The organism is Streptomyces sp. NRRL S-37 (assembly GCF_000721605.1).
Lineage (GTDB): Bacteria > Actinomycetota > Actinomycetes > Streptomycetales > Streptomycetaceae > Streptomyces.
Map to the genome: position 1 here is coordinate 1 of NZ_JOIZ01000019.1, position 112,839 is coordinate 112,839.

The 112,839-nt window shown below is 73.1% G+C and carries 105 protein-coding genes, 2 rRNA genes and 2 pseudogenes (1 of these 109 only partly in view); 65 read left to right on the top strand and 44 right to left on the bottom strand.

Annotation, left to right across the window (positions count from 1 at the left end):
* The 4 genes from IH50_RS0125710 to IH50_RS0125725 form a co-directional block, all read left to right on the top strand.
* Positions 1-77: ribosomal RNA gene (locus IH50_RS0125710) — 23S ribosomal RNA — on the top strand; the annotation flags it as partial.
* A 104-nt stretch (positions 78-181) separates the two neighbouring features.
* A 5S ribosomal RNA gene (gene rrf, locus IH50_RS0125715) occupies positions 182-307 on the top strand.
* Positions 308-362: 55 nt separating this feature from the next.
* Complete coding sequence (locus IH50_RS38005) at positions 363-941, top strand: hypothetical protein (protein WP_037872910.1); 579 nt, start codon at positions 363-365, stop codon at positions 939-941.
* Between the two features lie 262 nt (positions 942-1,203).
* Positions 1,204-1,941, top strand: a complete 738-nt coding sequence (locus IH50_RS0125725) for a tetratricopeptide repeat protein (RefSeq protein ID WP_030866900.1) — start codon at positions 1,204-1,206, stop codon at positions 1,939-1,941.
* A gap of 63 nt (positions 1,942-2,004) precedes the next feature.
* Here IH50_RS0125725 and IH50_RS0125730 read toward each other — a convergent pair whose 3' ends face one another.
* A complete protein-coding gene (locus IH50_RS0125730; RefSeq protein WP_030866903.1) occupies positions 2,005-3,309 on the bottom strand; it encodes a DUF1015 domain-containing protein in 1,305 nt (434 codons plus the stop codon).
* A 71-nt stretch (positions 3,310-3,380) separates the two neighbouring features.
* Here IH50_RS0125730 and IH50_RS0125735 point away from each other — a divergent pair, with 71 nt between their 5' ends.
* The 4 genes from IH50_RS0125735 (at position 3,381) to IH50_RS0125750 (ending at position 7,520) form a co-directional block, all read left to right on the top strand.
* Complete coding sequence (locus IH50_RS0125735; RefSeq protein ID WP_030866908.1) at positions 3,381-4,409, top strand: HAD hydrolase-like protein; 1,029 nt, start codon at positions 3,381-3,383, stop codon at positions 4,407-4,409.
* A 161-nt stretch (positions 4,410-4,570) separates the two neighbouring features.
* Positions 4,571-5,614 carry a FecCD family ABC transporter permease gene (locus IH50_RS0125740; protein ID WP_030866910.1) on the top strand — a complete coding sequence of 348 codons (1,044 nt, stop codon included), beginning with the start codon at positions 4,571-4,573 and terminating at the stop codon, positions 5,612-5,614.
* Positions 5,611-6,648: a FecCD family ABC transporter permease gene (locus IH50_RS0125745; protein ID WP_030866913.1), complete on the top strand. Its 1,038-nt coding sequence runs from the start codon at positions 5,611-5,613 to the stop codon at positions 6,646-6,648. The genes IH50_RS0125740 and IH50_RS0125745 overlap by 4 nt, the downstream gene beginning before the upstream one ends.
* Positions 6,645-7,520 (top strand): ABC transporter ATP-binding protein, encoded by an 876-nt coding sequence (locus IH50_RS0125750; RefSeq protein WP_030866915.1) that lies wholly within the window; start codon positions 6,645-6,647, stop codon positions 7,518-7,520. The genes IH50_RS0125745 and IH50_RS0125750 overlap by 4 nt, the downstream gene beginning before the upstream one ends.
* Here IH50_RS0125750 and IH50_RS0125755 read toward each other — a convergent pair.
* Entirely contained in the window at positions 7,504-7,851 is a 348-nt protein-coding gene (locus IH50_RS0125755) for a sterol-binding protein (RefSeq protein ID WP_030866918.1), read from the bottom strand. The genes IH50_RS0125750 and IH50_RS0125755 overlap by 17 nt on opposite strands.
* 42 nt (positions 7,852-7,893) lie before the next feature.
* Here IH50_RS0125755 and IH50_RS0125760 point away from each other — a divergent pair, with 42 nt between their 5' ends.
* The 5 genes from IH50_RS0125760 (at position 7,894) to IH50_RS0125780 (ending at position 13,121) form a co-directional block, all read left to right on the top strand.
* Positions 7,894-8,178, top strand: coding sequence for a hypothetical protein (locus IH50_RS0125760; RefSeq protein ID WP_030866920.1), 285 nt, complete (start codon positions 7,894-7,896; stop codon positions 8,176-8,178).
* A gap of 7 nt (positions 8,179-8,185) precedes the next feature.
* Positions 8,186-9,001: a TlyA family RNA methyltransferase gene (locus tag IH50_RS0125765; RefSeq protein WP_030866923.1), complete on the top strand. Its 816-nt coding sequence runs from the start codon at positions 8,186-8,188 to the stop codon at positions 8,999-9,001.
* Entirely contained in the window at positions 8,998-9,903 is a 906-nt protein-coding gene (locus IH50_RS0125770; protein WP_030866925.1) for an NAD kinase, read from the top strand. The genes IH50_RS0125765 and IH50_RS0125770 overlap by 4 nt, the downstream gene beginning before the upstream one ends.
* A 192-nt stretch (positions 9,904-10,095) precedes the next feature.
* Positions 10,096-11,814, top strand: a complete 1,719-nt coding sequence (recN, locus tag IH50_RS0125775) for a DNA repair protein RecN (protein ID WP_030866928.1) — start codon at positions 10,096-10,098, stop codon at positions 11,812-11,814.
* A gap of 188 nt (positions 11,815-12,002) precedes the next feature.
* Complete coding sequence (locus IH50_RS0125780; RefSeq protein WP_030866931.1) at positions 12,003-13,121, top strand: glycosyltransferase family 4 protein; 1,119 nt, start codon at positions 12,003-12,005, stop codon at positions 13,119-13,121.
* Between the two features lie 137 nt (positions 13,122-13,258).
* Here the strand turns inward: IH50_RS0125780 and IH50_RS0125785 are convergent, their stop codons facing one another.
* A complete protein-coding gene (locus tag IH50_RS0125785) occupies positions 13,259-14,890 on the bottom strand; it encodes a PucR family transcriptional regulator (RefSeq protein ID WP_030866932.1) in 1,632 nt (543 codons plus the stop codon).
* A gap of 74 nt (positions 14,891-14,964) precedes the next feature.
* Here IH50_RS0125785 and IH50_RS0125790 point away from each other — a divergent pair, with 74 nt between their 5' ends.
* A complete protein-coding gene (locus IH50_RS0125790) occupies positions 14,965-15,921 on the top strand; it encodes an LLM class F420-dependent oxidoreductase (protein WP_030866935.1) in 957 nt (318 codons plus the stop codon).
* Between the two features lie 59 nt (positions 15,922-15,980).
* On the opposite strand, the gene IH50_RS0125795 is transcribed toward IH50_RS0125790, so the two are convergent.
* Positions 15,981-17,783 carry a glycoside hydrolase family 15 protein gene (locus IH50_RS0125795; RefSeq protein ID WP_030866939.1) on the bottom strand — a complete coding sequence of 601 codons (1,803 nt, stop codon included), beginning with the start codon at positions 17,781-17,783 and terminating at the stop codon, positions 15,981-15,983.
* 462 nt (positions 17,784-18,245) lie between these two features.
* Here IH50_RS0125795 and IH50_RS0125800 point away from each other — a divergent pair, with 462 nt between their 5' ends.
* The 11 genes from IH50_RS0125800 to IH50_RS0125850 all read left to right on the top strand — a co-directional run bounded on the left by IH50_RS0125800 (position 18,246) and on the right by IH50_RS0125850 (position 31,145).
* Positions 18,246-19,895, top strand: coding sequence for a CTP synthase (locus tag IH50_RS0125800; RefSeq protein WP_030866942.1), 1,650 nt, complete (start codon positions 18,246-18,248; stop codon positions 19,893-19,895).
* A gap of 119 nt (positions 19,896-20,014) precedes the next feature.
* On the top strand, positions 20,015-20,641 hold the full coding sequence (locus IH50_RS0125805) for an NUDIX domain-containing protein (protein ID WP_030866944.1): 627 nt from the start codon (positions 20,015-20,017) through the stop codon (positions 20,639-20,641).
* Positions 20,642-21,015: 374 nt separating this feature from the next.
* Complete coding sequence (locus IH50_RS0125810; RefSeq protein ID WP_030866946.1) at positions 21,016-23,076, top strand: tetratricopeptide repeat protein; 2,061 nt, start codon at positions 21,016-21,018, stop codon at positions 23,074-23,076.
* Positions 23,077-23,212: 136 nt separating this feature from the next.
* Positions 23,213-24,337, top strand: coding sequence for an alanine dehydrogenase (gene ald / locus IH50_RS0125815; protein WP_030866947.1), 1,125 nt, complete (start codon positions 23,213-23,215; stop codon positions 24,335-24,337).
* A 412-nt stretch (positions 24,338-24,749) separates the two neighbouring features.
* Positions 24,750-25,886 carry a ParA family protein gene (locus tag IH50_RS0125820; protein WP_078914100.1) on the top strand — a complete coding sequence of 379 codons (1,137 nt, stop codon included), beginning with the start codon at positions 24,750-24,752 and terminating at the stop codon, positions 25,884-25,886.
* Positions 25,871-26,422, top strand: a complete 552-nt coding sequence (locus IH50_RS0125825) for a hypothetical protein (RefSeq protein WP_030866950.1) — start codon at positions 25,871-25,873, stop codon at positions 26,420-26,422. The genes IH50_RS0125820 and IH50_RS0125825 overlap by 16 nt, the downstream gene beginning before the upstream one ends.
* A gap of 18 nt (positions 26,423-26,440) precedes the next feature.
* Complete coding sequence (locus IH50_RS0125830) at positions 26,441-27,556, top strand: segregation/condensation protein A (protein WP_030866953.1); 1,116 nt, start codon at positions 26,441-26,443, stop codon at positions 27,554-27,556.
* Positions 27,553-28,206 carry an SMC-Scp complex subunit ScpB gene (scpB, locus tag IH50_RS0125835; protein ID WP_030866956.1) on the top strand — a complete coding sequence of 218 codons (654 nt, stop codon included), beginning with the start codon at positions 27,553-27,555 and terminating at the stop codon, positions 28,204-28,206. Before IH50_RS0125830 ends, scpB begins: the two co-directional genes overlap by 4 nt.
* Complete coding sequence (locus tag IH50_RS0125840) at positions 28,206-29,330, top strand: pseudouridine synthase (protein WP_030866959.1); 1,125 nt, start codon at positions 28,206-28,208, stop codon at positions 29,328-29,330. Before scpB ends, IH50_RS0125840 begins: the two co-directional genes overlap by 1 nt.
* Positions 29,331-29,406: 76 nt before the next feature.
* The gene (locus IH50_RS0125845; RefSeq protein WP_030866962.1) at positions 29,407-30,126 is read left to right on the top strand and encodes an NUDIX hydrolase; all 720 of its coding nucleotides are present in this window, start codon (positions 29,407-29,409) and stop codon (positions 30,124-30,126) included.
* The gene (locus IH50_RS0125850) at positions 30,123-31,145 is read left to right on the top strand and encodes an ADP-ribosylglycohydrolase family protein (RefSeq protein WP_030866964.1); all 1,023 of its coding nucleotides are present in this window, start codon (positions 30,123-30,125) and stop codon (positions 31,143-31,145) included. Before IH50_RS0125845 ends, IH50_RS0125850 begins: the two co-directional genes overlap by 4 nt.
* A 54-nt stretch (positions 31,146-31,199) precedes the next feature.
* On the opposite strand, the gene IH50_RS0125855 is transcribed toward IH50_RS0125850, so the two are convergent.
* Together IH50_RS0125855 and IH50_RS0125860 are read right to left on the bottom strand one after the other, a co-directional pair.
* Positions 31,200-31,943 carry a DNA polymerase beta superfamily protein gene (locus IH50_RS0125855; protein ID WP_030866966.1) on the bottom strand — a complete coding sequence of 248 codons (744 nt, stop codon included), beginning with the start codon at positions 31,941-31,943 and terminating at the stop codon, positions 31,200-31,202.
* A 22-nt stretch (positions 31,944-31,965) separates the two neighbouring features.
* The gene (locus IH50_RS0125860; protein ID WP_030866968.1) at positions 31,966-32,391 is read right to left on the bottom strand and encodes a Rieske (2Fe-2S) protein; all 426 of its coding nucleotides are present in this window, start codon (positions 32,389-32,391) and stop codon (positions 31,966-31,968) included.
* 193 nt (positions 32,392-32,584) lie between these two features.
* Here IH50_RS0125860 and aroH point away from each other — a divergent pair, with 193 nt between their 5' ends.
* The 5 genes from aroH to der all read left to right on the top strand — a co-directional run bounded on the left by aroH (position 32,585) and on the right by der (position 37,114).
* On the top strand, positions 32,585-32,947 hold the full coding sequence (gene aroH / locus IH50_RS0125865) for a chorismate mutase (RefSeq protein WP_030866972.1): 363 nt from the start codon (positions 32,585-32,587) through the stop codon (positions 32,945-32,947).
* Positions 32,944-34,029 carry a prephenate dehydrogenase gene (locus tag IH50_RS0125870; RefSeq protein ID WP_030866974.1) on the top strand — a complete coding sequence of 362 codons (1,086 nt, stop codon included), beginning with the start codon at positions 32,944-32,946 and terminating at the stop codon, positions 34,027-34,029. The genes aroH and IH50_RS0125870 overlap by 4 nt, the downstream gene beginning before the upstream one ends.
* 185 nt (positions 34,030-34,214) lie before the next feature.
* Positions 34,215-34,901: a (d)CMP kinase gene (gene cmk, locus IH50_RS0125875; RefSeq protein WP_030866977.1), complete on the top strand. Its 687-nt coding sequence runs from the start codon at positions 34,215-34,217 to the stop codon at positions 34,899-34,901.
* The gene (locus IH50_RS0125880; protein ID WP_030866979.1) at positions 34,898-35,545 is read left to right on the top strand and encodes a lysophospholipid acyltransferase family protein; all 648 of its coding nucleotides are present in this window, start codon (positions 34,898-34,900) and stop codon (positions 35,543-35,545) included. Before cmk ends, IH50_RS0125880 begins: the two co-directional genes overlap by 4 nt.
* 78 nt (positions 35,546-35,623) lie before the next feature.
* The gene (der, locus tag IH50_RS0125885; protein WP_030866981.1) at positions 35,624-37,114 is read left to right on the top strand and encodes a ribosome biogenesis GTPase Der; all 1,491 of its coding nucleotides are present in this window, start codon (positions 35,624-35,626) and stop codon (positions 37,112-37,114) included.
* A 60-nt stretch (positions 37,115-37,174) separates the two neighbouring features.
* On the opposite strand, the gene IH50_RS0125890 is transcribed toward der, so the two are convergent.
* Both IH50_RS0125890 and IH50_RS0125895 read right to left on the bottom strand, forming a co-directional pair.
* Positions 37,175-37,576 carry a hypothetical protein gene (locus IH50_RS0125890; protein WP_030866983.1) on the bottom strand — a complete coding sequence of 134 codons (402 nt, stop codon included), beginning with the start codon at positions 37,574-37,576 and terminating at the stop codon, positions 37,175-37,177.
* An 88-nt stretch (positions 37,577-37,664) separates the two neighbouring features.
* Positions 37,665-38,447: a hypothetical protein gene (locus IH50_RS0125895; RefSeq protein ID WP_030866986.1), complete on the bottom strand. Its 783-nt coding sequence runs from the start codon at positions 38,445-38,447 to the stop codon at positions 37,665-37,667.
* Positions 38,448-38,986: 539 nt separating this feature from the next.
* Between IH50_RS0125895 and IH50_RS40080 the strand changes: the two genes are divergently transcribed.
* On the top strand, positions 38,987-39,625 hold the full coding sequence (locus IH50_RS40080; protein ID WP_037872914.1) for a transglycosylase family protein: 639 nt from the start codon (positions 38,987-38,989) through the stop codon (positions 39,623-39,625).
* Between the two features lie 170 nt (positions 39,626-39,795).
* On the opposite strand, the pseudogene IH50_RS0125900 reads toward IH50_RS40080, so the two are convergent.
* The 3 genes and pseudogenes from IH50_RS0125900 to IH50_RS0125910 all read right to left on the bottom strand — a co-directional run.
* Positions 39,796-40,374, bottom strand: a pseudogene (locus tag IH50_RS0125900) (ATP-binding cassette domain-containing protein); the annotation flags it as partial.
* Positions 40,371-43,601, bottom strand: a complete 3,231-nt coding sequence (locus tag IH50_RS41735; protein ID WP_030866993.1) for an ABC transporter permease subunit — start codon at positions 43,599-43,601, stop codon at positions 40,371-40,373. The pseudogene IH50_RS0125900 and the gene IH50_RS41735, both read right to left, overlap by 4 nt.
* 10 nt (positions 43,602-43,611) lie before the next feature.
* Positions 43,612-44,085 carry a hypothetical protein gene (locus tag IH50_RS0125910; protein ID WP_030866996.1) on the bottom strand — a complete coding sequence of 158 codons (474 nt, stop codon included), beginning with the start codon at positions 44,083-44,085 and terminating at the stop codon, positions 43,612-43,614.
* An 82-nt stretch (positions 44,086-44,167) separates the two neighbouring features.
* On the opposite strand from IH50_RS0125910, the gene IH50_RS0125915 reads away from it, so the two are divergent.
* Both IH50_RS0125915 and IH50_RS0125920 read left to right on the top strand, forming a co-directional pair.
* Positions 44,168-44,734, top strand: coding sequence for a hypothetical protein (locus tag IH50_RS0125915; RefSeq protein WP_030866998.1), 567 nt, complete (start codon positions 44,168-44,170; stop codon positions 44,732-44,734).
* Positions 44,703-46,001: an ABC transporter substrate-binding protein gene (locus tag IH50_RS0125920; protein WP_030867002.1), complete on the top strand. Its 1,299-nt coding sequence runs from the start codon at positions 44,703-44,705 to the stop codon at positions 45,999-46,001. Before IH50_RS0125915 ends, IH50_RS0125920 begins: the two co-directional genes overlap by 32 nt.
* Positions 46,002-46,052: 51 nt before the next feature.
* Here IH50_RS0125920 and ctaD read toward each other — a convergent pair whose 3' ends face one another.
* Positions 46,053-47,744, bottom strand: coding sequence for a cytochrome c oxidase subunit I (gene ctaD / locus IH50_RS0125925; RefSeq protein ID WP_030867005.1), 1,692 nt, complete (start codon positions 47,742-47,744; stop codon positions 46,053-46,055).
* 424 nt (positions 47,745-48,168) lie between these two features.
* Here ctaD and IH50_RS0125930 point away from each other — a divergent pair, with 424 nt between their 5' ends.
* Positions 48,169-48,384: an I78 family peptidase inhibitor gene (locus tag IH50_RS0125930; protein WP_030867007.1), complete on the top strand. Its 216-nt coding sequence runs from the start codon at positions 48,169-48,171 to the stop codon at positions 48,382-48,384.
* A gap of 57 nt (positions 48,385-48,441) precedes the next feature.
* Here the strand turns inward: IH50_RS0125930 and IH50_RS0125935 are convergent, their stop codons facing one another.
* Together IH50_RS0125935 and IH50_RS0125940 are read right to left on the bottom strand one after the other, a co-directional pair.
* Positions 48,442-49,443, bottom strand: a complete 1,002-nt coding sequence (locus IH50_RS0125935; protein ID WP_030867009.1) for a phosphatase PAP2 family protein — start codon at positions 49,441-49,443, stop codon at positions 48,442-48,444.
* Positions 49,444-49,701: 258 nt separating this feature from the next.
* A complete protein-coding gene (locus tag IH50_RS0125940; protein WP_030867012.1) occupies positions 49,702-51,015 on the bottom strand; it encodes a glycosyltransferase family 39 protein in 1,314 nt (437 codons plus the stop codon).
* A 288-nt stretch (positions 51,016-51,303) separates the two neighbouring features.
* Here IH50_RS0125940 and IH50_RS0125945 point away from each other — a divergent pair, with 288 nt between their 5' ends.
* Both IH50_RS0125945 and IH50_RS0125950 read left to right on the top strand, forming a co-directional pair.
* Positions 51,304-52,905: an MFS transporter gene (locus IH50_RS0125945; RefSeq protein ID WP_030867015.1), complete on the top strand. Its 1,602-nt coding sequence runs from the start codon at positions 51,304-51,306 to the stop codon at positions 52,903-52,905.
* 361 nt (positions 52,906-53,266) lie between these two features.
* Entirely contained in the window at positions 53,267-54,457 is a 1,191-nt protein-coding gene (locus IH50_RS0125950) for an acyl-CoA dehydrogenase family protein (protein WP_030867018.1), read from the top strand.
* Between the two features lie 36 nt (positions 54,458-54,493).
* On the opposite strand, the gene IH50_RS0125955 is transcribed toward IH50_RS0125950, so the two are convergent.
* Positions 54,494-54,931, bottom strand: coding sequence for a cell division protein SepF (locus IH50_RS0125955; protein ID WP_004933240.1), 438 nt, complete (start codon positions 54,929-54,931; stop codon positions 54,494-54,496).
* Positions 54,932-55,223: 292 nt separating this feature from the next.
* On the opposite strand from IH50_RS0125955, the gene IH50_RS0125960 reads away from it, so the two are divergent.
* The 3 genes from IH50_RS0125960 to IH50_RS0125970 all read left to right on the top strand — a co-directional run bounded on the left by IH50_RS0125960 (position 55,224) and on the right by IH50_RS0125970 (position 59,098).
* The gene (locus tag IH50_RS0125960) at positions 55,224-56,390 is read left to right on the top strand and encodes a DUF5685 family protein (protein WP_030867024.1); all 1,167 of its coding nucleotides are present in this window, start codon (positions 55,224-55,226) and stop codon (positions 56,388-56,390) included.
* A 297-nt stretch (positions 56,391-56,687) separates the two neighbouring features.
* Positions 56,688-57,593 (top strand): S1 family peptidase, encoded by a 906-nt coding sequence (locus IH50_RS0125965; protein ID WP_030867026.1) that lies wholly within the window; start codon positions 56,688-56,690, stop codon positions 57,591-57,593.
* 458 nt (positions 57,594-58,051) lie between these two features.
* Positions 58,052-59,098 carry a S1 family peptidase gene (locus tag IH50_RS0125970; RefSeq protein ID WP_030867028.1) on the top strand — a complete coding sequence of 349 codons (1,047 nt, stop codon included), beginning with the start codon at positions 58,052-58,054 and terminating at the stop codon, positions 59,096-59,098.
* A 52-nt stretch (positions 59,099-59,150) separates the two neighbouring features.
* Here IH50_RS0125970 and IH50_RS0125975 read toward each other — a convergent pair whose 3' ends face one another.
* A complete protein-coding gene (locus IH50_RS0125975) occupies positions 59,151-59,525 on the bottom strand; it encodes a cupin domain-containing protein (protein WP_030867030.1) in 375 nt (124 codons plus the stop codon).
* Between the two features lie 81 nt (positions 59,526-59,606).
* Here IH50_RS0125975 and IH50_RS0125980 point away from each other — a divergent pair, with 81 nt between their 5' ends.
* Both IH50_RS0125980 and IH50_RS0125985 read left to right on the top strand, forming a co-directional pair.
* Positions 59,607-60,053 carry a MarR family winged helix-turn-helix transcriptional regulator gene (locus IH50_RS0125980; protein WP_030867033.1) on the top strand — a complete coding sequence of 149 codons (447 nt, stop codon included), beginning with the start codon at positions 59,607-59,609 and terminating at the stop codon, positions 60,051-60,053.
* A gap of 174 nt (positions 60,054-60,227) precedes the next feature.
* Entirely contained in the window at positions 60,228-61,088 is an 861-nt protein-coding gene (locus IH50_RS0125985) for an esterase/lipase family protein (protein WP_030867036.1), read from the top strand.
* Positions 61,089-61,160: 72 nt separating this feature from the next.
* Here IH50_RS0125985 and IH50_RS0125990 read toward each other — a convergent pair whose 3' ends face one another.
* Both IH50_RS0125990 and IH50_RS43195 read right to left on the bottom strand, forming a co-directional pair.
* Positions 61,161-62,237, bottom strand: coding sequence for a lytic polysaccharide monooxygenase auxiliary activity family 9 protein (locus IH50_RS0125990; RefSeq protein ID WP_030867038.1), 1,077 nt, complete (start codon positions 62,235-62,237; stop codon positions 61,161-61,163).
* A 197-nt stretch (positions 62,238-62,434) separates the two neighbouring features.
* Positions 62,435-62,569, bottom strand: coding sequence for a hypothetical protein (locus IH50_RS43195; protein WP_107062148.1), 135 nt, complete (start codon positions 62,567-62,569; stop codon positions 62,435-62,437).
* A 138-nt stretch (positions 62,570-62,707) separates the two neighbouring features.
* Between IH50_RS43195 and IH50_RS0126000 the strand changes: the two genes are divergently transcribed.
* Positions 62,708-63,328, top strand: a complete 621-nt coding sequence (locus IH50_RS0126000; protein WP_030867043.1) for a class I SAM-dependent methyltransferase — start codon at positions 62,708-62,710, stop codon at positions 63,326-63,328.
* Positions 63,329-63,338: 10 nt separating this feature from the next.
* Here the strand turns inward: IH50_RS0126000 and IH50_RS0126005 are convergent, their stop codons facing one another.
* Together IH50_RS0126005 and IH50_RS0126010 are read right to left on the bottom strand one after the other, a co-directional pair.
* The gene (locus tag IH50_RS0126005; protein WP_030867045.1) at positions 63,339-63,839 is read right to left on the bottom strand and encodes a DUF402 domain-containing protein; all 501 of its coding nucleotides are present in this window, start codon (positions 63,837-63,839) and stop codon (positions 63,339-63,341) included.
* Positions 63,820-64,749, bottom strand: a complete 930-nt coding sequence (locus IH50_RS0126010) for a GNAT family N-acetyltransferase (RefSeq protein WP_030867048.1) — start codon at positions 64,747-64,749, stop codon at positions 63,820-63,822. The genes IH50_RS0126005 and IH50_RS0126010 overlap by 20 nt, the downstream gene beginning before the upstream one ends.
* A gap of 71 nt (positions 64,750-64,820) precedes the next feature.
* On the opposite strand from IH50_RS0126010, the gene IH50_RS0126015 reads away from it, so the two are divergent.
* Positions 64,821-65,189, top strand: a complete 369-nt coding sequence (locus IH50_RS0126015) for a GntR family transcriptional regulator (RefSeq protein WP_030867050.1) — start codon at positions 64,821-64,823, stop codon at positions 65,187-65,189.
* A 198-nt stretch (positions 65,190-65,387) separates the two neighbouring features.
* Here IH50_RS0126015 and IH50_RS0126020 read toward each other — a convergent pair whose 3' ends face one another.
* The 4 genes from IH50_RS0126020 to IH50_RS0126035 all read right to left on the bottom strand — a co-directional run bounded on the left by IH50_RS0126020 (position 65,388) and on the right by IH50_RS0126035 (position 69,167).
* Entirely contained in the window at positions 65,388-66,482 is a 1,095-nt protein-coding gene (locus IH50_RS0126020) for a DUF5925 domain-containing protein (protein ID WP_030867053.1), read from the bottom strand.
* 72 nt (positions 66,483-66,554) lie between these two features.
* The gene (locus IH50_RS0126025; RefSeq protein WP_030867055.1) at positions 66,555-67,355 is read right to left on the bottom strand and encodes a polysaccharide deacetylase family protein; all 801 of its coding nucleotides are present in this window, start codon (positions 67,353-67,355) and stop codon (positions 66,555-66,557) included.
* Entirely contained in the window at positions 67,348-68,349 is a 1,002-nt protein-coding gene (locus IH50_RS0126030; protein WP_030867057.1) for a glycosyltransferase, read from the bottom strand. The genes IH50_RS0126025 and IH50_RS0126030 overlap by 8 nt, the downstream gene beginning before the upstream one ends.
* Entirely contained in the window at positions 68,346-69,167 is an 822-nt protein-coding gene (locus tag IH50_RS0126035; protein ID WP_030867058.1) for a glycosyltransferase family 2 protein, read from the bottom strand. The genes IH50_RS0126030 and IH50_RS0126035 overlap by 4 nt, the downstream gene beginning before the upstream one ends.
* A gap of 598 nt (positions 69,168-69,765) precedes the next feature.
* On the opposite strand from IH50_RS0126035, the gene IH50_RS0126040 reads away from it, so the two are divergent.
* Positions 69,766-70,572, top strand: coding sequence for an SGNH/GDSL hydrolase family protein (locus tag IH50_RS0126040; protein ID WP_030867060.1), 807 nt, complete (start codon positions 69,766-69,768; stop codon positions 70,570-70,572).
* 30 nt (positions 70,573-70,602) lie between these two features.
* Here IH50_RS0126040 and IH50_RS0126045 read toward each other — a convergent pair whose 3' ends face one another.
* From IH50_RS0126045 to IH50_RS0126060, 4 genes are all read right to left on the bottom strand, one after another.
* Positions 70,603-72,186, bottom strand: a complete 1,584-nt coding sequence (locus IH50_RS0126045; protein ID WP_030867064.1) for a protein kinase domain-containing protein — start codon at positions 72,184-72,186, stop codon at positions 70,603-70,605.
* Positions 72,187-72,264: 78 nt separating this feature from the next.
* Positions 72,265-73,737, bottom strand: coding sequence for a sulfite exporter TauE/SafE family protein (locus IH50_RS0126050; RefSeq protein WP_030867068.1), 1,473 nt, complete (start codon positions 73,735-73,737; stop codon positions 72,265-72,267).
* Positions 73,734-75,251 carry a tetratricopeptide repeat protein gene (locus IH50_RS0126055; RefSeq protein WP_324617153.1) on the bottom strand — a complete coding sequence of 506 codons (1,518 nt, stop codon included), beginning with the start codon at positions 75,249-75,251 and terminating at the stop codon, positions 73,734-73,736. Before IH50_RS0126055 ends, IH50_RS0126050 begins: the two co-directional genes overlap by 4 nt.
* Before the next feature lie 518 nt (positions 75,252-75,769).
* Entirely contained in the window at positions 75,770-77,302 is a 1,533-nt protein-coding gene (locus IH50_RS0126060) for a DUF4331 domain-containing protein (RefSeq protein WP_030867075.1), read from the bottom strand.
* Positions 77,303-77,544: 242 nt separating this feature from the next.
* On the opposite strand from IH50_RS0126060, the gene IH50_RS0126065 reads away from it, so the two are divergent.
* The 3 genes from IH50_RS0126065 (at position 77,545) to IH50_RS0126075 (ending at position 79,304) form a co-directional block, all read left to right on the top strand.
* Positions 77,545-78,087 carry a sigma-70 family RNA polymerase sigma factor gene (locus IH50_RS0126065; protein WP_030867077.1) on the top strand — a complete coding sequence of 181 codons (543 nt, stop codon included), beginning with the start codon at positions 77,545-77,547 and terminating at the stop codon, positions 78,085-78,087.
* The gene (locus IH50_RS0126070) at positions 78,084-78,902 is read left to right on the top strand and encodes an anti-sigma factor (protein ID WP_030867081.1); all 819 of its coding nucleotides are present in this window, start codon (positions 78,084-78,086) and stop codon (positions 78,900-78,902) included. The genes IH50_RS0126065 and IH50_RS0126070 overlap by 4 nt, the downstream gene beginning before the upstream one ends.
* Positions 78,903-79,028: 126 nt before the next feature.
* Positions 79,029-79,304, top strand: coding sequence for a hypothetical protein (locus IH50_RS0126075; RefSeq protein WP_030867084.1), 276 nt, complete (start codon positions 79,029-79,031; stop codon positions 79,302-79,304).
* Positions 79,305-79,505: 201 nt separating this feature from the next.
* Here the strand turns inward: IH50_RS0126075 and IH50_RS0126080 are convergent, their stop codons facing one another.
* Both IH50_RS0126080 and IH50_RS0126085 read right to left on the bottom strand, forming a co-directional pair.
* A complete protein-coding gene (locus tag IH50_RS0126080) occupies positions 79,506-80,288 on the bottom strand; it encodes an ABC transporter permease (protein WP_030867086.1) in 783 nt (260 codons plus the stop codon).
* On the bottom strand, positions 80,285-81,253 hold the full coding sequence (locus IH50_RS0126085; protein WP_030867088.1) for a daunorubicin resistance protein DrrA family ABC transporter ATP-binding protein: 969 nt from the start codon (positions 81,251-81,253) through the stop codon (positions 80,285-80,287). The genes IH50_RS0126080 and IH50_RS0126085 overlap by 4 nt, the downstream gene beginning before the upstream one ends.
* A 63-nt stretch (positions 81,254-81,316) precedes the next feature.
* Here IH50_RS0126085 and IH50_RS0126090 point away from each other — a divergent pair, with 63 nt between their 5' ends.
* Positions 81,317-82,030 carry a TetR/AcrR family transcriptional regulator gene (locus IH50_RS0126090; protein WP_030867091.1) on the top strand — a complete coding sequence of 238 codons (714 nt, stop codon included), beginning with the start codon at positions 81,317-81,319 and terminating at the stop codon, positions 82,028-82,030.
* A 3-nt stretch (positions 82,031-82,033) separates the two neighbouring features.
* Here IH50_RS0126090 and IH50_RS0126095 read toward each other — a convergent pair whose 3' ends face one another.
* The 3 genes from IH50_RS0126095 to hmgA are packed head-to-tail and all read right to left on the bottom strand — an operon-like array spanning position 82,034 to position 85,373.
* Positions 82,034-83,218 carry a type ISP restriction/modification enzyme gene (locus IH50_RS0126095; RefSeq protein ID WP_030867093.1) on the bottom strand — a complete coding sequence of 395 codons (1,185 nt, stop codon included), beginning with the start codon at positions 83,216-83,218 and terminating at the stop codon, positions 82,034-82,036.
* A 25-nt stretch (positions 83,219-83,243) separates the two neighbouring features.
* Complete coding sequence (locus IH50_RS0126100) at positions 83,244-83,993, bottom strand: GntR family transcriptional regulator (RefSeq protein WP_030867096.1); 750 nt, start codon at positions 83,991-83,993, stop codon at positions 83,244-83,246.
* Positions 83,994-84,020: 27 nt separating this feature from the next.
* Positions 84,021-85,373, bottom strand: coding sequence for a homogentisate 1,2-dioxygenase (gene hmgA / locus IH50_RS0126105; RefSeq protein WP_030867098.1), 1,353 nt, complete (start codon positions 85,371-85,373; stop codon positions 84,021-84,023).
* A gap of 176 nt (positions 85,374-85,549) precedes the next feature.
* Between hmgA and IH50_RS0126110 the strand changes: the two genes are divergently transcribed.
* From IH50_RS0126110 to IH50_RS0126150, 9 genes are all read left to right on the top strand, one after another.
* Positions 85,550-86,125, top strand: a complete 576-nt coding sequence (locus tag IH50_RS0126110) for a hypothetical protein (RefSeq protein ID WP_030867103.1) — start codon at positions 85,550-85,552, stop codon at positions 86,123-86,125.
* 29 nt (positions 86,126-86,154) lie between these two features.
* Positions 86,155-86,772 carry a TetR/AcrR family transcriptional regulator gene (locus tag IH50_RS0126115; RefSeq protein WP_030867106.1) on the top strand — a complete coding sequence of 206 codons (618 nt, stop codon included), beginning with the start codon at positions 86,155-86,157 and terminating at the stop codon, positions 86,770-86,772.
* A 106-nt stretch (positions 86,773-86,878) separates the two neighbouring features.
* Positions 86,879-89,143, top strand: a complete 2,265-nt coding sequence (locus IH50_RS0126120) for a molybdopterin oxidoreductase family protein (RefSeq protein WP_030867109.1) — start codon at positions 86,879-86,881, stop codon at positions 89,141-89,143.
* 133 nt (positions 89,144-89,276) lie between these two features.
* Positions 89,277-90,686 (top strand): CitMHS family transporter, encoded by a 1,410-nt coding sequence (locus IH50_RS0126125; RefSeq protein ID WP_030867112.1) that lies wholly within the window; start codon positions 89,277-89,279, stop codon positions 90,684-90,686.
* A gap of 39 nt (positions 90,687-90,725) precedes the next feature.
* Positions 90,726-91,955, top strand: coding sequence for an MFS transporter (locus tag IH50_RS0126130; protein WP_030867115.1), 1,230 nt, complete (start codon positions 90,726-90,728; stop codon positions 91,953-91,955).
* A gap of 111 nt (positions 91,956-92,066) precedes the next feature.
* Positions 92,067-92,264 (top strand): hypothetical protein, encoded by a 198-nt coding sequence (locus tag IH50_RS0126135; RefSeq protein ID WP_030867118.1) that lies wholly within the window; start codon positions 92,067-92,069, stop codon positions 92,262-92,264.
* A 215-nt stretch (positions 92,265-92,479) separates the two neighbouring features.
* The gene (locus tag IH50_RS0126140; protein WP_030867121.1) at positions 92,480-93,820 is read left to right on the top strand and encodes an ABC transporter ATP-binding protein; all 1,341 of its coding nucleotides are present in this window, start codon (positions 92,480-92,482) and stop codon (positions 93,818-93,820) included.
* Positions 93,821-93,931: 111 nt separating this feature from the next.
* A complete protein-coding gene (locus IH50_RS0126145; protein WP_030867123.1) occupies positions 93,932-95,320 on the top strand; it encodes an aldehyde dehydrogenase family protein in 1,389 nt (462 codons plus the stop codon).
* A gap of 16 nt (positions 95,321-95,336) precedes the next feature.
* Entirely contained in the window at positions 95,337-96,422 is a 1,086-nt protein-coding gene (locus tag IH50_RS0126150; RefSeq protein ID WP_030867127.1) for a Zn-dependent alcohol dehydrogenase, read from the top strand.
* Here the strand turns inward: IH50_RS0126150 and IH50_RS0126155 are convergent.
* The 3 genes from IH50_RS0126155 to IH50_RS0126165 all read right to left on the bottom strand — a co-directional run bounded on the left by IH50_RS0126155 (position 96,419) and on the right by IH50_RS0126165 (position 99,024).
* Positions 96,419-97,363: a DMT family transporter gene (locus IH50_RS0126155; protein ID WP_420709128.1), complete on the bottom strand. Its 945-nt coding sequence runs from the start codon at positions 97,361-97,363 to the stop codon at positions 96,419-96,421. The two genes, IH50_RS0126150 and IH50_RS0126155, sit on opposite strands and share 4 nt — an antisense overlap.
* Before the next feature lie 66 nt (positions 97,364-97,429).
* Entirely contained in the window at positions 97,430-98,140 is a 711-nt protein-coding gene (locus tag IH50_RS0126160) for an ArsR/SmtB family transcription factor (RefSeq protein WP_037872979.1), read from the bottom strand.
* A gap of 242 nt (positions 98,141-98,382) precedes the next feature.
* Positions 98,383-99,024 carry a TetR/AcrR family transcriptional regulator gene (locus IH50_RS0126165; RefSeq protein ID WP_030867137.1) on the bottom strand — a complete coding sequence of 214 codons (642 nt, stop codon included), beginning with the start codon at positions 99,022-99,024 and terminating at the stop codon, positions 98,383-98,385.
* An 88-nt stretch (positions 99,025-99,112) separates the two neighbouring features.
* Between IH50_RS0126165 and IH50_RS0126170 the strand changes: the two genes are divergently transcribed.
* From IH50_RS0126170 to IH50_RS0126180, 3 genes are all read left to right on the top strand, one after another.
* Complete coding sequence (locus IH50_RS0126170) at positions 99,113-100,264, top strand: acyl-CoA dehydrogenase family protein (RefSeq protein WP_030867140.1); 1,152 nt, start codon at positions 99,113-99,115, stop codon at positions 100,262-100,264.
* Positions 100,265-100,324: 60 nt separating this feature from the next.
* The gene (locus IH50_RS0126175; RefSeq protein ID WP_030867144.1) at positions 100,325-100,612 is read left to right on the top strand and encodes a YiaA/YiaB family inner membrane protein; all 288 of its coding nucleotides are present in this window, start codon (positions 100,325-100,327) and stop codon (positions 100,610-100,612) included.
* 71 nt (positions 100,613-100,683) lie between these two features.
* Positions 100,684-101,328 carry a TetR/AcrR family transcriptional regulator gene (locus IH50_RS0126180; RefSeq protein WP_030867147.1) on the top strand — a complete coding sequence of 215 codons (645 nt, stop codon included), beginning with the start codon at positions 100,684-100,686 and terminating at the stop codon, positions 101,326-101,328.
* Here the strand turns inward: IH50_RS0126180 and IH50_RS0126185 are convergent.
* Positions 101,319-101,780: a MaoC family dehydratase gene (locus IH50_RS0126185; RefSeq protein WP_030867150.1), complete on the bottom strand. Its 462-nt coding sequence runs from the start codon at positions 101,778-101,780 to the stop codon at positions 101,319-101,321. The genes IH50_RS0126180 and IH50_RS0126185 overlap by 10 nt on opposite strands.
* 131 nt (positions 101,781-101,911) lie before the next feature.
* On the opposite strand from IH50_RS0126185, the gene soxR reads away from it, so the two are divergent.
* Positions 101,912-102,394: a redox-sensitive transcriptional activator SoxR gene (soxR, locus tag IH50_RS0126190; protein ID WP_030867153.1), complete on the top strand. Its 483-nt coding sequence runs from the start codon at positions 101,912-101,914 to the stop codon at positions 102,392-102,394.
* A gap of 106 nt (positions 102,395-102,500) precedes the next feature.
* Here the strand turns inward: soxR and IH50_RS0126195 are convergent, their stop codons facing one another.
* Complete coding sequence (locus IH50_RS0126195) at positions 102,501-103,103, bottom strand: hypothetical protein (protein ID WP_030867158.1); 603 nt, start codon at positions 103,101-103,103, stop codon at positions 102,501-102,503.
* 358 nt (positions 103,104-103,461) lie between these two features.
* Positions 103,462-104,712: an exo-beta-N-acetylmuramidase NamZ domain-containing protein gene (locus IH50_RS0126200; protein ID WP_030867160.1), complete on the bottom strand. Its 1,251-nt coding sequence runs from the start codon at positions 104,710-104,712 to the stop codon at positions 103,462-103,464.
* Between the two features lie 167 nt (positions 104,713-104,879).
* On the opposite strand from IH50_RS0126200, the gene IH50_RS0126205 reads away from it, so the two are divergent.
* Genes IH50_RS0126205 through IH50_RS0126215 form a run of 3 tightly spaced genes read left to right on the top strand, consistent with a single transcriptional unit; the run spans position 104,880 to position 107,936 of the window.
* Positions 104,880-105,653: an SDR family oxidoreductase gene (locus IH50_RS0126205; protein ID WP_030867165.1), complete on the top strand. Its 774-nt coding sequence runs from the start codon at positions 104,880-104,882 to the stop codon at positions 105,651-105,653.
* A complete protein-coding gene (locus tag IH50_RS0126210) occupies positions 105,650-107,314 on the top strand; it encodes a class I adenylate-forming enzyme family protein (RefSeq protein ID WP_030867167.1) in 1,665 nt (554 codons plus the stop codon). The genes IH50_RS0126205 and IH50_RS0126210 overlap by 4 nt, the downstream gene beginning before the upstream one ends.
* Before the next feature lie 28 nt (positions 107,315-107,342).
* Positions 107,343-107,936, top strand: coding sequence for a TetR/AcrR family transcriptional regulator (locus tag IH50_RS0126215; RefSeq protein ID WP_030867170.1), 594 nt, complete (start codon positions 107,343-107,345; stop codon positions 107,934-107,936).
* 63 nt (positions 107,937-107,999) lie between these two features.
* On the opposite strand, the gene IH50_RS0126220 is transcribed toward IH50_RS0126215, so the two are convergent.
* A complete protein-coding gene (locus tag IH50_RS0126220; protein ID WP_030867173.1) occupies positions 108,000-109,214 on the bottom strand; it encodes an acyl-CoA dehydrogenase family protein in 1,215 nt (404 codons plus the stop codon).
* A 6-nt stretch (positions 109,215-109,220) separates the two neighbouring features.
* Complete coding sequence (locus tag IH50_RS0126225; protein WP_030867175.1) at positions 109,221-110,243, bottom strand: phosphotransferase family protein; 1,023 nt, start codon at positions 110,241-110,243, stop codon at positions 109,221-109,223.
* 197 nt (positions 110,244-110,440) lie between these two features.
* Between IH50_RS0126225 and IH50_RS0126230 the strand changes: the two genes are divergently transcribed.
* Positions 110,441-111,370 carry an NADP-dependent oxidoreductase gene (locus tag IH50_RS0126230; protein ID WP_030867179.1) on the top strand — a complete coding sequence of 310 codons (930 nt, stop codon included), beginning with the start codon at positions 110,441-110,443 and terminating at the stop codon, positions 111,368-111,370.
* 136 nt (positions 111,371-111,506) lie between these two features.
* Here IH50_RS0126230 and IH50_RS0126235 read toward each other — a convergent pair whose 3' ends face one another.
* The 3 genes and pseudogenes from IH50_RS0126235 to IH50_RS38015 all read right to left on the bottom strand — a co-directional run.
* On the bottom strand, positions 111,507-111,848 hold the full coding sequence (locus IH50_RS0126235) for a DUF202 domain-containing protein (RefSeq protein ID WP_030867182.1): 342 nt from the start codon (positions 111,846-111,848) through the stop codon (positions 111,507-111,509).
* Positions 111,845-112,237 carry a YidH family protein gene (locus tag IH50_RS0126240; RefSeq protein WP_030867186.1) on the bottom strand — a complete coding sequence of 131 codons (393 nt, stop codon included), beginning with the start codon at positions 112,235-112,237 and terminating at the stop codon, positions 111,845-111,847. Before IH50_RS0126240 ends, IH50_RS0126235 begins: the two co-directional genes overlap by 4 nt.
* A 75-nt stretch (positions 112,238-112,312) precedes the next feature.
* A pseudogene (locus IH50_RS38015) lies at positions 112,313-112,839 on the bottom strand (NUDIX hydrolase) (it continues 33 nt past the right edge of the window).

The following is a 112,839-nucleotide window of genomic DNA, read 5'->3' on the forward strand; positions in this document are numbered from 1 at the left end:
CTGGGTTGATAGGCCGGATATGGAAGCACGGTAACGTGTGGAGTTGACCGGTACTAATAGGCCGAGGGCTTGTCCTCAGTTGCTCGCGTCCACTGTGTTAGTTCTGAGACAACGACCGTTGTCGGCTTTGAGCAGAACAGACAAAAGAAAAGTGTGCTTGTTCGCTCGAAACCATTAGGGTTTCGGTGGTCATAGCGTAGGGGAAACGCCCGGTTACATTCCGAACCCGGAAGCTAAGCCTTACAGCGCCGATGGTACTGCAGGGGGGACCCTGTGGGTGCAGTGCCGAAGACAGGAGTCACCGATGTCCACCAACTCTCCCGACGACCGACCGGAGCGCGACCAGCGGCGACGGGACAGTGGTGACCGCGATGGCCGGAGCGGCCAGCGCGGGGATCGTGGCGGTTTCCGTCGCGACAACGACCGCGGTGGCCAGACCCGTCGTGAAGGCGGAGACCGCGACCGCGGCGGCTTCCGTCGTGACGACCGTCGCGACGATCGACGAGGCGATGACCGCGAACAGCGCGGTGGCTTCCGCCGTGACGACAATCGTGGTGGCGGGTTCGGGCGTAGGGATGACCGTGACCGTGACCGTGGGCCGCGTCGTGACGACCGCGGTGACCGTCCCGCCTTCCGTCGCGATGACCGGAGGGACGACCGTCCTTCCTTCCGTCGTGACGACCGGGGCGGTGACCGCCCCGCGTTCCGTCGTGACGATCGTGGTGAGCGCTCGTCCTTCCGTCGTGACGACCGCCGTGACGACAATCGTGGTGGCGGGTTCGGGCGTAGGGACGACCGTGACCGTGACCGTGGGCCGCGTCGTGACGACCGCGGTGACCGTTGACGACCGCCGTGACGACAATCGTGGTGGCGGGTTCGGGCGTAGGGACGACCGTGACCGTGACCGTGGGCCGCGTCGTGACGACCGCGGTGACCGTTGACGACCGCGGTGACCGTAGTGGGTTCCGCCGTGATGACAACCGTGGTGAGCGCGGTGAGCGTGGCGGGTTCGGCCGGCGTGAGGACAGCCGGGGCGGTGACCGTGGGGGCTTCCGCGGCCGGGACGACCGTGGCGGACGTGGGCCCCGGCGTGACGACCGAGGCGGGCGGCCCGGTGGGTTCCGCGGCCGGGACGACCGGCACGGTGGCGGGCGTTTCCGTGAGGACCGTGACCGCGACCGCGACCGCGAGCCGATCAAGCGGCTGCCGATCCCCGAGGACGTCACCGGTGAGGAGATCGACAAGGACGTACGGCAGGAGTTGCAGAGCCTGCCCAAGACGCTCGCGGAGGACGTCGCCAAGAACCTGGTGATGGTCGCCCGGCTGATCGACGAGGACCCCGAGGGCGCGTACGGCTACTCCAGGGTGGCCCTGCGGCTGGCGTCGCGTGTCGCCGCCGTACGGGAGGCCGCCGGGTTCGCCGCGTACGCGAACCAGAAGTACGCCGAGGCGCTCGCCGAGTTCCGGGCCGCGCGGCGGATGACCGGGACCGTGGAGCTGTGGCCCCTCATGGCCGACTGCGAGCGTGGGCTCGGCCGGCCGGAGAAGGCGCTGGACATGGCCGGTGCGCCCGAGGTGCAGAAGCTGGACAAGGCCGGGCAGGTCGAGATGCGGCTCGTCGCGGCCGGCGCCCGGCGTGACATGGGGCAGCTGGACGCGGCGATCGTGACGCTGCAGAGCTCCGAGCTGGCGTCCAACTCGGTCCAGCCGTGGACCGCGCGGCTGCGCTACGCCTACGCCGACGCGCTGCACGCCGCCGGCCGCAGCGACGAGGCACGGGAGTGGTTCGCCAAGGCCGTGGAGGCCGACCGGGACGGCAGCACGGACGCCTCCGACCGGCTGGCCGAGCTGGACGGCGTGGAGTTCATGGACGCCCTCGACGAGGACCGGACCGAGGACGAGACCGGCGGCACCGTGAACGAGGACGACGACAAGGACTGACGTCCGGGGCACAGCACGGAGCGGACAGGAAGGGGCGGGTCTTTGCGGAGACCCGCCCCTTCGTCATAGGTCGAGCGCGCGCAGGACCAGGCCCGACGCCGGCTTCGGGCCGAACGACGTCGACTTGCGCGGCATCGTGACGCCCTGGCGGGCGAGGTCGCGGACGACGTCCTCGCGCACCGGGTGCAGCAGGACGGCCGTTCCGCCGTCGCGTTCCGCCTTCTCGACCGTGGCCGCCGTGTCGTGGATGTACGCGATGTGGGCGGGGGAGTCGGGGACGCGCCAGACGTGGTCGAGGAGCGTGGCGTGCAGGACCGTCGCGTCCAGGGCGCGCCAGGCCGCCGGGCGGTCGGCCGGGACGGTGCGGGCCAGCAGCCCCGGATCCGGGCGGTCGACGAGATGGAAGGCGCCGTCCCCGGCGAGGAGGAAGGCGTTGCCCGCCGAGGCCGCCTCGCCCAGCGCGTCCATCGCCTCGGCGAGCGGCACGTCGAGACGGCGTACGTGGAACAGGCCGTCGAGGGCGGCCAAGGCGTCCGCGACCGGCAGGTCGTGCAGCAGCCGGTGGATGGCGCGCACCCGCAGGGGATAGCGGGCCGTGTCGACCAGGAGGACCAGGCCGTGGTCCCAGGGACCGGGGGAGGGGTGCTCCGCGCGGAGACGGCGGTAGGTCGCCCAGCGGTGGTGGCCGTCGGCGATGAGCGCCTGGTGCCCGGCGAGTTCCTCCTGGACCGCGGCCAGGTCGGCGGGGTCGGTGACGGACCACAGCCGGTGGTGGAAACCGTCCTCCGTGGTGGTCGCCAGCAGGGGCGATCGTGCGGCTGTGTGTTCGATCAGGTCGGCCGTGACGGTCGCTTCGCCGCCGCCAGTGCCGCCGTCGCCTCGGTAGGTGAGCAGCAGGGGTTCCAGGTTCGCGGAGGTGGCCCGCATCAGGTCCGCGCGGTCGGCGACGATGTGCGGCATGACGTCCTCGTGCGGCAGGACCAGCCGTTCGCCGGGGTCGGAGACGCGCAGCGCGCCGATGATGCCGCGCTGCACCATGCCGTCGCCGTCGCGCTGCTCGTAGACGTACAGGCCCGGTTCCGGGTCGGCGGTCAGGACCCCCTCCGCGCGCCAGCGGCGCAGCGTGTCGGCGGCCTGGGCGTTGCGCGCCTCGGGCGTGCCGGCCTCGGGGAGGATCAGCCGGACGATGTTGTGCGGGTCGGCGGACTGGAGGTGGTGCAGGCCGTCGGGGCGGACGACGACGTCGTACGGCGGGGATGTCACGGCGGCCAGGCTGCCGACCCGGTCCGGGTCGTAACGAAGGCCTCGGAACGGGGTGAGTTCCAGGCCCCGGGGCGCCTTTGCCGTCGAGTGACCTGCAGTGTTCATCCCGGCATCGTACGGGTGTCGGTGGCATGGGGGATGATCGGGGGAAAGCCGTCGAACGAGGAGCGATGCGAATGAGCCGGAGCGTCAGGACGAGGCCCGAGGGCAGTGGGCAGGCCCTGAGCGAGGCGTACGACACGGCGCTGCTCGACCTCGACGGTGTGGTGTACGCGGGCGGGAACGCGATCGTCCACGCGGTCGAGTCGCTGGTCACCGCCCGCGAGGGCGGTATGCGTCTCGCCTACGTGACCAACAACGCCCTGCGCACCCCGGACGTGGTGGCCGCCCATCTGACCGAGCTGGGGATACCGGCGGAGGCCGGCGACGTCATCACCTCCGCGCAGGCGGTCGCGCGGCTGGTCGCCGAGCAGGTGCCGCAGGGCGCCCGGGTGCTGGTGATCGGCGGCGAGGGGCTGCGGGTGGCGCTGCGGGAGCGGGGGCTCGTGCCGGTGGAGTCGGCGGACGACGATCCGGTGGCGGTCGTCCAGGGATACGGCGGGCCCGAGCTGACGTGGGGGAGGTTCGCCGAGGCGTCGTACGCCGTGGCGCGCGGGCTGCCGTGGTTCGCGTCCAACACCGACCTGACGATTCCCGGCGGCCGGGGCATCGCCCCGGGCAACGGCGCGGCGGTGGAGGTCGTACGGATCGCCACGGGTGCCGAGCCGCAGGTCGCGGGCAAGCCGCTGCCGCCGATGCACCGGGAGACGATCCTGCGGACGGGCGCCGAGCGGCCGCTGGTGGTGGGGGACCGGCTGGACACGGACATCGAGGGCGCGTTCAACGGCGAGGTCGACTCGCTGCTGGTGCTGACCGGTGTGACGGACGGCGCGCGGCTGCTCGCCGCGCCGCCGCGGCACCGGCCGACGTATGTCGACGCCGATCTGCGCGGGATGCTCACCGGGCAGCCGGAGGTCATCGGGGCGGGCGACGGGTTCCGGTGCGGTGGCTGGACGGCGACGGCCGGGGCCGGGGAGCTGGAGCTGGAGGGCGACGGCGGCGCGCTGGACGGGTTGCGCGCGCTGTGCGCGGCGGCGTGGACGGCGGCCGGGGACGGCGCGTGCGAGCTGGACGGCGGGAAGGCGCTGGCCCGGCTGGGGCTGTGAGAGCCCCGTTTTCCCTCTTGGGATGCCGCTGTCGCATCCCGTCGCAGGACACCGAGGGGAGCGATTCGCCAGGCGGCGCACCGCGGATGCGCCGACAGTATTCACCCGGGGGCCGGGCCTCGGGATCATGATCGATTAGGAGGGTAGGCTAACCTAACCGCGTGTTGGTCGAGAGTCCCCCCGAACAGCGCGCGGAGACCGCCCCCGCGCCCCCGAACCGCCGGGCGATACGCGTCCTCGGGCTGCTCCTCTCCGTCGTGATCCTGGTGCTCGTCGCGCTGGCGAGCATCGCGATCGGGGCGAAGGAGCTGTCCCTGGAGCAGGTCTGGCACGGCCTGTTCGAGGACTCGGGCACCTACGGCGACATCGTCGTGGCCGACAGACTGTCACGCACCGTCCTCGGAGTACTCGCGGGCGCCGCGCTCGGCCTGGCGGGATCGGTTCTTCAGGCTCTCACCCGCAACCCGCTGGCCGATCCCGGACTGCTCGGCCTCAACGCGGGCGCGTCCGCCGCCGTCGTCACCGCCATCACCTTCTTCGGCGTCACCTCGCTGTCCGGATACGTGTGGTTCGCCTTCTTCGGGGCGGCGGCCGTCGGCGCGCTGGTGTGGTTCCTCGGCGGCAGCCGGGGCGCGACGCCGGTGCGGCTGGTGCTCGCCGGTACGGCCATCAGCGCGGCGCTGTACGGCTACCTCCAGGCCGTCATGATCCTCGACGACGCGGCGCTCGGCAGGATGCGTTTCTGGACGGTGGGTTCGCTGGCCTCGGGGACCGACTCGACCGTCGTCCAGGTGCTGCCGTTCCTGCTCGCCGGCTCCCTCCTGGCGCTGGCGCTCGCCCGGCCGCTCAACGCCATGGCCATGGGCGACGACACCGCCAAGGCGCTCGGCGCCAACCTCAACCGCACCCGCGCGCTGTCCATGCTCGCCGCGACCGTGCTGTGCGGGGCCGCGACCGCCGCCTGCGGGCCGATCGTCTTCGTCGGCCTGATGGTGCCGCACATCGTGCGCTCCTTCACCGGACCCGACCTGCGCTGGATCCTGCCGTACGCCGCGGTCCTGTCGCCCGTGCTGCTGCTCGGCGCCGACGTCATCGGCCGGATCGTGGCCCGGCCCGCCGAACTCCAGGTCGGCATCGTCACCGCGATCCTCGGCGGCCCGGTCTTCATCTTTCTCGTACGACGGCGGAGGACGGCCCAGCTGTGAAGACCAACCGCGCGGTGCGCACTCCCGGCGGCCTCTCGGTCCGGCTGGACGTGCGCGCCCTCACCGTCACCGTCCTGCTGCTGCTCGCGGCGCTCACCGCGAGCGTGGTGCTGATCGGCACCGGCGACTTCCCGATCCCCGCCGCCGACGTGCTCAGGACGCTCGTCGGCGAGGGGAATCCCGGCCAGGAGTTCATCGTCAACGAACTCAGGCTGCCCCGGGTCCTGGTCGGGCTGCTCGTCGGCGCCTCCCTCGGGCTCGGCGGCGCGCTGTTCCAGTCCGTCTCCCGCAACCCGCTGGGCAGCCCGGACGTGCTCGGCCTCGGGCAGGGGGCGACGGCCGGCGCCCTCACGGTGATCGTGCTGTTCTCCGGGACCGCGGGCCAGGTCGCCCTCGGCGCGCTCGCCGGCGGACTGGTGACCGGGTTCGCCATCTACGCGCTCGCCTGGAAGCGGGGCGTGCACGGATACCGGCTGGTCCTGGTCGGCATCGGCGTCTCGGCGGTCGTCACGGCGGTCAACGGCTACCTGCTCACCAGATCCGACATCGTCGACGCGGCCCGCGCGGTCGTCTGGATGACCGGATCCCTCGACGGCCGGGACTGGGACCAGGTCTGGCCGCTGCTCGCCCTGTGCGCCGTCCTCGTACCGCTCGTCCTCGCCAACGCGCGCGGCCTGCGGATGCTGGAGATGGGCGACGACGTCTCGTACGCCCTCGGCGTGCGCGTGGAGCGCGTACGGCTGCTGCTGATGCTGTCGGCCGTGCTGCTCACCGCGTCCGCGACCGCCGCCGCCGGACCGGTCAGCTTCGTCGCGCTCACCGCGCCCCAGCTCGCCCGGCGGATGACCCGTGCGCCCGGCCCCAACCTGGCCGCGTCGCTGTGCATGGGCGCCGCCCTCCTGGTCACCGCCGACTGGGTGTCGCAGCGGGCGTTCGGCGCCGAGCAGCTGCCCGTGGGCGTGGTCACCGGCGTGCTCGGCGGTGTCTACCTGCTGTGGCTGCTGGTCACCGAGCGCAGGGCGGGCCGGATATGAGCGCCACCACCAGCAGCGGGACGAACCACCGAAGGAGCACCGTGAACCGACTGTCCGCCGAGAACGTCACCCTGGCCTACGACCAGCGGGTCATCGCCGAACAGCTGTCGGTGGAGATACCGGACAACTCCTTCACCGTGATCGTCGGCCCCAACGCGTGCGGCAAGTCGACGCTGCTGCGGGCACTGTCGAGAATGCTCAAGCCGAGCGAGGGGCGCGTGCTGCTCGACGGGCAGGTCATCCAGTCGATGCCGGCCAAGAAGGTCGCCCGCACCCTCGGCCTGCTGCCCCAGTCGTCCATCGCGCCCGACGGCATCACCGTCGGCGACCTGGTGGGCCGCGGCCGCTACCCGCACCAGGGCCTGCTGCGCCAGTGGTCCGCCGAGGACGAGCGCGTCGTCCAGGAGTCGATGGCCCGCACCGGCGTCGCCGAGCTCGCGGAACGCTACGTCGACGAACTCTCCGGCGGTCAGCGCCAGCGCGTGTGGATCGCCATGGCGCTGGCCCAGCAGACCCCGCTGCTGCTGCTCGACGAGCCGACCACGTTCCTCGACATCCAGCACCAGATCGACGTGCTCGACCTCTGCGCGGACCTGCACGAGGAGCAGGGACGCACCCTCGTCGCCGTCCTCCACGACCTCAACCACGCGGCCCGGTACGCCACCCACCTCATCGCCCTGCGCGGGGGGAAGGTCATCGCCCAGGGCGCCCCGAAGGACATCGTCACCGCCGGTCTGGTCGAGGAGGTCTTCGGGCTGCGCTGCCAGGTCATCGACGATCCCGAGACGGGCACCCCGCTGGTGGTGCCGGCGGCCCGCACCGCGCGGGCGAAGGACCCGGCACGGAAGGCGGTCGCTACAGAAGCTTCCTGAGGTGGAACAGGTCGCGCAGCCCCGCCTCGAGCCGTACCCGGCCCGACCCCCAGGCCCTGGCGAAGTGCAGTTCACCGTCGACCAGGGCCAGCAGGTCGTCGCCCGTCATCGCGAGCCGTATCTGCGCCCTCTCGCGCGGCGGGCCGGGGAACGTCTCGTGCACCTCGATCCGGCCGCCGGTGAGCCGGCCGGCGAAGGTCACGTCCAGATCGGTGATGTGGCAGCTGACCGAACGGTCCATCGCCAGGGCCGCGCGGACGTCCCCCTCGGCGCTCGCCATGCTGTCCGAAAACGTGTCGAGTGCGGTACGGCACTCCTCGATCGTGGCCATCGCGGACGACGGTACCGCAGCCGTTCGCGGTAGCGTCGGGGCATGAACGACACAGTGCCGGAGCCGGAGCCCGGGCAGGCGCCGCCCCAGGACGACGGTCCCGCCGCCCCCGCACCCCTGGACGTGCCGCGCACCCCCACCGGGCATCCCGGCATCGACGCCCACGTGGCGCGGCTGGCCGACGCCGACCACCTCGCCACGGACGGCCACGCCGAGGTGTACGAGGATGTACACCGGGGGCTGCGCGACGCGCTCACCGCGCTCGACGCCCGCCCGGGACCCCCGGGACCTCCGGGGCCCTCACCGGCACACGAACACAGGAGCTGAACCGAACGTGGCAGGAGTCGCACGCCGCCGTCTCGACGCGGAGCTGGTCCGCCGTAAGCTCGCGCGCTCGCGTGAGCACGCCAGCCAGCTGATCGCCGCCGGGCGGGTCAGCGTCGGCAGGACGGTCGCGACCAAGCCCGCCACCCAGGTGGAGACCGCCGCCGCGATCGTCGTCACCGAGGACGCGGGCGACCCGGACTACGTCTCGCGCGGCGGCCACAAGCTGGCCGGCGCCCTCGACGCCTTCGTGCCGCTGGGGCTGGCCGTCGAGGGGCGGCGGGCGCTCGACGCCGGCGCCTCCACCGGTGGCTTCACCGACGTCCTGCTGCGGGCCGGGGCCGCGCACGTGGTCGCCGTGGACGTCGGATACGGACAACTCGCCTGGAGTCTGCGCAACGATGAACGCGTCACCGTCAAGGACCGTACGAACGTACGGGAGTTGACGCTCGAGGTCATCGATGGGGAGCCTGTGGATCTTGTCGTGGGGGATCTGTCCTTCATCCCGCTCGGACTGGTGTTGCCCGCCCTGAAGAGGTGCGTGAAGCCGGACGCCGACCTGGTGATGATGGTGAAGCCGCAGTTCGAGGTGGGCAAGGAGCGGCTGGGCAGCGGCGGAGTCGTCCGCAGCCCGCAGTTGCGTGCCGAGGCCGTGCGGGGAGTGGCCGCGAAGGCCTGGGAGCTGGGGCTCGGAGCGAAGGGCGTGACGGCGAGTCCGCTGCCCGGACCCTCCGGGAATGTCGAATACTTCCTGTGGCTGCGGGCCGGGGCTCCGGAACTGGACCCGGCCGACGTTGACCGTGCTGTGGCGGAGGGGCCGCGTTGACACAGAACCGAGCTCGTACTGTTTTCCTGCTGGCCCACACAGGGCGGCCCGCGGCCATCCGCAGCGCCGAACTCGTGGTCAAAGGGCTGCTGCGCTCCGGTCTCGGGGTACGGGTCCTGGAGGACGAGGCCCGCGACCTGCCGCTCCCGGACGACGTGCAGACCGTCAAGGAGGCCACCCCGCAGTGCCTGGACGACTGCGAGCTGCTGATCGTCCTGGGCGGTGACGGCACGCTGCTGCGCGGCGCCGAGTTCGCCCGCGCCTCCGGGGTGCCCATGCTGGGCGTCAACCTCGGGCGGGTCGGGTTCCTCGCCGAGGCCGAGCGGGACGACCTGGACAAGGTCGTCGACCGGGTGGTGAGCCGGGCGTACGAGGTCGAGGAGCGGATGACCGTCGACGTCGTGGTGCACCGCAACGGCGACATCGTGCACACCGACTGGGCGCTGAACGAGGCGGCCGTGCAGAAGGTGTCCGCCGAGCGGATGCTGGAGGTCGTCCTGGAGATCGACGGGCGGCCGGTCACCGGGTTCGGCTGCGACGGGATCGTGTGCGCCACGCCGACGGGATCGACGGCGTACGCGTTCTCCGCGGGCGGGCCCGTGGTGTGGCCGGAGGTCGAGGCGCTGCTGATGGTACCGATCTCGGCGCACGCGCTGTTCGCCAAGCCGCTGGTGACCTCGCCGGACTCGGTGCTGGCGGTGGAGATGCTGCCGCACGTCCCCCCGGGGGTGCTGTGGTGCGACGGGCGGCGGACCGTCGAGCTGCCGGTCGGGGCGCGGGTGGAGGTGCGGCGGGGGGCCGTGCCGGTGCGGCTGGCCCGGTTGCACCACGCTTCCTTCACCGACCGGTTGGTCGCGAAATTCGCTCTGCCCGTGTCGGGGTGGCGTGGGGCGCCTCATTAGCCCTCTCGATGGGGTGGTTTCGGAGTGTCGGCGGGTGCGGGTCGAGTGTGGTTGTTCGCGCCCACGCGGCGGAGCCGCATGTCGATACAGCCCCGCGCCCTGAGGGGGCGCTTCCACTCGCCTGGGTGACAAGGGCGGGGCGGTCGCACTCCCCGGCTCGGACCTCGTAAGGTCGGGGGCGTGCTTGAGGAGATGCGGATACGGTCGCTCGGGGTCATCGACGACGCTGTTGTCGAGCTGTCGCCCGGCTTCACCGCCGTCACCGGTGAGACGGGTGCGGGCAAGACCATGGTGGTCACCAGCCTGGGCCTGCTGCTGGGTGGACGGGCGGATGCGGCCCTGGTGCGGATCGGCGCGAAGAACGCGGTGGTCGAGGGACGGATCGCCGTGCCCGAGGGCGCCGCGGCCGTCGTACGGGCCGAGGAGGCCGGGGCCGAGCTGGACGACGGGACGCTGCTGGTCAGCCGTACCGTCTCCGCCGAGGGGCGGTCACGGGCGCACCTGGGCGGGCGGAGCGTGCCCGTGGGGCTGCTCGCCGAGCTCGCCGACGAGCTGGTGGCCGTGCACGGGCAGACCGACCAGCAGGGGCTGCTGAAGCTGTCCCGGCAGCGGCAGGCGCTCGACCGGTACGCCGGATACGCGGTCGCCGTGCCGCTCGGCAAGTACGGCGAGGCGTACAAGCGGCTGCGGGCCGTGACCACGGAGCTGGAGCAGATCACCACGCGCGCGCGTGAGCGGGCCCAGGAGGCCGACCTGCTGCGCTTCGGGCTGGAGGAGATCGCCGCCGTGGAGCCCCGCGCGGGCGAGGACGTGGAGCTGGCGGAGGAGGCCGAGCGGCTCGGGCACGCCGAGGCGCTGGCGTCCGCCGCGGCCCTCGCGCACGCCGCGCTCGCGGGTGATCCGGAGGACCCCGAGGGCGTGGACGCCGGGACGCTCGTCGCGGGCGCCCAGCGGGCGCTGGAGGCCGTACGGGCGCACGATCCGGCGCTGGCCGCGCTGACCGACCGGATCGGGGAGGTCGGCATCCTGCTGCGGGACGTGGCCGGGGAGCTGGCGGGGTACGCCGACGACCTGGACGCCGATCCGCTGCGGCTGGCGGCGGTGGAGGAGCGGCGGGCCGCGCTCACCGCGCTGACCCGGAAGTACGGCGAGGACATCGCGTCGGTGCTGGCGTGGGCCGAGCAGAGCGCCGCGCGGCTGACCGAGCTGGACGGCGACGACGAGCGGATCGGGGAGCTGACCGCCGAGCGGGACGCGCTCCGCGCGGAGCTGGGCGCCCTGGCGCAGGAGCTGACGGACGCGCGGACGGAGGCGGCGCAGCGGTTCGCGTCGGCGGTCACCGCCGAGCTGGCCTCGCTGGCCATGCCGCACGCGCGCGTGTCGTTCGACATCCGGCAGACCGAGGACCCGGAGGGCGTCGAGGTGGACGGGCGCACGGTGGCCTACGGGCCGTCGGGCGTGGACGAGGTGGAGCTGCTGCTCGCCCCGCACCCCGGAGCGCCGCCCCGGCCCATCGCCAAGGGCGCGTCGGGCGGTGAGCTGTCGCGCGTGATGCTGGCCGTGGAGGTGGTGTTCGCGGGCACGGACCCCGTGCCGACGTACCTCTTCGACGAGGTCGACGCCGGTGTCGGCGGCAAGGCGGCGGTCGAGATCGGCCGGCGGCTCGCGAAGCTGGCGAAGACCGCGCAGGTCGTGGTCGTCACGCACCTGCCGCAGGTGGCCGCGTTCGCCGACCGGCAACTGCTGGTGGAGAAGACCAACGACGGCTCGGTCACCCGGTCCGGCGTGAAGGTGCTCGAAGGCGAGGACCGCATCCGCGAACTCTCCCGCATGCTCGCCGGCCAGGAGGACTCCGAAACGGCCCGGGCCCACGCGGAGGAGCTGCTGGCGACGGCCCGGGCGGACGTGTAGCCGGAGGAGGGTGAGGCTCCGTCACTCGTGTGGGTGACATGTTGTTCCGCGCGGACCCGGGCCCGTGACGTCGGCGTTGCCGGAACGGCCGTACGGCCTGGCATCCTTGACGGAGCAGGGCGAGGACATCGCCCGATCCTTCCGTACGTTCTTCGGGACCGCACGAACCGAACCAGGAGCCCGGCCACGTGACCCCCGTGAGCAGCCACTCACCGCTGCGCACCGTGCAGGTGCTGGGCGGTGGCAACGCCGCCGGCGGCGCCCATGTGCGCTCGCTGGCCGCGGGGCTCGTCGCGAGGGGCGTGCGGGTCACGGTGTGCGCCCCCGTCGAGGCGGATCACACCTACGACTTCACCGGCGTCGGCGCCGACCACGTGCACGTGCCGCGCAGCAGCGACCCGGGGTCGGTGGCCGCGCTCCGGGCCGCCTGCACGGGCGCCGACCTGGTCCACGCGCACGGGCTGCACGCCTCCTTCCGCACCGTGCTCGCCCTGAGCGGACGGCGCACCCCGCTCGTCGTCACCTGGCACGACCGGGCGCACGCCGACGGCCCGCGCGCCCACTTCCTGCGCGTACTGGAGCGGCGGGTCGTCAAGGCGGCCACCGTGGTGCTCGGGACGACCTCCGCCCTCGTCGACCGGGCGCGCCGCGCGGGCGCGCGGGACGCCCGGCTGGCCGCCGTGTCCCTCCCCGGGCCCCGCTCCTCCCCGATGCCGGACGACCCCGACCGGCTGCGGCCCAAGATCCGGGCCGAACTCGGCGCCGTCGGCCGCCCGTTGCTCATCGCCGTCGGCTCCCTCGAACGGCACCGGGGCTACGACGTCCTGCTGGACGCCGCACACGCGTGGCGGCGCCTCGACCCGGTACCGCTGGTGGTGCTCGCCGGGGAGGGGCCGCTGCGCGGCGAACTCCAGCGCCGGATCGAGAAGGAGGAACTGCCGGTCCGGCTCATCGGCCGGCGCGACGACATCACCGATCTGCTGGCCGCCGCCGACATCGCCCTGCTGCCGAGCCGTTGGGAGTCGCGTTCCCCGCTCGCCCAGGAGGCCCTCCACGCGCGCGTGCCGCTCGTCGCGACCGAGGTGGGCGGCATCCCCGAACTCGTCGGAGACGCCGCCGAACTCGTCCCGTACGGCAACGCGCGGGCGCTCGCGGACGCCGTCGTACGGCTGCTGGACGATCCCGACCGCCGGGAACTGCTCAGGGAACGCGGGGTGCGGCAGGCCGCCACCTGGCCGACCGAGGACGAGACGGTCGCCCAAGTGCTGAGCGTGTACGACGAGTTGACACAGATCAGACCGCTCTGAGACGGCGGCCTCCGGGTTCGGGGCGGGTGTCGTCGGGGGCGTAGGGCCAGGGCCGGGGCCGGGGGTGTGTGCGGGGTGTCGGGGTGGTGGCCGGCAGTTCGCCGATGCGGGCCGTTCCGGGGTGGCGGTTCCCGGGTTCAGGGCACGTGGCGTCGGGCGCGGAGGGCCAGGCCCAGGGTCAGGACCGTGTGCGGGTCGTCGAGGTCGGTGGCCAGCAACTCGCCGATGCGGGCGAGCCTGTTGTAGAGCGTCTGCCGGTTCAGATGGAGTTCGCGGGCCGTCTCCGCCTTGCGTCCGGCGTGCGCCAGGTAGGTCTCCAGGGTGGGCAGCAGCGGCGGCTTGGAACGGCGGTCGTGGTCCAGCACCGGACCGATCGCGCGGTCCACGAAGTCCGCCAGGTCCGGGTGGTCGCGCAGCCGCCACAGCAGCAGGTCGATGTCCAGCCGCCGGGCGTCGTACCAGGGGCGGTCCGGCAGCCCCTGCGCCGCCGTCGCCGTCTCCGCCGCGTGCCGCAGCCCCGTGGACGCCGCCGCCCAGCCGCCGGCCGGCCCGACCACCACGACGGGCGGCCGGCCCCCGGGCCGCAGCATCCCCGCCCGCTCCACGCCCGCCCGCAGCGCCGCCGCCACCCGGTCCGCGACCGCCGGCCGTTCGGCCTCCGCGCGCAGGCCCAGCAGCAGCGGCACCCGCCCCTCCACCGGCCGCACGCCCAGCAGGACGGGCACCCCCAGCGAGGCCAGTTCCTCGCCCACCGCGCGGGACAGCACCGCCCAGCCGCCACCCTGCGGGGACAGCGCGTCGCCGAGCCGCATCACCACCGGCAGCAGCGGTCCGGTCCCCGGCCTGAAGCCCAGCACGCGCGCCTGCGCGGGCGCGTCCGCCGCGCCGACCCGGCCCTCGGCGAGGTCGGTGAGGAAGTCCCCGCGCCCCCGCGCCGCCAGCTCCTCCTCCTGACGCGCCTGCATCAGCACCACGGCGAGCAGGCCGGCCGCCCGCTCGGCCGCCATGCGGTGGACCGGTTCCGGCGCGCTGCGCACCGGAAGCAGCACCAGCCGCGCCCGTACGCCGCCGCTGCCGGGGCCGCCGCCGGGCACGTCCACGAGTGCCGAACCGGCCGGCGGGTCGTCCCGGTGCCGGTCGCGCAGCCCCTCCCACACCTGGAGCGGGTCCGCGCCCTCGGGTCCCTCGCCGGCCGCGTACAGCAGCCGTCCGTCGGCCGCCTCCAGGAACACCGGGTTGCCGGTGAACCCGGCGAGGATCTCCAGTACCCGCGGGACCCCGCCGCCGCCCAGCAGCGCTCCGGTGCACCGGCGGTGCACCTCCTCCGCGCGTCGCAGCAGCGCGTAGTGCCCGTTGACGATCTCGGTGTGGATCTCCTCGGTGACCGTCACGAACGGCACCTCGCGGTGCAGCTGGACCAGGGGCAGCCCCGCCGACCTGGCCGCGTCGACGAGGGCGGCGGGCAGCCGGGGGAAGCGCGGGCCCAGCTCGACGACGAGGGCCGCGATGCCCCGCTCGGCCAGTGTGCGCACGAACGTCCGCTGGTCGGCGGGGCGGGTGCCGAGTCCGTACCCGGTGGTCAGCAGCAGCTCGCCGCCCTTGAGCAGCGAGGCGACGTGGGGCACCTCACCGGCGTGCACCCAGCGCACCGTGCGCCCCAGCCGGTCGGCGCCCGCCACGACCTCCGGCAGCCCGCCGCGCAGCCCGGGCAGCTCCAGCGCCCGCCGCACGGTGATCCCGGCGCCCCGGGTGTCGTATCCGCTCTCCATACGGGGACGCTACCTGCGCGGATGTCGCCCGGACAGCCGGGGTTCGCATGACGTCGAAGGGGTAGTGCGTGACCATGGAGATCAGTGTGGTCGCCGCGGCGCGTGAGGACGACAGGCCCGTCGACGAGTCGTTGCGGGTGGCGGCGCTCGCCGACCGGCTCGGATACGGCGAGGTGTGGCTCGGCGAGGGGCCGACCTGGGACGCGTTCGTGCTGGCCACGGCGGTCGGGCGGGCCACCGGCAGGGTCGCCCTGACCGCCGGTCCGATGGCGGTGTCGGTGCGCGACGCGTACAGCCTCGCGCGGGGCGCCGCCTCGACGGCGGCGGTCACCGGGCGCCCGGTGGGGGTGGCGCTGGGCACGTCCAGCAAGCGGGTCGTCGAGGGCGTGCACGACCGGCCCCGGGTCCGCCCCGCGGCCGTGCTGGAGGAGACGGCCGCCGCCCTGCGGGTGCTGCTGCACGGGAAGCCCGGCGAGCCGGTCGTGCCCGGCAGCGGGTTCCGGCGCCGGCAGCAGCCGCCCGGCGGCCCGCTCACGGTGGCCGGGTTCGGCGACCGGGCGATCGCCGCGGCCGCCGCGCACGCCGACCGGATGCTCCTCGACGTGGTCTCCCCGGAACAGGTCCGCGTCCTGCGTGCCAAGATGCTCGACGCGGCCGAGCGGGCCGGCCGCACCCCGCCGAGGCTGGCCGCCTGGGTGCCCGCCGCCGTCGACCCCGACCCCGCCTCGCTCACCCAGATCCTGCGCAGCGTCGTCGGCTACCTCACCGTGCCCGGCTACCGCGAGATGTTCGCGGCGGCGGGCTTCGGCGAGGCCGTCGACCTGGCCCGTACGGGTGCCGACGCCGACACGCTGCTCCGGGCCCTGCCGGTCGAGGCCGCGGCCACGGTCGGCCTGATCGGCACCCCCGGCACCGTACGGGCCCGCATGGACGCCTACGCGGCGGCGGGGCTGGACGAGATCGCCCTGGTCCCGGCCACGGCGGGCGACCCCGACGGGGAACGCACCCTGACGGCGCTCGCGCCGGGCTAGGGGGTGCCGCCCGGGCCGGCGGCCGTCACCGCCGCCGGGCGTTCCGGGACGCGTGGGCCTCAGCCCCCGTACGCCCCCGAGGCCGTCAGCCGCAGGGCCGTGTCGATGAGGGGGACGTGGCTGAAGGCCTGCGGGAAGTTGCCGACCTGGCGCTGCAGGCGCGGGTCCCACTCCTCCGCCAGCAGGCCGAGGTCGTTGCGCAGGGAGAGCAGCTTCTCGAAGAGCTTCCGCGCCTCGTCCACCCGGCCGATCATCGCCAGGTCGTCCGCCATCCAGAACGAGCAGGCGAGGAACGCGCCCTCGTCGCCCGGCAGGCCGTCGACGCCCTCGTCCTCGCCCTCCGTCGGGTAGCGCAGGATGAAGCCGTCGGAGGTGGACAGCTCGCGCTGGATCGCCTCGACGGTGCCGATCACGCGCTTGTCGTCCGGCGGCAGGAAGCCCACCTGCGGGATCAGCAGCAGGGAGGCGTCCAGCACCTTCGAGCCGTAGGACTGCGTGAAGGTGTTGCGCTCCTTGTCGTAGCCCTTCTCGCACACGTCCCGGTGGATGTCGTCGCGCAGTTGCTTCCACTGCTCCAGCGGGCCGTCGGCGTCGCCGGACTCGATCAGCTTGATGGTGCGGTCGACGGCGACCCAGGCCATCACCTTGGAGTGCACGAAGTGGCGGCGCGGGCCGCGCACCTCCCAGATGCCCTCGTCCGGCTCCTGCCAGTGCTTCTCCAGGTAGCGGATCAGCTTGAGCTGGAGCAGCGAGGCGTAGTCGTTGCGGGCCAGACCCGTCATGTGGGCCAGGTGCAGGGCCTCGGTGACCTCGCCGTACACATCGAGCTGGAGCTGGTGCGCGGCACCGTTGCCCACCCGGACCGGGGCCGAGTTCTCGTAGCCGGGCAGCCAGTCCAGCTCCGCCTCGCCGAGCTCGCGCTCACCGGCGATGCCGTACATGATCTGCAGGTTCTCCGGGTCGCCCGCCACCGCGCGGAGCAGCCACTCGCGCCAGGCGCGGGCCTCCTCGCGGTAGCCGGTGCGCAGCAGCGACGACAGGGTGATCGCCGCGTCCCGCAGCCAGGTGTAGCGGTAGTCCCAGTTGCGGACGCCGCCGATGTCCTCCGGCAGGGAGGTGGTGGGCGCGGCCACGATGCCGCCGGTCGGGGCGTACGTCAGGGCCTTGAGCGTGATCAGGGAGCGGATCACGGCCTCGCGGTAGGGGCCGTGGTACGTACAGTGCTCCACCCACTCGCGCCAGAACTCCTCGGTCGCCTCCAGCGACTGCTCCGGCTCCGGCAGCGGCGGCGGCTGCTTGTGCGAGGGCTCCCAGGAGATGGTGAACGCGATCCGCTCGCCCGGCGCGACCGTGAAGTCCGCGTACGTGGTCAGGGACTCGCCGTAGGTCGGCGCGGAGGTGTCGAACCACACGGAGTCCGGGCCCGCGACGGCGACCGTGCGTCCCTCGTGCCGGTGCACCCACGGGACGATCCTGCCGTAGGAGAACCGCATCCGCAGCGCCGAGCGCATGGGGACCCGGCCCGAGACGCCCTCCACGATCCGGATGAGCTGCGGGGCGCCGTCGCGCGGGGGCATGAAGTCCGTCACCCGGACCGTGCCGCGCGGGGTGTCCCACTCGGACTCCAGGATCAGCGAGTCGCCGCGGTAGCCGCGCCGGGTCGCCGCGGGCGGCTCGGCGTCGTCGGCGTGCGCGGGACCCAGCCGCCAGAAGCCGTGCTCCTCGGTGCCCAGCAGACCGGCGAAGATGGCGTGGGAGTCGAAACGGGGCAGGCACAGCCAGTCCACCGTGCCGTCCCGGCAGACCAGCGCGGCGGTCTGCATGTCTCCGATGAGTGCGTAGTCTTCGATGCGCCCGGCCACGTGCAACTCCAGTCGAACGGCCACGTCACCCCGCAAAGGGGTTGTCGCTTGGTGCGGTCAAGGGGTTTTGAATTGCGTCGTTGAGCTGTGAAGCAAAGCAGTCGCCCAGCCTTGCATGCAAAATGCCGATCTCTGCTCAACGAACTGACGAGCTCACGTTGTTCCGGAGGTCACGGGCGGGGGTGGTGCCGTTCGACCGGCCGGGCTCGGCAGTGAATGTCCGAGCAGGATACGACGCACGTAGATGATCTGTGTGCCGCTCCGGACAACCGGGCTCCGCCGAACGAGTGACCAACGGGTGAGGGTCCCGTGTGCGGTGCTCGCCCGTGGCGGCGCGTGCGCGGAGCGTGGCCGGGCGCCATCCCTCCGCGGCGCTGATACGCTGGTAGCCCGTGGACCGGTGGGCGAGAAAGCCCCGGAACCGCACCCACAAGCCGCGACCACGGGAGCCCCCTCTTGGCCATGCCGCCCAAATCCTCGACGACCAAGCACATCTTCGTCACCGGGGGTGTCGCCTCCTCGCTCGGCAAGGGGCTCACCGCCTCCAGCCTGGGCATGCTGCTCAAGGCCCGGGGTCTGCGCGTCGTGATGCAGAAGCTCGACCCGTACCTCAACGTCGACCCGGGCACGATGAACCCCTTCCAGCACGGTGAGGTGTTCGTCACCAACGACGGTGCCGAGACCGACCTGGACATCGGCCACTACGAGCGGTTCCTCGACCGCGACCTGGACGGCTCGGCCAACGTCACCACCGGCCAGGTCTACTCGACGGTGATCGCCAAGGAGCGGCGCGGCGAGTACCTGGGCGACACCGTGCAGGTCATCCCGCACATCACCAACGAGATCAAGCACCGCATCCGCCGCATGGCGACCGACGAGGTCGACGTGGTGATCACGGAGGTCGGCGGCACGGTCGGCGACATCGAGTCGCTGCCGTTCCTGGAGACCGTCCGCCAGGTCCGGCACGAGGTCGGCCGGGACAACGTGTTCGTGGTGCACATCTCGCTCCTGCCGTACATCGGTCCCTCGGGCGAGCTGAAGACGAAGCCGACCCAGCACTCGGTCGCCGCGCTGCGCAACATCGGCATTCAGCCGGACGCGATCGTGCTGCGCTGCGACCGCGAGGTGCCCACCGCGATCAAGCGGAAGATCTCGCTGATGTGCGACGTGGACGAGGCCGCCGTGGTGGCCTGCCCCGACGCCCGCTCGATCTACGACATCCCGAAGGTCGTGCACGCCGAGGGCCTGGACGCCTACGTCGTGCGCAAGCTCGACCTGCCGTTCCGGGACGTGGACTGGACGACCTGGGACGACCTGCTGGACCGCGTCCACAATCCCGAGCACGAGATCGTCATGGCCCTGGTCGGCAAGTACATCGACCTGCCCGACGCCTACCTCTCGGTCACCGAGGCGCTGCGCGCGGGCGGCTTCGCCAACAAGGCCCGCGTGAAGATCAAGTGGGTCACCTCCGACGACTGCAAGACCCCGGCCGGCGCCCAGGCGCAGCTCGGTGACGTCGACGCCATCTGCATCCCCGGCGGCTTCGGCGACCGCGGTGTGCTCGGCAAGGTCGGCGCGATCAAGTACGCCCGCGAGAACCGCATCCCGCTGCTGGGCCTGTGCCTGGGCCTGCAGTGCATCGTGATCGAGGCCGCGCGCAGCCTCGCGGACGTCTCCGACGCCAACTCCACCGAGTTCGACCCGGGCACCGCCCACCCCGTGATCTCCACCATGGCCGAGCAGATGGACATCGTCGCCGGCGAGGGCGACATGGGCGGCACCATGCGGCTCGGCATGTACCCGGCGAAGCTGGCCGAGGGCTCCATCGTGCGCGAGGTGTACGACGGCAAGGAGTACGTGGAGGAGCGCCACCGGCACCGCTACGAGGTGAACAACGCCTACCGCGCGGAGCTGGAGAAGAAGGCGGGCATCGTCTTCTCCGGCACCTCCCCGGACGGCAAGCTCGTCGAGTACGTCGAGTACCCGCGCGAGGTCCACCCGTACCTGGTCGCGACCCAGGCGCACCCGGAGCTGCGCTCGCGTCCGACCCGTCCGCACCCGCTCTTCGCGGGTCTGGTGAAGGCCGCGGTCGAGCGGAAGATCTCGAAGTAACACACCCGGTTGTACGGTGGCCGGGGCGCGAACTCTCAAAAGGTGCGCGCCCCGGCCACTTTTTCGCCCATGTTCACGCACGGCACGCGCACGGCCGCCGTACGTCGGGAAGGACAGCCATGACGATCAAGGACACCCCGGAGGAGTGGGAGGTCCGCGGGAGCGAGACCCCGTTCACGGGCAACAAGACCTCCGTCCGCACCGACGACGTGGTCATGCCCGACGGAAGCGTGGTCCACCGCGACTACCAGGTCCACCCCGGGTCCGTGGCCGTCCTCGCCCTCGACGACGCCGACCGGGTCCTGGTGCTGCGCCAGTACCGCCACCCCGTGCGCCACCGGCTGTGGGAGATCCCGGCCGGCCTGCTCGACGTGCCCGGCGAGAACCCGCTGCACGCCGCCCAGCGCGAGCTGTACGAGGAGGCGCACGTCAAGGCGGAGGACTGGCGGGTGCTGACCGACGTCTACACCACGCCCGGCGGCTGTGACGAGGCCGTACGGATCTTCCTCGCGCGGGGGCTGTCCGAGGCCGAGGGCGAGCGGTTCGTGGTCGAGGACGAGGAGGCCGACATGGAGCTGGCCCGGGTCCCGGTCGAGGAACTGGTGCGCGGCGTGCTCGCCGGCGAGCTGCACAACAACTGCCTGGTGGTGGGCGTCCTCTCGCTGGTCGCCGCGCGGGCCGGCGACGGCCTGGACGCGCTGCGTCCGGCTCAGGCGCCGTGGCCGGCGCGGCCGTTCGAGGCCTGACGCCGACGGGACGCCGTGAGGCGTGACCGGGTGTCCGCGGCTTCGTCGTGGCCGGTCGCGCCCGCGCGGTGGAACCGCGTATCGGCACAGTCCCGCGCTGCGGCCGTTCGGGGAGTGACGCCGGCGGGGGTGCCCTTGACCGCCCCCGCCGCTCCTTCTCGTCCCGGACCCCGCTCCTCGAACTCCCCCGGAGGGGTGGATGTCCCCGGTGCCACCGGGCTGACGGTCTTACGATCGGTTGATCCGATCGGGGGGAGTCCCGCCCTGCCGCAGTGCTCCTCACGGAACGTCGCGCAGCGTGAACTAGGCTCTGGAAAACGCCCGGTCCGGAGCCCCGGCGGGCTTGCGCGCGCGGTGGGACGGGAGTGAGGCCCGTGACGGATCAGGCGGTGGACCCGGACGGTGTGCGGTTCCTTCGGGACGTCGCCGACGAGGGTCGATTCCTGGGCCGTACCAGGGAGTTGAAGGAGTTGCGCGCCGACATCGAGCGCGCGGGACTGGACACCCTCTCCGGCCGCAAGGCGCCCCGCGCACGCGTCCTGCTCATCGCCGGCCGGCCCGGCTCGGGCCGGAGTGCCCTCGCCGGGGAACTCGTGCGCCAGGTCGCCGACCGCTACCCCGACGGCGTGCTGCGCGCCCGGCTGAGCGAACCCGACGGCACGCGTGTGCCCGTCGAGCGCGCCGCGCGGGAACTGCTCGGCGCGCTGGCGGTGCCCGCCCCGGCCGGAGCCACCGGGGACGAGCTCAGCGAGGCGCTGCGCACCGCGCTGGCCGACCGCCGGGTACTGCTCCTGCTGGACGACGCGGCCGACGCCGAGCAGGTCGACGCGCTGCTGCCGGACAACCCGGACTGCCTGGCTGTCGCCGTCTCCTCGGGGCCGCTGACCGGCATCGCGGACGTCCGTCCCTGCACCCTCGGCGGCCTCGACACCAAATCCGCGGTGGAGGTGCTGTCCCGGTTCACCGGATCGGTGCGCATCACGGTCGACCCCCGGGCCGCCGAACGGCTCGCCGAGCAGTGCCAGGGCCAGCCGGCCGCCCTGGTGCTGGCCGGCGGCTGGCTCGCCGCCCGGCCCCAGGCCGCCGTCGCCGACCTCGCCAAGCAACTGCACACGGACCCCGGCCAGGACACCGTCGTCAGCCGCGTCCTGCGGCTCGTGCACGCCTCACTGCCCGCGCCGGCCGCCCACACCCTGCGGCTGCTCAGCCTCGCCCCGGCCGGTCTGGTCGACCCGCACACCGCCGCCGCCCTCGCCGGCTGCCCGGTGGAGTCCGCCCGCGCCACCCTGGACGACTTCGCCGCCCACGGGCTGCTGCACCCGGTGGACGGCCCGCCGCTGCCGCAGTACGAGGTGCCCGGCTGTCTGCAGCCCCTGCTGAGCGCCCTCGCCGAGGATTACGAGCGGCCCGCCGAGCTGCGGCTGGCCCGCGCCCGGATGCTGGAGCGGACCGTACGGCTGCTCCAGTCGTGCCGGGCCATCACCGAGACCGACAGTCCCCGGGCGCGCGAGCTGCTCCTCGGCATGCCGAGCGCCCTGCGTTTCCCCGGCCCGCGGGCCGCCGCCGACTGGCTGCGCGCGCGCCGCCCCGCCCTGCTGGCCTCCGCGCGGCTCGCGGTCGCCGACGGGGAACTGGACACCCTCGCCCGGCGCCTGATGGCCCAGCTCGTGCGGGCCATGGTGGCGCACGTCGGCACCCAGGCCGCCGCGAGCGACCTGTATGACATCCACGGCCTGGTCCTCGACGTCGCCGAGCGCCGCGACCTGCCCCGCGAGCGGGCGGCGGCCCTGCTGAACCTCGGCGACCTCGACGCCCGTACCGGCCGTACCGCCGACGCCCTGGGACGCTACCGGGCCGCGCTGGACGCCGGACGCGAGGCGAACGACCCGTACGCGACCGGCCGCGCGATGGAATCCGTGGGCGGCGCCCATCTGGAACTCGGGGACTACGACCGGGCCGCCGACTGGTTCGGCCGCGCCCTGGCCGAGCGGCTGGCCCGCGGCGAGGGCGAGGACGCCGCCCGGCTCTACGGCCGCATCGGCGCCGCCCACACCTACGCCGGCCGCTACGGCGAGGCGCTGCGCGACTGGCGCGCGGCCGTCGCCGGACACCGCAGGCACGGGGACGTGGCCGCACAGGCGCGGGCCCTGAGCGAACTGGCCCGGGTGCAGGAGTACGCCGGCCGGCTCGAGGAGTCGCTGCGCACCTGCCAGGAGGCCGTGGAATGGGCGCGCCGGGCCGAGGACACCCGCCTGCTGGCCGCGCTGCACCTGCGGCTGGCCGACTCCTTCGGGCATCTGGGCGACCCCGCGTCGGCCGCGCTGCACCGGGGCGCGGCCGAGCGCATGCTGGCAGAGGAGGCCATGGAGGACGACTCCGAGCCGGAACACGGAGCTAACGCCTACGAAATCCGTAGCCCATCCGCTGAAGATTGAAGCAATGAAAGGCTAGACAGCGGGAACACCTTCATTAGACTGGCTCTGCCGCGCCATCCTCTGCGGTCTCTCCCGGTGTGCCCGTGCGTGCCCGGGTATGTGCAGCAATACCCCCATACCCTCTGAGCCAAGGACCGTGATCCACGTGAAGGTCGGCATCCCCCGCGAAGTCAAGAACAACGAGTTCCGGGTGGCCATCACCCCCGCCGGCGTGCACGAGCTGGTGCGCCACGGCCACCAGGTCGTCATCGAGCGCGGCGCCGGCGTCGGCTCCTCGATCCCGGACGGCGAGTACATCGCCGCCGGGGGACAGATCCTGGACACCGCCGACGAGGTCTGGGCCGCCGCCGACCTGCTGCTGAAGGTCAAGGAGCCCATCGCGGAGGAGTACCACCGCCTGCGCAAGGACCAGACCCTCTTCACCTACCTGCACCTGGCCGCGTCCAAGGAGTGCACGGACGCCCTCCTGGAGTCCGGCACCACCGCCATCGCCTACGAGACCGTCGAGCTGCCAGGCCGCGCGCTGCCGCTGCTCGCCCCGATGTCCGAGGTCGCGGGCCGGCTGGCCCCGCAGGTCGGCGCCTACCACCTGATGCGCGCCCACGGCGGCCGCGGTGTGCTCCCCGGCGGCGTCCCCGGCGTGCTGGCCGGCAAGGCCGTCGTCATCGGCGGCGGTGTGTCCGGCTGGAACGCCGCGCAGATCGCCATCGGCATGGGCTTCCACGTGACCCTGCTCGACAAGGACATCAACAAGCTCAAGGAGGCCGACAAGGTCTTCGGCACGAAGATCCAGACCGTCGTCTCCAACGCCTTCGAGCTGGAGAAGGCCTGCCTGGAGGCCGACCTCGTGATCGGCGCGGTGCTCGTTCCCGGCGCCAAGGCCCCGAAGCTCGTCACCAACGAGCTGGTCTCGCGGATGAAGGCCGGAAGTGTCCTTGTCGACATCGCGATCGACCAGGGCGGCTGCTTCGAGGACTCCCACCCGACCACGCACGCCGAGCCGGCCTTCAAGGTCCACGAGTCGGTGTTCTACTGCGTCGCCAACATGCCCGGCGCGGTGCCCAACACCTCCACCTACGCGCTCACCAACGCCACGCTGCCGTACATCGTCGAACTCGCCGACCGCGGCTGGGTGGAGGCGCTGCGCCGCGACCCCGCGCTCGCCAAGGGACTCAACACGCACGACGGCAAGGTGGTTTACAAGGAGGTCGCCGAGGCACACGGTCTGGAGCACACGGAGCTCGCCTCCCTGCTCGGCTGAGCGGCCAGGGCGGTAAGTCGACCAAGTCGTCGACCGGCAAAGGCGATACGTCAACTTCCGCCGTCAACGTCACGTACCCGGCCGGACCTTGCCCGACAAGGTCCGGCCGGATGTGTGTATGGTCACTTCCTGTTTCCGGGACAACTCGCCTCGAACGTAACCCTTCTACCGATTCGCACACCCGTGAAACCTGCCGTGCGACGGTCGTACGCCCTTGACAGAGGGATGTTTCAATGCCGACACATCGGGCCGGGTCCGGCGGATTGTGTTGCTGCGGACGGCCGACACGCCATAGAGTCGCCAATCGTCGGCATGGTGCCACGCTGACCTGTCTAGAAGTTTCCTGGTCACCAAGGAGGTAAGACGACTTGTGAATGAGTCGACATTTACTCCCGGGGGTGGTCACCCAGGAATGCCTGCGCCGGACCAGGAGCCCGCGGGATCCGCTGCTGTCGGCTCCGTGGCTGTGCGCACCTTCGCAGCCCACCGGAGTCACCGGACTTCGGTGGTGACTCAACCAGCACCCCAGAGCATGGATGGCCATCACGTGAACGCCATGGCCGGCGACGGAAGTGGCGCGCCCCACAACCATTTCGCCGACTACGACGAACTGCCCGAGGGGCACTTCTACGACCCCGACGCCGAGTACGAGCCCGATCCCGAGTACGCGGCCACGCTCGCGCCCGACGCGGCGCGCCAGCGCCGTGAGCGCGTCGGCCCGACCGGGCGCCCGCTGCCGTACTTCCCGATCCCGGGTCCGCTGACCGACCACGGTCCCGCGAAGATCATCGCGATGTGCAACCAGAAGGGCGGCGTCGGCAAGACCACGTCGACCATCAACCTGGGCGCCGCGCTCGCGGAGTACGGACGCCGGGTGCTGCTCGTCGACTTCGACCCGCAGGGCGCGCTGTCGGTCGGTCTCGGCGTCAACCCGATGGAGCTCGACCTCACCGTCTACAACCTGCTCATGGAGCGGGGCATGGCGGCCGACGAGGTGCTGCTGAAGACCGCGGTCCCCAACATGGACCTGCTGCCCAGCAACATCGACCTGTCGGCGGCCGAGGTGCAGCTGGTGAGCGAGGTCGCGCGCGAGTCCACGCTGCAGCGGGCACTGAAGCCGCTGATGGACGACTACGACTACATCGTCATCGACTGCCAGCCCTCGCTCGGCCTGCTCACGGTCAACGCGCTGACCGCCGCGCACAAGGTGATCGTGCCGCTGGAGTGCGAGTTCTTCGCGCTGCGCGGTGTGGCGCTGCTGACCGAGACGATCGAGAAGGTCCAGGAGCGGCTCAACCCCGACCTGGAGCTCGACGGGATCCTCGCCACCATGTACGACTCGCGCACGGTGCACAGCCGTGAGGTGCTCGCGCGGGTGGTCGAGGCGTTCGACGACCACGTCTACCACACGGTCATCGGGCGCACGGTCCGCTTCCCGGAGACCACGGTCGCCGGCGAGCCGATCACCACGTACGCGTCCAACTCCGTCGGTGCCGCCGCCTACCGCCAGCTCGCCAGGGAGGTGCTCGCCCGGTGTCACGCCGAGTGAGTCTGCCGGGGGCCGACGAACTCTTCCGTACGACAGGGGGGATGGCGCTCCAGGCGTCGACCCCCCGGCGCCAGGCCAACGGCGACGCCCGTGTCCCCGCACCCGCGGGGGAGGGCGACGCGGCGGCGGCCGCCGTGGAGGACGCGCCGCAGTCGGTGCCCGCACAGGGCGGCGAGGGCGCGGAGCACGTCGCGGCGGACGCGGAGCCGGACGGGGCCGGGGAGTCCCGCAGCCGCGACGCGGCGGGTGCCGGACGGCGCCCGCCGGCGCAGGACGGGGCGGCCCAGCGCGGCAAGCGGGGGCGGGCGGCGGCACGGCGGCCCAGCGGCCGGGAGCGGCACGACGAGAAGATCACCGTGTACGTGTCCGCCGAGGAGCTGATGGACCTCGAACACGCGCGCCTGGTGCTGCGCGGCGAGCACGGGCTGGCGGTGGACCGGGGCCGCATCGTCCGCGAGGCGGTCGCCGTGGTCCTCGCCGACCTGGAGAGCCGGGGCGACGCCAGCATCCTCGTACGACGTCTGCGGGGCCGGTAGCGGTAGCCTGCGGAGGCCATGACCTCGAACGACGCACCCGCTCCCGGCGCCCGGCCGCCCCGCCGCCGCACCCTGGGCCGGGGGCCGGGAGCGTCGGCGTCCGGGCGGGAGGCGCCCGAGAAGGGCGCGGATCCCTCGCCGGAGAGCGGGACCGCCGGGCGCGGGGAACCGGGTCCGGCCCACGGCACCCCCGGGACCACACCGGGTACCGAACCTCCCGCGCGGGACTTCTCGCCGGCCGAGCCGGTGGTCGTGGCAGAGGACGTGACCGTCGTGCCCGGGACGGAGCCCGGAGACGGGGCTTCGGAGGCGGGCGACGCCGAGGACGGGCGGTTCAGGGTCCGGCTGGTGAACTTCGAGGGGCCGTTCGATCTGCTGCTGCAGTTGATCTCGAAGCACAAGCTGGATGTCACCGAGGTCGCGCTGTCCAGGGTGACCGACGAGTTCATGGCGTACATCCGGGCCCTGGGACCCGACTGGGACCTGGACGAGACGACCGAGTTCCTGGTCGTGGCGGCCACGCTGCTCGACCTCAAGGCGGCCCGGCTGCTGCCCGCCGCCGAGGTGGAGGACGAGGCCGACCTCGCCCTCCTGGAGGCCCGGGACCTGCTGTTCGCGAGGCTGCTGCAGTACCGCGCGTACAAACAGATCGCCGAGATCTTCAGCCGGCGTCTCGACGACGAGGACCGCCGCCATCCCCGTACCGTCGGACTCGAACCGCACCACGCCGAGCTGCTGCCCGAGGTCGTCATCAGCATCGGCGCCGAGGGCTTCGCCCGGCTCGCCGTCAAGGCGATGCAGCCCAGGCCCGAGCCGCAGGTGTACGTCGACCACATCCACGCGCCGCTGGTCAGCGTGCGGGAGCAGGCCGGGATCGTCGTCGCGCGGCTGAGGGAACTCGGTGAGGCGAGCTTCCGGGCCCTCGTCGAGGATACGGACGACACCCTGACCGTCGTGGCCCGCTTTCTCGCCCTGCTAGAGCTGTACCGCGAGAAGGCCGTCGCCCTCGACCAGGAGGCCGCGCTCGGCGAGCTGACCGTGCGCTGGACCGGCGGGGACGGGGACGCCGCGCCGGCGGTCACCGACGAGTTCGACCGGCCGCCGGAGCAGCCCGAGGAGGAGAGGAAGCCGTGAACGAGGAGACGACCGGCACCCCCGCCGGACCGCGCACCGTCGCGGAACTCGACCTCAGGCCCGCCCTGGAGGCGGTCCTCATGGTCGTGGACGAGCCCGCGACCGAGGAACACCTGGCGAAGGTCCTGGAGCGCCCGAGGCACCAGGTCGCGGACGCGCTGCGCGCGCTCGCCGACGAGTACACCGTCCAGGGCCGCGGCTTCGAGCTGCGTCTCGTCGCGGGCGGCTGGCGCTTCTACACCCGCCCCGAGTACGCCGCCGCCGTCGAGGGCTTCGTCCTGGACGGCCGGCAGGCCCGGCTCACCCAGGCCGCCCTGGAGACCCTCGCGGTCGTCGCCTACCGGCAGCCGGTCAGCCGCGGCCGCGTCTCCGCCGTGCGCGGGGTCAACTGCGACGGCGTGATGCGCACCCTCCTGCAGCGCGGTCTGATCGAGGAGGCGGGCACGGAACCCGAAACAGGTGCGATCCTGTACACGACGACGAACTACTTCCTGGAGCGGATGGGCCTGCGCGGTCTGGACGAGCTCCCGGAGCTCGCGCCCTTCCTCCCCGAGGCGGAGGCGATCGAGGCCGAGACGCTGGAAGGGGTCCCGTCGTTCGATCCGGACGCCCCGGATTCCGAGGACGCAGACGACAAGACGGAACTTTGATGCGAAGCAGCAGCGGCAGGAACAGCAGCGGAAACAACGGCGGGAGCCGTGGTGGCAACAGCGGCGGCCGCGGCGGGAGCGGCGGGAGCGGTGGTGGCCGCGGTGGCCACCGCGGCTTCGGCGGCAACCGCGACAACCAGCAGGGCGGCCGTCCGAAGAAGCCGCGTCCGGAGGAGCGGCGCTACGACGTCGGCCCCGGCGCCACCCAGGAGGGCCCCAAGTCGGGCCGCGGGCCCACGGCCCGCGGAGGCGCCAAGGGCGGGCCGAAGAGGCCCCTGCAGCGGGGGCGCTCGGTCCCGGCCACGTCCCGTGAGTACGAGACGCGGGCCGAGGAGCGCAACCGCGAGCGGTACGCGGGCAAGAAGGACGTCAAGCTGCCCAAGACCTTCCCCGGCGCCGAGCAGGAGGGCGAGCGGCTGCAGAAGGTGCTCGCCCGCGCGGGCTACGGCTCCCGGCGCTCCTGCGAGGAACTGATCGAGCAGGCGCGCGTCGAGGTCAACGGCGAGATCGTCCTGGAGCAGGGCAAGCGGGTCGACCCGGAGAAGGACGAGGTCAAGGTCGACGGCCTGACCGTCGCGACCCAGTCGTACCAGTTCTTCTCGCTGAACAAGCCCGCCGGTGTCGTCTCCACCATGGAGGACCCGGAGGGCCGGCAGTGCCTCGGTGACTACGTCACCAACCGCGAGACCCGCCTCTTCCACGTCGGCCGGCTCGACACCGAGACCGAGGGCGTCATCCTGCTCACCAACCACGGCGAGCTGGCGCACCGGCTGACCCACCCCAAGTACGGCGTGAAGAAGACGTACCTGGCGGCCATCGTGGGCCCGATCCCGCGCGACCTGGGCAAGAGGCTCAAGGACGGCATCCAGCTCGAGGACGGGTACGCCCGCGCGGACCACTTCCGGGTCGTGGAGCAGACCGGCAAGAACTACCTCGTCGAGGTGACCCTGCACGAGGGCCGCAAGCACATCGTGCGCCGCATGCTCGCCGAGGCCGGCTTCCCGGTCGACAAGCTGGTGCGCACCGCCTTCGGGCCGATCACCCTGGGCGACCAGAAGTCGGGCTGGCTGCGGCGGCTGTCCAACACCGAGGTCGGGATGCTGATGCAGGAGGTCGACCTCTAAAGAGCCTGCAAGGGCTTGTGCACCCGGCCCGCACCCCCTTTAATAGTCACTGCGACTATTAAAGGGGGTGCGGGTCATGGACGGCTACGACAAGTACGCCTTCGAACCCTTCGCCGTCACCGTCGACCTCGCCGTGTTCACCCTTCGCGCGGGCGCCCTGCACGTCCTGCTCGTCGAGCGCGGCCAGGAGCCGTACGCCGGACGGTGGGCGCTGCCCGGCGGCTTCGTCCAGCCGGACGAGTCCGCCGAGAGCGCCGCGCGGCGCGAACTGGGCGAGGAGACCGGGCTGACGGACGTGTCCGGGCTGCATCTGGAGCAGCTGCGGACCTACAGCGAACCCGACCGCGACCCCCGCATGCGGGTCGTGTCCGTCGCGTTCGCCGCACTGCTGCCCGACGCCCCCGAGGCGCACGGCGGCAGCGACGCGGCACAGGCCCGCTGGACGCCGTACGACTCCGCGCGGGAGCTCGCCTTCGACCACGGCCGGATCCTGGCCGACGCGCGGGACCGCGTCGGCGCCAAGCTCGAGTACACCTGCCTCGCCACCGCCTTCTGCCCGCCCGAGTTCACCCTCGGCGAGCTGCAACAGGTCTACGAGACCGTATGGGGCACCGCCCTGGACCGCCCCAACTTCCGGCGCAAGGTGCTCGCCACCCCCGGCTTCGTCGAAGCCGTACCCGGCGCCGCGCGCCTCACCGGCGGCCGGGGCAAACCCGCCGCCCTCTACCGCGCGGGCACCGCCGCCACCCTCCACCCGCCCCTGCTCCGGCCCACTCCGGAAGGACGCCCCGCATGACCACGACCACCGTCACCAAGCGCGCCGCCACGGGTGCGCTCACCGGGCTCGCCCTGGGGGACGCGCTGGGCTTCCCGACGGAGTTCAACGACGTGCCGTCGATCCTCGCGAAGTTCGGTCCCTGGCGGGGGATGGACCTGCCCAGGCCGGCGATCGTCACCGACGACACCCAGATGACCCTCGCGCTCGGCAGGGGACTGCGCACGGCCATGGACCGGGGACCGCTCGCCCCGAAGCGGCTGGCGCGGCCGGTGCGCGAGGAGTTCGTGGAGTGGTGGCGCTCGCCCGAGAACAACCGCGCCCCCGGCAACACCTGCCTCAAGGCCTGCTATCTCCTGTCCCGTGAGGACCGGGCCTGGCAGGACGCCAGCCAGACCGGCTCCAAGGGCTGCGGCGCCAACATGCGCGTCGTCCCCATAGGCCTGGCCCCCGGCCTCACCGACGAACAGCGCGCCGGTGCCGCCCAGTTGCAGTCCGCCCTCACCCACGGCCACCCCACCGCGCTCGCCGCCTCCGACCTCACCGCACACGCCGTACGGCTGCTGGCGGAAGGCGCCGAGCCGACCGGTCTGATCGGACTGCTGCGCTCCTACGCCTACGACAACCGCACCCGCTACCACGAGTCCTGGCTCGGCGACCTGTGGACCCGCGCCCAGGACCCCACCCCCGAGCACTTCATCGCGCGCGGCTGGGACGAGTGCCTGACCGTCCTGGAACGCCTCCAGGACGCCGTACGCACCGTCTCGCCCGAGACCGACCCCTGCCTGGCCACGGGCGAGGGCTGGATCGCCGAGGAGGCCCTGGCGACCGGCCTGCTCTGCTTCCTCCTCTTCGTCGACGAACCCCTCACCGCCCTGCGCCGCGCCGCCTGCACCGCGGGCGACTCCGACTCCATCGCCTGCCTCACCGGCGCCTTCGCGGGCGCGTACCTGGGCGCGGACGCCTGGCCGGCGGACTGGGCCGGCCGCATCGAGTACCGGGACGAGCTGCTGGCGCTGGGAACGCTCTGGGACGCCTGAGCGACGCCCGTCCCGGCCCGAGACCGGTGACCGCCGGACGGGGCGCGGGCCGCGTCAGCCCTGTCCGGCGCTCCCGCCGCGTACGACGCCCCGCGCGGCCTCGTCGTACGGACCCGCCCGGAGGGCCGAGGCGCGGCGGGTGCGGACGAGGAAGTCCTCCACGCGCCGGCGGTCCGGTTCCGCGGGGAGCGGGCTGCGGTGGACGGCCTGCTCGGCCTCCCGCGCCAGACGGGTCATCCGCGCCTCGAACCCGGACCAGGACACCTCGCCCCGCTTCACCGCGAGCAGCGGCTCGCGCTCCTCGCCCACGTCGACCGTGAGGGTGCCCGTACGGAGCAGGTCGCGGACGCTGATCAGCAGGCGGAGCAGGTGCATCGCGTGTTTCCAGCGCGGGGCGCCGTGCGCGCGGACGTCCGCCTCCAGCTTGCGGCGCTGGCCGTGGGCGTACCGCGTGAACGTCTCGTGGACCTTGCGGGAGAGGAACGCCTCACGCAGGGACAGCAGCTCGCGGCCGGTGGCGTCGGCGTGCTCCACCAGCGGGGAGTGCAGGCACTCCAGGATGTTGGGGTTGGCGCGCAGGGCCAGCTCGCAGAAGCGTTCCAGCTCCCAGCTGAACTGCTCCTCGGCCGGGCCCTCGATGTGCGTCGGCGGCTTCTCGAAGCGCCAGAACAGGGGAGTGGGCGCGAGGAAGACACCCCGGCGGTCGGTGTCGCTGCCCTCGGTGGCCAGGCCGAAGGCGCGCGAACCCATGACACAGGCGTAGATCGTGTGGTCACCGACCAGGGTCTCGGGGCGCATGCCCGGGAGCGTACGCGGTGGATCACGCTCGGCGGATCGAATTTCCCTCCACCGCGATCGGCTTCTCGGGCAGCGGCCGGGTCGCGGGGCCCCGCTCCACCGAGCCGTCGGTGATCCGGAAGCGGCTGCCGTGGCAGGCGCAGTTGACGGTGCCGTCCGCGACGTCGGCCACGACACAGTTCTGGTGGGTGCAGATCGCCGAGAAGGCCTTGAAGTCGCCCTCCCGCGGCTGGGTGACCACGATCTTCTCGTCCGGGAGGACCGTACCCCCGCCCACCGGGACGTCGGCGGTCGGGATCAGCTCCCGCCCGGCGGCCTCCGACGAGGTGCCGCCCCTGCTGCCGCCTCCGCCGTCTCCGCCGTTGCCGCCGTCCGAGCCGCAGCCCGCGGCCAGGGCCGCCGCACCCGTCGCGAGCAGAACCGTGCGGCGTGTTGCACAAGAGGTCATGTCGTCACTCCCGGAGATCGCGGTTCCCGCATCCTGACACCGAATCCGCCGAACAAGAAGCAACTCACGACAAAACATCATGAAAAGTGCACACCGCCCGTCTCAGCGGGCGGGCGCCCGGCGCCGCCCCCGCGCGGGCTGACTACGCTGGACGACCGAACGACAGACAGGCACGTCAGCAAGGAGCATCGTCGTGGCGGTACGCGCGGTCCGGGGGGCCGTCCAGCTGGAGCGGGACGAGGCCGGTCACATGGAGGAACAGGTCGGCGCGCTGCTCACCGCGATCCTGGAGCGCAACGGCCTGCACACCGACGACCTGATCAGCCTCTGGTTCACGGCCACGCCCGACCTGCACAGCGACTTCCCGGCCGCCGCCGCCCGCAAGCTCGGCATCGTCGACGTCCCCCTGATCTGCGCCCAGGAACTGGACATCGAGGGCGCCATGCCCCGCGTCGTCCGGGTCCTCGCGCACATCGAGTGCGACAAGCCCCGCGCGGACATCGCGCACGTCTACCTCGGCGCGGCGGCCGCCCTGCGCAAGGACATCGCCCAGTGAGAACCGCACTCGTCATCGGCACCGGACTCATCGGCACGTCCGCCGCGCTCGCCCTGAACCGGCGGGGCGTCGTCGTCCACCTCACCGATCACGACCCGGAGCAGGCCCGTACGGCCGCCGCGCTCGGCGCCGGCACGGACGAGGCCCCCGACGGGCCGGTCGACCTGGCGATCGTCGCCGCCCCGCCCGCCCACGTGGCCGACGTGCTCGCCGACGCGATGCGGCGCGGCGCGGCACGCGGCTACATCGACGTCGCCAGCGTCAAGGGCGGACCGCGCCGCGAGCTCCAGGAACGCGGACTCGGCCTGGCCCCGTACATCGGCACCCACCCCATGTCCGGCCGTGAGCGGTCCGGCCCGCTGGCCGCCACCGGGGACCTCTTCGAGGGGCGCCCCTGGGTGCTCACCCCGACCCGGGACACCGACACCGAGGTGCTGAACCTCGCCCTGGAGCTGGTCTCGTACTGCAGGGCCGTACCCGTCGTGATGGACGCCGACGCCCACGACCGGGCCGTGGCCCTCGTCTCCCACATGCCCCACCTGGTGTCCAGCATGGTCGCCGCGCGCCTGGAGCACGCCGAGGAGGCCGCCGTACGGCTGTGCGGGCAGGGCATCCGGGACGTCACCCGGATCGCCGCCTCCGACCCCCGGATGTGGATCGACATCCTCTCCGCGAACCCCGGCCCGGTCGCCGACCTGCTCACGGACGTCGCCGCCGACCTGGAGGAGACCGTGCGCGCCCTGCGCGCGCTGCAGTCCTCCGACGAGGACAAGCGCCGCGAGGGCAGCACCGGCATCGAGAACGTGCTGCGCCGCGGCAACGCGGGGCAGGTCCGCGTCCCCGGCAAGCACGGCTCCGCGCCGCGCGTCTACGAGACCGTGACGGTGCTCATCGACGACCAGCCCGGCCAGCTCGCCCGCATCTTCGCGGACGCCGAGCGCGCCGGCGCCAACATCGAGGACGTCCGCATCGAGCACGCCACCGGACAGCAGGCCGGCCTGGTCCAGCTCATGGTGGAGCCCAAGGCGGCCCCGGCCCTCACCGCGGGGCTGCGGGAGCGGGGCTGGGCGATCCGCCAGTGACGGAGCCGCCGGTGACGGGTGTACGCCGGTGACGGTCCGGGGCGGGGGAGGACCCGGGGGCGGCCCGTCCCCCGGAGGGCCGGATCGTCCGCTTGTCGGAAGGGTTCCGGGGGGCCGGTAATCTGGTGCGGGGCGTGTCCGCGCCCCGCACACACCACTCCACCGCACCAGGAAGGTGTTCCTCCGTGGAAAACGGCGCCGCCCAGCCCGTGATTGTCGCCATCGACGGCCCCTCCGGCACGGGCAAGTCGAGCACCTCGAAGGCCGTGGCGGCGCAGCTCGGCCTGAGCTACCTGGACACGGGCGCCCAGTACCGGGCGATCACCTGGTGGATGGTGACCAACGGCATCGACATAGACGACCCGTCCGCGATCGCCGCCGTCGCCGGGAAGCCCGAGATCGTCTCCGGTACGGACCCCCAGGACCCGACGATCACCGTCGACGGTGTCGACGTGGCCGGCCCGATCCGCGGACAGGACGTCACCTCCAAGGTCTCCGCGGTCTCCGCGGTCCCCGAGGTGCGGACCCGGATCACCGAGCTGCAGCGGTCCATCGCCGCCTCCGCCGTCACCGGCATCGTCGTCGAGGGCCGCGACATCGGCACCACCGTGCTGCCCGACGCCGACCTGAAGATCTTCCTCACCGCCAGCGCGGAGGCCCGTGCCGCCCGCCGCAGCGGCGAGCTCAAGGGCGCCGACCTGAACACCACCCGCGAGGCCCTGATCAAGCGGGACGCGGCCGACGCCGGCCGCAAGACCTCCCCGTTGGCCAAGGCCGGTGACGCGGTCGAGGTGGACACCACCGAGCTGACGCTGGCGCAGGTCATCGAGTGTGTCGTCACCCTCGTCGAGGAGAAGCGGGCCGGGAAGTGACCGACGTCCCATCGGAGCGCGGCGCCGAGGTCGGCCGGCGCATCGGCGTCGGCCTGATGTACGGGCTGTTCAAGCCGCGCGTGCTGGGCGCCTGGCGGGTGCCCACGGCCGGTCCGTTGATCTTCGCCGTGAACCACTCCCACAACATCGACGGCCCCATGGTCATGGGCGTGGCACCCCGGCCGACGCACTTCCTGATCAAGAAGGAGGCGTTCGTCGGCCCGCTCGACCCGTTCCTGACCGGCATCGGCCAGCTCAAGGTGGACCGCGACACCACCGACCGCACGGCGATCTCCCGGGCGCTGGGCGTACTGGAGCAGGGCGGCGTCCTCGGCATCTTCCCGGAGGGCACGCGCGGCGAGGGCGACTTCGCCTCGCTCCGCGCGGGGCTCGCCTACTTCGCCGTACGCGGCGGAGCGCCGATCGTGCCGGTGGCCGTCCTGGGAAGTTCCGAGCGCCGCGGACGGTTGATCAAGGGACTTCCCCCGCTGCGTTCCCGCGTGGACGTCGTCTTCGGCGACCCCTTCGACGCGGGCGACGGCAGCGGCAGACGGACGCGCAAGGCGCTGGACGAGGCGACCGAACGCATCCAGAAACAGCTCACCGCCCACCTGGAAAACGCCAGGCGCCTCACCGGGCGCTAGGCGACACTGAGTAGTGGACCGGCCCCGTGCACGGGGCGTTCCACCGATCGCCACGATGAACGCAGAGGTACGGACTTCATGAACGACCACATCCAGCCCGACGGCTCGGACGCGTACGAGGGTGCGCACGAGCACGATCACGGGGCGCTGGGCGATGCCGAGTTCGCGGAGTTCATGGAGCTCGCCGCGGAGGAGGGCTTCGACCTCGAGGACGTCGAGGGCGCCATCGAGGCGGCGGGCCACGGTCCGCTGCCCGTGCTCGCCGTCGTCGGCCGTCCCAACGTGGGCAAGTCGACCCTGGTGAACCGCATCATCGGCCGCCGTGAGGCGGTCGTCGAGGACAAGCCGGGCGTCACCCGCGACCGCGTCACCTACGAGGCCGAGTGGTCCGGCCGCCGCTTCAAGGTCGTCGACACCGGCGGCTGGGAGCAGGACGTCCTCGGCATCGACGCCTCCGTGGCGGCCCAGGCCGAGTACGCGATCGAGGCCGCCGACGCGGTCGTCTTCGTCGTGGACGCCAAGGTCGGCGCGACCGACACCGACGAGGCCGTCGTCCGGCTGCTGCGCAAGGCGGGCAAGCCGGTCGTGCTGTGCGCCAACAAGGTGGACGGCCCGAGCGGCGAGGCCGACGCGTCCTACCTGTGGTCCCTGGGCCTCGGTGAGCCGCACCCGGTCTCCGCGCTGCACGGCCGCGGCACCGGCGACATGCTGGACCAGGTCCTGGAGGCCCTGCCGGAGGCCCCGGCACAGACCTTCGGCACCGCGGTCGGCGGTCCGCGCCGCATCGCCCTGATCGGCAGGCCCAATGTCGGCAAGTCCTCGCTGCTGAACAAGGTCGCGGGCGAGGAGCGGGTCGTCGTCAACGAACTCGCCGGAACCACCCGTGACCCGGTCGACGAGATGATCGAACTCGGCGGCAAGACCTGGAAGTTCGTCGACACGGCAGGCATCCGCAAGCGCGTCCACCTCCAGCAGGGCGCCGACTACTACGCCTCGCTGCGCACCGCCGCCGCCGTCGAGAAGGCGGAGGTGGCCGTCGTCCTCATCGACGCCGCCGAATCCATCTCGGTGCAGGACCAGCGGATCGTCACCATGGCCGTGGAGGCGGGCCGCGCGATCGTCCTCGCCTTCAACAAGTGGGACACCCTCGACGAGGAGCGCCGCTACTACCTGGAGCGGGAGATCGAGACCGAGCTCGGCCAGGTGGTGTGGGCGCCGCGGGTGAACGTCTCGGCGCGCACCGGCCGGCACATGGAGAAGCTGGTCCCGGCCATCGAGACGGCCCTGGAGGGCTGGGAGACGCGAGTCCCGACGGGCAGGCTGAACGCCTTCCTCGGCGAGCTGGTCGCCGCCCACCCGCACCCCGTGCGGGGCGGCAAGCAGCCGCGCATCCTGTTCGGCACCCAGGCCGGCACCAAGCCGCCGCGGTTCGTGCTGTTCGCCTCCGGCTTCATCGAGGCGGGCTACCGGCGGTTCATCGAGCGCCGGCTGCGGGAGGAGTTCGGCTTCGAGGGGACGCCGATCCATATCTCCGTGCGGGTGCGGGAGAAGCGCGGCAAGAAGAAGTAGCCGACGGCGGGCATGACGAAGGGGCGGTCCCGGTGGGGCCGCCCCTTCGCCGTGCCCGGGTCAGGCGCCTCTGCGCGGGGCCGGCGGCAGTCCGGCCGGCACGTGGTGCATCCCGGAGGCGGTCCTGCCGACCGTGCCGACCCGCTGCCACTGCGGCCCGGCGCCCTGCCGGCCGCCCGCCCCCGCGCCGTGGGCACCGCTCACGAGGGAGGCGCCGAACGTGCTCGGGCCGCGGCCGCCGTACGAGCCCGCACCGCGCGGGATGTTCCCGAAGGCGGTGAAGCCCAGCTCCTCCTCGCCGCTGCGGTCACCCGGCAGCGAACGGAAGGACTTGACGTACTCGGTGTAGAGGGCGTCGTAGATCGGCGTGGCCGAGAGGCCGCTCCGGGAGTCCCGCTCCGGGCGCACGGGTGCGGGGACCGAGGCGAGGGACTGGCGGCGGGGAACGTCGTATGCGTGCACGTATGTCCAAACGACCCCGTGCCGTAAGGGATGCGGCATTTTTACGGCTTTCGCCGGTTGTCCGGCGGTGCCGTGTCCGCCGGGCCGGTCAGAGGCCCGCCAGCGGCAGCGCCGCGGCGACGAGCTTGCCGTTCGCCGCCGCCTTGTCCAGTGCGTCGCGCAGCAGGTCCTCGCGCGGCTGGCGGCCGATCGAACCGACCGGCGCCGCGAACATCAGCACCTGCTGGTGCTTGTTGGCGGCCGACCGCCAGCCGTCGGTGACCTGGAGCGGCTGGTGCGCCTGCCACCAGGCCACCGGACGGCCGCCGGCCGGGTTCGGCTGGAGCACGGCGTGCAGCTGCCCCGCGGCGAGCAGGACCGACCAGCCGTGCAGCACCGGCGGTACGGCCGACAGTTCGGTCAGCGGCATGAATCCCTGCTCGATGAGGAGCGGCAGGAAGTCGTCGCCGGTCCCGGACGAACCGGGCCGCGCGACCGGCGCGGTCGGCTCCACGACCAGCGCCGGGTGCAACTCCCCGGAGATCAGGACCAGTCCGCTGGTCACTCCGAGCACGGCCTGTTCGGGGGCGGCCTGCGCGGGCGCCGGTTCCCCGGTGTCGCCGCCGATGGCCCGCACGGCCCCCTGGAGCTGCTCCTCGGTGACCTGGACGACCTGCGAGGGCAGGCAGCCCGCGTGGGCGAAGGCGAGGACGGCGGTCTCGTCGCCGATGAACAGGACGGTGCTGGTGCGCTCCTGTTCCGGGTCGCCCGGGGTGCGGCAGGAGGTGCAGTCGTAACTGCCCGGGGCGGACTCTCCGGCGAGCAGGCGGGCTGCTTCTTCGTCGCCGATCTCGGCGCGTACCTCGTCGCTGACGTCGAGCATGCGCGGCACGGGTGGCTCCCTCGGGATGCGGTGCGTGGCGAGGCCGGGTGGCTCCCGGCCCGTGGTCCGGGCGGGTCCCCGGCTCATGAAGAAGACAACGGGCGATCTGTGGCGGTAGTCACGCCCCAGGGCGAACGGAATCGAACCAACCGGCGCACACGGTCACGCTCGGCGCGGAATCCGCCACTCATCGTCAACTACCCGTCGTCGCAATGCCGTTGAGAAGGTGAGGTGGCTCACAGGCCGCCTTGCCCGCTGGCCGACAAATCCCGAAATCAGGGAATGAAGTGGGTGACCGAAAATCGCCGCTACCCGAGGTAAGCGGCAACTGGCCTGGCACAACAGGACGTTGGTTGATCCCGGCACCGGAGGCTCCTTAGATTCCTCCGCCGTGTGCAGCGAGCACCGCTCGGGTACGTCCGCCGACCGCACCACAGGGCACCACCGCACGACCCGAAGGCGGACGGGGCGAGCGCGGCCCACGCGTCCCATGACGCGGCGGGCGGCACTCCGCCTCGGGGACCCCGAGTCCTTCGGGAAGGACCTTCATGTCCGAATGTGCCGATAACACCCGCGACCACCTCCGCACGACCCGTACGACGGCCGTCCTGGCCGGCGCGGCCCTGCTCGCGCCCCTCGGACTGCTCGCCGCGACCGGGACCGCCACGGCGGCGGACGGCGGCGTGTGGGACCGCATCGCACAGTGCGAGAGCGGCGGCGACTGGCACATCAACACCGGCAACGGCTACTACGGCGGACTGCAGTTCTCCGGCTCCACATGGCGCGCCTACGGCGGCACGGCCTACGCGCCGACGGCCGACCGGGCCACCAGGGCCCAGCAGATCGCGGTCGCCACGAAGGTGCAGCGCGCCCAGGGCTGGGGCGCCTGGCCGACCTGCTCGGCACGCGCGGGGGCGTCCGGGAGCGCACCCGCCGCGGACCCGGTGACCACGTGGCGGGCCCCGTCGAAGCGGTCGAAGCCGTCGGCGCCGGCCAGGACTTCGACACCCTCCGGGCACACGGACCGCAACACGTCCCGCGGCGACCACACCGTCCGCGCGGGTGACACCCTGAGCGGGATCGCCGCGCGGTACGGCACGACCTGGCAGCGCCTGTACGAGGCGAACAAGTCCGTCATCGGCGGGGACCCCGACGTGATCGTGCCCGGACAGCGCCTCGACGTCTGAGCCGTCGCCGGGCCCGCCCTCCGGACGCGGGCCCCGGGCCCCGGCCGTTCGTCCGGCCGGACGCCGGGGGCGAATCCCGTCCCCGGACACCGAGGGGGGCGGTTCTCCGGGCGACACACCGCGTATGCGCCGCTCCGCCCGGAGAACCGCTCCCCTCGCCGTCCGCGCGGCAGGTACCGGCGGCCGTGCAGGGCGGGCGGCAGCCGCTGCTCGGCGACGATCACGCACGCGTCGAGCGCGGCCAGCAGCGCGTACGTGCGGGCCGCGACCGCCGGCGACATGCCCTGGGCGGGCTCGTCGACGAGCACCACACGCGCGCGCGGCGACAACACCCGGCACAGGGCCAGCATCCGCTGCTCGCCCCCGGAGAGCGTGCCGGCCCGGCGCTCCAGCAGCGGCCGCAGCGACGGGTAGACGTCGAGGGCGCGGGCGGGGTCGGGGGCGGTGAGGGCGAGGTTCTCCCGCACGGTGAGGGAACCGAACACCGCCCGCCGCTCCGGCACCAGGCACAGCCCGCGCCGGGCCCGCTCGTACGCCGGCACACCGGTCACGTCCCGTCCGTCCCACACCACGGCCCCGCCGGACAGCGGCACGTCACCGGCCAGCGCGCGCAGGGCGGTCGTACGGCCGGAGCCGTTGCGGCCCAGCAGCACGGTGACGCCGGGGCCGGGGGCGGCGAGGGTGATGCCGTGCAGGGCCTCCAGCGGGCCGTACCGCACGCGCGCGCGGCGCAGGGAGATCACGGTCATGGGCCGGCCGTTTCCCCGGGGGCGCCCAGGACGCTCCCGGGCGGTCCGGAGGCGACGATCCGGCCCGCCGCCATCACGTGCACGACGTCGGCGAGGCCGGCGACCAGGTCGAGATCGTGCTCGACGACCAGGAGGGCCGTGCCGTCGGCGGCCAGCGCCCGCAGGATCCGGGCCAGCGCGGTGACCTCGGCGGTGTCGAGACCGGCGGCGGGTTCGTCGAGCAGCAGCACGCGCGGGGCGGCGGCGAGGGCCCGCGCGACCTCCACCCGGCGCAGCGTCCCGGTGGGGAGCCCGGCGGCGGGCCGCGCCCTCATCGGCCCGTCGAGCCCGAAGAGCCGCAGCGTCCGCTCCACCGCGCCGGGATCGCGCGGCCGGCCCCGCTCGGCGCCGACGCGCACGTTGTCGGCGACGGTCAGCGTCGGGAAGACCGCCAGCCGCTGGAACGTCCGCGCGATCCCGAGCCGGGCGCGGGCCTGCGCGGGCAGCCGCGTGATGTCCCGCCCGCCGAGCGAGACCGACCCCCGCGCGGGACGCAGGGTTCCCGCCAGACAGTGGAACAGCGTGCTCTTCCCGGCCCCGTTGGGCCCGACGACGGCGGTCACCCGCCCGGCGGGGACGTCCAGGTCCACCCCGTCCAGCGCGGTGAACCCGCCGTACCGGACCCGCAGACCGCGGGCGGCGAGCACCGGAGGGCCGGGGGCCGGTGCGGAGGGCCCCGCGTGCCGGCGTCCCACCGGGACCTCGCCGCCGCCCCCACGCACCGGCGCGGGGGTACCCGCGGCCGGGGGCCGGTGAGGCGCCTGCGGCTCCGCGGAGCGGCGCGCCGGGGCGGGCGGCACCCCCCGGCCGGGCGACTCCCGGGCCTGCCCGGCGGGGCGTTCGCCCTCGGTGGCCTCCGCATCGCCCCGCCGTCGTCCTGGCTCGTGGCGCGGTGGCTCTTCGGGGGCCGGTTGTTCTTCGCGCGGGTGTCCCGGCGGCCGTCCGGTGAGGTGTTCGTCCCCGGTGGTTTCTCGGTCCGTGCCGTTCTGCCGTCGTGCGGGCTCGTGGCCCGGTGGCTCTTCGGGGGCCGGTTGTTCTTCGCGCGGGTGTCCCGGCGGCTGTCCGGTGGGGTGTTCGTCCCCGGTGGCTTCCGCGGCGTCCTGCCGTCGTGCCGGGCCGTCGGCGGGCCTGCCTGCCGCCGTTCGTGGTCCGCCGGTGGCTTCGGGGCGGCCGAGGGGCTTCGCGCCCGGCTCGCCGGTCCGGGTGGGGGTCCGTTCCGGCAGCCCGGTCCGGGTGCCGGTGCCGTGGGAGCCGGCCCTGGGGTCCGGTTCCGGCCCGGTGCCCGTCGCCGTCGCGCCCGCCGGGATCCGGGGCGGCCCCGGTGGCGGTCCCGGAGGGCGCGGGCGGGTGCGGAGGTGTGCGGCCGAGGGGGCCGGTGCCGGGCGGGGCCGGACACGGAACCGGTTCGCCGCGTCGCGCAGGGCTTCGCGGGGGCTGTCCGGGAAGCGGCCGGACAGGACCGCCAGGACGCCGATCACCGCCGCCGCCACACCCCCGCGCGTGCCCGCGTCCAGGCCGACCAGGAGGGCCGCCGCGAGAAGGGCGCCCAGGGTGCTGTCGGCGCCCAGGACCACCACCGCGGCGAACCACAGCAGGCCCCGCACGGGGTCGTACGCGGCCGGGTCGAAGGCGCGCAGCCCCATGCCGAGCATGCCGCCGCCGAGCGCGGCCAGCGCCGCCCCGGACACGAAGGCGAGGAGTTTCAGCGACGGGACGCGCACGCCCGCCGCCCGCGCCCCGGACTCGTGGTCCCGCATCGCCGCCAGGGCGCGCCCCGTACGGCCCCGGCGCAGTGCCCAGGCGGCGAGCAGCGCGCACGCCAGGAGGACCAGCTCCAGGACGTAGTACGCGCGGTCGTCGTCGAAGCCCGCCGGGCGGCCCAGCGACAGTCCGGACGTGGCGTACGGCTGGTCGAAGACGAAACGGCTCACCCCGACGCCCACCGCGAACGTCGCCAGCGCCAGCGCGAGCCCGCGGCGGCCGATCGCCGGCCAGCCGGTCAGCACGCCCAGCGGAGCCACCAGGACGACCGCCACCGCGAGCGCGGCCAGCTCCGGCAGCCGGGGCAGGCCGGGGAAGCGGCCGGCCGCCAGCAGCGCCGTGAAGAGGGCGCCCAGACCCGCGTACGCCGCCTGCCCGAGCGAGATCTGCCCGCCCCGGCCGGTGACCACCACCAGCGACAGCAGCACCACACCCAGCGCCGGCACCTGCACCGCCGTGTGCAGATCACGCCCGGCGAGGCCCAGCGGCAGCAGGAACAGCACCCCGGCCACGATCCAGGCGCCCGGGTGAGCGGGCACCCGCGCGGCGACGGCGGGGTGCGGGAGCGCGTCGCGCGTGCCGACTCCGGGCAGCGCCAGGGCGGTGACCAGCAGCGCCACCACGAACAGGTTGGCGCCCACCGCCTGCAGCAACGGCTCGCCCCATCCGGACGGGTGCAGCCGTGTGAGCTGACTCTGCGCCACCCCGACGCCGAGCGCGACGACCACCGCCACGGTCAGGCCGCGCATCCGCGCGGCGACCGCGACCGCCACCACCTCCATCACGAGCAGCGGCAGCCCGTACGGGTCGAGCCGCACGTACGGTGCCAGCAGCACGCCGGTCAGACCGGCCGTGAACGAGCCGAACGCCCAGCCCGCCGCCGCCACCCGGTCCGCGTCCACACCGGTGAGCACGGCCAGTCGCCGGTCGTCCACGACGGCCCGCAGCTCCCGCCCGAACCGCGTCCGGCGGATCACCGTCCCGACCCCCGCGGCCAGCACGGCCACCACCGCCAGCTGTCCCCACGGCTCCGCCGCCACCAGCACCGGCGCGTCGTCCCGCGCCCCCTGCCCCCACAGCAGCGCCGCCCCGCCCACCAGCAGGACGAACACCCCGAGGGACGCCACCAGCGCCCGCGCCGGATCGCCGCCCCGCACGGACAGCGGCCGGAACACCGAACGCTCCAGTACCACCCCGGTCCCCGGCGCCACCACCAGCAGCGTCAGCGCGGCGGCCGGCCACAGCGGCCAGCCCCGGTCGACCACCAGGCCGCGCAGCACATAGGCGCACACCATCGCGATCGCGCCGTGCGCGAAGTTCAGCACCCCGGTCGCCCGGTACGTCACGATCAGACCGATCCCGGTGAGCGCCGCCGCGGCGCCCACCGACAGGCCGGCCAGCGTGAGGTCGTACGTCAGCGAGGACACCGGCGAGGCCTCAGCCGGACCCGTCGGCGGGTTCGCAGACCGGGCAGGGCGCCAGCTCACCGCCCGCGATCAGCCTCCCGTCCACCGGGACCGCCTCCGCCTTCCCCGCGACCAGCGGGCAGTCCGCGCGGTGCCACAGCGTCCCGCCCGGCACCATCAGCGTCTCGGCGCTGACGGCCACCGGCCCGCCGGCCGGCCGTCCCGGCTCGTCGGCGCCGGCCGGCCCGGCGGCGGGCGGGCCGTACGGCTCCTCCCCGCGCGTGGCGGCGAGCGCGTCCCGGCCGCGGGCGAGCAGCACCGCCCCGGCGACGATCAGCGCGGCTCCGGGGATGCTGCAGGAGGCCAGGTAGGGAAGCTGCCGTGCGGTGTGACGCTCGCCCGAGACGCCGTACCAGCCGATGACGCACAACACCGCGCCGGCGGCGAGCGCGGCCCAGCCCGCCCGGAGGACGGGGTGCGCAATCCGGAGTCGGGCAGTCCGCATGGCTTGCACTATGCCCCCTGGGACCCGACCCTGAAAGCACCGGGCGCACACGCCCCGGACCGACACCCGATTGGTGAGCCAGATGGTTCTCGGCAATGGCATCGGGCGGGGGAGTACGAGGGCGGGAAGGCGCGGACCGCGGACCGCGGGACGGGGCGCGGCGCTGGCCGCCGCCCTGGCCTTGCTCCTGGCACCGGGCCTTACGGCGTGCGGCGACGGCGGCGGCAGCGGGACCTCCACGCCGTCGGCGGAGCGGACGACGAACGCACCGGGCAGCGCGCCCGCGAACCAGGCGGAGGCCGAACAGGAGATCCGGCAGAACTGGGAGAAGTTCTTCGACCCCGAGACCCCGGTGGACGAGAAGAAGAAACTCCTGCAGAACGGTGAGCTGCTGGGCCCGGTGCTCGAGGCGTTCAGCGGCGACAACCGCGTCGGACAGGTGAAGGCGAAGGTCACCGAGATCACGTTCACCTCACCGACCGAGGCGGACGTGACATTCACCCTGACCCTCAGGGGAGCCACCGCCCTCCCGGACGCCTCCGGTGTCGCCGTCGACGACGACGGCACCTGGAAGGTCTCCGTCAAGTCCCTGTGCGCGCTCGTGCGGCTGAGCGGCGATGAGACACCCCCGGACATCCCGGGCTGCTGAGGCCCTCGCCGCGGCGGCGCTCCTCGCCCTGACCGCGGCCTGCGGCAGCCGCCTGCCGGAGAGCGACTTCGAGCACGACGACCGCCCGTCCGCGACCGCCCGGGACGCCGGCGAGCCGATCCGCGTCGGCATCGTCGCCAGCGCCACCAGCCCGGTCGGCGGCGGCGCCTTCACCGGCCCGCGCGACGGCGCGACGGCGTGGTTCGACCGGCTCAACGCGCGCGGCGGCATCGACGGCCGGCGCGTCGAGGTGCGGCAGTGCGACGACGGCGGCAGCGGCGCCGGCAACAACGAGTGCGTGCACCGGCTGGTCGACGAGGAGAAGGTCGTCGCCCTGGTCGCCACCACCGCCCTGGACTACGCGGGCGCCCCCCGCGTCTCCCGCGCGGGCGTCCCCGACATCGGCGGCCAGCCCATCGGCGCCGCCTACGACACCTACCCGCACCTCTACGGCGTCTACGGCAGCGACGCGCCCAGGAACGGCACCCCCGGCTGGGACGGCAGGCTGTACGGCGGCACCGAGGTGTACCGCTACTTCAAGCGCGAGCACGGCGCCCGCACGGCCGCCGTCGTCTCCTACAACCAGTCCGCGTCCGCCTCCTACGCCCGCCTCGTCGAACGCGGCCTGAGAGCCGAGGGCTACAAGGTGGTCACCGAGCAGGTCGACTTCGCGCTGCCCAACTTCCGCGCGGTGGCCGCCGACCTGAAGCAGCAGGGCGCCGACCTGGTCTTCGACGCCATCGACGGCCACGGCAACGCCCGCCTGTGCCGGGCCATGGACGACGTCGGCGCCCGGGTCACCGCCAAGGTCACCAACGTGCAGAACTGGACGTCCACCGTCGCCGAGGACTACAAGGACGCGCCGCACTGCCGCAACGCCCTGTGGGCGACCGGCTCCAGCCGCAACTTCGAGGACACCGGCCACCCGGCCGTACGCGCGTTCCGGGACGCCACCGAGGGCCTGGAGACGCACTCCCAGTGGCAGTTGGAGGGCTGGGCCGCCGCCCGCTGGTTCACCGACGCGGCGCGGTCCTGCGCCCGTACGGGCATCACGCGCGCGTGCGTCGACGCCTCTGTGAACCGCGCCCGGGACTACACCGCGGGCGGACTGCTGCTGCCCGTCTCGTTCGCACGCTCGCCCGAGCCGCCGGCCACGAGCCGGACCTGTCTGTCCGTGGCCCGCTGGCGGGACGGCGAGGGCTGGGTGTCGCAGGGCGACATGAACCGCACCTGCTTCGAGGTACCGCAACTGGCCTACGAGCCCTGATCCAGGACAGCGGCTGTCCGCGGCGCTGGAAGGACGGGCCGCTCGGCGCGGTCAGCGCGGCTCGGTGCCGGCTTGCTCGCCCTTCGGCTCGGGCTGCGACGTCACCGCCGCGTACTCCGGATGGTTCATGTCGAACGCGGGCGACTCCGAACGGATCCGGGGCAGCGTCGTGAAGTTGTGCCGGGGCGGCGGACACGAGGTCGCCCACTCCAGGGAGCGGCCGAACCCCCACGGATCGTCGGCCTCGACCTTCTCGCCGTACCGGGCGGTCTTCCAGACGTTGTAGAGGAACGGCAGCGTGGACATGCCGAGCAGGAAGGCGCCGATGCTGGAGACGGTGTTCAGCGCGGTGAAGCCGTCCGCCGCGAGGTAGTCGGCGTAACGGCGGGGCATGCCCTCCGCGCCCAGCCAGTGCTGCACCAGGAACGTGGTGTGGAAGCCGACGAACAGCGTCCAGAACTGGATCTTGCCGAGCCGTTCGTCGAGCATCTTCCCGGTGAACTTGGGCCACCAGAAGTAGAACCCGGCGAAGGTCGCGAAGACGACGGTGCCGAAGACCACGTAGTGGAAGTGCGCGACGACGAAGTACGAGTCCGTCACATGGAAGTCCAGCGGCGGCGACGCGAGGAGCACCCCGGTCAGCCCGCCGAACAGGAACGACACCAGGAACCCGGTCGCCCACAGCATGGGCGTCTCGAAGGACAGCGACCCCTTGATCATGGTGCCGGTCCAGTTGAAGAACTTCACACCCGTCGGCACCGCGATCAGGAAGCTCATGAAGGAGAAGAACGGCAGCAACACCGCGCCGGTCGCGAACATGTGGTGCGCCCACACCACCACCGACAGGCCCGTGATGGCCATGGTGGCGCCCACCAGCGTCAGATAGCCGAACAGCGGCTTGCGGCTGAAGACCGGGATGATCTCCGTGACGATCCCGAAGAACGGCAGCGCGATGATGTAGACCTCGGGATGGCCGAAGAACCAGAACAGGTGCTGCCACAGAAGCGCCCCGCCGTTGGCGGCCTCGAAGACCTGGGAGCCGAACCGCCGGTCCGCCTCCAGCACCAGCAGCGCCGCCGCGAGCACCGGGAACGCCAGCAGGATCAGGATCGACGTGAACAGCGTGTTCCAGGTGAACAGCGGCATCCGGAACATCGTCATCCCCGGCGCGCGCATCCCGACGATGGTGGTGATGAAGTTGACCGCGCCGAGGATGGTGCCGAAGCCGGACAGCGCGAGGCCCATGATCCACAGGTCCGGGCCGAGGCCGGGGGAGTACTCCATGCTGTTCAGCGGCGCGTAGGCGAACCAGCCGTAGGCGGCCGGGCCCCCGGTGACCACCAGTGAGGCGAGCACGATCAGCCCGCCGAAGAGGAACAGCCAGTACGAGAACATGTTCAGCCGGGGGAAGGCCACGTCGGGTGCCCCGATCTGCAGCGGCATCAGCTCGTTGGCGAAGCCGGCGAAGCTGGGCGTGGCGAACAGCAGCAGCATGATCGTGCCGTGCAGGGTGAACATCTGGTTGAACTGCTGGTTGTCGACGAGCTGCAGGCCCGGCCGGGCCAGTTCGGCGCGCATCAGCAGCGCCATCACGCCGGCGATCAGGAAGAACACGAACGACGTGATCAGGTAGAGGTGGCCGATCTTCTTGTGGTCGGTGGTGGTCAGCCAGTCGATCACCAGCTGCCCGCGCCGCTGCCGGCGCGCCGGTCGCGCCGCCGCCCGGACGGTCTGCGTCCCCATCGCTCGCCCCTTCGCTCCTCGCGCGCCGGGCCCCGCCGGGAGCCCGCGCCCCATGTACCCCGGGCCCACGCCATGATGCTCGCCCCTGCCGGTCACCGACAGAGGACGTGGCGGATCGTGTGACGGAAACGCGCGTTTTCTGTGCGCACAGGCGTGCGCGGTCGTGCGCGGCGGCGGAAAAGGAATGGGGCCCGGGAGTACTTCCCCCGGCACTTTCCGCCGGAGTTAATCACGCTCGTGGTGTGACACGCGGGAATTACGTTCGAATGCCTGCGGAAGGCGTACCGAACCGTCCGTCCGGGTGACGGCCACCGTCACGAACGCCTGTCGTGATCCTGTGACAGAAGTGTGACAGCCGGGGGATCCATCCGGGTGTTCCCGCCTCCGGCTTCCCCGCTTCCGGGCCAGGGCATAGCGTGGTCGCATGGCACCCATTCCGACACCCTCCGCGGAACCCCACGACAGTCCGGACGCCTATGTCGGCCTCGCGGCGGACCGGGCGGAGCACCTCGCGCGGGAGCGCGGCTGGTCGACCGTGCGGGCGCTGGCCCCGGGGACGATCATCACCATGGAGTACCGCGTGGGCCGGCTGAACTTCGAGGTGAAGGACGGCCTGGTGGCGCGCGCCTGGAAGGGCTGACACACGGCGACGGCCCCGGTTCCCTCACCGGAACCGGGGCCGTCGCGTGTGCGCCCGTCAGGGGCGGCCGGCCGACGTCGTACCGCGCGGATGGCGCTCCGCGTGCTGCGGGCGGCGACTGCCCGCCGGGGTGACCGGGGAGCGCTCCGCGCGGGTCGTATGCGGCCCGGGCGCCAGATAGGCGGGCGACCGGGAGGCAGGGCGGCCCGTGGGAACCGGCTCGGGGGCCGTGTCCGCGCGGCCGGGGAGCGGCCTGAGCGCGACGGGCCGCCCGGGAGCGCCGGCCTTCTCCGTGTCGCCCCGGGGCGCCCGCCGGCGGGCGCGCAGGGCGAGGATCCGTGCCTCCGCGCGGGCGATGACCGGCTCGAACCAGGGCAGTGCCAGCAGGATCAGCAGGCCCGCCACCCAGCCCAGGATCACATCGCTCAGCCAGTGGGTCCCGATGTAGACGGTGGACAGCCCCACGCCGAGCGAGGTCACGGCCGACAGCGCGGACAGCCAGCGGCGCGCTCTCGGGGTGGAGGCCAGATAGGCCAGGATTCCCCAGGTCACCACGGCGTTGGCGGTGTGGCCGCTGGGAAATATGTCGCCGCCGAGCCACATCTCGTTCGAGCCGATCTCGGTCGCGTAGTGCGGTCCGAGGCGCCCCATGCCGTACTTCGCGGCACCGACGGTGACGTTGAGCAGCAGCAGGGAGACCCCGAGGGCGAGCAGCGGACGCAGGGTGTGCTGCCGCCAGGAGCGCCAGCCCAGCCAGGCCGCCACCATCACCGCCGTCGGGCCGCGCTGGCCGAGGACCACGTAGTAGTCGACGAAGGCGTGGATCTCGGGCCACTGCTGATAGGGGCGGAAGAACATCACCTGCCAGTCCAGCCGGACCAGCCAGGAGGTGATCAGTACGGCCCACACGATCGCCAGGTAGAAGGCCAGGGCGGCGCCGAACAGCACCATCCGGTGCCGGCTCATTCGCGGCATGCCGATGAGAGCCGGTCGTTCCGGCTCACGATCCAGCCTCGCGAACACCCGGTCCAGGCGGGTGGGCTTCGGTTCGGTACGCACCCAATCGACGTTACAGCGAGTGAGCGCGGAACCCCGTCGAATCAGCCTCTTTGTGATGACGATGTGATGTGGCATTCCTCTCAGGAGGGCCTTTATCTCCGGCGAATCCGCAAACCCCGGATGCTGCGGACTTCAATTCCTTTGATCATTCCGGGGGAGGGTTTTATCGCGCTTTTGAATTCGTTCACCGGGGGCTGGTGCGGAATTTCCTCGGCGCTCATCGGCCGCTCGGGGCGGGGTGGGGCGGGGTGGGGCGGGTCAGGGCGGACCGGAGCCGTTCAGCCAGAAGGCCCCGTACACCGCCGAGGCCGTCGCGACGGCCCCCACGACCAGCGCGGACCTGGGCGTACACAGGCGGGCCAGGGCCGGGGCGAGGGGCAGCAGCAGGGGGAAGGCGGGCAGCAGCAGCCGCGGTTTCGAGCCGAAGTAGCCCGACGCGCCCAGGGCGAGCGCGGTGACGACCCCGGCGTACACCAGCAGGGGGAGGGGCTGGCGCTGTCGTACGCAGACGGCGTACAGCCACACCACGAGGCCGACGCCGGCCACCAGTCCGAGGCCCGCCAGGGCGGACGGGAACGACGTGAACATGGCGGCGACGAAGCGGGCGAAGGCATACCCCCCGTCGAAGCCGTTCCGCCAGCCGGCCTGCACGTCGAGATAGCCCAGCGGCCCGTCGCCGGTCCGGTACCCGACCCACAGGACGTAACCGGCGGCGCCGAGGGGCGCGAGGAGCATGCCGAGCGCCCGGCGCAGGCGCACACCGGAGGTGTCCGTCGCACACGGGGCGCCCTCCGGCACCTGTGTGCGCTGTGCGATCCCGGGCGCGCCGGCGCGTTCCCCGGCCCGCGCGCCGTCCTCCGGCACCGCGCTGCGATCCCGCGCGAAAGAGGTCCGCTCCCGCGCGGGGGAGGAGCGTTCCCGCGCGGAGGTGCGTTCCCGCAGGAACGCGGCGATGCCCGCCGCCCACACCGCCGCGACCACCGCCAGCCCCACCGGGCGGGTCAGCCCCGCCAGGCCCGCCAGGGCACCCGCCGTCACCCAGCGCCCCGTCAGCACGGCGTACAGCGACCACGCGGCGAGCGCGGTGAACAGGGACTCGCTGTACGCCATCGACTGCACGATCCCGACCGGCAGCACCGCCCACAGCAGCACCGCGCAGACCCCGGCCCGGCGCCCGTGCACATGGTCGGCCACCGCGAAGATCCCCCAGGCCGCCGCGAGCGAGGCGAGCACGCTCACCACGAAGCCCCCGTCGGCGTACGACAACGGCGACACCGCCGTCACCAGCCGCTCCAGCCACGGGAGCAGCGGAAAGAACGCCAGGTCGGAATGGACGTCCCCGCCCGGCAGCCGCACCTCGTGGCCGTACCCCAGCTCGGCGACCCCCGCGTACCAGAGCGAGTCCCAGCGGGCGGTCAGCAGGGTGTACGCGTCCTTGCCGCACGCCCCGCTCCACAGGGCCAGCACGACCAGGCCCAGGGCACGCACGGCGGCGTACCCGAGGAGCGCCGGCGCGGCCCGGCGCAGCGCACCGGCGCGGGCCGGGACGACGCGCGTGTCGAGATCGTTCACGCGCCCGATTATCGACCCGGAGCGGAACCGCCCGGCCCGGCGGGACGTGTGACCCGGACGGGGGAAGGCATGCGCCCCGGACGGGGAAAGTGGTGTACGCCACACCGATCCGCCGGAGCTGTGAGACGCCCGCCACTCGGCCCCGGCTCCCACTCGCGTACTCTGACGTGTCACTCGCCGTTCGCTGCGCGGGCCGGAGGCCACCGCTCCTCTCCGGCCGAGTCACGGGGGAGTCCCCGACCCCGTGAGCCCGCCGATCGCGAGGGAACATCTGGGAGGTACGTGTACATGTCCGGGACGACCACGGCCGCCGCCGCGCTGCGCCGTCGGGCGGCCGGGGCCGGTGCCAACCGCTGGGTGGTACTCGTCGTCCTCTGCGTCAGCCTGCTGCTGGTCGCCGTCGACGCCACCGTGCTGCACGTCGCGGTCCCCGCCGTCACCGAGGACCTGCGGCCCGGCGCGATGGAGCTGCTCTGGATCGTCGACGCCTACCCCTTGGTCTGCGCCTCGCTGCTGATCCTCTTCGGCACCCTCGGCGACCGGATCGGCCGCAGACGCGTCCTGCTGCTCGGTTACACCCTGTTCGGCGTCGCCTCCGGCATGGCGGCCCTCGCGGACACCGCGCAGGTGCTGATCGTGGCACGGGCGCTGCTCGGCGTCGGCGGCGCGATGATCATGCCGGCGACGCTGTCGATCCTGCGCCAGGTCTTCCCGGACCGGCGCGAACGGGCCCTCGCCATCGGCATCTGGAGCGCGGTCGCCGCCGTGGGCGCGGCGGTCGGCCCCCTGCTCGGCGGCTTCCTGCTGGAGCACTTCTGGTGGGGCTCGGTGTTCCTGGTCAACATCCCGCTGATGCTGGTCAGCCTCCCGGTCGGGCGGATCCTGCTGCCCGAGTCGAAGGGCGCGGGCGACGGCCCCTGGGACGTGGCCGGCGCGCTGATGGCCGCCGCCGGACTGTTCGCGGTGGTCCTCGGCGTGAAGCGGCTCGGCGGCGGCGCCTCCGCCGCCGGCGTGTGGACCGTGCTGCCGCTGCTCGTGGGCGCCGGACTGCTGGCCGCCTTCGTGCGCCGGCAGCGGCGCCGTACGCATCCACTGGTCGACCTGCGGATGTTCGCCCGGCCGGCGTTCAGTACGTCGGTGGGCTGCATCGTGCTGGCGATGCTCGCCCTGGTGGGCCTGGAACTGATCGCGGCCCAGTACCTCCAGCTCGTGCTCGGGCTCTCCCCGCTGGAGACCGGGCTGCGCCTGCTGCCGCTGACGATCGCGGCGATGGCGGCGGGCCTGGCGGGGGCGCGGATGCTGCGCCGGTTCGGCCCGCGCCGCATGGTCTGCTCCGGTTTCTGCCTGACGGCCGCCGCGGTGGTGGTCCTGACCGCGATGGGCGGACAGGACAACGCCCCGCTGCTGCTCACCGGTTTCGTCCTGCTCGGCTTCGGCCTGGAGACCACGCTGTTCGGGGCCTACGAGTCGATGCTCAGCGAGGCCCCGCCGGACCGGGCCGGCGGGGCGGCCGCGATCGGGGAGACCTCCTACCAGCTCGGTGCCGGCATCGGGATCGCCCTCCTCGGCAGCGTGATGAACGCGGCGTACGGACCCGGCCTCGCCGGGGTGCCCGGGGTGCCGGAAGCGGCGTCCTCGGCGGCGTCGCACTCGCTGGGAGAGGCCTATGAGGTGGCCGACGGGCTCGGTGGACCGGCGGGGAGTGCGCTGCGGGATGCGGCGCGGCACGCGTTTGTGCACGGGCTGCATGTGACGTTGCTGGTCAGCGCGGGGCTGTTGTTGCTCGGGGCGTTGATGGCGTTGAGGTTGCCGCGGGCGATGCAGTGCGAGGCGGCGGCCGCGGAGGTGCCCGCGCCGCGGGAAGCGGTGGAGTCACGCGTCTCGGTGTGACCGCATGGGTCTCCCGTCCGCGCACCACCCGTTCACCGTCGGTCAGGAGGTGGGCATCACCCGTGGGGGCGGGCCGCCATCGGTGTCCGCGTGCGGTCCCGCGCGGTCCTTCGTCGCCCGGCGTCCACGCGCGGTCGTCCGTGTCCACGCGCGGTCCTTCGTCGTCGCAGCGGCCCGCGCGCCCCGTCCACCGCAGGTCGCCGACGGCGGCGCACCCCTGGGAAAGGTCCGCCTCTCGACGAGCGGCGACGAGCGCCGCGCGGGTGGGGGCGCGGGGTGGACGTGCGGGAGACTGCCGCGTAACGTCGGCCCAGAGCCGTAACTAGCACTGCTAGTTTTGTCGTTCCCGGAGGATGCCCCCATGTCCGCGTCCGCGAAGCTGCCCCCCTTCGACCCCGCCGACCCCCTCGGCCTCGACGACCTGCTGGAGCCGGAGGACCTGGCCGTCCGGGACACCGTGCGCGCCTGGGCCGCCGACCGTGTGCTCCCGTACGTCGCCGACTGGTACGAGAAGGGCGAGCTGCCCGGCATCCGGGAGCTGGCCCGGGAACTCGGCGGGATCGGCGCGCTCGGCATGTCTCTCGACGGCTACGGCTGCACGGGCGCGAGCGCCGTCCAGTACGGACTCGCCTGTCTGGAGCTGGAGGCGGCCGACTCCGGGATCCGCTCGCTGGTCTCCGTGCAGGGCTCGCTCGCCATGTACGCCATCCACCGCTTCGGCAGCGAGGAGCAGAAGCAGCGATGGCTGCCCCGGATGGCGTCCGGCGAGGTCATCGGCTGCTTCGGGCTCACCGAACCCGACCACGGCTCCGACCCCGCCTCGATGCGCACCCACGCCAAGCGCGACGGCGGGGACTGGGTGCTGAACGGGCGCAAGATGTGGATCACCAACGGCTCCGTGGCCGGGGTCGCCGTGGTGTGGGCGGGGACCGAGGACGGGATCCGCGGCTTCGTCGTACCCACCGACGCCCCCGGCTTCTCGGCACCCGAGATCAAGCACAAGTGGTCGCTGCGCGCCTCCGTCACCAGCGAGCTGGTCCTCGACGACGTACGGCTGCCCGCCGACGCCGTGCTGCCCGAGGTGACCGGCCTCAAGGGCCCGCTCAGCTGCCTCTCGCACGCCCGGTACGGGATCGTCTGGGGCGCGATGGGCGCCGCGCGGAGCTCCTTCGAGGCGGCGGTCGACTACGCGAAGTCACGGGAGCAGTTCGGGCGGCCCATCGGAGGGTTCCAGCTGACCCAGGCCAAACTCGCCGACATGGCGGTCGAACTGCACAAGGGGATTCTGCTCGCCCACCATCTGGGGCGGCGCATGGACGCCGGCCGCCTGCGTCCCGAGCAGGTCAGCTTCGGCAAGCTCAACAACGTCCGCGAGGCCATCGACATCTGCCGCACGGCGCGGACGATCCTCGGTGCCAACGGGATCTCGCTCGAGTACCCGGTGATGCGGCACGCGACCAACCTGGAATCGGTGCTCACCTACGAGGGCACCGTGGAGATGCACCAGCTCGTGCTGGGCAAGGCGCTCACCGGACTCGACGCCTTCCGGTGAGCCTCCGGGGAGGCAGGGCCGGTGAGCGGCCCTGCCTCAGCTCTGGTTGAAGAAGCCGTCCGAACGGTGCGCGGCCGGCTCACCGCTGACGACCTCGGTGTCGGCCGGGCTGAGCAGGAACACCCGGTTCGACACCCGCTCGATGGAACCGCGCAGACCGAAGATCAGGCCCGCGGCGAAGTCGACGACGCGCTTGGCGTCACCGGCGTCCATGGCGGTGAGGTTCATGATGACGGGAACGCCCTCGCGGAACAGCTCACCGATGGCGCGGGCGTCCCGGAAGCTGTCCGGGGTGACCGTGCCGATCCGGCGCCCCCTCTCCTCGGCGACGTCCGCGGCCACCTTGACCCGCGGATCGGTGACCCAGGCCTCGCCGGGCTCGGTCCCGTCGGAGTAGTCGTCGTCGTAGTAACGCTCGTCTTCGTTGTCGTCGACGAGGCCGAGCCAGGCACTCGCCTTGCGTACCGATCCCATGGACGCCTCCTCTCACAGCGGTCTTTTTCTGCTTTCCGCATCCCTATGGTCGTCCATGATGCGGAGGTCGCGCCAAGTGGATAGACGCCGCGCGGGGGGTTTGTGACGGTACTGGTGCACAGCTGATCCGTCGAGAGTCCGGGTTTCCCAAGGGTCCTGGTGTAAACGGCTGCTGACTGTGAGTGAAATATGATTCTTCCCGGCGTACGGGTGAGGAACGGTGCGTACGGGTGAACACCGTGGCCGATACGATGCCGCCGCTGAACGTCGTACAACTGCACGGGGGGACGTCGTGTTCGGAATGGTCAGGCCGTGTCGGCACCGGCTCGGGGAGAAGCTCACCGCCCAGTGGACGGCCCATCTGTGCGGACTGTGTCTCGCGTTGCGCGGGGACCACGGGCAGCTCGCGCGGATCGTCACCAACTACGACGGCCTTCTCATATCCGTCCTGACGGAGGCTCAGGCGGAGCGCCCGGAGGCGGGACGGCGCACCGCCGGACCGTGCCCGCTGCGCGGTATGCGCACCGCGTCCGTCGCGCACGGTGAGGGCGCGCGGCTCGCGGCGGCCGTCTCCCTCGTCCTCGCCTCCGCCAAGGTGCGCGACCACGTCGCCGACGGCGACGGGATGCTGGCACGAAGGCCGGTCGCGCTCGCCGCGCGGCGGGTGGCGGCGAGCTGGGACCGGGCGGGGGCGCGGGCCGGTTCGGCCGTCGGGTTCGACACCGCCGTCCTCGTCGACGCCGTGGACCGGCAGACCGGTATCGAGACCCTCGCCGGGCCCGGCACCCCGGTCCTCACCGTCACCGAGCCGACCGAGACCGCGACGGCCGCGGCCTTCGCGCACACCGCGGTGCTGGCCGGCCGGCCGGGCAACGCCGTACCGCTCGCGGAGGCCGGACGCCTCTTCGGGCGCCTCGCGCACCTCCTGGACGCGGTGGAGGACCGGGAGGCCGACGCGGCCTCGGGTGCCTGGAACCCGCTCGCCGCCACCGGAACCCCGCTGGAGGAGGCCCGCCGGCTCGCCGACGACGCGGTGCACGGCATCCGGCTCGCGCTGCGTGAAGTGGAGTTCACCGACGGCGGTCTCGCGCACCGGCTGCTCGTCCATGAATTGCCCAACTCCGTCCATCGCGCCTTCGGTACGGTCTCCTGTGCCCACGGAACCGGCCCCTACGCGCCTCCCGGCACCCCCGGTGGCCCGTTGCCCCCCGAGCCGCCGCGCCGCGACCGGCGCGGACTGCTGGCCGGCTGCGCCGTGTGGCTGGGGCTCGCCTGCACCTGCCAGTTGTGCTGCGGCACCTATGAGGATCCCTGGAGCCGGGAGCAGAAGCAGGGACCCTGCGCCAACTGCGACTGCAGCGGGTGCGGCGACTGCGGCAACTGCTGTGAGTGCTGCAACTGCTGCGGTGAGGACGGTTGCTGCGACGGCTGCGACTGCGGGTGCGACTGCGGCTGCTGACGGACCGGCTATCCGGAGGGACGAGTTCCGGACAACGCGCGGCTGTTCGACCGGTCGTGCCGCGAGGGGTGACCACGGGTGACGCGGTCCCGCACCCGGACCAAATCTCCTAGACGGTTCAAAGGTCCACGTCCAAAAGGCACCCTTGCGCCGAACGGTCGGTCGGCCGAATACTCGCCCACAGCGCTTGTCAGGGGCACGGCGTGTTCGGAATCCGGGCATCCGGCTCCCTGGCTGCGCCTCACCGGGCCCACAACCCCACGAGGGCCCCCTACTTCCTTTGTGGAGGAACGAGAAGTGAGGATCAAGCGCACCACCCCCCGTAGCGGCATCTCGAGACGGACTCGGCTGATCGCCGTAGCCACCGGCTTCGTGGCCGCTGCCGCGATCGTGGTCCCCAGCGCGAACGCGGCCGAGACCCCCACCACCTTCAGCTCCGCCGAACTGAAGAGCGTGAGCGGCTCGGTGCTGGAGGCCGATGTCCCGGGCACCGCCTGGGCCGTCGACAGCAAGACCAACCGGGTGCTCCTGACCGTCGACAGCACCGTCTCCCAGGCCGAGATCGACAAGATCAAGCGGGAGGCCGGGGACGACGCCGCGGCGATCACCGTCAAGCGCACCCCGGGCAAGATCAGCAAGCTCATCCAGGGCGGCGACGCCATCTACGCGAGCAGCTGGCGCTGCTCCCTCGGCTTCAACGTCCGCAGCAGCAGCGGCGCCGAGTACTTCCTGACCGCCGGTCACTGCACCGACGGCGCGGGCACCTGGTACTCCAACTCCGCGCGCACCACGGCCATCGGCTCGACGGCCGGCTCCAGCTTCCCGGGCAACGACTACGGCATCGTCCGGTACACCGGGTCCGTCAGCCGTCCCGGCACCGCCAACGGCGTGGACATCACCCGCGCGGCCACCCCGAGCGTGGGCACCACCGTCATCCGCGACGGTTCCACCACCGGCACCCACAGCGGCCGCGTCACCGCCCTGAACGCCACCGTCAACTACGGCGGCGGCGACGTCGTCTCCGGTCTCATCCAGACCACGGTCTGCGCCGAGCCCGGCGACTCCGGTGGCGCGCTCTACGGCAGCAACGGCACCGCGTACGGTCTGACCTCCGGCGGCAGCGGCGACTGCTCCTCCGGCGGTACGACCTTCTTCCAGCCGGTGACGGAGGCCCTGAGCGCCTACGGCGTCAGCGTCTACTAGGAGCGGATCGCCGGGACCGGCCGGTACCACCGGTCCCGCGAGTCCCCCCGCAGTCGGCAGCACCACGAGCCCCCGCACGCGATCGCCGTGCGGGGGCTCGTTCTTGCCACGAGTGCGGAGGGTCGAATTCAAGCCACGACGGAATCCCGCGTACCGTACCGCCGGTTACTCCCCCGTAGCGTTTGCAGTGCGAACCACCCTGCGTGTCCATGACCAGTCAGGACATAGGGGGCGCACGGTTGTTGCCGTACGCGCGTCCTGAAGTCGACCTTGTGTGCTCCCCGCAGGGTTCGGAAGAGTAGGCGCCGTTCGACCGGCACGGGCGTGGCTTCTTCTGTGTTCTGCCCCCGTCGCCGTACACCTTCCGGTCCGGTGGGGTCCCCACAACCTCCCCGGGCCGTCCCCCCACAGGAGGACGTGAGTTGAAGCACCGACGCATACCCAGGCGACGTGCGGTCATGGCGGGTGCGGGCATCGCCGCACTGGCCGCCGGCGCGGTCACCTTCCAGACTGCGAACGCCAGCGAGGTCCCGGCGGACTCCGCGCCCCGGACCCTCTCGATCGGAGCGGCCGGAAAACTCGCCTCGACGCTCGCCCAGGACCTGGGCGCCGACGCGGCGGGAACGTACTACGACGCGAAGAGCAAGGCCCTCGTGGTGAACGTGCTCGACGAGGCCGCCGCCGAGACCGTCGAGTCGGCCGGCGCCGAGGCGAGAGTCGTGGCGAACTCCCTCGCCGAGCTCAAGAGCGCGCGCACCACCCTGAAGCGGGACGCCACCATCCCGGGCACCGCCTGGGTGACCGACCCGACCACCAACAAGGTCGTCGTCACCGCGGACCGCACCGTCTCCGAGGCCGAGTGGGCCACGCTGACGAAGGTCGTCGACGGGCTGGGTGCCAAGGCCGAACTCCAGCGCACCAAGGGCGAGTACAAGCCCTTCGTGGCCGGCGGTGACGCCATCACCGGCAACGGCGGGCGCTGCTCGCTCGGCTTCAACGTGACCAAGGGCGGCGAGCCGCACTTCCTCACCGCCGGGCACTGCACCGAGGGGATCTCCACCTGGTCGGACTCCTCGGGCACCGTGATCGGCGAGAACGCGGACTCCAGCTTCCCGGGCGACGACTACGGCCTGGTCAAGTACACCGCCGACGTGGCCCACCCGAGCGAGGTGAACCTCTACGACGGCTCCACGCAGGCGATCTCCGGCGCCGCCGAGGCCACCGTCGGCATGCGGGTCACCCGCAGCGGCTCCACGACCCAGGTGCACTCCGGCACGGTCACCGGTCTGGACGCCACCGTGAACTACGGCAACGGCGACATCGTCAACGGTCTCATCCAGACCGACGTGTGCGCCGAGCCCGGCGACAGCGGCGGCTCGCTCTTCTCGGGCAGCAGCGCGGTCGGCCTCACCTCCGGCGGCAGCGGCGACTGCACCTCGGGCGGTACGACCTTCTTCCAGCCGGTGACGGAGGCCCTCTCGGCGACCGGTACCCAGATCGGCTGAACCCCGCCCCCCTGTGACGGCCCGTCCCTCCGCGCGGAGGGACGGGCCGGTCTCAGTTGGCCCACGGCGGCACCACGCGCGTGCCGTCGGCCAGGGTCGCCTCCAGGCCGCGGGACGTGGTGACCCAGGAGACGGCCACCTCGGCGGCCGGGTTCTCGACGGCGAGGGTCGCGCCGGGGTTGATGATCACCGTGTCGCCGGCGGTGACGCGGTGGGCGGTGCCGTCGAGGGTGACCAGCAGCTCGCCGGAGAGCAGATGGAAGATCTCCTCCCGGTTGACGGTGTGCGCGGGCGCCCTGGTGCCGGCGGGGATCTCGCCCCGCCAGGCGCACAGCTCCTCGCTGCCGGTCGAGGGGGCGGCGTACGAGACGAAACGGGCGCCGTGCATCTCGTGGACGACGGCGTCGGACGGGCGGACGACGGGCACGATGATCTCCTTCGGTAGTCAAGCAGCTTGACTATATAGTCAAGCTGCTTGACCTTTTGGTCAAGGTGCTTGAATCTCCCCGTGCAGAACTCCGAGGCCGTCTCCCTGTCCGCCGCCCTGCTCGCCGCCGCCGGCGAGCTCACCCGGCGCATCCATGACGGGGTGGTCGCCCGCGGCTTCGAGGGGGTGCGGCCGGCGCACGGTTTCGCCTTCACCCGGCTCGCCCCGGACGGCGCGACGGTCACCGACCTCGCGGTCCACCTCGGGATGACCAAGCAGGCCGCGAGCCAGCTCGTCGACGAGCTGGTGCGCAAGGGGTACGCCGAGCGGCGCCCGCACCCCGCGGACGCGCGGGCCCGGCTCGTCGTGCTGACCGAGGCGGGGTGGGCCTGCACCAGGGCGGCCGAGGAGGCGGCGGCGGAGGCCGTACGCGCCTGGGGTGAGGTGCTGGGGGAGGCGGAGGTGCGCGAACTGGCGTGGAAGCTGCTGCGCATCGCGCCCGACGGGCCGATTCGCCCCGTTTGGTGACGCCTTATCAGGTGAGGGCGTGTCGTCGCCGGTCGGTGACGGAAGTTTTTACCGACGCGTAACTTCCCCGTTTTACTACTCGCCCGTAACTTGACGAGTGAACAGTGTCCTCGTGATCCGGATCACAGGGAGCAAGGCCCCCGCCCTTCCCCCGTACCGCAAGGAGATCACGCGATGCTGCCCTGGAAGCGAGTGATCAGACCCCTCGCCGCGCTGCTGCTGGCCGCGGGCCTCACCCTCCCCACCGCCGCCGGCGCCCACGCCGCCACCGCGCCCGCCTCGGGCTGGAACGACTGGTCCTGCGCGCCCTCCGCCGCCCACCCCCGCCCCGTGGTTCTGGTCCACGGCACCTTCGGCAACGCGGTCGACAACTGGCTGGGCCTCGCGCCCTACCTGAAGCACCGCGGCTACTGTGTCTTCTCCCTCGACTACGGACAGCTCCCCGGCGTCCCCTTCTTCCACGGCCTCGGCCCCACCGAGAAGTCCGCCGAACAGCTCGACGCCTTCGTCGACGAGGTGCTCGCCGCCACCGGTGCCGCCGAGGCCGACCTCGTCGGCCACTCCCAGGGCGGCATGATGCCGCGTCACTACCTCAAGTTCCTCGGCGGAGCCGACGAGGTGAACGCCCTCGTCGGCATCGCGCCCAGCAACCACGGCACCACCCTGAGCGGCCTCACCCGGCTGCTGCCGTACTTCCCCGGCGCGGAGGACCTGCTGAGCGAGGCCACCCCCGCCCTCGCCGACCAGGTCGCCGGCTCCGACTTCCTCACCAGGCTCAACGAGGGGGGCGACACGGTGCCCGGCGTCCGCTACACCGTCATCGCCACCCGGTACGACGAGGTCGTCACCCCCTACCGCAGCGGATACCTGACCGGACCGAACGTGCGCAACGTCCTGCTCCAGGACCTCTGCCCGCTCGACCTGTCCGAGCACCTGGCGATCGGGCTGTTCGACCGGGTCGCCTTCCACGAGGTCGCCAACGCCCTCGACCCAGCCCACGCCGAGCCCACCACCTGCGCCTCCGTCTTCGACTGACACGTGTCCACGCGGACACGCGCGTCGGGGCCCTGTCCGGCCTGAGCCGCCGGACAGGGCCCCGGGGCGGGTTCAGCGGCCGTGCCGCCCGGTCGTCGCGCGCCGCCGCGCGGAGGCGAACAGCGCCGCCGAGCCGAGCGCCAGCGCCGCCGCGCCGCCGACCATCAGGTACGGGGTGTTGCCGTCGCCGCCGGTCTCCGCGAGGTTCTGCGACGACCCCGCGGCCTTCACCTGGTTGCCGGTGGTGCCGTCGTCGGCGGCCTCCGGGGTGGTGCCGTCGTCCGCCGCGGCCGGCTCCGCCGAGGTGTGGGGGTCGTCGTCGCCGTGTCCGTGGTTCTCGACGGTCGACTTGTCGGCACCGGCCTCGATCTGCTCCTCGGACGGGGCGGAGGCGGCAGGCGCCGGGGCGGCGGCCTCCTTCGGGGTGTCTCCCGAGCCGGCGGCCTCACCGCCACTGCCTGCCCCGTTCCCGCCTGCCTGGTCCCCGCCCGCCTGCGAGCCGCCCGCCTGGGACCCGCCGAACGTGACGTCCGAGCAGGAGTAGAACGCCTCCGGGCTGTCCGACCGCTGCCAGACCGCGTACAGCAACTGCTTGCCGGAGCGCTCGGGGAGAGTGCCGGTGAACGTGTAGAAGCCGCCCGAGGCGGCCGGGTCGGTGGAGGTCGCCACCGGGTTCGCCAGGTCCAGGTCGTCCCAGGCCAGCGGCTGCGACGGGTCGTAGCCGGGCTTGGTGATGTACACCTTGAAGGTCCCCTTGTGGGGGGCGGTCACGCGGTACTTGAAGGTGTGGGAACCGCTGCTCACGCTCGTCGTCGGCCAGTCGGCGCGGGCCAGGTCGAGCCCCTTGAACTCCTCGTTGCCGGCGCTGCACAGCTTCCCGTCGGGGATGAGCTCCTGGTGGCGCCCGCCGGCGTCGCCGATGCGGATGCCGTTCCAGTCGTACAGCGCCTGGGTGCCGCCGGCCGCGACCGCCGCCCGGCACGCCGCCGACTTCGGGCTCTCCGGGCCCTCGGCGTAGCACTGCGAGACCCGGCTGACCGGGTCGCCCATCGAGCCGTGCGCGGACGCCGGCGCGGCGGACAGCCCGGTCAGGGCGAGCGGAACGAGACCGACGGCGGTGACGACAGCGGCCTTGCGGCGTGCGGGCATGGGGCAGCAACTCCTCGACAGCGATCACTGGATCGGGTGGGGGGTGGTGAATCCCGTGGGGGGTGGCTCAGAAACTAGCCCCCCGAACCGGCGGAATCGCCTGTCGAAGGCCGCGGAGAGAGATCCTTATGGCCGCGTTAAGGGAGTGCTCAGGCTGGGATCAGGTAGGTGCCCGGATCGGGCGGGTGTCCGGGCGGTCAGCCGTCGGGCCACCAGGTGCGGGCGATGTCCTTGCGGACCTCGGGCCGTCCCGCGGGGCGCTCGTCGGCCTCCTCACGGATCCGGCGGACGTCCGTCCTCCTCGGGGGCTTCTGCACGGTGACACGGCGCATGGCTGCCTCCTTCAGGGTCCACCGGGTTCCGTGTTCTCACGGAGGCAGACCTTTCGGGGGAGAGTTCCTCATCGGTCCCGTTCTGTCTGTGGCCGCTGTCACGAATCGATTGTCAGTGGGGGGTGTCACTCTGGGGCCATGACGATTCACGACGGTGACGGGGCGGGCACACACGGTGTCGACTGGGACGCGGAGGCCGCCGCGTTCGACGAGGAGCCGGACCACGGGCTGCGCGACCCCCGGGTGCGCGCGGCCTGGGCGGCACGGCTGGAAACCTGGCTGCCGGGACGGCCCGGCGACGTCCTCGACCTCGGCTGCGGCACCGGCAGCCTGTCCCGCCTCGCGGCCGAGCGGGGACACCGGGTGACCGGCGTCGACCGGTCCCCGGCGATGGTGGCGCTCGCCCGGCGGAAGCTCGCCGGGCGTGACGCCGTGTTCCTCGTCGGCGACGCGACGGCACCACCGGTCGGCGAGGAGCGCTACGACGCCGTCCTGGTCCGGCATGTGCTGTGGACGCTGCCCGAACCGGACCGGGCGCTGCGGCACTGGCGGGACCTGCTGCGCCCGGGCGGACGGCTGGTGCTGGTCGAGGGCGTGTGGGGGACGGTGAGCCCGGTCGGCATACCCGCCGGGCGGCTCACCGCCCTCCTGGCGCCGCTCGGCGGGCGGGTGGACGTGGAGCCGCTGTCCGGGGAGACGGCGCTGTGGGGCCGGGACGTGGACGACGAGCGGTACGCGGTGGTCGCGGTCCCGGACTGACCCGGTGCCCTCAGGCGAGCAGCGCGGCGAACCCGCCCTCGCGGGCCCGGGCGTCCAGTTCGTCGAGGGCCGCCACCGCGGCGGCCGCCGCCTCGGGATCCGTGGTGAGCAGACCGCTCGCCGCGAATTCGTCCTCGTCCAGCCGCCGTACGTCCGTGCCGTCCGCGGAGACCCACAGGTCCAGGTCGAGATCCTCGACGACCAGCCGGCCGCCGGAGAGCTCGGCCGGCCGGGTGATGTCGCAGTAGTGGCCCTTGAGGGTGCCGTCGGCGGCGCGGACCTCCTTCACCGAGTACCACCGGTCGCGCCAGTAGTGCTCCGTGAAGACGTCACCGGGCTCGAAGCGGACGAAGCCGAAGTCGCGCACGCCGTCCCCCGCCCACGGGGCGCGCACGGTGGCGCGGGTGCCGTCGTCGGCGAGCAGCTCGGCCGGGTAGCGGATCTTCATCCGTCCCGCCTTGACGAGGACCACTTCCACCCGCGTCGGCCCGTCAGCCCAGTGCGCGGACATACCGCACCTCCGTCCCGCAGATCTCGTACCCGAACCACTGGTTGATCGCGATCATCGGCCCGTTCCCGGTGTCGTTGCCCGTGAACGCCTCCGTGTACCCGGCCGCGCGGGCACGATGCAGGGAGTCGTTCTTGGCGAGCTTGGCCAGACCCCGGCCGCGGTGGGCGCGGGCGGTGCCGGTCATGACGGTGCCGTACCGGGTGCCGCCGTCCGTGCGGGCCGCGGAGAACGCGGCGGGACGGCCGTCGACCAGCGCCACCGTGGTCAGTCCGGGGCTGAACAGGGGGTGCCGCCAGGTCTCCTCCAGCCAGGCCTGGTAGTCCGTGAACTCGTGGTCCACGTCGCTCGGCTCGTCCGCCGTCGTCTCCGCGTCCAGCTCGAACAGCGGGCGCGGGTCACCGGCGAAGTCCGAGCCCGGGCGCAGCTCCACGCCCGGCGGCGGGTCCTGGAGCGGGGGCAGGGTGCCGTTCGCCAGGTCCAGGCGGAGGAAGTGGGCGGAGCGGCTCGCCCGGTAGCCGTGCGCCTCGGCGAAGGCGCGGTTGCCGGGCTCGTCCACCACCCAGGAGAGCAGCCGGGTCGCCCCGTGCGCGGCCAGGTGCTCCTCGGCGGCGCGCACCAGCAGCGTCCCGGCGCCCCGGCGGGTGTGCCCGGGGTGCACGTACACGTTGATGTTGCCCTGGCCGGGCTCGGTGCTCTCGTGGGTCAGGTGCACCTGTGCCATGCCGATCACCTCGCCGTCGGCCACGGCGACCAGCGGGCGGTAGTGGGCGTCGGGGTGGAGACGGGTGAGGTCGTGGGCCAGGGACTCCGGGGTGACGAGGATGAAGGGCAGCGCGGCGTGCCGGACGCGGGCGAAGCCCTCCAGGTCGGCGCGGGCGTCGGGGCGAAGATCGCGGACGGACACTGTCATGGAGGCGCACGCTACGGGGGCCGCGCCCGGAGCGCCTCCTCTTTTTCGCCGGGGTGCGCGACAATCGGGCCGTGACCTTGAAGATCCGGATCGACGACGGCGCGCCCCCGTACGAGCAGGTACGGGCGCAGATCTCCGAGCAGGCACGGTCGGGGGCGCTGCCCGTGGGGTACCGGCTGCCGACGGTGCGGGGGCTGGCCGAGACGCTCGGGCTCGCCGTGAACACGGTGGCCAAGGCGTACCGGGCGCTGGAGGCGGACGGGGTGATCGAGACGCGGGGGCGCAACGGGACGCTGATCGCCGCCGCGGGGGCGGCGGCGGAGCGGGAGCTGGCCTCCGGGGCGCAGGAGTTCGCCGCCAGGGCGCGGCGGCTCGGCTGCTCGGAGGAGGAGGCACTGGCTGCCGTGCGGGACGCACTGCGTGCGGCTTACGGGGCGTGAGCGCCGTCGCGGTGGGGGTTCCGTTTCGGCTGCGGGGCCGTTGTGGCTGGTCGCGCCCGCGCGGCGGAGCCGCAAGTTGGCACAGTCCCGCGCCCCTAGGGGCGCGGGTGAGCGTCGGCTGTGTAGCTCACCCTGTGCCCTGAGGGGGTCGGTGAGTTCCGGCTGTGTCGCTCGCCCTGTGCCGGTCCTCCGGAGCGCCTACAGGTACAGGCCCGCGTCCGCGTCGCCCCGGGGTTCCGGGAGGGACGTCGGGGAGGTGCCGCGGCGCAGGGCGTACAGCTCGGCCAGGGTCGCGCCCTCGCGGCCCACGCCCTCCTCGGCGCCCAGCCAGTCCACCGCCTCCGCGCGGGTCAGCCGGCCCACCTCGATGCGGGCCAGGCAGCGGCCGGGGCGGACCACGGCCGGGTGGAGGCGTTCCAGGTCCTCGTTGGTGGTGACGCCCACCAGGACGTTGCGGCCCTGGCCGAGCAGGCCGTCCGTCAGGTTCAGCAGCCGGGACAGCGCCTGCCCGGCGGTGTGCTTGGCCTCGCCCCGGATCAGTTCGTCGCAGTCCTCCAGGAGCAGCAGCCGCCAGCGGCCCTTGCCGGCCGCGTCCTCCTCGCCGATCGCGATGTCCATCAGATAGCCGACGTCGGAGAAGAGCCGCTCCGGGTCCAGCACGCAGTCCACCTGGCACCAGTCCCGCCAGGACCGGGCCAGTGTGCGCAGCGCGGAGGTCTTGCCGGTGCCCGGCGGGCCGTGCAGCAGGAGCAGCCGGCCCGAGATGTCCTCGGGGGTGGTCTTCATCAGACGGCCCATGGCGTCCGCCACCGGCGCCGTGTAGTTGGGCCGGATCTCCTCCCAGGTGCCCGCCGAGATCTGCCGGGTGGTGCGGTGCGGGCCGCGGCGCGGGGAGACGTACCAGAAGCCCATGGTGACGTTCTCCGGCTGCGGTTCGGGTTCGTCCGCCGCGCCGTCGGTGGTCTCGTCCAGGATCCTCGCGGCGAGTTCGGCGCTGGTCGCGGTGACCGTGACGTCGGCGCCCCGGCTCCAGCGGGAGACCAGCAGGGTCCAGCCCTCACCCTCGGCCAGAGTGGCGCTGCGGTCGTCGTCCCTGGCGGTCCGCAGCACCCGCGCGTTCGCGGGCAGCAGGGTCGCGCCGGAGCGTACGCGGTCGATGGTGACGGCGTGCGAGTACGGCTGCTCGCCCGTCGCGAAGCGGCCGAGGAACAGCGCGTCGACGACATCGGACGGGGAGTCGCTGTCGTCGACGTTGAGCCGGATCGGCAGTGCGTCGTGCGGTTGCGCGGACATGCCGCCATGATCGGTCACCCGGGCGCCGTGCGCACCCGGTTTCCCGGGTGCGCACGGACGGCCGTCCACGCCTCAGCCCGGCGGCCGGCGGATCAGCCGCCGTGCCTGCCGGGCCCGGCGCACCATCGCGTACCCCTTGGTCAGTGCGCGGTCCCGGGCGAAGGTACGCGCGACGGCCCGCCCCTCCACCAGCCGTTCGAACTCGGCGGCGGACGTGGACCTGCGTACCGTCACCCGCCGCAGGGCGTACGGCCCCTGGGCGCGGCGGGCGAGACCGTTGCCGACGGCGAGCGCCTGGGCGTACCCCGTCTCCCGCACCGCCCGGCGCACCCGGCGGCTGGAGTAGCCGTAGGGATACGCGAACGAGGCGGGTACGGAGCCGAGCTGGTCCGAGACGATCTCCTTGCACAGGATCAGCTCGGAGCGCAGCCGGTCCTCGTCGAGCCGGTCGAGCTGCGGATGGCTGTGGCTGTGCCCGCCGATCTCGACGCCCGCGGCGGCCAGTTCGCGCACCTGGTCCCAGTCGAGCATGGTGTCCAGGCCGCCGCCGGTGTCGTACGGCCCTCTCAGCCAGCCCGTGGTGACGAACAGGGTGGCCGGGAAGCCGTGCCCGGCGAGCACGGGCAGCGCGTGCCGGTGCACGCCCTCGTAGCCGTCGTCGAAGGTGACGAGGACCGGCCGCGCGGGCAGCGGGCGGCCCGAGCGCCAGTGCGCGGCCAGTTCGGCCGTGGTGACGGGGGTGAGGCCCCGGTCCGCGAGCACCGCCATCTGTTCGGCGAACGCCTCCGGGGTCACGGACAGGGCGCGGGTCGCCTCGTTGGGATCGGCCGTGACCGCGTGGTACATGAGGATCGGCACGCGTACGTCAGTCACGGCCGCCGCCCTCCCCGGTCCCCACCACGGAGAAGGTGACCCCGCCCCGCCTGGCCCGTACGCTCCCCACCACATAGCCGCCCGCCGCCGCGAGGACCCCCGCCACGATCGCCCCCGCGCGCCCCGCGCCGCCCGGACGGGCCAGCAGGGCGTCGCGCAGCCCCCGCGCCACCCCGGCGGGCAGGACGCGGGTGGTGTACCGGCGTTCGGACTCCAGTCCCTTCTCCGCGCCCACGCTGCGGGCCACCAGCGCCTTCGACAGTCCCTCGGCGTAGGTGCGCGTACGGAAGTAGCGGAAGCGCTCGCGGACCTCGGGCACCCGGTGGTGGATCACCGCGCGGTCGTCGATCAGCAGGACCGCGTCGGGGCGGGCGCGGCTGAGGCGGATGCACAGTTCCGTCTCCTCGCCGCCCAGCGGGCGCTTGTTCCCGTCGCGTCCGATGCCGGTGGCGAAGCCGCCCGCCGCGTCGAAGGCCTCGCGCCGGAAGGAGGCGTTGCCGCCGAGCACGTTGCGCACCCGCACCCGCCCGCGCGGCAGACCCCGGTAGGTGCAGCCCACCACCCAGTCGAACTCCTCGGGGAACCAGTCGGGACGCCGGCCCGACGCCCAGACGGGCTCGGTGCGCCCGCCGACCGCCATCACGCGCGGATCGTCGTACGCCTCGGCGAAGTGCTTCAGCCAGTCGCGTTCGGCCACCGCGTCGTCGTCGAGGAAGGCGACGACATCGCCGCGTGAGGCGGCGATCCCGGTGTTGCGGCCGGCGGACAGGCCGCGGGGGCCCGCGTTGGCGAGCACCCGCACGTCGTCGGTCTCCTTGTATTCCTTGCCCAGGCGGTCCAGGAGGCCCCGGTTGTGGTCGACGACCAGCAGGGTTTCCAGGGCCGGCCGTGACTGCGCCCGTACCGAGGCGACCGCCGCGAGGACATCCTCCCAGCGGTCCTCGGTGTAGGCGCAGATCACGACCGAGACGCCCGGGGTGCCGGGATCTCTCAAGACACCTTCCCCCGCACCGTGTCGAGCAGCGGCGAGGGGCGCGGGCGCCGGCGCAGCGCACGCCGGTTGGAGCGCTCCCCGAGGATCACTCTCAGCACGCGCAGCCCGTCGCGCACGGCGCGCAGATTGCTCGTGCCGTGGATGCGCAGGTACTCGTGGCTGGGTATCTCCTGCACCCTGAGGCCGGCCTTGACGACCCGGATGTTCATCAGGGTCTCGACCTCGAAGCCGGTGCAGTCGAGGTCGATCTTGTCCAGGCAGTGCCGCCAGAAGGCGTTGTAGCCGTAGCAGAGGTCGGTGTACCGCGCGCCGAACTTGCGGTTGACGACGGCGCACAGCACCCGGTTGCCCAGCATGCGGATGAACGTCATGTCGTCGGTGCCGCCGCCGTTGGCGAAGCGGGACCCCTTGGCGAAGTCCGCGCCGGAGACCAGCGCGGAGACGTAGCTGACGATCTCGTTGCCGTCGGCCGAGCCGTCCGCGTCGACCATCACGATGATGTCGCCGGTGCAGGCCTCGAACCCGGAGCGCAGCGCGTCCCCCTTGCCCTTGCCGCGCTGTCCGACGACCTTGACGGCGGGCCACAGTTCGCGGGCCACCTCGACGGTGCCGTCGGTGGAGTTGCCGTCGACCAGGACCACTTCGTGGATCCAGTCGGGAAGCGTCTTGAAGACGTACGGCAGGTTCTCCGCCTCGTTCATGGCCGGTATCACCACGCTCACCGGCGGCGCGATGGCCAGGTGAGAGGAGACGGGCCGGTAGGTGCGGGCGGTCGGCGGATCCTGATCCTCGGTCGCCGGCTGCAGAACGGAACTCATGAGTCTGGTCCCTCTCGTCCGGTGGACCGCCCGCCCCTCGGGCGGCCCGGCTGTTCGTCCGGTTCGAAAGGGGGGTTCTCACCCCACGGGCACGCCGATGGTGCTGACGTGCACGTCAGGTGAGCTGGCAGAACTGGCCGGCCGCGGCAATGGCGGCCGACCGCGCGGCACGGCCCGGTCACCGATGCGGTCACCGAGCACGGCACCCCCCTACCGCGCCCCGCGCCGGTTCGTCGCGGTCCTGAGCCCTCCCCTGGAGCCGCGTACTGACGGACCGATGCGGGTGAGATGTATGACGGTATTGACGATTGAACCCGAATGGCAAGACCTGAAACGGTCGATCACGTTTTCGGAGTTTTGGCCGTTACGTAAGTCTCTTGCCGTGATGCGTGTTTCCGCATGGCCGACTTTTCCCCCCGAAGTGTCGGATGACGGACTTCAATGTGGCGCACCCCGTAGGAGCCGTCAAGGGCGTAAAAGTCCTTACAGCCGGTTTTGGTCCAGGATCGAACAGTAACAGTCTTGGCATGGACACTTCCGGTCAACACGCGTAGTTGGTACCACGGTTGCGGCAGAGATCCTGCTAAAGGGAGGTTCCATGAGACGTTCCCGACTTGCCCTCTTCCTGGGCTCGCTCCTCCTCGCCGCCACCACCGCCCTCACCGGGGCCGCGACGGCGCAGGCGTCCCAACAGGCCGCAGCCGGCGGCTATGTGGCGCTCGGCGACTCCTACGCCTCCGGTGTCGGAGCCGGCAGCTACATCTCCGACGGCAGCGACTGCAAGCGCAGCACGAAGGCCCACCCCTACCTCTGGAAGGCCGCCAACTCACCCTCGTCCTTCCACTTCACGGCCTGCTCGGGCGCCCGAACGGGTGATGTCCTCTCCGGGCAGCTCGGCCCGCTCTCCACCTCGACCGGCCTGGTCTCGATCAGTGTCGGCGGCAACGACGCCGGGTTCTCCGACGTCATGACGACCTGTGTGCTCCAGTCCGACAGCTCCTGCCTCTCGCGGATCGCCACCGCGAGGGCGTACGTCGACTCGACGCTGCCCGGCAAGCTCGACAGCGTCTACTCGGCGATCCGCGACCGGGCCCCCAACGCCCACGTCGTGGTGCTCGGTTACCCCCGCTTCTACAAGCTCGGCACCTCCTGCGTCGGTCTCTCCGAGACCAAGCGGAAGGCGATCAACGACGCCGCCGACCACCTCGACAACGCCATCGCCCGGCGCGCCGGCGCCCACGGCTTCACCTTCGGCGACGTCCGCCCCGCCTTCACCGGCCACGAGATCTGCTCCGGCAGCTCCTGGCTGCACAGCGTGGACTGGTTCAACATCGGCAACTCGTACCACCCGACGGCCGCCGGACAGTCCGGCGGCTATCTGCCGGTCCTCGACGCCGCGGCCTGACCCGCCGGCGTCCGTATTCGTCAGCGCCCGTCAGTACCCGTCGTCCGAACCGGAAGGAGAAGCGGAGGCCCCGCCCGTCGGGGTCTCCGCCTCGCACGTCACCGAGAACGGCACCGTCTCGGAGACCGTCCGCACCGGCTCCCGGACCTCCACACCGATCCCGCTTTCGAACGTCCCGGTCTCCGAGTACGTCGTCACGACCACCGTGTCCTGTTTCGTGCGCCCGTCCCCCTCGGGGAACGACAGCTTCCGCCAGCCCGGATCGTCCACCGAGCCGTCCTCGGCCACCCAGCGGTAGGAGACCTCGGCCGGCAGCCGCCCCACCGTGAACGTCGCCGTGAACGCGGGCGCCAGCGCGTGCGCCGGCGGACAGCTCCCGGAGTACTCCGTGTGCGCGCCGGTCACCGTCACCGACACCGTCTGCGGCGGGGGAGTGGACTTCTCCTCCCCCTCGCTCGCGGTGGGGGACGGCGCCGGACCGTCCGTCGCCGGCGTCCCGCCGCCGTCGTCCTCGTCGTCGCCGGTGTGCGCGGGCGAACTCGCCTGGCCCTTGGTGCCCTTGGCGTCGGGTCCGTCGTCCCCGCGGTCCAGCAGCGCGTACGTCAGCCCGGCCAGCGCCAGGGCCAGGACCACCACACCCGCCACCAGGGCGACCGCGGCACGCCGGTCGCGTCCGGGCCGGGTGACCGCGGTGGTCGCCGCCGGCGCTCCCGTGACCGGCGGCGGGGGAGCGGACGGGTACGCCCCCGGCTGCGGCAGCGCGGCCACCGTCGGGGTGTACGGCACCGGACGCGCCGTGTCCGCGCGGGGATCACCCCCCGCCCCGACGAGCCGCAGGTCCTGCTCCGCCCGCTCCGCCGGCAGCCGCTCGGCCGGATCCTTCCGCAACAGCCCCTCGACGACCGGGGCGAGCGGACCCGCCCGGCGCGGCGGCGGCAACTCCTCGTCGACGATCGCCCGCAGCGTGCTGAGCGGGGTGTCCTGACGGAAGGGCGAGTGGCCCTCGACCGCCGCGTACAGCAGCACGCCGAGCGACCACAGGTCCGACTCGGGCCCCGGCGTGCGCCCCAGCGCCCGCTCCGGCGCGAGGAACTCGGGCGAACCGACGACCTCCCCGGTCATGGTCAGCGCCGAGCTGCCCTCGACCATGGCGATCCCGAAGTCGGTCAGCACGGTCCGCCCGTCGTTCGCGATCAGCACGTTGGCCGGCTTCACGTCCCGGTGCAGCACCCCCGCCCCGTGCGCGGCCCGCAGCGCGGCGAGCACCTCCGCGCCGATGTGCGCGGCCCGCCGCGGGGACAGCGGTCCCTCCGCGTCCAGCACCTCGGCCAGCGACAGACCGCGCACCAGCTCCATGACGATCCACGGACGGCCGTCCTCCATCGCCACGTCGTACACCGTCACCACGTTGCGGTCGGCGATCCGGGCCGCCGCCCACGCCTCCCGCTCCAGCCGCGCGTACATCCGCTCCACGTCGGACGCCGGCAGTCCGGCCGGGGCGCGCACCTCCTTGACGGCGACCTCGCGGTGCAGCAGCTCGTCGCGGGCCCGCCACACGGTGCCCATGCCGCCCTCACCCAGCGGTGACAGCAGCCGGTACCGGCCCGCGACCACCCGCTCACTGCCCGGTTCTTCGGACACGGCGCCCCCATTCGCATCCGGGCGAATTCTCCCTTTCCTCATGAAAGTAGCTCAGCCGAGTGCGGATGCCGCCCCCCTGAACACCAATCCGGCACCCAGGGCCACGACGACGAACGCCGATCCCAGGGGCGCACTCCGGCGCACGAGCGTCGCCCACGGGGCCGCCGTCCAGCGGGGGCGCCGGGCCAGCAGCCTGGTCACCCCGCTGCCCGCCTTCACGACCGCGTACCCGGCCGCGGTGAGCGTCAGGGCCAGCCCGACGCCGTACGCGACGACGAGCAGTAGCCCGAACCAGGCCTGGCCGAGCGCGGCGGCGCCGACCAGCACCACGACGGCGGACGGACTGGGCACCAGCCCGCCGGCGAAACCGAGCAGGACCGTGCCGCGCAGGGTGGGGGCGGTGGGATGGGTGTGGGTGTGACCGCCGTGCGTATGGGTGTGCGTGTGCTCGTGCTCGTGCCCGTGGTCGTGATGGTGCGCGTGGTTCCGGTGGCGCAGGGCCCGGCGTACGAGGCTCACGCCGGCCAGGGTGACGAGTGCCCCGCTCGCGATGCCCAGCCAGGCGATCACCGAGGGCGCGGCGGCCGAACCGGCCGTGACCAGCAGGCCCAGGGCGACCACGCCGAGCGTGTGGGTGACGGTGACCGAGGCGGCCATGGGCAGGACGTCCCGCAGCCGGGCCCCGCCCCCGCGCGCCGCCGCCGTCGCGGCCATGAGCGTCTTGCCGTGGCCGGGGGCGAGCGCGTGCATCGCGCCGAGCCCGACGGCGATCAGCAGCGCGAGCGCGGCGAAACCCGCGGTCAGGTCGCGCCGGGCGACGAGGTCGTCGAGCGCGCGGGTCCAGCGGTCGGCACCGCGCGGGAGCACGGCGGAGGCGGGAGCGTCGGCCTCCGCCCCCGCCTCCGTCAGCGCCGGACCGCCCGGACGGACGCGCAGGGCCGCGGTCCTGGTGTCGGCCGGGGACGAGAGCAGCTTCTCCGGATACCGGGTCAGTTCGCCGGACGGCGAGGCCGTCGGTACGTCCGAGGCGATGAGGGTCGTACGGTCGCCCCGCGCGGTGATCTCCCGCCAGCCCGGCCCGGACGACGCGCCCGCCCCGCGGAAGCGGAGGCCGACCGTCTCGCCCTCGGGGAGGGGCGCGGTCAGCCTGCACTCCACGCGCAGGGTGTCGAGCCCCGCCTGACCGGGCCGCACGCGCGCGTGCGCCGCGCGCACGGTGAGCGGGAACGCCCGCCCGTCGACGTGCGTCTCGCTGTCCCGCGCAGCCGCGGCACAGCGCTGCCGGGCCCAGGCGTCCCCGCCCAGCCGTTCGAGGTCCGGGCCCGCCTGGGCAGCCGGGATCTCGGCGAGGTCCTCGACGTGGTGGACGCGCAGCTCACCGGGTGCGACCACCAGCCCGTCGTGGCGGTTGACGGTGAAGTTGCCGAGCGGGTGCGCGCTCGCCGCCGTGGCCGGGACCAGCGCGAGCGCGCAGGCGGCGGTCAGGCCGGCGGCACCGGCGGCGACGCGGCGGCGGAGGTTCACCGTGCTCCCTCCAGTTCCTTCAGCGCGGCGCGGGCCGCGCGGGCGCCGAGTGGGGAGAAGCCGGGGTTCAGCTCCAGCGCGGCGGTGAGGGAGCGGCGGGCGGCGCGGTCGTGCCCGGCGGCCTTCTCGATCATGCCTCGGTGGTGGAGGAAGGCGGCGTTGCGGTAGCCGGTGGCCGTGGCGCGGCGGGCGTACGGGAGGGCCTCCTCGTCGCGGCCGTTGACGTGCAGGGCCCAGGCGAGGGCGTCCGCGGTGTGCACGCTGTGCCGCCGGTCCCACTCCGCGCGGGCCGCGCGCAGCGCCTCACCGGCGTTCCCGTGGTCGGCGGCGGCGAGCGCGGTGTCCAGGCCGGCCTCGACCCCGCCGGCCCGGGCCAGCGCGGTCCAGGCGTCGACGAGGGCGTACTGGTCGCGTGCCCTCGCGCGGTCGCCGTCGGCGCCCCGGTCCTCGTACAGCTCGCCGAGCGCGACCAGCGGGCCGGGCAGAGGGGAGCGGACGACGACCTGCTCCAGTGTCCCGATGGCGCCCGCGCGGTCACCGCTCGCGGCCTGCGCGCGGGCCCGGCCCTCCAGGGCGGGGAGGTAGCCGTCGTCGGCGGCGAGCGCCCGCGCGTAGTGCGTGAGAGCCGTCCCGTACTCGCCCTGGTTCCAGGCGAGCTGTCCCAGCGCGGTCGCGACGTACGCCACGTCCCCGGGCGAGGACGCGCTGTCGAGGGCCCGTCGCAGCACCTCCCGCGCGGTGCGCACGTCGCCCCGCAGCTCCCGCACGTACGCGTACCGCGTGAACACGGGTACCCCCGGCCGCCTGCGGTCGGCGGTGGCGGCGGCGCCGGCGGCCTCCTCGTACCGGCCGAGCTCGACCAGCGCGTCGATACGGGAGCACAGGGCGCGCTCGCTGTAGGGGTTCCGCTCCAGGGCCCGGTCGGCGTGGGCCAGGGCGCCGGTGAAGTCGTGCCGCGCGGCGGCGAGGGCGGCCTGCCCGGCGAGGGCCTGCTCGTTGCCGGGGGCGAGCGCGAGGGAACGCTCGAGCGCCCGCTCGGCCTGCGGATAGCGTGAGGGGTCCCCCTGGGTCCGCGCCTGCTCGACGTAGGCGGTCCCGAGCGTCGCCCAGCCGCCGAAGTCCTTCGGCTGCGCCCGCAGATGAGCCTGCAACGACCGGATTCCGGCCCCGAGATCACCTCCGGCGAGCACCCCGGCGACGGCCGCCGGCGCGGCACCGGCCGCCCCGGCCCGTCCCTCGTCCCGCCCGCCTCCCATCGCGACGCTCCCGGCGGTGACCGCGACGGCCAGCAGGACGACACATGAGACGACACGCGGCCCCCGCCCCCGCCGGGCGGCAGCGGCGAACCGCCGCAGGGCCGCGCCCCGCGCCCCGGCGCGACCCGCCCCGGCGGAGGCCGCCGGATCCCCACCCGGTACCCGGTGGCCGGGCTCCGCCTCCGGACGCCGGCCGGCGCCCGGCACGTGCTCCGCCCGCGGGTGCCGGGCGGCCTCCGTCCCGTCCTCGGCCGGCACACGGCCGGTGGTGTCCGCCCCGCGCCCGTTTCCCGTCCCGTGCCCGGCTTCCGGGGCACGTTCCGCCTCCGCGCGGCGACCGGTCCCCGGTTCGCTCTCCGTCCGCGCACGGCTGGTGGGTTCCGCGCCGCGGGCGACCTTGGGTTCGTGTCGTGCTTCCGCGCGGTGACCGGTCTCCGTCTGTGCACGGCCGGTGGGCTCCGTGCCGCGGGTGGCCTTGGGATCGTGTTCCGTTTCCGCGTCGCGGGTGGCTTTCGGCTCGTGTTCCCGCGCCGCTCCGCGCGCGTCCGGCTGTTCCCGACGCGGCTTCACCGCGTGCCCTTCTTCCGGTGCCCCGGCCGGCGGCCCGCCCCCGGTGGGCGGCCGTGGGGCGTCCGGTGTTCCGCCGGGGCAGGATGCCGGCGGGGCGGCCGCCCGCTCGTCGTCGCCGGCGCTGTCGTTCGTACGCGGAGCCATGGTCTCTCCTCGGTGTTCGGCGGCGCGGTCCGTGCCGCTGGGACGGGCCGCGCCGATCAGGGTCAGTACGCCCGGCCGCGCATCCGGCGCCACCACGCCAGCGCCAGGCCGATCAGCAGCAGCCCGCCGGCTCCCGCACCGGCGGACGCGGCGATCAGGGTCGTGTTGTCGGCCCCGTCCGCGCCGGCCGGCCGCAGCGCGTCACCGAGCTGGTTGCGTACGTCGTTGCCGCCGTCCACGCCTTTCGCGAGCGGGCCGCGCGACCCCTCCGTCGGGTTCGCCAGATACGGGAAGGCCGCACCGAACTCCTTGTCGTTGGCGTCGACCGCGTCCCCCAGGTCGTTCTTCGCTCCGACCAGTTCCCCCTCGACGACCTGCAGCGAGGCGTCGATCACGTCGTCCGTCAGCCGGCGCCCGTTGGGGAAGCCGGCGTTGTCCCCGTCCAGGACGCCCAGCCGCTTCGGCTCGGCGGCCGGCTCGATGGACGTGTTCAGCCGCAGCATCTCCGAAGGTTTCACGTGCGGCGGCTGGTTGAGCCCCTCGACGCCCTTCAGGAACACGTCGACGAGATCATTCCGCGGCTCGTCCGGCGCGGGGATCTTGTAGATCGCCTCGATGAGCTTCGGCAGCTCCGGCTCCGTGACGTTCTTCAGGAACCGCGCGTCGTCCCACGGCGCGGACGCGTTGAACGTGTCCTTGTCCTTCAGCGGATTGACGACCTCGTTGACCAGCGGGTTGCCCAGCCGCGACACCTGCACGAAGTGTCCTTCGGCGTTCTTGCGCTGCGTCGTCGACCAGATGCCCACGACCGGCTGGTCGGCGGACTCGGTGATCAGGTGGGTCGGGACCTGGAGCGCCAGGGAGTTGACGTTGTAGCCCTTGAGCGTGTCGTTGCCGACCTCGGAGAGGTTCCCGCCGTACAGCAGGTCGAAGACCCGCAGGTCCAGGAAGAACGGGTCGTCGGCCTGCCCGGCGAACGTCGTCGTCCCGCCCGCCAGTTCGCGCACCGCCTGCTCGCGCAGGGTGCCGTAGTCCGGCATGGACGCCTTGCCGACGTTCGACGGTGCGACCGGCACGTCGTCCGCGATCTTCGTGCGGGACACCGCGTGCTGGTCCTTCAGTTTCAGCAGCTCGATGTCGTAGGTCTGCGTGATGTTGAGGTCCGGGTCGTCCAGACTGGTGACGGGGCCGGTGTTGTACAGGAACGTCTTGTCGTTCTTCGTGTGCGTCCTGAACGTGTAGCGGAAGAGCAGCTCGCCCTGCGCGTCCCCGTTGTTGTCGATGTGGATGTCGTACTGCGCGTCCTCGGCGAACGTGAAGAAGTTCGGCCCGCCGGCCGGCTCCTCGAAGGGGATCCAGTTCGCGATGATCGTCGTCGTGTCCGGCTTGTCGGGACTGACGAACGCGTACAGGTCCGTGTTGTCGTACTGCGGGGTGCCCGAGATCAGCGGGGCCTCCCGGTGGCTGGAGGCGGAGGCCGCCTCGGGTTCCAGCGCGGTCACGCCGGCCGCCGCGAGCCCCCCGGCGGCCAGCGCCCCGCAGATCAGGGTCGCGAGACTCCCGCGTCCCGCACCGGTCCTGGAGTCAGTTGTCATGCCGTCCGTCCTCAGTGCCGACTTGCCTTGACGCACTGGGTTTCGGAGCGGACGACGGGCCGGATTGGTGGAGTTCGGAATTTCTTCCGGCCCCTCCCGCCGGACCCGTACGCCCGTAGCATTTCTCGCTGCCGGCCCGCGTTTTCGGTCCGTCGATCCGTACTTACCGTCCGGAGGCTCGCTCGCCGCGCAGGCCTCGTGTGACCGGGCGGCCCGCAGGGGCCTGGAGAGGGGGAGGCGCGTTGGAGGCGGACGAGCTGCTGACGCTGGTGGCCGGGGGTGACCAGAAGGCGTTCGAGGACCTGTACGCACTGGTCTCCGGGCCGGTGTACGGGCTGGTGCGGCGCGTGGTGCGCGATTCCGCCCAGTCCGAGGAGGTGGCCCAGGAGGTGCTGCTCGAACTCTGGCGCTCCGCCCCGCGGTTCGACCCCGGCCGGGGCAGCGCGCTGTCCTGGGTCCTCACCCTCGCCCACCGCCGCGCCGTCGACCGGGTGCGCAGCGCCCGCGCGGCCGGCGAACGCGAGCGGCGCGAGGCCCGGCGCGGTCACGAACCCGCCTTCGACCAGGTCGCCGAGGAGGTCGAGGCCGGACTCGAACGCGAGTGGGTGCGCCGCTGCCTGGACCGCCTCACCGCGCTCCAGAGACAGTCGGTCACCCTCGCCTACTACGACGGCTACACCTACCGCGAGGTGGCGGAGCGGCTGTCGCTGCCGCTGGGCACGGTCAAGACCCGTATGCGCGACGGACTGACCCGCCTGCGCGACTGCCTGGGAGGCGCGGCATGAGCCTGTTCGACCGACTGGCGCGCCGCGGGGACCCGCACTCCCTCGCCGCCCCCTACGCCCTCGACGCCCTGGAACCCGCCGAACGCGTCCGCTTCGAGAAGCACCTGGAGTCCTGCGCCCGCTGTACCGCCGAGGTGCGGGCCCTCGCCGAGGACGCCGTCCGCCTCGCCTGGTCCACGGCCGCCCCCGCGCCCGCCGCGCTGCGGGACCGGGTCATGGCCGCCGTACGGACCACCCCGCAGGAAGCCGCGTCCCGGGAACCGGCACGCGCGCGTGACACGCGGCTCCCACCGCACGTCTGGGGCGCCGCGCCCCCGCCGCACCCCCGCGAGCGGCGCCGTGCGCCGCTGTTCGTGCCGTTCGCCACGGCCACCGCCGCCGCGGCGCTCGTCGTCGCCGCGCTCTTCGCCGTCCAGGCGGACCGGACCCAGGACCGACTGGCCGCCGAACGCGACCGGTCACGTGAGATCGCCCACGTTCTCGCCGCCCCGGACGCCCGCGTGAGCAGCGGCCGGGACGCGCGGGGCCGTACGATCGGAGTGATCGCCTCCGCATCGACCCGCAGTGCGGTCGTCACCCTCGGCGGATACGACGACCCCCCGAACGGACGTGTGCGCCAGCTCTGGCTCATGGGCCCGGACGCACGACCGCGTTCCCTGGGGCTGTTCGAGGGCGACACGCCCCTGATCGCCTCCGGCCTCGACACCGCCGCGACGTCACTCGCCGTGACCGTCGAACCTGATGGCGGGTCACCGCGCCCCACTTCGCAACCCGTCATCCAACTCGCCCTGAAAACGGTCGGATTCGGAGAGTAATCGACGCGTGTTCGTCAACCCCCTTATGGGGAAGGTGAATCCTGTGACCTCGATACACGAGTGCCCGAACGGGGCGATAGGGTTACCCTGCCCGGGCCGGGTGGACTCGTACGGGTGGGGAGTGACATGGAACAGATAACGGTGCGCAGCAGGGCCAGGGTCCCTGCGATCACGTGCGGTAGCAGCGCGACCAGTTCGCGCCTCGACCGCCATCTCTCGGTTCTCGGGGGCCCCGCGGTCCCGCAGCGGGAGACGGCCGAGGCGACGTCGCTGATGCGCGAGCTCATCGCGCGTGACACCGCGCACGACCGCGGCGCCAGGGGCGCGCGGGCCCGGGCGAGCCGCGTCTCGCTCTTCGCCCCGCTGCGCCGACTGCGCCGCTCCCTGTTCGGCAGCCGGTAGCGCCGGCGCCCGGACGGTCCACCTCCGTCCCGGCGCGGCGCCCCGCCCCGTCCGTCATCCCCACGGCACGCGGCGGCCCTCCGGCGCCCGACCCGACACCGGCACCTCCCCATGCCGGCGCCCCCGTTCCCGCCCGGCAGCGCTCCGGGGGCACACCGGTCGGTTCCATCCTGGCAGGGACCTGACATCCGCCCCGGGACCTCACCCCCTCCCGCGCCCGTACTGCCGTACCGCGAGCGGTACGAACACCACCAGCAGCACCGCGCACCACCCCAGTGACCCCGCGACGGGATGCGCCACCGGCCAGGCCGCCCCGTCGGGCACCGGCGCGTTGCCGAACAGGTCCCGCAGCGCCGTCGCCACCGCGCTGATCGGATTCCACTCCGCGACCGTACGCAACCCGTCCGGCAGCCCCGCCGTCGGGATGTACGCGCTGGACAGCAGCGGCAGCAGGAAGGTCGCCCCGCCGAGCTGACCGGCCGCCTCCTCGTTCCGGGTGAGCAGACCGAGGAACATCCCGATCCACACGCACGCGAACCGGAACAGCAGCAACAGGGCGACGGCACCCGCGGCTGAGAGCGCGCCGCCCTCCACCCGCCAGCCCACCGCGAGCCCCACCAGCAGGAACGGCACCGTCCCGGCCGCCGTCACCAGCACGTCCGCCGCCGCCTGGCCCACCGGCACGGCCGCCCGGCTCACCGGCAGCGTGCGGAACCGGTCCGTCACCCCCCGGTGGACATCCTGCGCCGACTGGAACATGCCGGTCATGACCCCGCCCGCCGCCGTCGCCACCAGCAGTCCCGGCACCAGGAAGGACCGGTACTCCGCACCCGGTACGGCGAGCGCGCTGCCGAAGACGTAGCCGAAGAACAGCAGCATGCTGACCGGCATCGTCTGGGTGAGGATCAGCAGCCCCGGGTTGTTCCGCATCCGCCGCAGCTGCCGGCCGAGCATCGCGGTGCCGTCGTACGCCAACGTGCTCATGCGGCACGCTCCTTGTCGTCGAGGGGGTGGTGGCCGGTTCCGCCGGTCAGCCGCAGGAACACGTCGTCGAGGGTCGGAGGCCGCAGGCTCGCGTCGAGCAGCGGCACGCCCGCCGCGTCCAGCGTGCGCACCAGGTGGGGGAGGGTGAGGGTCGGGTCCTTGGTGACCGCGCCGACGGCGTTGCGCTCCCGGTCCAGGGACGGCCGGGCGCCCGTCATCCGGTCGAGCACCCCGGCCGCCGCCGTCAGCGCCTCCGCGTCCGCCACCACCACCTCGGCGTGCGTGCCGACCAGCGCCTTGAGCTCGGCCGGCGAGCCGGTGTGCGCGACCCGGCCCCGGTCCACCAGGGCGATGTCGTCGGCGAGCCGGTCGGCCTCCTCCAGGTACTGGGTGGTGAGCAGCACGGTCGTGCCCTCACCGGCCAGTTCCCGCACCACGTCCCAGATGAGAGTGCGGCTGGCCGGGTCGAGCCCGGTCGTCGGCTCGTCCAGGAACAGCACCTCGGGACGGCGGATCAGGCTCGCCGCCAGGTCCAGCCGGCGCCGCATACCGCCCGACCAGCCGGACGCCGGCCGGTCGGCCGCCTCCGTCAGCCCGAAGCGGTCCAGCAGTTCGGCGGCCCGTGCGGCCGCCCCGTCCACCCGGTGCAGCCGGGCGAACAGCCGCAGGTTCTCGCGGCCCGTGAGGTCCCCGTCGATCGAGGTGTCCTGCCCGGTGACGCCGATCCCGCGCCGTACGGCGGCGGCCTCCCGTACGAGGTCGTGGCCCGCGATCCGCGCGGATCCCGCGTCGGGCCGCAGCAGCGTGGTCAGCAGCCGTACGGCCGTGGTCTTGCCCGCGCCGTTGGGCCCGAGCACCCCGCACACCGTGCCCTCGGCCACCGCGAGATCCAGCCCGCGCAGGGCATGGACCTCCCCGAAGCGCTTCTCCAGACCCTCACTAAGTACAGCGTACGTAGTAGTCATGAGACGACCATAGCGCACTACGTACGGTGTACGTAACTACGATGGTGGGCGAGGTGATGAACGATGGCGGGCCGAGCGGCCGAACCCCACGTGATCTGGGCGCGCCCCGAGCGCACCGGCCGCGGACCGCGACCGGCGTACACGCGCGCCGACATCGCGGCGGCGGCGGTGCGGATCGCCGACGCGGAGGGCCTCGACGCGGTCTCCATGCGCCGCGTCGCCGCCGAACTGGGCTGCGGCACGATGTCGCTGTACAACTACGTCCCCCGCAAGGAGGACCTGCACGAGCTGATGGTGGACGCGGTCGGCGGCGAGCACGAACTGTGGGAGCCGGGCGGCGACTGGCGCGCGGACATGCTCCAGGTGGCCCACCGGACCCGCGCGCTGATGCACCGCCACCCCTGGCTGCCGCGGCTGATGTCACCGGTGTACGGCTTCAGCCCCAACTCCCTGCGGTTCCTCGAACACTGCCTGGCCTGCCTGGACCCGCTCCCCGAGCCCTACGGCACGAAGCTGGAGCTGATCGCGATGCTGAACGGCGTCGTGACGACCTACGTCTCCAACGAGCTGGCCACCGCCGAGCGGACCCGTTCGCTGCCCTGGTCGCAGGAGCAGGAGGACGCGGTCCGGATCGCCTACCTGGGCGGCCGGATCGCGAGCGGTGCGTACCCGCGGATGGCGGCGGCCTTCGCGGAGGACGCCGGGCCGATCGACCTGGAGGCGGTGTTCGAGCGGGCGCTCGGCCGGGTGCTGGACGGCTTCGAGCCCCGCGGCTGACCCTCAGATCAGCGCGAGCTGGCCCTCCGGCCCCTCCTCGTGGGCGTCCAGCACCGAGGCGGGGCGGCGTGCGGAGGGCGGCACCGGGAGCACGCCCGCCGCGCGCAGCTCGGCCGGTGTGACCGGGTCGGGGAGGGCGGCGTCCGTCAGCGCCTCCTGTTCCGGGCGCAGTTCGGCCAGCAGGGCGAGGACCGTGATCAGTTCCAGGAGCTCCGAGGTCCAGGCCTGCGGCCAGCCGGCCGGCCCGATCGCGGCCAGGGTGCCCGGCTCGGCCGGCCGCGTGCGGGCCGCGCACCACTGCTCCAGCACCCGGACCCCGCCGGCCTCGAAGTCCCAGGCCCCGGACGGCACCGGGGAGATGCGGCCCTCGTCGAGCAGCAGCGTCTCCCCGTCCCGGTCGTAGTCCACGGTCACCGGCCGGGAGGGCAGCGGGGCGCGCACGTACGGGCGGCGCCCGCCGGGGAGCCTGGGCCGTTCCCCGTCGCGCCGCGACAGCCACAGCATCCGGCGGCCCACCGCGACGCCCCGGTCCCACACGCCGGCGTCCCCGGTGAGCGGCACCGCGGGCCCGGCGGGCGTGGCGCGCGCCGCCGCCATCGTCCAGGCGAGGACGTCCACCGGCGAGGTGTCCCGGTCCAGCCGGGCGGTGAGGTGTTCCGTCAGGCCCGGAGCCAGGTTCGGTTCCGCGGCGCCCGGCCGACGGTACAGCGGGCGGACGCGGCCGGTGCGCAGCAGCGGCGGCAGGGACGTGGCCAGCAGGGGAGGGCCCGTGAGGTCCCGGGCCGTGCCCGCCTCCACGACGAAGATCTGCCGCTCGTCCGCCACCCGCCACAACTCCGGCCGGGCCGCGTCGATCAGCCGCTGGTCGGGGATCAGCCACTGTTCGTCGAACGGGGCGTACAGGACCCGTACCGGCTCGGGGCACGGACCCGACGCGCGGGCCAGCCTCTCCGTGCCGCCGCTCTGCCCCGGCAGCCGGCCGACCGCGGTGTGCGGCGTCCGGGAACGGGTCGGCTCGAACAGTGCCTCGCGGTCCGGCCCCTCGGCCTTCACCAGGGCGTCCCAACGGGCCTTCAGGGACGCCGCGTCGGGGGCCGCCGGCCACCCCCGGCCGAGCCGCGGCGGTGCGACGGACCACGGCATGAGGTCCGCCAGCAGCGGAGCGTCGTCGTGCGTCACGCAGGGCATCGTACGGCCTGTGGGGGGTGGCGGATCAGGTGGCGTCCAGGGTCACCGTGAAGGAGAAGCGGTCGCCCCGGTAGTGGATGACGGCCACGTCCAGGGGACGGCCGTCGGTGTCGTAGGTGACGCCCGTGTAGTGCAGGATCGGGCTGAGCAACGGCACTTGGAGCAGCCGGGCCGTCTCCGGGTCCGCGAGCCGCGCCTCCACCGTGTCCGTGATGCGGCTGATGTCCGCGCCGACGACGTCCCGCAGCACCTTGGTCATCGGCCACCGCAGCAGGTCGCCCGGGTCGATACGGGCGGCCAGTTCGGGACGGACCCAGTTGCGGGCGTGGTTGGTCGGCTCGCCCGTCTTCTCGTCACCGCGCAGCCGGTGGTACGCCGCCGCCTCGGACAGGTCCGGGAAGTACTCGGCGAGCTCCGCAGGCACCGGCGCCGGACCGTGCTCCAGCAACTCGGTCGTCATGCCGGACTGCTGGGCCACGATCGCGTCCACCGAGCCCAGCAGCCGCACCGGGGCGCCCCGCCGGGCGCCGGGCTCGATGAACGTGCCGCGCCGGCGGTGGCGGGTGATCAGCCCCTCGTCCTCCAGCTCCTTCAGCGCCTGCCGCATGGTCAGCACGCTCACCCCGTAGTGCCCGGCGAGCTGCTCCTCGGTGGGCAGCCGCAGCGGGTCCTGGGGCGAGCGGCCGAGGATCGAGGCGCGCAGCGACTGCGACACCTGGTACCAGAGCGGCAACTTGCGGTTCAGGACGATCGAATCCGGAGCGAAGGAGGTCACGGGCTATCCGTACCGGTCGGGGAACGTTCAGTGCAACGGCTGGAAGTGACGCTCGAGTCCCTGCCACACGCCGTCGTAGCCCTGCTGGAGGTGGTCCGCCCGTGCCGCCTGAGGGGTCAGGGACACCGGCCAGCGGGTCTCGAACATGAAGGCCAGGCCGTCGTCGATCTTCTGCGGGCGCAGCTCCGCGGCGCTCGCCCGGTCGAACGTCTCCCGGTCCGGGCCGTGCGCCGACATCATGTTGTGCAGCGAGCCCCCGCCCGGCACGAAGCCCTCCGCCTTCGCGTCGTACGCGCCCTCGATCAGGCCCATGTACTCGCTCATCACGTTCCGGTGGAAGTACGGCGGCCGGAAGGTGTCCTCACCCACCAGCCAGCGGGGCGCGAAGACCACGAAGTCCACCCCGGCCAGCCCCGGGGTGTCGCTCGGGGACGTCAGCACCGTGAAGATCGACGGGTCCGGGTGGTCGTACGAGATGGTGCCCATCACATTGAAGCGGCGCAGATCGTAGGCGTAGGGCACATGGTTGCCGTGCCAGGCGACGACATCCAGCGGGGAGTGGTCGTACGTGGCCGACCACAGGTTGCCGCAGAACTTGTTCACCACCTCCACCGGCCCCTCGACGTCCTCGTACGCGGCGACGGGCGCCCGGAAGTCCCGGGCGTTGGCCAGCCCGTTGGCGCCGATCGGGCCGAGGTCGGGGAGCCGGAACGGCGCCCCGTAGTTCTCGCACACATAACCGCGGGCAGAGTCCTCGAGGAGGTCCACACGGAACCGCACCCCACGAGGAATCAACGCGATGTGTCCCGGCTCCACATGCAGCAGGCCGAACTCCGTGCGCAGCAGCAGCCCGCCGCGCTCGGGGACGATCAGCAGCTCACCGTCGGCGTCACCGAAGACCCGGTCCATCGAGGCGTTGGCGTGGTACAGGTGCACGGCCATGCCGCTGCGCTGGGTGACGTCCCCGTTGCCGCCCAGGGTCCACAGACCGGCCAGGAAGTCCGTCCCCTCGGCGGGTTCCGGCAGCGGGTTCCAGCGCAGCCGGTTGGGGTCGGGCACGGTCTGGGTGAAGGGCGCGGTGCGCAGCGACCCGTTGCCCGTGCGGGTGAACGCCGGATGGGCGGCCGACGGGCGGATCCGGTACAGCCAGGAGCGGCGGTTCTCCGCGCGGGGCTCGGTGAACGCCGTACCGCTCAGCTGCTCCGCGTACAGCCCGAGCGGTGCGCGCTGCGGCGCGTTGCGGCCCTCGGGCAGGGCGCCCGGGACCGCCTCGGAGCTGTGCTCATTGCCGAAACCGGAGAGGTGCTCCAGCCCCTCGGCGATCTTGCGCGCTCCCTCGCGCTCGAACGTGCTCGTGCGGGTGGTGCCCCCATCGCTCATGCCCGGTGCTCCCTTGCGGTCGGATTCCTATGGAACACCGTAGGATTGCGGTTTCCGCGGCGCAAGGGGAAGCCGCGATCTCCGTTCCCCCTCCGCCCTCCTCCTCTCGGCGGAGGACACGGAACCCGACTTCAGGGGGATCCGCGAGGTCGTACCCGTGTTCTACGCTCCCCGGCATGTCGTGGACGCGGAGCCTGATCACCGCGCTCGCGGTCTGTGTCGCACTCCTGGCCGGATCCGCGGGCTGCGGTCCGAGCGATGCCCGGGGCGAGGACGGGAAGCCGTCCTCGCCGGCCGGTGAACTCCTGGACGAGCGGGACGGGGCGGGGCGCCCCTACCGCGAGGTGGACGAGGAGGACGCGCCCGCCGTCGGCGTCGAGGTCACCCCCGACACCGACGGCGGCTGGGACGTACGGCTGACCGTGCGCAACTTCCGCTTCTCCCCGGACGGCACCCGCGGGCGCGCGGTCGCCGGCCGCGGACTGGCGCACCTGGAGCTGAACGGCCGCCGCGTCGCCCTGCTGCGCACCCCCGAGTACCACCTCCCCGGCGACTCCGTCCCGCGCGGCACGCACCACGTCACCGCCCGCCTGTACGCCGACGACGGCTCGGTGTGGGCCGTGGACGGCGAACCCGTGGAGAGCACGGCCGACATCACCGTGTCGGACCGGGAACCGGGCGCCGCGCCGACAGGAACGGCCCCCCCGGAGCCGGCGCGCGGAGCGGACCGGCGGGGCTCTGGCGGAGGGTGAGGTTCCCCGGGCGGGGACGAGCGGGCATGATGAGGCCCGTGCCCCACGCGACATCGCTCCGCCGAGCGCCGGTGCAGCGGCGCAGCGCCGAACGGCTGGCCAGGATCCTCGACGCCTGCGCCGCACTCCTCGACGAGGCCGGCTACGACGACCTGAGCACCCGCGCGGTCGCGGAGCGCGCCGGCGTGCCCATCGGCTCCGTCTACCGCTTCTTCGGCAACAAGCGCCAGATGGCCGACGCGCTGGCCCAGCGCAACCTGGAGCGCTTCACGGAACGGGTCACCGAACGCATCGCGGTCACCGGTGACCGGGGCTGGCGGCACGCCATGGACGTCGTGCTCGACGAGTACCTCGACATGAAGCGCACCGCCCCCGGCTTCTCCCTGGTCGACTTCGGCAACCAGATACCCGTCGGCACCCGCCGCACCGAACCCAACCACCGCGTCGCCGACCGCCTCACCGACCTGCTCTCCGGCCACCTCGGCCACGCGGCCGACGACGACCTGCGCCGCGCCGTTCTCGTCGCCGTCGAGACCGCCGACGCCCTCGTCCACCTGGCCTTCCGGATGGCGCCCGAGGGGGACGAGAAGATCATCGGCGAACTGCGCGAGATGCTGCGGGCCCATCTGGCCCGGACGCTGGACTGAACCCGGCCCCGAGCGCCTCCCGGGCCGACCCCTCCCCTCCATGCCTACCGGTCGGTATGCTCGGCCCGTCCGCGCGCCACCGCAGCCGCCGCACCCGGGAGGACCCGTGTCCCGCACCGCCCTTCGTATCTGCCCCCTGTGCGAGGCCACCTGCGGCCTGACGCTCACCATCGACGACGGCCGCGTCACCGGCGCCCGCGGCGACCGCGACGACGTGTTCAGCAAGGGCTTCATCTGCCCCAAGGGCGCCGCCTTCGGGGCCGTCGACTCCGACCCCGACCGGCTGCGCGCCCCGCTCGTCCGCGTCGACGGGGAACTGCGCGAGGCCACCTGGGCGGAGGCGTTCGACGCCGTGGCCGCCGGGATACGGCCCGTCGTCGAGCGGTACGGACCGCACGCCGTCGGCATCGTCCTGGGCAACCCCAACGTCCACACCGTGGCCGGCGCCCTCTACCCGCCCGTGCTCATCGCCGGGCTCGGCACCCGCAGCCTGTTCACCGCCTCCACGGTCGACCAGATGCCCAAGCACGTCGCCTGCGGACTGCTCTTCGGCGACGCGAACGCCATCCCCGTACCCGACCTCGACCGCACCGACCACCTGCTGCTCATCGGCGCCAACCCCCTGGAGTCCAACGGCAGCCTGTGCACCGCCCCCGACTTCCCCGGCCGGCTCAAGGCGCTCAAGGCCCGCGGCGGCACCCTCACCGTCGTCGACCCGCGCCGCACCCGCACCGCCCGCCTCGCCGACCGGCACCTCGCCGTCCGCCCCGGCACCGACGCGCTGCTGCTCGCGGCACTGGCGCACACCCTGTTCGACGAGGGCCTGGCCGACCCCGGGGAACTGGCACCGCACCTGACGGGGCTCGACGAACTCGAAGCGGCGCTGCGCGACTTCACCCCCGAGGCCGTGGCCCCCGCCTGCGACGTCGACGCCGCCACCCTGCGCACCCTCGCCCGGGAACTCGCCGCCGCCCCCACCGCCGCCGTCTACGCCCGCATCGGGAGCTGCACCGTCCCGCACGGCACCCTCGCCAGCTGGCTCGTCGACGTCCTCAACATCCTCACCGGCAACCTCGACCGGCCCGGCGGCGCCCTCTTCCCGCAGGCCGCCACCGACAGGACCCCGCGCCCCGCCGGACCCGGCCGCGGCTTCGCCCTCGGGCGCTGGCACTCCCGGGTGAGCCGGCACCCCGAGGCCAAGGGCGAACTGCCGCTGTCCGCCCTCGCCGAGGAGATCGACACCCCCACCGACGACGGCGAGCCGATCCGCGCGCTCGTCGCCGTCGCCGCCAACCCGGTGCTCTCCGCCCCGGACGGCGACCGGCTCGACAAGGCGCTCGGCTCACTCGACTTCATGGTCAGCGTCGACCCGTACCTCAACGAGACCTCACGCCACGCCGACGTCGTCCTGCCGCCGCCCCCGCCCGCGCAGAGCCCGCACCACGACTTCGCCTTCAACACCCTCGCCGTGCGCAACCAGGTCCGCTACACCCGCCCCGCCGTCCCCCTGGAGCCCGGCCGGATGGCCGAGACCGAGATCCTGGCCCGGCTGATCCTCGCCGCGACCGGCACGCACGGCGCCGACCCCGGCGCCGTCGACGCCCTGGTGACCGACCAGACCCTCGCCAAGGCGGTCCGGGAGCCGCACTCCCCGGTCCACGGCCGCGACCCCAAGGAGCTCGCCGCCCTGCTCACCGGCGAGAACGGCCCCGAACGGCGCCTCGACATGATGCTGCGCCTCGGCCCGTACGGCGACGGCTTCGGCGCCGACCCCGACGGGCTCACCCTGGAGAAACTCCTCGCCCACCCGCACGGCATCGACCTCGGCCCCCTGCGCCCGCGGCTGCCCCGGCCGCTGAAGACCCGCAGCGGCACGGTGGAGCTGCTCCCGGAACCGATCGCCGCCGACCTCCCCCGGCTGCGCGCCGCCCTCGGCGAACGCCCCGCCGGACTCGTCCTCGTCGGCCGCCGCCACCTGCGCTCCAACAACAGCTGGATGCACAACGTGCCCGCCCTCACCGGCGGCTCCAACCGCTGCACCCTGCACCTCCACCCCGAGGACGCCGCACGCCTCGGCGTACGGGACGGACAGCCGGTACGCGTCAAGGGCGCCGGGGGAGAGGTGACCGCGCCCGCCGAGGTCACCGACGTCGTACGTCCGGGGGTGGTGAGCCTGCCGCACGGCTGGGGGCACGACCGGCCCGGCACCCGCACGCGGCACGCCGCCGCCGACCCCGGCGCCAACGTCAACCAGCTCCTCGACGGCAGCCTCCTCGACCCGCTGTCGGGCAACGCCGTCCTCAACGGCATCCCCGTCGAGGTGGCCCCGCTGGACGCCGCCGTGACCGAAACGTTCCGCGCTCTGACCTGAGCAAAGCTGTGACCTGGGGTTTTGCGCTTATTGCTCGCAGGTCAACGTCTTGTTAACGCCGCTTTACGGAACCTAACGTCGACGCACCGCCGGCCCTGGTGGGAGTTCAAGGGCGAACGTTAGGTGTCCACTCATGCTGACCATCCTCGGCTTCGTCATGATCGCGACCTTCCTGGTCCTGATCATGCTGAAGAAGATGTCGCCGATCGCGGCGCTCGTGCTGATCCCCGCGCTGTTCTGCGTGTTCGTCGGCAAGGGCGCCCACCTCGGTGACTACGTCATCGACGGCGTGTCCAGCCTCGCGCCCACCGCGGCGATGCTCATGTTCGCGATCGTCTACTTCGGTGTGATGATCGACGTCGGGCTCTTCGACCCGATCGTCCGCGGCATCCTCCGCTTCTGCAAGGCGGACCCGATGCGGATCGTCGTCGGCACCGCACTGCTCGCCGCGATCGTGTCCCTGGACGGCGACGGCTCCACCACCTTCATGATCACCGTCTCGGCGATGTATCCGCTGTACAAGCGCCTGAAGATGAGCCTGGTCGTGATGACCGGCGTCGCCGCCATGGCCAACGGCGTGATGAACACCCTCCCCTGGGGCGGCCCCACGGCCCGCGCGGCGACCGCGCTCAAGCTCGACGCCGGCGACATCTTCGTCCCGATGATCCCCGCCCTGCTGGTCGGCCTGCTGGGCGTCGTCGTCCTCGCCTACGTGCTCGGTCTGCGCGAGCGCAGGCGGCTGGGCGTGCTGACGCTGGACGAGGCGCTGGTGAAGGAGAACGCCGAGGAGACGGAGACGGTCCTCGTCGGCGCGGGCGGCGGCTCCGGTTCCGGTTCCGGTTCGGGGAAGCACACCACCGCGACCGGTGGTACCGACGCCGACGCGGAGGACGACGACGACTTCCAGGGCCTCGACCCGAACCGCCCCACCCTGCGCCCCAGGCTGTACTGGTTCAACGCGCTGCTCACGGTCGCCCTGCTCACCTCCATGATCATGGAGTTGCTGCCGATCCCGGTGCTGTTCCTGCTCGGCGCCGCCCTCGCGCTCTCCGTCAACTTCCCGCACATCCCCGACCAGAAGGCCCGGCTCGCGGCCCACGCCGACAACGTCCTCAACGTCTCCGGCATGGTCTTCGCCGCCGCCGTCTTCACCGGCGTCCTCCAGGGCACCGGCATGGTCGACCACATGGCCGAGTGGATGGTGGACGTCATCCCCGAGGGCATGGGCCCGCACATGGCCCTGGTCACCGGCGTGCTCAGCCTGCCCCTCACCTACTTCATGTCCAACGACGGCTTCTACTTCGGCGTCCTGCCCGTCCTCGCCGAAGCCGGCGCCGCGCACGGCGTCTCCCCGCTGGAGATGGCCCGCGCCTCCCTCGTCGGCCAGCCGCTGCACATGTCCAGCCCGCTCGTCCCCGCCGTGTACGTCCTGGTCGGCATGGCCAAGGTCGAGTTCGGCGACCACACCCGGTTCGTGGTGAAGTGGGCGGCCCTGATCTGCCTGCTGATCCTCGCGGCCGGAATCCTGTTCGGCATCATCTGAACCGGACACCCGGACCACTCTGTCAGGAAGGACCCGATCATGGCGCCCGGCGGGAACCGCGGCTGGCTGCTCCGCCTCGTCATCGCCTTCGGCTTCGCGCAGGGGGCGGTGTCGATGGCCCGGCCCGCCGTCTCCTACCGGGCGCTCGCGCTGGGCGCGGACGAGCGGGCGGTCGGTGTGATCGCGGGCGTGTACGCGCTGCTGCCGCTGTTCGCCGCCGTACCGCTCGGCCGGCGCACCGACCACGGCCGCTGCGCGCCCCTGCTCCCGGCCGGCGTGGTGCTCATCTCCGGCGGCTGCGCGCTGAGCGGCCTCGCCGGATCGCTGGGGACGATGGCCCTGTGGAGCGGGGTGATGGGCCTCGGCCACCTCTGCTTCGTCATCGGCGCGCAGTCCCTCGTCGCCCGTCAGTCCGCGCCGCACGAACAGGACCGCAACTTCGGCCACTTCACCATCGGCGCCTCGCTCGGCCAGCTGGTCGGCCCCATCGCGGCGGGCGCGCTGATCGGCGCGGACATGGCCCGGACCAGCGCGCTCGCCCTGCTGGCGGCGGGAGCGGGCGGCGCCGTCGCGCTCACCTCGCTGTGGCGCATAGAGCGGCCCGGGGACCTGAAACCCCGTACGGGGCAGGGCGCACGGGTGCCCGTACGAGGCATCCTGCGCGCCCGTGGCGTCCCCGCGGGCATCCTCATCAGCCTGGCCGTGCTGTCCGCGACCGACATCCTCACCGCCTACCTCCCGGTGGTCGGCGAGCACCGGGGCATCGACCCGGCCGTCATCGGCCTGCTGCTCAGCCTCCGCGCGGCGGCCACCATCGCCTGCCGGCTGGTCCTCACCCCGCTGCTGCGCCTGCTCGGCCGCACGGTGCTGCTGACGGTGACCTGCCTGCTGGCGGCACTGCTGTGCGCGGGCCTCGCGCTGCCGCTGCCGGTCTGGGCGCTGGCCCTGGTCCTGGCCGTCCTCGGCTTCTGCCTGGGCGTCGGTCAGCCGCTGTCCATGACGACGGTCGTCCAGGCCGCCCCCGCCGAGGCCCGCTCCACCGCCCTCGCCCTGCGCCTCACCGGCAACCGCCTGGGCCAGGTCGCCGCGCCCGCGGCGGCGGGCCTGATCGCGGGGGTCGCGGGCGTGGCGGCCCCGTTCGTGATGCTGGGCGCGCTGCTGTTCCTGGCTTCGGGCGTCGCCCTGCGCACCCCGTCCCGGCCGGCGGAGGACCCGCCGTCCCCCCGGAAGGACACCGGGGCCCGCCCCCGGCGCCGTACGGCTCGCTAGCCGGTGCCCGGCGGGCGCGTCCGCACTGGCAGGATGGCGCGATCGCACATGCCGCCCATCGAGAGGCGGGCCCGTGCGCACATGTGCCGTGCACACACAGAGGGGGACCACATGTTTCTGCTCGTCCTGTCCGTTGTCCTCGTTCTCGTCGTCGGAGGATGCGTCTGCGTCGTCTGGGCGACCCGGGGCGGTCCGCGCTGGGTCCGCGGAGTGGCGAGGGCGACCCTGGCGGCGGGCGAACTGCTCCGGTCGAGCCGTTCGAGCGGCCGCTCGGGAAGCGGCGACGACGGGAGCAGTGGAGACGACTGACGCGGAACACCGGTCACCCCGGAGGGCCAGGACGTCCGCTGAATCCGGACGTCCGCTTTCTCACCTGCTGGACCGGAGCGCCCCGATCCCGCCCGGCATCTTCCCCCGGCCGCTACTTTCCGTTAGCTTCCGTGACCCATACGCCCCGTGCGACCCGTGCGGGGCGTTCCGAACGCGGAGCGCCAGCGCCCAGATCCGCCCCCGGGGGCACCCTCATGACACGCGCCATCTCCCTGCACGACGTGAGCAAGGCATACACGCGAGACGTCCGCGTGGTGGACCGGCTGTCGCTGGACATCGCGCCCGGTGAGTTCCTCGTCCTGCTCGGCCCCTCCGGCTGCGGCAAGTCCACCGTGCTCCGGATGATCGCCGGACTGGAGGAGATCGACGAGGGCCGGCTGTTCCTCGACGGCGAGTACGGCAACGAACTGCCGCCCTCCGACCGGGACATGGCGATGGTGTTCCAGAACTTCGCCCTGTACCCGAGCATGACCGGCCGCGACAACATCGGCTTCCCGCTCCGCATCGAGTCCCCCGGCGCCGACCCGGCCCCGCGCGTGGACGCCACCGCCCGCATGCTCGGCATCGAGGACCTCCTCGACCGCTTCCCCGCCCAGCTCTCCGGCGGGGAACGCCAGCGCGTCGCCATGGGCCGGGCCATCGCCCGTCACCCCTCCGCCTTCCTGATGGACGAGCCGCTGTCCAATCTCGACGCCAAGCTCCGCAACCGGCTGCGCGCCGAGATCTCCCAGCTCACCCGGGAGTTGGGCGTCACCACCGTCTACGTCACCCACGACCAGTCCGAGGCCATGTCGCTCGGCGATCGCGTCGCCGTGCTGCGTGGCGGCGTCCTCCAGCAGGTCGGCACCCCGCGCACCGTGTACGGGCTGCCGAGCAACGTCTTCGTCGCCGCGTTCGTCGGCACCCCGCGCATCAATCTGCTGCGCGGCCTGGTGCGCGCCCCGCTCGACGGGGCGATGACCATCAGCCTCGGCAAGCAGTTCCTGCGGCTGCCCGAACCGCTCTCCCTGGACCACCAGTTGCTGCGGGTGCAGCAGGGCCGCGAGGTCATCGTGGGCCTGCGCTCGGAGGCCGTACGGATCGCCAAGCCGTCCGCCGCGCGGACCGGCGAGGTGGCGCTCACCGGCCTGGTGGAGCACCTGGAGTTCCAGGGCCACGAGGTCCTCGTGCACTTCGACACCGGCTCCCGTCCCGCCGTCGTCCCCGACCTGGAGGCCCCGCGCCCGCGGCCCGAGCGCCCGGCCCGGCGCCGCCGCCGCGAGGGCACGGTCCTGCACCGGCTGCGGGAACGCGCCGGGGCGCTGCGCGCCGGCCCGGTGGCGACGCTGGACCGCTCCGGACGGCCGGACCAGGTCCCCGCCTCCGCCGAGCCCCGCGTCCCCGGCGACCTCATCGTCCGCACCACCCCCGACATCCGCCTCCGGCACGGCATGCAGGTGCCGCTCCTGGTCGACCTCGCCCATCTCTTCGTCTTCGACCAGCAGGGCGAGCGGATCTGCCCGAATCCGGCACGGCTGCCCGACCTGGAGGAGTGAAGTGACACGGTCGTGAGGAGACCTCTGGCGCGGGAAAACTAACATCGCTAGTTTAGGAGCTCGCACGAACTGAGCGGTCGGACACCGACGCCCCGCCCCGGAGGAAGCGCGATGAAGGCACACGACGGCATGTACATCGACGGCGCCTGGCGCCCCGCCGCCGGCCCGGACGTGATCGAGGTGGTGAACCCGGCCGACGAACAGGTGATCGCCACCGTCCCCGCGGGCACCGTGGAGGACGTCGACGCCGCCGTGCGCGCCGCCCGCGCCGCCCTCCCCGCCTGGGCCGCCACCCCGCCCGCCGAGCGCGCCGCCCGGCTGGCCGCGCTGCGGGACGTGCTCGTGGCCCGGCAGGACGAGATCGCCCGGACGGTGACCGCCGAACTCGGCTCACCCCTCAAGCTCTCGCAGGCGGTCCACGCGGGCGTGCCGATCGCCGTGGCCGGCTCGTACGCCGAGCTGGCGGCGACGTACGCCTTCGAGGAGAAGGCGGGCAACTCGACGGTGTTCCACGAGCCCGTCGGCGTGGTCGGCGCGATCACCCCCTGGAACTACCCGCTCCACCAGATCGTCGCCAAGACCGCCCCCGCCCTCGCGGCCGGCTGCACCATCGTGGTCAAGCCCGCCGAGGACACCCCGCTGGTCGCCCGGCTGTTCGCCGAGGCCGTGCACGAGGCAGGGATCCCGGCGGGCGTGTTCAACCTCGTCACCGGTCTCGGCCCGGTGGCCGGGCAGGCCCTCGCCGAGCACCCGGGCGTCGACCTGGTCTCCTTCACCGGCTCCACCGCCGTCGGCCGCCGCATCGGCGCCATCGCCTCGGGCATGGTGAAGAAGGTCGCCCTGGAACTCGGCGGCAAGTCCGCCAACGTCATCCTGCCCAGCGCCGACCTGGCCCGCGCGGTCAACGTCGGCGTCGCCAACGTCATGTCCAACTCCGGCCAGACGTGCAGTGCCTGGACCCGCATGCTGGTCCACCACGACCGGTACGACGAGGCCGTGGAGCTCGCCGCGGCCGCCGCCGCAAAGTACGGCGACCGCATCGGCCCGCTCGTCAACGCCAAGCAGCAAGAACGCGTACGCGGGTACATCGCCAAGGGTGTCGCCGAGGGCGCCCGGCTGGTCGCGGGCGGCCCCGACTCCCCGCACGAGAAGGGCTACCACGTCAGCCCCACGGTCTTCGCCGACGTCACCCCGGAAATGACCATCGCCCAGGAGGAGATCTTCGGCCCCGTCCTGTCGGTCCTGCGCTACGACGACGAGGACGACGCCCTGCGCATCGCCAACGGCACCGTCTACGGCCTGGCCGGCGCGGTCTGGGCCGGCGACGAGGCGGAGGCGGTGGCCTTCGCCCGCCGCATGGAGACCGGCCAGGTCGACATCAACGGCGGCCGCTTCAACCCACTGGCCCCCTTCGGCGGTTACAAGCAGTCCGGTGTGGGCCGCGAACTCGGCGCCCACGGCCTGACCGAGTACCTGCAGACCAAGTCCCTCCAGTTCTAGGGGAGTCGAATCCACCATGGCCGTACGAGCCGCCGTTCTGCCCGCCGTCGGTGCCCCGCTGGAGATCACCGGGATCGACCTGCCCGACCCCGGCCCCGGCCGGGTCCGCGTCCGGCTCGCCGCCGCCGGGGTCTGCCACTCCGACCTGTCCCTGTCCGACGGCACCATGCGCCTGCCCGTCCCGGCCGTCCTCGGCCACGAGGGCGCCGGCACGGTCGTCGCCGTCGGCGAGGGCGTCACCCGGGTCGCGCCCGGTGACGGCGTGGTCCTCAACTGGGCGCCCTCCTGCGGCACCTGCCCCGCCTGCGCGCGCGGCGAGGTCTGGCTGTGCGCGGGCGCCCTGGCCGGCGCCGCCGAGGTGCACGCCCGCCGCGCCGACGACGGCACCGACCTGTACCCGGGGCTGAACGTGGCCGCGTTCGCCGAGGAGACGGTGGTGCCCGTCTCCTGTGCGCTGCCCGCCCCGGACGGCGTCCCGCTCACCGACGCCGCCCTGCTGGGCTGCGCGGTGCTCACCGGCTACGGCGCCGTCCACCACTCCGCGCGGGTGCGCCCGGGGGAGACCGTCGCGGTGTTCGGCGTCGGGGGAGTGGGCCTCGCCGCCCTCCAGGCGGCCCGGATCGCGGGCGCCTCCACGATCATCGCGGTCGACGTCTCCCCGGAGAAGGAGGAACTCGCGCGGTCCGCGGGCGCCACCGACTACCTCGTCGCCTCCGACACCACCCCCCGGCAGATCCGCGCCCTCACCGGCAAGGAGGGCGTGGACGTGGCCGTCGAGTGCGTCGGCCGCGCGGTCACCATCCGCACCGCCTGGGAATCCACCCGGCGCGGCGGACGCACCACGGTCGTCGGCATCGGCGGCAAGGACCAGCAGGTCACCTTCAACGCCCTGGAGATCTTCCACTGGGGCCGCACCCTCTCCGGCTGCGTCTACGGCAACTCCGACCCGGCCCGCGACCTGCCGGTCCTCGCCGAACACGTCCGAGCCGGCCGTCTCGACCTGAAAGCCCTGGTCACCGGACACATCGCCCTGGACGACATCCCGGCCGCCTTCGACACCATGCTGGCCGGCAAGGGCGGACGGGCACTGGTGGTGTTCTAGCGCGGCTCGCGGGCGGTCTCCTCCCGGGCGACCGGGACCGCGGCCGCCCGTGCCGAGGCCCTCGACCGGGACCGTGACACCGCCACGCCCGCGAGGCACAGGACACCGCCCACCAGGGTGAGCGGGCCCGGCACCTCGCCGAGCGCCAGCCACGACATCAGCACGACCAGCGCGGGCACCGCGTACGTGGTCGCGCCCATCCGGCTCGCGGTCGTACGGGCCAGGGCGTAGGCCCAGGTGGTGAAGGCGAGGGCGGTCGGGAAGACGCCCAGGTAGACCATGTTGAGCGTGGCGGTGACCGGAGCCTCGGCGGCCTCCCGCACGAGCTGCCCGGCGAACGGCAGACAGGCCACCGCCCCCACCAGGCACCCGTACGTCGTCACCTGCAGCGGGCTCGCCGCACCCAGCGCCGGCTTCTGCGCGACCACCCCGGCCGCGTACGCCACGGCCGCCAGCAGGCACAGCGCCACGCCGAGCACCGACGACCCGCCCTCGCCGGACATCGACAGCCCCACGGTCACCGCGCCGGCGAACGACACGGCCATCCCCGCCAGCAGCCTCGGCGGCATCGAGTCCCCGAGCAGCCGGGTGCCGAGCAGGGCGATGAGGATCGGCCCGATGTTCACCACCAGCGCGGCCGTACCGGCGTCGACCTGCTGCTCGCCCCAGTTGAGGGCCACCATGTAGAACCCGAACCAGAGCAGCCCCGATATCAGGATCCCCCGCCAGGCCGCCCGGGGCGGGAGCCCTTCCCGCCGCAGCAGACAGAACACGCCCAGCGTCAGCGCCCCGGCCAGCAGCCGCCCGAGCGCGAGCGCCCCTGGTGAGTACGCGGCTCCCGCACTGCGGATGGACACGAAGGCGGAGGCCCACAGCACGACGGTGACACCGGCGGCGCAGGCCGCGAGCATCCGGTCGGAACGGGGGGTGGGGACGTGCATCATGCTCCCGAGGCTAGGAGGAGGTCAGGGTGGGACGCTCGCGGATTCCGGACGGGGGCTTACCGGTCAGCGGAGGGCTTCCGCGTCGATCCCCAGCAGTTCGGAGAGCGCGCGTTCGCCCGCCTCCGTCACCTTCACCGCCCGCTCGGAGCCGATGCGCACGCACCACCCCGTCTCCAGGGCGTGCCGGCACAGGGCGGCGCCCGCCACTCCGGCGAGATGGGGGCGGCGTTCGGTCCAGTCGAGGCAGGCGCGGGCCAGCGGGCGCCGGCCGCGGCGGCCGAGGCCGATGCCCGCCGTACCGAACCAGCGCAGTCCCGCGTCGGTGAGAGAGAACCCGGTCTCCTGGACCAGCAGTCCCCGCGCGGTGAAGGCGTCCGTGACGGCGATGCCGAGCCGTCCGGCGAGATGGTCGTAGCAGGTGCGTCCGCGGGCCATGGCCGACCCGGCGCCCGCCTGCCGCAGCGTGCGCGGGCGTTCGGCGGCGTCCGGAGCCACCTGCGCGGCCAGGTCCTCCACCAGGTGCGCGACCCGCGCGTCGGCCAGCCGTACGTACCGGTGCCGCCCCTGCCGTTCCTCGGCCAGCAGCCCGCCCGCGACCAGCTTGCCCAGGTGCTCGCTCAGCGTGGACGCGGCCACCCCGGCGTGCCGGGCCAGCTCGCCCGCGGTCCAGGCCCGCCCGTCCATCAGCGCCAGCAGGCATGCGGCGCGCGTCTCGTCGGCGGCCAGCGCGGCGAGCCGCGCGAGACCGGCCGCCCGGGGGTCCTTGGTGGTCATGCCCCCCAGCATGCGGCACGGACACTTCGGCCCTCACCGAAGCGTCCGGGGTCCCCGGAGGGGCGCGGGGAACTGCGCGACCAGCCACGAAGGCACCCTGAAGGGGCGCGGGGAACTGCGCGACCGGCCACGAAGGCGCCCTGAAGGGGCGCGGGGAACTGCGCGACCAGCCACGACGGCGCCGCGGACGATCGACGGCACAGGCACAGGCACAGGCACATCACCGCACCCCCGCGGAGCGCTCAGGCGCCGGCCCGCACCTGCTCGTACTGCAGCGCCAGCCCGTCCAGCAGCGCCCTCAGCCCCGCCTCGAAGGCCCGCTCGTCGATCTTCTCCTGCTGCTCGGCGAGGAGGTGGGCCTGTCCGAGGTGCGGGTAGTCGGCGGGGTCGTAGGCGCTGGCGTCGTCCACGAAGCCGCCGGCGAACGAGCCGAGCGCGGAGCCCATGATGAAGTACCGCATCAGCGCGCCGATGGAGGTGGCCTGCGCGGGCGGCCAGCCGGCCTCGACCATCGCGCCGTAGACCGCGTCGGCCAGCCGCAGCGCGGCCGGACGGCGGCCCGGACCGCGGGCCAGGACCGGCACGATGTTCGGGTGGTCGCGCAGCGCGGCCCGGTAGGAGACCGCCCAGTCGTGCAGCGCGGTCCGCCACTCCCGGCCGTCCTCGAACATCGACAGGTCGACCAGCGCGCTCACCGAGTCGGCGACCGCCTCCAGGATCTCGTCCTTGGTGCGGAAGTGGTTGTAGAGCGAGGGCCCGCTCACCCCCAGTTCCGCGGCGAGCCGGCGCGTGGAGACGGCCGCGAGGCCCTCCGCGTCCACCAGCGCACGGGCCGTACCGACGATCCGGTCGGTGCTCAGCAAGGGCTTGCGCGGTCGGGCCATGGCGCACATAGTAGGGCTGCACCTGGAAACTAGCAGTGCTAATTTAAATGCGTACGTGTCGCATGGATCTCACATGGGGTGACTCGGTATGAACCTGGAGCTCAGCGAGGAGCAGGAGGCCGTCCGCCGGCTCGCCCGGGACTTCGTGGAGCGCGAGGTCGTGCCCCACGCCACCGCCTGGGACCGCGCCGAGGAGGTCGACCGCGGCATCGTGAAGAAGCTCGGCGAGGTCGGCTTCCTGGGGCTGACGATCGACGAGGAGTACGGCGGCAGCGGCGGCGACCACCTCGCGTACTGCCTGGTCACCGAGGAGCTGGGTCGCGGCGACTCCTCCGTGCGCGGCATCGTCTCGGTCTCCCTCGGCCTGGTCGCCAAGACGATCGCCGCCTGGGGGAGCGAGGAGCAGAAGCACGCCTGGCTGCCGGGGCTCACCTCCGGGGAGTACGTCGGCTGCTTCGGCCTCACCGAGCCCGGCACGGGGTCGGACGCCGGCAACCTCACCACCCGCGCGGTCCGCGACGGGGACGACTACGTCGTCAACGGCACCAAGATGTTCATCACCAACGGCACCTGGGCCGACGTCGTCCTGCTCTTCGCCCGCTCCACCGACGCCCCCGGCCACCAGGGCGTCTCCGCCTTCCTCGTCCCCACCGACACCCCCGGCCTGACCCGCCGCCCCGTCCACGGCAAGCTGGGCCTGCGCGGCCAGGCCACCGCCGAACTGGTCCTCGAGGACGTGCGCGTGCCCGCCTCCGCGATGCTGGGCGAGGAGGGCAAGGGCTTCTCGGTCGCCATGTCCGCCCTCGCCAAGGGCCGCATGTCGGTCGCGGCCGGCTGTGTCGGCATAGCGCAGGCCGCCCTGGACGCGGCCGTGCGCTACGCGGGGGAGCGGGAGCAGTTCGGCAAGCCCATCGCCCGTCACCAGCTCGTCCAGGAGCTGATCAGCGACATCGCCGTGGACGTCGACGCGGCCCGGCTGCTCACCTGGCGGGTCGCCGACCTGATCGACCGGGGCAAGCCCTTCGCCGTCGAGTCCTCCAAGGCCAAGCTCTTCGCCTCGGAGGCCGCCGTCCGCGCCGCCAACAACGCCCTGCAGGTCTTCGGCGGCTACGGCTACATCGACGAGTACCCGGCCGGAAAACTCCTGCGCGACGCCCGCGTGATGACCCTCTACGAGGGCACCAGCCAGATCCAGAAGCTGGTCATCGGCCGCGCCCTGACCGGGGTCTCGGCCTTCTGAGTACATGCCTGAGTAGCCGAGCGGATGTGGCCGCGGCCACATCCGCCGATCCTTTTCCCCATGAGCGACACACCGGTCAAGCAGCAGAGCACGGCCGCCTTCTACGGCCAGGCCGTCGCGTCCTTCGGAGTGGCCATGGGCGCCACCGCGGTCGGCATCTTCAACCTCGAGGCCGACGCCTGGGTCCGCGCCTTCCTGGGCATCGCGGTCCTGTACCTCGTCACCTCCGCCTTCACCCTGGCCAAGGTCATCCGCGACCGCCAGGAGGCCGGGCAGATCGTCAACCGGGTCGACCAGGCCCGCCTGGAGAAGATGCTCTCCGAGTACGACCCGCTGCAGAAGCTGTGACGACGGGCGCGCTAAGCGAGCGCTCACCCTTGCCGGTATGGTGGTGTCCCTGCCAGCGAATGAGGTGAGCGATGAGTACGGCGGAGGAGTCGGCCGGCGCCGAGGCGCAACCGTGGGGTGAGGTCACGCCCGACGCGGCCCGGCGATTGCTGCTCGCCGCCGTGGAGGCGTTCGCGGAGCGCGGCTACCACGCCACGACGACCCGCGACATCGCGGGCCGCGCCGGGATGAGCCCGGCCGCGCTCTACATCCACTACAAGACCAAGGAAGAGCTGCTCCACCGCATCAGCAGGATCGGCCACCAGAAGGCCGTCGAGATCCTGCGCACGGCGGCCCGCGCCGAGGGCACCCCCGGTGAGCGGCTCGCCGAGGCGGTCAGCTCCTTCGTCCGCTGGCACGCGGGCGGCCGGACCACCGCCAGGGTCGTGCAGTACGAACTCGACTCGCTCGGCCCCGACGCCCGCGCCGAGATCCTCGGACTGCGCCGGCAGGTCGACGCCGAGGTGCGCGGGATCATCGAGGAGGGCGTGCGCTCCGGCGAGTTCGACGTCATCGACGTCCAGGGGACCACGCTCGCCGTGCTCTCCCTGTGCATCGACGTGGCCCGCTGGTTCAACGTCGACGGTCCCCGCACCCCCGAGGAGGTCGGCGCGCTCTACGCCGACCTCGTGCTCAGGATGGTCGGGGCCCGGGGGGCCGGCCCCGCTCAGAGGTAGTAGCGGGCCACCGACTCGGCGACGCACACCGGCTTGTCGCCGCCCTCGCGCTCCACGGTGAACGCCGTGGCCACCTGGACACCGCCCGGCACCTCGTCGACGGCGGTGATCGTCGCGGTCGCGCGCACCCGCGAGCCGACCGGGACCGGGGCGGGGAAGCGCACCTTGTTGGTGCCGTAGTTGACGCCCATCTTCACGCCCTCGACGGAGATCAGCTGCGGGCCGAACAGCGGCAGCAGCGACAGCGTCAGATAGCCGTGCGCGATGGTCGTCCCGAACGGCCCCGCCGCGGCCTTCTCCGGGTCGACGTGGATCCACTGGTGGTCCCCGGTGGCCTCGGCGAACAGGTCGATCCGCTTCTGGTCGACCTCCAGCCAGTCGGTGTACCCCAGCTGTTCGCCCACCGCCGCCTTCAGGTCGTCGACGGACGTGAAGATCCTCGGCTCTGCCATGTCCCGGCCTCTCGCGTCGCGGAGTCGCAGCGCATCGGTGTGCGCATGCCTAAGCAACTGCTTAGCATGGTGTGCCGGACGTCCCCTGTCAACGACGGCCGGCCGCCGGACGGGTGGGTAGGGTTCGGGGAGTGCCCCAGATACCCGAGAAGATCCACGAGCTCACGGTCGGCCAGCTCTCCGCCCGCAGCGGCGCCGCCGTCTCGGCCCTGCGCTTCTACGAGGCCAAGGGCCTGATCGGCAGTCGCCGCACCTCGGGCAATCAGCGCCGCTACAGCCGTGACACCCTGCGCCGGGTCGCCTTCATCCGCGCCGCCCAGCGTGTCGGCATCCCGCTCGCCACGATCCGCGAGGCGCTCGCCGAGCTGCCCGAGGGGCGCACGCCCACCCGGGACGACTGGGCGCACCTCTCCGAGGCGTGGCGCTCGGAGCTGGACGAACGCATCAGGCAGCTCAACCGCCTGCGTGACCACCTCACGGACTGCATCGGCTGCGGCTGCCTCTCACTGGAGAGCTGCGTCCTGTCCAACCCGAACGACATCTCGGGCGACCGCCTGACAGGCTCCCGCCTGCTCCCCGAACACCCCCCACACCCCCGCCCCGCCACCCCCTGACTGCCGCAGCCGCGGTGCGTCGCCGGGCGCCCCGGGGCACATCCGCCCGCAGCCGCGGCACGTCGCCACTCCTCAGGCCCCCGCAGCCGCGGCACGTCGCCACTCCTCAGGCCGACACCAGCAGCCTCGCCCGACGCGCGTCCGCCAGGGCCGCCGGGGTGAGCACGGGACGCGGCACCAGGATCCCGCAGTCCGTGCAGACCGGCCCCGTCGACGGCTCGTGATCCAGGTCGAAGCGCCACATGAGCCGTTCCCCCCGGCACACGGGGCAGACCGTACCCGGCTCGCGCTCCAGCGCGGCTATCAGCCGCCGCAGCACCTCGGCCAGCGGCTCGCGCGGATGCACCCGCGGATCGTCGCACCAGGCCACACCGAAACCGCCCCAGGTCAGCCGGTGCCAGTCGTCCACACTGCCCGGCCTGCGCAGCCCGTCGTGCTTCTCCTTCCTGCGGCGGTCGGCGAACTCCACCTCATAGGCCAGCCAGACCGCCCGGGCCTCCTCCAGCTCGTCCAGTGCGGCCACGAGCCGCGCCGGGTCGACGGAGCGGTCCTCGGGATCGAACCCGGCCCGCGCACACAGATGGTCCCAGGTCGCCCGGTGCCCGTAGGGAGCGAACCGCTCAAGGCACTTGCGCAGCGAATAGCGCCGCAGCGCCAGATCGCACCGGGGATCTCGGACCTGTCTCGCCAGACTCCGGAAACCGGCCATCGTCCTGCACCTCCGTCACACCTGCACCTGTAATCCGGTCACTTCGGCGTCGTCGAACGGACGTCGCCGAATAGACGTATCGACACGCGAATCGGCTCCATCCTTTTTTCGATGGCCCCCATCAGCCGGCCGCGGGGACTCACGGGGCAACTCCCGTGATCCCTGCTTCAGTTGTGGTCGTTCACGGGGATACCGACGGTAACCCGCTCCGTGCCCTCCCCGCGGGGAGCGGCCGCTCCTCGTCAGCCTGAGAACTCCCGGGAACTTCCACGGGTTCCTGAAGACCCCGCCGATATGCACGCCCGGCGCAAAACGGCGGCGGGCCGCCGCCCGCCGCCGTCCCGTACCGCCCCCGCTCTCAGCGGTACAGCAGGTACTCCCGCCGTGTCCTTTGGAACCCCGCCAGCTCCTCCTGCCAGCCGGCCACCACCTCGTCCGTGTCCGCGCCCGCGTCGATCATGGTGCGTACGCGCGCGGAGCCGGTGAGCTTGTCGATCCAGTGGTCCGGGCGCCAGGCGAAACCGCTCCACGACCGCTTGGCGGTGATCAGCAGCCCGATTCCCGTCCGCACCGGGTCGAACGCCTCCCGGTCGTGCACGTGCACCTGGACACCCCCGACGGTCCTCCCCTGGAACTTGGAGAACACCGGCGCGAAGTACGCCTCCCGGAAGCGCACGCCCGCGAGCCCCAGCGCGTTCGCCTCCTCCGCCCAGCGCCCGTCGATCCCCTCCGCCCCCAGCAGTTCGAACGGCCGGGTGGTCCCGCGCCCCTCCGACAGGTTCGTCCCCTCGAACAGGCACGTCCCCGCGTACACCAGCGCCGTCTCGGGCGTCGGCATGTTCGGGCTCGGCGGCACCCACGGCAGCCCGGAGGCGTCGTAGAAGTCCGACCGCCGCCAGCCCGACATCGGCACGGTCTCCAGCGGCACCGGCGCCGTCAGGAACTCCCCGTTGAACAGCAGCGCCAGCTCCGCCACCGTCATCCCGTGCGCCTGCGAGATGGGCTGCCGCCCGACGAACGTCGCGAACTCCTCGTGCAGCACCGGACCCAGCGCGGCCCGCCCGGTCACCGGGTTCGGCCGGTCCAGGACGACGAACCGCCTGCCCGCGAGCGCGGCGGCCTCCATGCAGTCGAACAGCGTCCAGATGTACGTGTAGAACCGCGCGCCCACGTCCTGGATGTCGAAGACGACCGTGTCCACGCCGGACGCGGTGAAGACGTCGGCGAGCGCCTGCCCGCTCTTCAGGTACGTGTCGTAGACCGGCAGGCCGGTCGCCGGATCGTCGTAGCGGCCCTCCGAGCCGCCCGCCTGGGCGGTGCCCCGGAAGCCGTGCTCGGGGCCGAAGACGGCGGCCAGGTCCACCCGGTCGTCGGCGTGCATCACGTCGACGATGTGCCGCGCGTCCCGGGTGACACCCGTCGGGTTGGTGACCACGCCCACGCGCCGCCCGTCGAGCAGCCCGTAGCCGTCCGCGGCGAGCCGTTCGAACCCGGTGCGCAGCCCCCGGCCGCCCCCGCGCCCCGGCCCGGAAGCGGCGGCGGCCGGCGCGGCGGAGACCGCGACCGCGGCCGTGGTGGTGGCCAGCAGGCTCCGTCTGGACAGCTTCATGCGGTGACCTCCGTGATCGTGGCGGGTGTCATGCGCACGCACGCTAGCGCGCCCGGCCGTTCCGGGGAACGAACCGGACCGGCCCCGCGCGGGACACCCCTTCCACCGGGCATACCGACCGGTTAGTCTGACGCCGGAACCGCTGGGAGCCGCGTCGAAGGAGACCGATGGTGCAAGCCGTGCAGGGTGCGAAGGTGGTCGTCACGGGAGCCGGGGGCGGCATCGGGGCGGCACTCGCCCGCCGCTTCGCCGCTCAGGGGGCGAAGGTCGTCGTCAACGACCTGGACGCCGACCGCGCGAAGGCCGTCGCCCAGGAGATCGGCGGCCTGGCCGTCGTGGGCGACGCCTCCTCGACCGTCGCCGAGGCCCGCGACGCACTCGGCGGCACCGTCGACGTGTACTGCGCCAACGCGGGCGTCGGCCGCGACGGCGGGGAGCCCGGCGCACCGCTCGACGAGCAGGGCTGGGCGCTCTCCTGGGACGTCAACGTCATGGCGCACGTCCGCGCGGCGCACGCGCTGCTCCCGGACTGGCTGGAGCGCGGCAGCGGCCGCTTCGTCTCCACCGTCTCCGCCGCCGGACTGCTCACCATGATCGGCACCGCCCCCTACAGCGTCACCAAGCACGGCGCCTACGCCTTCGCCGAGTGGCTGTCGCTGACGTACCGGCACCGCGGGGTGAAGGTCCACGCGATCTGCCCGCAGGGCGTGCGCACCGACATGCTCGATGCCAGCGGCAGCGCGGGCGACCTCGTCCTCAAACCGACCGCGATCGAACCGGAGGACGTGGCCGACGCCCTCTTCCGGGGCATCGAGGAGGACCGCTTCCTGATCCTGCCGCACCCCGAGGTCGCCGAGTACTACCGGGCCCGCGCCACCGAGCCGGACCGCTGGCTGGCCGGCATGAACCGCCTCCAGCAGCAGTGGGAGGCGAACCGGTGACCGCCTCCCGCTACGCCGCCCAGCCCTGGCTGGCCCTCCTCACCGACGCCCAGCGCGCCCCCGTCGACCCCGCCGCCTCCCTGGTGCACGCCCTGCGCCGCGCGGTCGCCGAGACCCCCGACCGCGCCTTCCTCGCCTACTTCGACGGCCGCCTCACCTACCGCGAGGCCGACGAGCTCAGCGACTCCCTCGCCGGCCGGCTCGCCGCGCGCGGACTGGAGCGCGGCGACCGGGTGGCGATCCTGCTGCAGAACTCCCCGCACTTCGTCCTCGCCCTGCTCGGCGCCTGGAAGGCGGGCGCGGTCGTCGTGCCCGTCAACCCGATGTACAAGTCGGGCGAGGTGACACACGTCCTGCGGGACGCCGGCGCGGCCGCGCTGATCTGCTCCGACCGGGCCTGGGAGTCGTACCTGCGCGACACGGCCGCCGACTCGCCGGTGCGGATCGTGCTCACCGGCTGCGAGCTGGACTTCCAGACCCGCGGCGACACGCGCGTGCTCACCTTCGAACGGCTCCCGCAGGCCCCGGACGCCGACGACCTCACCACCGTCGCCCGCCAGGGACACCCGGCCCCGAAGGACCGCGACCCCGCCCCCGGCGACACCGCGCTGATCAGCTACACCTCCGGCACCAGCGGCACCCCCAAGGGCGCCACCAACACGCACCGCAACATCATGTACAACGCCGAGCGGCAGCGCACCGGGCTCGGCCTGCCCGAGGCACCCGTCTACTTCGCCCTCGCGCCCCTGTTCCACATCACCGGGATGGTCTGCCAGCTCGGCGCCTGCCTCAACAGCGCGGGCACCCTCGTCCTGGCCTACCGCTTCGAGGCCGGCGTCGTCCTCGACGCCTTCGCCGAGCACCGGCCGCACTACACCGTCGGCCCGTCCACCGCCTTCATGGCGCTGGCCGCCCACCCCGACGTGAGCCGCGACCACTTCTCCTCCTTCCGGGTGATCTCCTCCGGCGGCGCCCCGCTGCCGCCCGCCCTGGTGGAGAAGTTCCGCGCCGGCTTCGGGCCCTACATCCGCAACGGCTACGGGCTCACCGAGTGCACCGCCCCCTGCGCCTCCGTCCCGCCGCACCTGGAAGCACCCGTCGACGAGGCCTCCGGCACGCTCGCCGTCGGCGTACCGGGCCCCGACACCGTCGTACGGATCGTCGACGACCGGGGCGAGGAGCTGCCCTTCGGCGAGCAGGGCGAGATCGTCGTACGCGGACCGCAGGTCGTGCCCGGCTACTGGCAGCGGCCCGACGCCACCGCCGAGACCTTCCCCGACGGCGAGCTGCGCACCGGCGACATCGGCTTCGTGGACCCCGAGGGCTGGCTGTACGTCGTCGACCGCAAGAAGGACATGATCAACGCGTCCGGCTTCAAGGTGTGGCCGCGCGAGGTCGAGGACGTCCTCTACACCCACCCCGCGGTGCGCGAGGCCGCCGTCGTCGGCGTCCCCGACGGCTACCGCGGGGAGACCGTCAAGGCCTTCATCAGCCTGCGCCCCGGCGCCGAGACGGACCCGGCCGCACTCGCCGCGTACTGCAAGGAGAGACTGGCCGCCTACAAGTATCCGCGCCAGGTGGAGATCCTGCCGGACCTGCCGAAGACGGCCAGTGGGAAGATCCTCCGGCGGGAACTGCGTTCCCTGACTCACGACGACTAGCAGCGACACGGAAAGGCGGGTGGCGGCAGTGCCCAGGACGACGGACGGTGACGGGACTCCTGTGCCGCAGCGGCTCCTGGCCGCCGCCACCCGGCTCTTCGCCGAGCGGGGCTACGACCGCACCTCGGTGCAGGAGATCGTCGAGGCGGCAGGCGTCACCAAGGGGGCGCTCTACCACTACTTCGGCTCCAAGGACGACCTGCTGCACGAGGTGTACGCGCGCGTGCTGCGCCTCCAGCAGGAACGCCTGGACCAGTTCGCGAACGCCGACGAGCCGGTCGAGAAGCGGCTGCGCGGCGCGGCGGCGGACGTCGTCGTCACCACGATCGAGAACCTCGACGACGCGTCGATCTTCTTCCGCTCCATGCACCACCTCAGCCCGGAGAAGAACAAGCAGGTGCGCGCCGAGCGCCGCCGCTACCACGAACGCTTCCGCGCGCTGATCGAGGAGGGACAGCGCGAGGGCGTCTTCTCCACGGCGACCCCGGCCGACCTGGTGGTCGACTACCACTTCGGCTCCGTGCACCACCTGTCCACCTGGTACCGCCCCGACGGCCCGCTCAGCCCCCAGGAGGTCGCCGACCACCTGGCGGACCTGCTGCTGCGCGCCCTGCGCCCCTGAGAACACCCCACACGGTGTGTGGCCCGCCGGCAGTACCGGCGGGCCACACACCGTTCCTCGGAACTACAGGTACTTCTTCAGCTCCCGGCGGGCCAGCGACCGCTGGTGCACCTCGTCCGGGCCGTCGGCGATCATCAGCGTGCGGGCGCCGGCGTACAGCTCGGCCAGCGGGAAGTCCTGGCTGACGCCGCCCGCGCCGTAGAGCTGGATCGCCCGGTCGAGGATGCCGACGACCGTGCGCGGGGTGGCGATCTTGATGGCCTGGATCTCCGTGTGGGCGCCCCGGTTGCCGACGGTGTCCATCATCCAGGCCGTCTTCAGCACCAGCAGCCGAAGCTGCTCGACGGCCACGCGCGCGTCGGCGATCCAGTTCTGCACCACGCCCTGCCGCGCCAGCGCCTTGCCGAAGGCGTCCCGCGACACCGCGCGGCGGCACATCAGCTCGATGGCCCGCTCGGCCATGCCGATCAGCCGCATGCAGTGGTGGATCCGGCCGGGACCGAGCCGGGCCTGCGCGATGGCGAAGCCGCCGCCCTCCTCGCCGATCAGATTCGACACCGGCACGCGCGCGTGGTCGAAGACCACCTCGGCGTGACCGCCGTGGTAGTGGTCCTCATAGCCGAACACCCGCATGGCGCGCTTGACGGTCACGCCCGGCGTGTCGCGCGGGACGAGGACCATGGACTGCTGGCGGCGGATGTCCGCCCCGTCCGGGTCGGTCTTCCCCATCACGATGAAGATCGCGCAGTCCGGGTGCATCGCCCCGGAGATGTACCACTTGCGGCCGGTGATGACGTACTCGTCGCCGTCCCGCTCGATGTGCGTGGTGATGTTGGTGGCGTCGGAGGAGGCCACGTCCGGCTCGGTCATCGCGAACGCCGAGCGGATCTCACCGGCCAGCAGCGGCCGGAGCCACTGCTTCTTCTGCGCCTCGTCGCCGAACTGCGCCAGCACCTCCATGTTCCCGGTGTCGGGCGCCGCGCAGTTGGTGACGGTCGGCGCGATCTGCGGGGAGCGGCCCATGATCTCGGCGAGCGGCGCGTACTGGAGATTGGTGAGCCCGGCACCGTGCTCGGAGTCGGGCAGGAACAGGTTCCACAGCCCCTGCCGGCGCGCCTCGGCCTTCAGCTCCTCCACCACGGGGACGTTCTCCCACGGCGAGTCCAGCCCGGCCCGCTGCTCGTGGGCGACCGCCTCGGCCGGGTACACGTACTCGTCCATGAAGGCGAGCAGCCTGGCGCGCAGCTCCTCGGTGCGCGCGTCGAACGCGAAGTCCATGGTCGGTCAGCCTTCCTGAAGAGTGGTCAGTCCGTGCCGGATGAAGACCGGGACCAGATCACCGATGCGGTCGAAGCCGCGCCCGACCGTCCGGCCCAGGGTGTAGCGGTAGTGGATGCCCTCCAGGATCACGGCGAGCTTGAACCAGGCGAACGCCGTGTACCAGGACACCGCGGAGACGTCGCGCCCCGACCGCGCGGCGTACCGCTCGATCAGCTCGGCCGGCGTGGGGTGCCCGGGCGCCTCGGCGGTCGTGGAGACGGGGGAGTCCGGCATGCCCAGCGGCATGCTGTACATCACCAGCAGCCCCAGGTCCGTCAGCGGATCGCCGAGCGTGGACATCTCCCAGTCCAGGACGGCCCTGATCTCGTCGTGCTCGCCGATCAGCACGTTGTCGAGGCGGTAGTCGCCGTGCACCACGGCCGGCGCGGGGGAGACGGGCAGCGAGCGGCCGAGCGCCGCGTGCAGCTCGTCGATCCCGGCCAGCTCCCGGTTGCGGGAGGCGTCGAGCTGCTTGCCCCAGCGCCGCAGCTGCCGGTCCAGGAACCCCTCGGGCCGGCCGAAGTCCGCGAGCCCCACCTCGCCGGGCTCCACGGCGTGCAGCTCGACCAGCGTGTCGACCAGATTCAGCACCGCGCCCCGGGTGCGCTCGGCACCGAGCGGGGCGAGCTGGCCGGCCGTCCGGTACGGAGTGCCCTCGACGAAGTCCATGACGTAGAACGGCGCCCCGAGCACCTCCTCGTCCTCGCACAGCAGCACGGTGCGCGGCACCGGCACGGCGGTCGGGTGCAGCGCGCTGATCACCCGGTGCTCGCGCTTCATGTCGTGCGCGGTGGCCAGCACATGGCCGAGCGGGGGACGCCGGACGACCCACTTCGAGGTGCCGTCGGAGACCGCGTACGTGAGGTTCGACCTGCCACCCTCGATCAGCCGGCCGGTGAGCGGGCCGTTCACCAGGCCGGGCTGCTCCCGTTCGAGCAGGCCGCGCAGCCGGTCGAGATCGAGTCCGGGCGGGTGGTCGGGGCTCATCGTCGCTCCTACGGGCAGGAAACAGTACCCGCCTTATGATGCCGACCGGTCGGTATGCCGTCCAGAGCGGCGATCGAACGTGATCGGGGCCACGATAGGCGCTCGTGACTCCCGGGCCTCGCCCGGCCACCACGCGAACGGCGTATATCGGCCCATTCGGCTTGCGCCGTACGCGCGGAGCCCGGAGGGTCGGACTCATGAAGGCGATCAGCTACTCACGGTACGGCGGCCCCGAAGTGCTGGAACTAGGGGAGGCCGACGACCCCAGGGTCGGCCCCGACTCGGTCCTGGTGCGGGTGCGGGCGGCGGCCGTCAACCCGGTCGACTGGAAGTGCCGCGAGGGCTATCTCGACCCGGTCCTCCAGCCGGTGTTCCCGGTCATTCCCGGCTGGGACGTCTCGGGCGTGGTCGTCCAGCCGGGTCCCGCCGTACCGGAGTTCGCCGTCGGCGACGAGGTCATCGGCTATGTGCGCGAGGACGTCCTCTCGCGCGGCACCTTCGCCGAGTACGTGGCCGCCCCGGTCCGCGCCCTCGCGCGCAAGCCGCGCGCCCTGTCCTTCGAGGAGGCGGCCGGCCTCCCGCTCGCGGGGCTCACCGCGTACCAGGTGCTGCACCGCGTCCTGGAGGTCAAGCGGGGCGAGACCGTCCTGGTGCACGCCGCGGCCGGCGGTGTCGGGTCCATCGCCGTCCAGCTCGCCGCCCACCTCGGCGCCCGGGTCATCGGTACGGCGAGCGAGCGCAACCACGACTTCGTGCGCGGACTGGGCGGGGAGCCGGTGACCTACGGCGAGGGCCTGGCCGAACGGGTACGGGGACTGGCGCCCGAGGGCGTGGACGCGGTGTTCGACTCGGTGGGCGGCGACGCCCTCAAATCCTCCGCGAACCTGCTGGCCCCCGAGGGCCGCCTGGCCTCGATCACCGACCCCGAGGTGGTGAGCTACGGCGGCCGCTACTGGTTCGTCCGCCCCGACCCCCGGGACCTCCAGCACCTCTCCGACCTGGCGGACCAGGGCACGGTCACCGTCCACGTCTCGGAGACCTTCCCCCTGGAACGTGCGGCGGACGCCCACCGCCTGAACCAGGAGGGCCGCACCAGGGGCAAGATCGTGGTGACGGTGAGCGCATAGCATCGCCCGGCACTGAACAGCCCGCCTGGGGCACTGAACAGCCCGTCCGGCGTTTGAGGACAAGGGGGTCTGGGGCGCAGCCCCAGGGGCGGGAAGGGAAGGGGCGGCGGGGGCGAAAAAACCACCGAGCCTCACCTCACCCCACCCCGACAAGCACCGCCCCACACCCGGCCATGGCCACCGTGCAGACCACCACGACTGCCGCACACGGCGAACCGAGCGCCCCCGGCTCATTCACGGCCGCCAGCCCCCGAATCCGCCGATGGGCAACCAACAGAAACCCCACCCAACAACCACAGCACAACACACACGCGACAACCCCGACGACCGACACCCCACCCGCCAACGCCGCCTTCACGGCCAGCACGGCCACCACCGTCGCCGACAACGTCGTACGCCGCCACGCCAGCCGCGTCCGCTCGGGCTGCAGCCCCGGATCCCGCTCCGCGGCCCGGCCCGCCGCCGTCACCCCGCTCACCCGTCCCACCCGAAGAGCACGACGGCGACCATCGCCCCGGCCACCACCGCCACCACAAGACTCAGCAGCGCCGGGAACCGCGACACCGGCAGATCCTCCCCCCGCCGCATCGCCCGCTCGCACCGCACCCAGTGGTTGACCGCCCGCAACGCGCACAACGCCCCCGCGGCCAGCAGCGCCAGCGCCAGCCCGACCCGCCACCCCCACCGCAGATCCGGCAGGAACTGGTCCACGGCGAACCCGCCCCCGATCAACGCGAGCGCGGTGCGCAGCCAGGCCAGGAACGTCCGCTCGTTCGCCAGCGAGAACCGGTAGTCGGGCGTGTCGCCCTCCCGCCGCACCTCGCCGGGCGCGAACCACAACCGAACGTTCCGCACAAAATCGATCACGCCGCGACCCTACCGGGGCCACCCCCGGCACCGGTCCGACGGCCGGGGACGAAGCCCCCGGCCGGCCCTCAGCCCTCAGCCCTCGGCCCGCCCCGCCCGGTACGCCGTGAGCCGCCGATACGCCGCCAGCCCGTCCGGAGTCCACTCCCACTCCCCGAGCCGCCGCTCCAGCTCCGCCTCCGGCAGGAAGTCCCCCAGGCCACCTCCTCCGGCTGCGGCCGTACGGGCCGGTCGCAGCGCACCTCGTACACCGCCGACCACCAGCTCCGGCCCGCCCCGCCGTCGTACAGGAACGTGAGGACGTGCTCGGGGCGCGGCAGCCCGCTCACGCCCAGCTCCTCCTCGGCCTCCCGCAGCGCCGCCTCGTCGTAGCTCTCGCCCGCGCCGACGACCCCGCCGACGAACATGTCGTACAGGGAGGGGAAGACCTGCTTGGCCGCGGTGCGGCGGTGGACGAAGATCTGCCCCTCGGCGTCCCGGACGAGGACGAAGGCGCAGCGGTGGCGCAGCCCCCGCGCGTAGGCCTCCCCGCGCGGGGACCGTCCGACCACCCGGTCGTTCTCGTCGACGATGTCGATGATCTCCTCAGCACTCATACGTCC

Coding starts and splice junctions, on each gene's coding strand:
- IH50_RS0125730 (WP_030866903.1), bottom strand. CDS start 3,309: ATGAACACTGCAGGTCACTCGACGGCAAAGGCGCCCCGGGGCCTGGAA.
- IH50_RS0125735 (WP_030866908.1), top strand. CDS start 3,381: ATGAGCCGGAGCGTCAGGACGAGGCCCGAGGGCAGTGGGCAGGCCCTG.
- IH50_RS0125750 (WP_030866915.1), top strand. CDS start 6,645: ATGAGCGCCACCACCAGCAGCGGGACGAACCACCGAAGGAGCACCGTG.
- IH50_RS0125755 (WP_030866918.1), bottom strand. CDS start 7,851: ATGGCCACGATCGAGGAGTGCCGTACCGCACTCGACACGTTTTCGGAC.
- IH50_RS0125760 (WP_030866920.1), top strand. CDS start 7,894: ATGAACGACACAGTGCCGGAGCCGGAGCCCGGGCAGGCGCCGCCCCAG.
- recN (WP_030866928.1), top strand. CDS start 10,096: ATGCGGATACGGTCGCTCGGGGTCATCGACGACGCTGTTGTCGAGCTG.
- IH50_RS0125785 (WP_030866932.1), bottom strand. CDS start 14,890: ATGGAGAGCGGATACGACACCCGGGGCGCCGGGATCACCGTGCGGCGG.
- IH50_RS0125790 (WP_030866935.1), top strand. CDS start 14,965: ATGGAGATCAGTGTGGTCGCCGCGGCGCGTGAGGACGACAGGCCCGTC.
- IH50_RS0125800 (WP_030866942.1), top strand. CDS start 18,246: ATGCCGCCCAAATCCTCGACGACCAAGCACATCTTCGTCACCGGGGGT.
- IH50_RS0125805 (WP_030866944.1), top strand. CDS start 20,015: ATGACGATCAAGGACACCCCGGAGGAGTGGGAGGTCCGCGGGAGCGAG.
- IH50_RS0125820 (WP_078914100.1), top strand. CDS start 24,750: ATGCCTGCGCCGGACCAGGAGCCCGCGGGATCCGCTGCTGTCGGCTCC.
- IH50_RS0125830 (WP_030866953.1), top strand. CDS start 26,441: ATGACCTCGAACGACGCACCCGCTCCCGGCGCCCGGCCGCCCCGCCGC.
- IH50_RS0125840 (WP_030866959.1), top strand. CDS start 28,206: ATGCGAAGCAGCAGCGGCAGGAACAGCAGCGGAAACAACGGCGGGAGC.
- IH50_RS0125845 (WP_030866962.1), top strand. CDS start 29,407: ATGGACGGCTACGACAAGTACGCCTTCGAACCCTTCGCCGTCACCGTC.
- IH50_RS0125850 (WP_030866964.1), top strand. CDS start 30,123: ATGACCACGACCACCGTCACCAAGCGCGCCGCCACGGGTGCGCTCACC.
- IH50_RS0125855 (WP_030866966.1), bottom strand. CDS start 31,943: ATGCGCCCCGAGACCCTGGTCGGTGACCACACGATCTACGCCTGTGTC.
- IH50_RS0125860 (WP_030866968.1), bottom strand. CDS start 32,391: ATGACCTCTTGTGCAACACGCCGCACGGTTCTGCTCGCGACGGGTGCG.
- der (WP_030866981.1), top strand. CDS start 35,624: ATGAACGACCACATCCAGCCCGACGGCTCGGACGCGTACGAGGGTGCG.
- IH50_RS40080 (WP_037872914.1), top strand. CDS start 38,987: ATGTCCGAATGTGCCGATAACACCCGCGACCACCTCCGCACGACCCGT.
- IH50_RS0125910 (WP_030866996.1), bottom strand. CDS start 44,085: ATGCGGACTGCCCGACTCCGGATTGCGCACCCCGTCCTCCGGGCGGGC.
- IH50_RS0125915 (WP_030866998.1), top strand. CDS start 44,168: ATGGTTCTCGGCAATGGCATCGGGCGGGGGAGTACGAGGGCGGGAAGG.
- IH50_RS0125920 (WP_030867002.1), top strand. CDS start 44,703: ATGAGACACCCCCGGACATCCCGGGCTGCTGAGGCCCTCGCCGCGGCG.
- ctaD (WP_030867005.1), bottom strand. CDS start 47,744: ATGGGGACGCAGACCGTCCGGGCGGCGGCGCGACCGGCGCGCCGGCAG.
- IH50_RS0125930 (WP_030867007.1), top strand. CDS start 48,169: ATGGCACCCATTCCGACACCCTCCGCGGAACCCCACGACAGTCCGGAC.
- IH50_RS0125945 (WP_030867015.1), top strand. CDS start 51,304: ATGTCCGGGACGACCACGGCCGCCGCCGCGCTGCGCCGTCGGGCGGCC.
- IH50_RS0125950 (WP_030867018.1), top strand. CDS start 53,267: ATGTCCGCGTCCGCGAAGCTGCCCCCCTTCGACCCCGCCGACCCCCTC.
- IH50_RS0125955 (WP_004933240.1), bottom strand. CDS start 54,931: ATGGGATCGGTACGCAAGGCGAGTGCCTGGCTCGGCCTCGTCGACGAC.
- IH50_RS0125970 (WP_030867028.1), top strand. CDS start 58,052: ATGGCGGGTGCGGGCATCGCCGCACTGGCCGCCGGCGCGGTCACCTTC.
- IH50_RS0125985 (WP_030867036.1), top strand. CDS start 60,228: ATGCTGCCCTGGAAGCGAGTGATCAGACCCCTCGCCGCGCTGCTGCTG.
- IH50_RS0125990 (WP_030867038.1), bottom strand. CDS start 62,237: ATGCCCGCACGCCGCAAGGCCGCTGTCGTCACCGCCGTCGGTCTCGTT.
- IH50_RS43195 (WP_107062148.1), bottom strand. CDS start 62,569: ATGCGCCGTGTCACCGTGCAGAAGCCCCCGAGGAGGACGGACGTCCGC.
- IH50_RS0126000 (WP_030867043.1), top strand. CDS start 62,708: ATGACGATTCACGACGGTGACGGGGCGGGCACACACGGTGTCGACTGG.
- IH50_RS0126005 (WP_030867045.1), bottom strand. CDS start 63,839: ATGTCCGCGCACTGGGCTGACGGGCCGACGCGGGTGGAAGTGGTCCTC.
- IH50_RS0126010 (WP_030867048.1), bottom strand. CDS start 64,749: ATGACAGTGTCCGTCCGCGATCTTCGCCCCGACGCCCGCGCCGACCTG.
- IH50_RS0126020 (WP_030867053.1), bottom strand. CDS start 66,482: ATGTCCGCGCAACCGCACGACGCACTGCCGATCCGGCTCAACGTCGAC.
- IH50_RS0126035 (WP_030867058.1), bottom strand. CDS start 69,167: ATGAGTTCCGTTCTGCAGCCGGCGACCGAGGATCAGGATCCGCCGACC.
- IH50_RS0126040 (WP_030867060.1), top strand. CDS start 69,766: ATGAGACGTTCCCGACTTGCCCTCTTCCTGGGCTCGCTCCTCCTCGCC.
- IH50_RS0126060 (WP_030867075.1), bottom strand. CDS start 77,302: ATGACAACTGACTCCAGGACCGGTGCGGGACGCGGGAGTCTCGCGACC.
- IH50_RS0126070 (WP_030867081.1), top strand. CDS start 78,084: ATGAGCCTGTTCGACCGACTGGCGCGCCGCGGGGACCCGCACTCCCTC.
- IH50_RS0126075 (WP_030867084.1), top strand. CDS start 79,029: ATGGAACAGATAACGGTGCGCAGCAGGGCCAGGGTCCCTGCGATCACG.
- IH50_RS0126080 (WP_030867086.1), bottom strand. CDS start 80,288: ATGAGCACGTTGGCGTACGACGGCACCGCGATGCTCGGCCGGCAGCTG.
- IH50_RS0126085 (WP_030867088.1), bottom strand. CDS start 81,253: ATGACTACTACGTACGCTGTACTTAGTGAGGGTCTGGAGAAGCGCTTC.
- IH50_RS0126090 (WP_030867091.1), top strand. CDS start 81,317: ATGGCGGGCCGAGCGGCCGAACCCCACGTGATCTGGGCGCGCCCCGAG.
- IH50_RS0126095 (WP_030867093.1), bottom strand. CDS start 83,218: ATGCCCTGCGTGACGCACGACGACGCTCCGCTGCTGGCGGACCTCATG.
- hmgA (WP_030867098.1), bottom strand. CDS start 85,373: ATGAGCGATGGGGGCACCACCCGCACGAGCACGTTCGAGCGCGAGGGA.
- IH50_RS0126110 (WP_030867103.1), top strand. CDS start 85,550: ATGTCGTGGACGCGGAGCCTGATCACCGCGCTCGCGGTCTGTGTCGCA.
- IH50_RS0126115 (WP_030867106.1), top strand. CDS start 86,155: ATGAGGCCCGTGCCCCACGCGACATCGCTCCGCCGAGCGCCGGTGCAG.
- IH50_RS0126125 (WP_030867112.1), top strand. CDS start 89,277: ATGCTGACCATCCTCGGCTTCGTCATGATCGCGACCTTCCTGGTCCTG.
- IH50_RS0126130 (WP_030867115.1), top strand. CDS start 90,726: ATGGCGCCCGGCGGGAACCGCGGCTGGCTGCTCCGCCTCGTCATCGCC.
- IH50_RS0126135 (WP_030867118.1), top strand. CDS start 92,067: ATGTTTCTGCTCGTCCTGTCCGTTGTCCTCGTTCTCGTCGTCGGAGGA.
- IH50_RS0126140 (WP_030867121.1), top strand. CDS start 92,480: ATGACACGCGCCATCTCCCTGCACGACGTGAGCAAGGCATACACGCGA.
- IH50_RS0126145 (WP_030867123.1), top strand. CDS start 93,932: ATGAAGGCACACGACGGCATGTACATCGACGGCGCCTGGCGCCCCGCC.
- IH50_RS0126150 (WP_030867127.1), top strand. CDS start 95,337: ATGGCCGTACGAGCCGCCGTTCTGCCCGCCGTCGGTGCCCCGCTGGAG.
- IH50_RS0126155 (WP_420709128.1), bottom strand. CDS start 97,363: ATGCACGTCCCCACCCCCCGTTCCGACCGGATGCTCGCGGCCTGCGCC.
- IH50_RS0126160 (WP_037872979.1), bottom strand. CDS start 98,140: ATGACCACCAAGGACCCCCGGGCGGCCGGTCTCGCGCGGCTCGCCGCG.
- IH50_RS0126165 (WP_030867137.1), bottom strand. CDS start 99,024: ATGGCCCGACCGCGCAAGCCCTTGCTGAGCACCGACCGGATCGTCGGT.
- IH50_RS0126170 (WP_030867140.1), top strand. CDS start 99,113: ATGAACCTGGAGCTCAGCGAGGAGCAGGAGGCCGTCCGCCGGCTCGCC.
- IH50_RS0126175 (WP_030867144.1), top strand. CDS start 100,325: ATGAGCGACACACCGGTCAAGCAGCAGAGCACGGCCGCCTTCTACGGC.
- IH50_RS0126180 (WP_030867147.1), top strand. CDS start 100,684: ATGAGTACGGCGGAGGAGTCGGCCGGCGCCGAGGCGCAACCGTGGGGT.
- IH50_RS0126185 (WP_030867150.1), bottom strand. CDS start 101,780: ATGGCAGAGCCGAGGATCTTCACGTCCGTCGACGACCTGAAGGCGGCG.
- IH50_RS0126195 (WP_030867158.1), bottom strand. CDS start 103,103: ATGGCCGGTTTCCGGAGTCTGGCGAGACAGGTCCGAGATCCCCGGTGC.
- IH50_RS0126200 (WP_030867160.1), bottom strand. CDS start 104,712: ATGAAGCTGTCCAGACGGAGCCTGCTGGCCACCACCACGGCCGCGGTC.
- IH50_RS0126205 (WP_030867165.1), top strand. CDS start 104,880: ATGGTGCAAGCCGTGCAGGGTGCGAAGGTGGTCGTCACGGGAGCCGGG.
- IH50_RS0126220 (WP_030867173.1), bottom strand. CDS start 109,214: ATGGACTTCGCGTTCGACGCGCGCACCGAGGAGCTGCGCGCCAGGCTG.
- IH50_RS0126225 (WP_030867175.1), bottom strand. CDS start 110,243: ATGAGCCCCGACCACCCGCCCGGACTCGATCTCGACCGGCTGCGCGGC.
- IH50_RS0126230 (WP_030867179.1), top strand. CDS start 110,441: ATGAAGGCGATCAGCTACTCACGGTACGGCGGCCCCGAAGTGCTGGAA.